The following is a 115,343-nucleotide window of genomic DNA, read 5'->3' on the forward strand; positions in this document are numbered from 1 at the left end:
ACAGCCATGGCACAAAGGGCGGATACTAACGTGACTTTCTTTAACATATCGGATCTCCTATTTATTAATTCTTTCGTTTTCTTTAGTGTGCAGTTTAGAGGGCTAGACTTAGTGAAAAAATAGGGGAAACTTAGCTCTTCCTATGTCAGTGCAAAAATTTGCAACTGAACAGAGGCAACTAGGAAGGATTTTTGAGTTTTGTGCGTGAAAAAACTTGACAAGGGTAGGTTCATCATTAAAATACGGAATTCTTCGACGCGGGAATAGCTCAGTTGGTAGAGCGCAACCTTGCCAAGGTTGAGGTCGCGAGTTCGAGACTCGTTTCCCGCTCCATCCTCTTTTAAGAGTGTGATGGCGCGATAGCAAAGCGGTTATGCAGCGGATTGCAAATCCGTTCAGAGCGGTTCGACTCCGCTTCGCGCCTCCAAAAATCTTGTACGGGGAGTCGAAATGCGGGAATAGCTCAGTTGGTAGAGCGCAACCTTGCCAAGGTTGAGGTCGCGAGTTCGAGACTCGTTTCCCGCTCCAGATTTCAGAAGTAAGCCGACCTTGAGTTGGCTTATTTTTCACCGATTTGGGTAGGCCGAGTGACGGAATTGGTAGACGTAGCGGACTTAAAATCCGCCGCCAATTAAAACGGCGTACGGGTTCGATTCCCGTCTCGGCCACCAAAAAGCTAAAGCCTGAGAGTCTCAGTGATTCTCAGGCTTTCTCTTTAAGTCTCACGCAACCCCTGCAATTACTGGAGGTTGGAGCATTTCTCCTAGTCTCTAATTGTCTCTATTAGTCTCTTTGATTCTCTGCCGAGCGCATGCAATAATGTATCCATAATGGATAGAAAGATAATGTTGTAATGTATCCATTTATTTTGGAGATAGGGATATGGCCAATCGTGTTGTTTCAATGCTGACAGATCGACAAGCAAAGCTCGCAAAGAAAACTATCGCTGTTGGTGGAGTGAAAGGTTTAACTCTAAGAGTAAGAGCAACTGGAAGTGGTATTTCCAAATTCTTTGTAATGAGAATGATTGTTGATGGTAAAGAGGTTATACAAACTATTGGTCAGTATCCTCAGGTATCTCTTGAATCCGCAAGAAAAATCGGCCTTGAATGGAGAGAGAAAATATTAGCCGGACGCCGCCCCAGAGAAGAAGCAATAATGGAACGAAAAGCAAAATTACTTGAAGAAAAAGCGATCAAACACTATACGGTTCAAAGGATGCTTATTGATTACTGTGATTTTGGAGAAGATAGACTTTGGCGTAATGATGAGATAAAAGGGCAAAAAATATCGAAAAGCCATTCAGAAATCGTAAATGGTTATATGCGAAACCATATTCCAGAGTCAATTCTCTTTATGAACGCTCAAGATTTGACACCCGAAGTTCTCGCTCAGGCATTTAAATATAAGTGGACAACTATGATTGACACACCAGAACGAGTTATCGGTGAGATAAAGAGGGCTTTTGACTTTGCTATGCGGTCAGGAAAAATACAACCATGTCTTAACCCTGCTGATTTAAAAGGTCGACTCCGTGATCTGCTGCCTCCCGACTCTATGAGAGCTCAAAAAAGTCATCAACCTGCGCTACCGGCTGATCGGATTCCAGAGCTATTTGCAGAGTTACAAAAACATCCAAGCATTACTTCAAAACTGATTCAGTACACTATTTTGACAGTAAGTCGAGCTTCAAACGCTCGTCTCTCACTTTGGTCCGAAATTTATTTTGATACAAAAGAACACCCACAGGCTCCGGTACAGGTGACAAAGCGAGACGAAATGAAAGTAAAAAGAGTCATCAAATTTGACAAAGAAACACCTTTATCGGAACAAGCGGTCAATCTTTTAAAGAACTTACCTAAATTTGTAGCATCTGAAGGATATGATTTTGTCTTTGCAAAAGCTTCAGTCGAAGGGGGGATATCTCCTTTATCTGAAGCAACCTGCAACTCAATGATCAGAAAAATTAACTCCTCTTTAATTAAAAAAGGAGAGTTGCCCTTCGTCGATCCTGACCTAGAAAACCCTGACGGTTCACCTAGGAATATCACTCTTCATGGCACAGCTCGAGCATCATTTGAGGCGTGGGCATACGATTCTGTGCGGTTTAATCACAAGCAGTTTTCCGAGAAAGCCATTGAGCACTGCCTGGATCACGTCACCGAAAAATACAACAATGCCTATTTAAGAAAAGCCGTAATTGGAGAAATGCGAGAAATTCTTCAGGCTTGGGCGGACTACTGTTATTCAAAAACTAAATAACAATATACAATCGGTTTAATTTTTCTTAAATGTTTTGTAAGAATATAAAGCTAGAATAAGCCTGTTTGGGAAAGGAAATGAAATGGCTGTATACATGATTGTTCCGACTGAGGACGCAGCTCGCCTTGAAGCGTTGGTCAAATCAGTCTTCAAAGACAACCCTGATGATATTTATATTCTTCCAAATAAGGGGGCTTGTTTTATTCGTTATGCAAAGACAAGTTCTGAATTAGCTGAAGAGTTGGATTTGGCAGGACAAAAATCAAAAGAAAATCGTCCTTGTCCGGCGGTAGTTACCCTTGTTACTACATACAATGGGTACGCACCGACCACATTGTGGGAGTGGCTGAAAACTCGTATGGAGAAATGATATGTCTCCAAACGATACAAATTCACAAGCGCCTGTAAACCAGAATAGCCCTTTTGAAGGCAATATATCAGCTAGGGATTTTGGTAAATTAGAGGCAAAAGTAGAGTCTCTTAATGATCAAGTTGGGAAGCTAAAAGATAAAGTTGATAAGTTGAACGACCAGAAAAATTGGTTACTCGGTGCCGGAGCTGCTTTAGGCGTTGTTCTTGCAATTTTATGGGATCTCATTAAGTCGGGTGGATCTCAATAGAAGAAGCCCCGGCGGTTCATCGTTCAAAATTGCCGGGGCCTTGTTTAGCCAGTGGTTATTCTACTTGGCAAATCCCATCAAATGCTTGTAACAGTCAAGGTCTTGTACTCGGTACCCGTGAGCGGCAAGCACTCTTTCAAGATTTCCTATTGACCAGCTTTCTTTAAGCTCCCAGAACGATGCGGCAAGCGGAGAATGAACGGCTTTGAGCAAGTCATAGATAGCATCCAGATCTCTTTTGTGAAGATATTTGAACTCATAAACAAACCCGAGAAGGCGTTCACATTCAAGCCGTGTCAGAATGTCTCGCTTTGGCTGAACCTGAACAAGTCTCGTTTCCTGTACTGGAGCAGGTGCTTCAGGAACATGAAGATCAACGGTCTCAATGAACTTCAAACAGTCCTCGAAAAGTGATTGGGGGAGTTGGTCGTAACGTGCGATCTGGTAGCGAAGTTTGATTGCGCGGTAGATTGTTTGGTAGTGGTTCGCAGTCTTTTGTGCTCTGCGTCCTACTGCTTGTTGGATGGCGAGCTGTTGGGCGGGGGTGAGTGTGGCAACTTCCGAGGATTCCTCGGTAGCTGAGTATTGCCCCGTTTTGCGGATGGCGGGCAGCACTTCGGAGGTTACCCATTTCTTGAATCGTTTGGCGCTCGGAAGTTTAGAGCCGAAGATCAGGGCATACATTCCCGATTCATTGACGCAGTTGACCTCTTGCTTACCACCGTTAGTGGTTATTTCCATTTTGGAAATATCCTCTGGGTCAACGTGACGTTTTACAGCGTTGATTGTGTCTTGAAAACCAAGAGCACGACAGATGTCGATTGCAACAAATAAAGGATTAAGGGTGTCGCCGAGTACACGGACTTGAGTGCTTTCAAAACAAAAAGATAATGCAGACATTGAAGTCTCCTAAGCAAGTTATAGAACTAGCTCCCCAACGCCAATTGGGTGAGCAAGGACTTGCGGGTTGGCGTACCGTCGCTTAGGAAACGGCGCTCGTGAAGAGCCCCGCAAGCCTCACTCATAAGAGACTTTCTAAGGGGGTGCTGAAACGCCACCCCCTTTCAAGGCAATAAAAAACCGCTATGAGAAGCGGTGCCTTGAGCACCTAAGCAACATTCGGGACGCCAATCCCGGTCACGTCTTTTTCCGTGACACAGTGAGTATACATTATTTCTCATCCTCCATGCGCTTGAGTTGGCGATTAAGTTTGAACTCTCTCCAGTCTGAGCATCTCTTTTCTATGTGAAGACCGAACTCGATTTGATCGAGCATGATCCGAACGTCGGCTAACTCTTCTGCAATATGGTCTTTCAGGAAGTCGCGCTCGGTGTTGTAAAACGAGGTCCGTTTGTCATCTTTGCGCAGATCGACGAGTTTTTGAATTGCTTCATTGAGCTCTTTTAACTCTTCTTGTGTTTTCATCAGCTGCGACTGTTCGCCGTAGTGTTTAAAAATGCGTTGGATCTTAGCTTCACTCATTCTTTGCTCTCCGGTTGATACGGCTCGGGCAGTTCGGCCCATGCAATTACTTCAGTATCGGGGCGATTGTCGAACATCTCCCATTCGCCACATTCCTTAGAGTCAGCCCATGTATCTTTCTCAACTTTCTTTACTTGGCTTTTCCCGTAGTGCTTTACAATGGTCACAAGATATGCTTTCGTGTAGCTTTTCGGTTTTTCTTTGGGATACGGATGCCACGTTGTCGTTTCTTTCTTGCCTAGTTCATACATTTTGTTAAACATCGGCATAGCCCCGTCAAACAAATGATCGTAGGCAATGCAGTCGATCATTCCAGTCCAGTTCATTCCACGAATGAGACTCTCAAAGTCCGACTTAATCTTTTCTTTTGCTGGTGCTTTTGGCGAAATTCCATTATTCATTTTCTAACTCCGGCTGATATGGTTCAGGCATATCTATATACGCCAAGCGGTGATATATACGAAATACATATTTGAATGCCCATCACCGAAACCATCGGCATCATCTATATAGGTGTCGGTATCAACACCGCCATCTCTGTTTGTGACAAAAACAGTGGTCATCTCGTAAGGTCTTTTACCTTCGGTTATTTTTCCGTATTTATTAACTTTTACCGGGTGCCAGTCAACGTGCGTCATGATTTTCTCCATTACTTCAATAATTCGATTTTCTGCCTAACCGCCTTAACAATTAGCGCCTCATAGCGTGCGTCATATTCGGCCATATGCTGACAAGTATCAATCATCGTCGCTTGTTCTTTTAAGTCGTCAAGTTTTTCTTGGCTCAAAAAGTCTCGAATTGTTCTCACGTCACGCAGTTGGTAATACTTCCATGGAATTTCGATTTGAAAATGTTTGAACCAATATTCGAGGTGTTTATAGTCGAAGTCCGGCGAGCACCCCCAAAAGTAATCCGGCTCGTTCTCCTTAATGAAGTCATTTAATCGGTTTAAAGCTATTTCGAGCCCATAACGGCGTTCGCTAGAATCAAAAGCCCTTTGTATTGCGGGCCTTTCTGGAACTGTCGACCACCAAAGCAACGTATCCAGGTCAAATTTTCCCGGGTGTGAATTAGGATCAATCAACAGGGTCAAGCCATAAGCACCACAACTCGCGGCAATTTCCAAGATCGTAGAACCCGGTTCTTTTCCGAGTGTTTCAATGTCAATCACTAAATCAACGTACTTCATTTTCATCCCCTTTAAAAAACACCAGCCAGATTCACTTCGCTTTCTCCTTGCGATAGTCAATCCCGATCTGATCCTGAGCTCTGCGTAGCTGAACAATCAGCGACAAAAGCTGCTCTCTGAGCTCGTCGTGGTGTCCGATCATGCAGTCTCTTGCCGCTTGGATCTTTTCGCGTGCGGTTTGCAGTTCGACCGATGCCATCAGAAGTTCTTCGGTTCGGGTAGCAATTCTGTTGTTGAAAATTGGGTTCATTCTTCTTCACTGCCTCTATCTATGTTGATTAGAATTTCGTCAACTGTTGTTTTTGTAGTGATGATTCGATTGAATGACAAAAATAAGATTTTGTAATCCTTAAGATAATTCCTATCTGTCATATCGTGAATCAAAACCTCGCGCTTACCGTTTTGTTCGGTTCTGATCTGACGGAGGAACTCGATCAGGTTATCTAAAGTCATCAGAAATCTCCCTCTGCACATTGAAGACACGTAACGCCATTGCGGCGCCACATGTCAACAACCTGTTTGCGGTCATCAACAGTGAAAAGAACTTCGTAGCCTTCAGCCTTAAGTTTGTCTAGCATTTCTTGCTTTACCTGATAATCAGGCCGATAGTCTCCAGCCGGACGCATGTATAAGTTCGTCAAAAGGGTGTGCCAACCAAGGGTTTTATGCAGCCACTCTTCAGTCTGTTGACGATAATTTTCGGGTCTGCCCGTAAAAATAAAAACCTTCAACTTATCTGTTGTGGAAGATCGATAAAGCCAATCAAGAACGGCTTTGCAAAGAAAGACAATTGCTTCTTTGGGAGTGTCATTAACCATTTCCGAGTAGAAGGCGTCCCAGTCTTTCTTTTCACCTTCAACAAAATGTCTGCGGTGGCTGCAATCGGCTAACGTGCCATCGATGTCAAAAATAATTGCTCGTTTCATTTTGTATTCACCTTAATAATTGTCTCTTCCAGTTCTTCGTTGACATAAGATTTCACGAAGTCCAAGAGAACATCAGGAATTTCTTTTACAACTTGGCTGCTTGCAATAGTCGGAATGACATACATTGCAATTAGAGTTTTTTGCGATGGGATAGTTATCAGACTGAATACACTGACTGCGGTAGCTATAAGAACTAATTTAAAGTGTTTGTATAACTTTAATTTCTCATCAGATACGACAGCATCCGAATAGAGCGTAAAGAGAGCAATACATGTTGCTATTCCAATTCCCGTTGTCACGGCCAGAAAAGCGTCTATCTTTCCTATTAATCCGATCAAATATATTGTTAACGGTGTAACTTCCATAAAAAAACTCCTAATTAGCACCCATGCAAAGCGTGGTTGATCCGCTGTTCGATTTCATTTGAGTTGTACTCGAGTCGGCCAGCGCCGCGCCCAGCGAGGTAATCTTTCATTGCACAAAAGAGGCGAATGAAGTGTTTTGGGGCCGTGTCCAGCATCTGCTGACAGACGTCACCAGCTACCAGCATTCCGTCTCGGATCTTTACGCTCTCGTCGCCGGTTGCTACGAAACGAACAGTCGGATCATCTAAGGCACCGGCTTTGATCCCTCTCTGGTAGTACGTATGAAAGGCGTCCTGCGCCTCTAAAAAGACCGAGTAGCTGTCTTTGATCCACTCGTCGTTCAGAGTCTTTGTGATGTTGTACAAGTAGACGCTGCACCAACTGCAAAAGTTCATCGTGTCTCGCATGCATGCGACATCATCGTAGTTACACATTCCTCTAACCAACTTGATCTCAGCAATCATTTCAGCGTTGAGGAAAAGGTTTTTGATTGCGTTGATCTGTTCTTCTGGCAGCCAGATAGTGCTGTATGTGAATTTCTTCTTATGCAGCAGCTTCTTGCCCTTGGCGTTTTTTCTGTGTTTGCTTTTCGGCATCACATTCTCCCAAGTCCAAACTCAGCAACAAGAACACCTGCGGCAAGAAGGATCAGCGTTACAGAAATCACAACTCGGATCATGCTGCGCTCCGCATCGGTCGATTGGAAACCCACGCCTTAATATCTTCATAGCGCCAGAGGTTCGACTTCACACCGACATCAACTGGGCGAGGGAAAGAAGCATCGTATAGTTTGCTTTTCTTTTGCATCTTGCGGTAGATCGTTGCCTTGCCTAGGCGAGTAAAAGCGATCACGTCATCAATATCAATGAGCAATTGGAGTTTGTCATCAATCTGCATTACGGCTTGCATTGTTCATCTCCATTTAATTAATGGTTGGGGTACTTGCCTTTGGTTTGTTCATCGTTAGACCTCTTTTCGGATTAAGGAGTGGCTTTCCCCCGGTGGGTGGATTGGCGGCGAGCCGTGGCTCTACCCGGTCACGCTCCGGCACGACTGACCGCCAAAGCTTTTACAACGGTAGCTCTTCAGACTGAACTTCTTCAGTCACGGGTTGCGCTTCAACAGTCTCGGCTTCGGCCTTTGCCTTGCGTGCTTTGAGTTTGTCCTTCAAAGAGGGCTCGGGCTTTGCTTCAATTGCAGCAGGGGCCTTGCTCTCGTCCGGTTCAAACCAGTCGGAAGGCGAACTCATTCCATCGCGAAGGCTCGTGTAGATAGAACGCAAGCGAACAATCTGAGCGGGCTTGATAGCTTCTGCACGGCATTGACAGAACTTTTCGATTTGCGCTTTGGTTACACCCATCGGTTCGAACGCTTCGATCAACTTCTTAATGCCTTCGGCCGTAACGTCCGTGTGGGACTGAAGCGTGATCTGGCACTGATTGACGGCGGCTTCAACAACGTCACCGGGCACCACAGCCAAGATGCAGGCACGCAAACGGCGAGCGCCTTGGTTAGCGACTAATTCGTAGATGTCGCGAGGATCTTCGAGTTTGTAGCTTCCCTTCTTTGTGTGGCGGATGTGCGGTACCGTGAATGTGATTTCACGGCGGGTGTTCGTTTCAACGTCCCAAGCGAAGGCTTGTACTTCAGACTTCCCGCCTTGGTTGCTCAATTCACGAATGCCAAACTGCATATTGCCCCATTGCTGGGCCACGGCTTCCGCTAAACGGATGCTGGGGCCGGTAATGCTGGAGCCACCTCTTGCGTATGCATAGATGGCAGATTCCGCCAAAGACGGTCGGCAGCATGCGTTCAGGATTCGATCCATTGCACGCTTCTGATCACGAGGATTGGTGCGAGCAATAAACAGGGCGGCCTGAACTTCGGCCACGGCACGGCTGCTTTCGGTCGCTTGGGTAACGGTCGTCGCCATGGCTGGTGCCATGCTCTTGCCATCATCAAAAGGATTCATCATTGCGGTGCTTGTCATTTTCTCTTCAGTCCTACAGTTATATCTTCAAAACAAAGCGGCGGGCGGGTGCGCCGGTCTTCAGGTATTGGTTGTAAATATCGGGCATGGCGGCCTTAAGCGCAGCACTGTCAAAACGGGCAACAGGCTTGCTGCTCTTCCAGGTGCAAATCACTTGTCCAAGATGAGAGAGTGTGTCGGCCTCTCCCATCGCAGCTTGGATGGCGGCCTTGTGGGTCTCCTCTTCTTCCTTCAAAGCCTTCAGCTTTTCTGTGACGAGGGCCAGCTGCTCGACGTGATCAAAGACTTCATCCGTGGCTTCGACTGCTGCTTTCTTAGAAACAGGGAAAGCAACTTTCATTTCTTCGATAGTCATCGGAGGCGGCGGGAGTTGAGGTTCAACATGGTTGTGCCAGAAGTCGGCTTCGGCTTCGATCAGCAGCGCTTCAAGTTCCGGATCAGACTCGACTGTGTAGATGCGGAAGTCGGAGGCGCCGATCAGCACGGCGACGTCGCAGGAGTTGATGCCTAGCACGGTCATGTAGTGCTGTACTTGGGTTTTGTAGTAATCGGGGATCTCGTCCGTACCTTCTTCGCCCCAACCTTGCTGCGTGCGCGCGGTCTTGATTTCAACGATGCGACCGTCCGTGCGGATGCCGTCCACGTCAGCGATCATGAACTCATGCTCGGGGTGCTGAAACATCACACCGGGGACAGAAACTTCCATGCCGACGGCTTCGGCGTACTTCTGACGGATCACCGGCTCCAGGCGGCGGCCCCATTCCATGCTGGCGTTATCGCTTTCTTCAGGGGTTTCGATCTTGGAGATGTAGACGTCAAGAGGCGTGCGCCACTTGGATAAACCCAGGAGGGCAGCAACGTCAGAGCCACCGATGCCGATCTGACGGAGTTTGAGCCAGTCGGCGCGGGTGGCGGGCAGGGGAATTAAATTAGCGATTGTCATTTTGCGTGAGTCCTTTTTAGTTCAGAGCGGTTTAAGCAGCGAGTTTTTCTTCTTGATCGATAGAGTTGATCTCATCATCGGTCAGCTCCCAGTCTTCCTTGACGTACTTGCAAGATACGTAGCGAGAAAGAAAGATGGTTGCCCAGTTGCGGGAAATTCCGACTTTCATTTCGCCGATGTCAAAAGTGCAGTCATCCTGCTCGGCATTGAAGATGGTCTCGGCTTGGGTGATGATGGATTCGGCGCGGGCTTCATCAGCGCATACGGCTTTGATGAAGTCCTTGGTTTGTTGCGTGAGAACGTATTTCATATAGAGCCTCTTAGTACGGATCGACAATTGATCCAAGCCAAAGCACGAAGTACAGAAAAGCAAAAATGCTGATGAGTCCCCAGAAATCGGGGTCTTTCAAAAACTTCGGGATCAGTCTCATTTGTCTCTCCGGAAAATAAAAAAAGCCCCCGATTTCTCGGAGGCCTGTGGAATAGGGTGCCCGTCTTTCCGGGCTGTCATCCTCATGGGATAATGAAGGTGTCAACTAACAACTATCCTGAGGAGGGATTGTTATGTCTAATAGGAAGGTTCTTAACTTCAGAGGAAAGAACGGCCATATTTACCATTTTCAGGTTTACGGTAAAAATGAACAGCTGCCATCCACTGCGGCCTTATATGCTTTCATGAATTACTCAAATGGTGAGTGGCGTGTCCTGTACATCGGTCAAACAATTGATCTTCCAGAACGAATGGAATCTCACCATAAGTGGCACGAAGCTGAGCGCTTGGGTTTTAACTATCTTGCTGTTTGTCTTGATGTGAGTCTTTTGATGATTGACGATGACGAGAAGAACTTGATTCAGTTTTACAATCCTCCGTGTAACGAACAGCTTCGCCGATAACTGGAGACATAACAGCATCGAACGCCTGCCAGGCTGCAGCCATTGCAAATAACAGGCGTTCTTCACTTTTAACGGAAGCTTTTACCGTCATCTGACCTTTGGTAATTTCGACTATCATCATTAACCTCTTTGAAAAAGCCCACTGAAACTACTACGTTCTGTAGTAGTTTCGATTGGCCTTCTCGGGTGGCAGGCCCCGCCAACGGACGATCCTTTCGGAAAACCGTGTCGCGCTCGCACTCGTGATAGAGCCACCTATCAGTCTCAGCGGTCCGAGGTCTTTTACCTCTTGCCCCCTGCCTTTGGCGCAGGGGGTTGAAAGAAAAATTTAAATTCCTACAACTGATAATTTAAACTAAATTTAAATTGATTGCAATAGACGGTTTAAATTTATTTAAACGGGAAATTTAAAATTCTTGATTTGAGTCAAATGTAAAGACAACAAAAAACCGCCCGGAGGCGGCTAAAACATAAGAGATTATCTTTTTATAAATGATTTAATTTTGTCTATGCCGACAACGATAACCATTATTGTGGTACCAATAATTAACCATGCTTGACATATTGTGGTCGCAGGTTTTTCAATACCCAAAAATATTAGTCCCCAATAGATCGGGCAAAGCATTGATGCAAAAAAACTAGCCAGAAGCATTTCTGTAACGGAAGAGTATGGTTCATAGTTGCAGGCAAATAGAAATGTTGCCAAAACTATGAATAGGTATGCTAGGCCAAGTTTTTCTAAATACATATACACATTTTCCAAATCAAGAAAACCCGCCGGAGCGGGTGTTTATATGATTATTTGGTTGCAATAGATTCCAATCGATACTTCGTGCCACTTTTCTTAGTTGAAGAAGTGACTTGCAGCTTGACAGGGATGTGATCTTTCACTGCATCCCAAAGAACCTCTACATCAGATTCATCTTGAAACAAATCCTCTTCAACGCTGATCGTAATTTCTTCTTTCGTACGAAGATTTTGCGCTTGGATTTTGATAAGACCAAGATCTTTATTGTTAATTTGGAAGACCAAAAATTCTTCTGTAAACGTCGAAACTTGAGCGGGTTCTCTCGCTGCCGGTTGACGAATATCAGCGAGATCTTTTTCCGTCAATGTGCGTGTGCCATAGGTTAAAGATTTTGCTCCAGAAGCGCTTTTTGCTATTTGCTCCATATTTTCGTCGTGCATATCCAATGCTTTTTGAATTTGTTGGGCTTCAACTTTGTTAATTTCAATTAGCTGACTAATGATGTCCTTATCTTTCAATGCTAATTCATTACGTTGATGAAGCTCGTATCCCTTATAGCTTCCAAAAGAAAGCAAAGCGCATAAGCAAAGAATAAAAATTTGCCTTGATGTCATTTTGTTTGCCAGCTTTCCTGCAATGTTTTTTAAGGGACCTAACCAGTCTGCTTCGTTTTCGGTACATCCTGGTCTAATCTTGAACTGCAACGTATATAGTTGCTTATCTTTGCCAAGTAGCTTGATGTTATCACTATCGTACAACGCTTGTGCGCAAAAATGGTAGAAACTATCCTGTAATAATCCCAAACCTTTTGCGAAATCTCCAGAAATTGAGCAGTCGTACTTATCGCCTTCAACCTTGATGAATATTGACTTTGAATCTTTTTTTGATTCAAGTAACTCTACGAAAAGGTCGAAGACATTTTCTTTATTGATATTTTCGTTAACAAACTCTTGAATTTCTTCAAGTGTAATGAAACACTTCTCTTTTCCAATTACTTCTGTCATACAGGTAACACGTAATTTAAGTTGATTTGATTAAAACGGCCCGCTGCCGGAGCGGTCAAAGCGTTCCGCCAGTCCAGAAATAAACGACGCGGCCGATGATTCTTATTTCATCTTCTGGCTTAAGCTCAAAAGACTGATACTTTTTATTGTCACTAATCATGAGTAGGGTGCGGCTTGGCGTCTTCTGGAAGCGTTTTACATAAACTTCTCCGTTTACCATGGCCACATAGATCGAGTCGTATAAGACTTCATTGACTCCATGATCGATTAGCAAAAGATCTCCAGAGTTAATAGTAGGCTCCATGGAGTCGCCAGAAGCTGTGATCATGTCTAAATTGTTCCGATTGGTATACCGAACATTTCGCTTTAACCAATCCTCAAAAAAATCTATGCGCCTGACGATTTGTTCCGAGAAGTTTATGCATCCTGTGCCGGCTGAGGCCCTGACCTCAAGCAGAGGGACCGAGATAATTCCCTCTTGTTTATCTTCTCTTTCGCCAATACCGAGGTGCATCCACTCGGAAGACTTGCCGGTTGCTTTTGCAAGGGCGTCCAGTCTATCCATCGAAGGACTGGAGATTCCTTCTCTATAAGCCCGAACTGCCTGGGGTGTGACACCCATTTCTCGTGCTATGGCACTCATAGACTTACCGGATTCATCAATGGCCATCCGTATGCGATCAGTTAAATCCTGCTTCATATAAACCTCCGTAATTCTTAGGATACAACATATAGTTTAAAAAGGTTTAGATTTTTACTTGCAATCTTTAAATTTAAAATTTAAAATAATTAAAACAAATAATTTAAACATTGCATCATGAATAAAACTGACGCTTTAAAACTTGCGGTGGCTAAGGCAGGGAATATGTCTCGTCTTGCTCGTTCTTGTGGTGTCACTCCTCAAGCCGTTCGTGCTTGGATTGTCCGTGGCCAGATACCTCTTTCCAGAGTGAAGGATGTCAAAAAGGCCACAGGACTTTCTCTAAAAACCCTACGACCTGACTATTTCGGTGAAAGGTCCTAACAAGGTGGTTGTATGGCTCGCTATCGCAAAATCGATCCGCGGATTTGGAACGATGAGAAATTTGCATCCCTTTCTCATGAAGGTCAGCGGATGTTTCTGTTTGTTCTGACTCATCCGTCCATGACATCTTTAGGAGCCTTTCGTATTTCACGCGAAGGTATGGCTGCTGAGTTGGGATTGGACGAGAAAGGGTTTGCTGAACCCTTTGCCGAACTCTTACAAAAGGGTTTGGTCATGTATGACGAAAGGGTATTTTTAGTCTTCGCTCCAAACTTCCTGAAATACAACGCGCCCGAAAACCCAAATGTTGTTAAAGGGTGGGGGACGGCTTTGGATTTTCTTCCTGAATGCCCACTTTTAGTTGATGTTCTCATTCGGGCAAAAGTGTGCGCTTCCACAAGCAGCGGGCTTTTAAAGGCTTTTGAAAATACTTTAGGAAGGGTTCTAGAAACCCTTTCGAAACGGTATAGCAAACCCTTTGAGAAGGGTATGGCAAAACAAGAACAAGAACAAGAACAAGATATATCTACTAACGTAGATAAAAAAGAAAAAATTAAAAAAGAAAAGAAATCCAAACTGAAAACGGTTTTGTCCAAACCCGATGACGTTTCTTCAGATCAGATCTGGAGTGACTTCAATGCGCTACGCAATGCAAAGCATGCGCCCTTAACCGAGACAGCCCTAAACATCATCCGCAAAGAAGCAGAGAAAGCCGGTATCACTCTTGAGCAAGCTTTGGAGACATGCTGCATGCGAGGCTGGCAGGGCTTCAAAGCCGAGTGGTACCTCAAAGGGCAAAACAATTCACGTTTCCAATCCTACGGCCCCAGGGACATAGAGCTCGAATTCAGACCGGAAGACTACGAAGGAGGACTGATCAGTGACCTCTTGCAACGATAACACCCAAGTTCTTTTCAACGGGCGCCCGGTCCATTACTGGCGTGAGTGTCCCGTTCACGGAAAAGTTCCCGCCTCATACGTCGGCGTGTATGGAGACATTTGGCCCATTGATGAATGCCCCAAGTGCAAAGAGCAGCGACTTATGGAAGAGCGTTTGAACGGCTCCATGATCCCGAAGCGCTTCCGAAACAAAACGCTTGATAACTTTCAAGTCACAGAAAAGTTTCAGCAGTTCGTCAAAACCATTGCCCAAGACTACGTGGCCGATTTGGAAAACAACATTGCCAATGGCGTGAGTCTGGTTTTCCTCGGACCGTGTGGTACCGGCAAGACGCACCTGGCCTGCGGCATTGCTCATGAAGCAATCAGCCGCGGCCGTACGGCTCTTTTCGTTTCCGTTTCAACGCTCATCCGTAAGGTGCGCGCATCGTGGGGAACGAAAACCGAAGAGGAAACGCTCAAGGTTTTCACCGACTGTGATTTCCTGATCCTTGATGAGGTCGGCATCCAGGCCGGGACGGAGAATGAACGAAACATTCTCTTTGACGTGCTCAACACGCGTTATGCGGACATGAGGCCAACGATTGTGATTTCAAACCTCAAACTGGTTGAGCTCACGAACTACCTCGGTACTCGGATCATCGACCGTCTTTCGGAAAACGGCGGGCAGGTAGTGCCCTTTAAAGGAGCAAAAAGTTTTAGACAGGGAGCAAAGGCATGAGTTTGGGATACGACACGCAGTCCAAAATTGACAAAGTAGTCTGTAAGAACCAAAAACATATCACAGTGAACTTTCAGGCGCTTTTTGGGGCAAAGCCCTTAACGATAGTCGAAACCCTTCTTAAAACCTTTTCTCGTGAGTTTGAGAAGGTACACGATAAGTCCAAGGTCGTACGAAATCTTCAATGCAAAATCCTCATCAAAGGATTCACTATTGGTGAAGATTTGGGCGGTAAGACCAGTCAGAAGCTTGTCGAAATCCGAAAAGAGTTTGAAAACCGCACCGGTTTGCATCTTTCCGGTTTTGATTCTTTGTACCAGCAGGTCGATAAATCAAAGCAGGAACTTCCTAATTGGACGTTCACTTTCAGCTTCTACGATGTTGATCCGTTAGATACCTTCACCGGTACGGCGGCTTGGGATCTCTATAGGTAGGGAACTTCCATGGCAAACCGTAAAACAAAAATAATAACCAAGCAGCTCGTGGTGGTCGTGCCTTGGCCTCACCGTTATCTCTCCCCAAACTCCCGAGTAATTTGGCAAACGAAATACCAAGTCAGCCGCCGGGCTCGCTTAACCTCAAGACTTCTGACTCTTGAGCGTTTTGGTTGCGGTAACAAGGCTTATCCCATTGATGACTACATTGAAGTCCAGTTTGTGGCTCACCCGCGCGATAAACGTAAACGAGACGAAGACAACATTATTGCCAGCATGAAAGCAACTTTAGACGGTATCGCTGATGCTCTGGGCGTCAATGATGCCTCTTTCCATTTCAGAGAATTGCAAATGGCTGAAACAAAACGCCCTCCGGAAATCGAAGTTTGGCTTACTTGGAAGGAGCAAGAGAAGTGATCTATGACGAAAACCAAAAGCTCTACATTGCAGAACTCTTGCCCAGACCGGCAGCTCTTGCTCTTTCCCGAGCTGCGGAACTTGCAGCCACCTTGCCCGTTGAATCCGTTGCCCGAAAGCTCGCCATCCAGCGAACCGTCGATAAAGTCCGAGCTGAGTATCCCGAATACTTCCGACACGATGCAAAGTGTGCTCGTGTCAATCGGGGACTCTGGGAGACCGGTCGGTGAATCGGCTCCCAATGCGAAGTACACCGATGCGGAAATTGACATGGTGTTTGAACTGCGCAATCAGGGCTATTTCTATCGTGAAATATCAGAAATGATGGATATGCCAATTCGCACGATTCGCACGGTTTTAGACGGCTCTAGGCGAAATAAGCATGTTGTTGGTTGGAAAAAACTTAAAAGAAAAGCGAAAAAATGACAAAAATGAAGAAAAAATCTACAAAACCTCTGCAAAAACACCTCAGAAAACCTTCTATGACAGGGAAAATGATGCGCTTTGCACAGGAATATGTCATTGATCGCAATGCTACTCAGGCAGCAATAAGGGCGGGCTATTCAGAGCGGTCGGCTGATGTCCAAGGCGCAAGATTGTTAGGAAAAGATAGTGTTTTGCAGGAAATAGATCGTCTTACTCAGGAACTGGCAGAAAAATCCAAACTGACCGCCGAGGCGATTGTGGCCGACCTTATCGAAGTCAAAGAGCGCTGCATGCAACGTGCGCCCGTTATGGTCCGCGAAGGCAAGGAAATGGTCCAGGCGATTGATGATGAGGGCAGAAATGTCTGGCAGTTCGATGCCAAAGGCGCCAACAAATCCCTTGAGTTGCTTGGAAAACACTTGGGCATGTTCGTTGAGCGTCGTGAATTGACGGGAAAGAATGGCGGGCCGCTCCAGGTTCAGGCCTCGGGTGTGCTTCTTGTGCCTGCTGAGGTAGCACTGTCTGACTGGCAGCAGTCTGCACAGGACATAGCTGCGAATCTTGAAAAGCAGATGATGCTGGCATTGCAGCGTCAGGAGGCTAAAAAGTAATGAGCAACATTATTTGGATGCCTCATCCAGGCTCGCAAAATCTTTTCCTAAGCTGTCCTGTTTATGAAACCCTCATCCAGGGGACGCGGGGAGGCGGCAAGACGGATTGCCTTTTAATGTCCTTTGCCAAATATGTCGGTAGGGGATTTGGCCCTGCATGGACGGGAGCCCTTTTCCGTCAAACTTATCCCCAATTGGCTGACGTGGTGGCCAAATCCAAACGTTGGTTTTACCAAATTTTTCCTGGCGCAAAGTTCAATGAGTCGGATTATGTCTGGACGTTTCCTACAGGTGAACGCCTTTTCTTTCGTTATGGCGATAAGGAAGACGACTATTGGAATTACCACGGCCATGAATATCCCTGGCTTGGTTTTGAAGAGCTCACGAACTGGAAAGATGACAGTTTTTTCTCGGCCATGCTTTCCACGTGCCGTTCATCTATTGAAGGGGTGCCCAAGATGGTCCGAGCAACAACAAACCCCTTCGGCAAAGGCCACCAGTGGGTTAAAGATCGCTACGAAATCGGGGCTCATGAGCCCGGTTATGTCATTGGCCAAGCTAAAGCCCGTACACAAATCTTTAGTTCCATCTTTGAAAACTCTCATCTTTTGAAGGCTGACCCGGACTACATCCAAACCTTGATCGATTTGAAAGACCCTAATCGGCGCAAGGCTTGGCTTTACGGTGACTGGGATATTCACGTCGGATCCTTCTTTGAAGAGGTTTGGGATCCAAAAACCTGCATCGTGGACCCGTTTGAGATTCCCTCATCATGGGAAATCTGGCGCTCGTTTGACTGGGGTTATTCGGCTCCTTATGCCTGTTATTGGCTCGCCATGAATCCGGACGGTGTGATTTACGTCTGGAAAGAACTTTACGGAGCAGGGGACACACCCGGGAGCGGTACGAAGGAAGACGCCCGCATTGTGGCCAGAAAGATCATAGCCATGGAAAAGAGTTTTGATCGATTTGGTTATGACGTGCGCTTACCTCTGGCTGACCCGTCCATTTTCTCCAAGGTCGGTGTTGAAAAGACTGTGGCTTCAATCATGTGGGAGGAAGGCGTCAAGTGGTACCCGGCCTGGAATGCCAAAGGATCCCGCATCAACGGTGCCCAAACCATGATTCAAATGCTCGCAGATGGAAAACTCAAATTCTTTAAAACCTGCAAGCACGCTATTCGGACAATTCCGGCTCTGCATCCATCAGAAACTATTCCTGATGACGTGGACACGACTGAGGAAGATCACGCCTATGACGCAATCCGCTACGGCGTAATGCGCAAGCGGAGAAGCCCTGACGCTATAACCACCGAAGAAACGCCTACCAATGACTTTGACTATACCTCTAATGGTATATCTATGAGAGTGTGAACATGAATGAAATGGTCCTTGATGAAGTAACAATTTTTCCTGAAATTCCTCAGGAAGACAAAGAAACGATTGAACAAAACCCTGAGCGCAACGAGCTGGCTGCAAAGTGGAAACGTCGTTTGGAGTTCGCTCGTAAACACTGGGCGAAGTACCATAAGCGCTGCCGCTACAACCGCAAGATTGTTAAGAATGTCTCGGACGAGGCTGATCCAAACTCCGAGGATTTCAACATCAAACGGGCAAATCTTATCCAGGGGACCATCTCGGCTTTGGTGCCGGTTGTTTATGCCCGTGCTCCGGAAATCAGCGTAATTCCAAAATGTCCGCATGAACATCAAAAGGCATTTGCTCAGACGCTGCAAGACCTCATTAACATGCAGCTCAAAGAAGCTAACCTCAAAGAAATTGGCAAGGACACTGTTCGTTCGTGTGTGACGACCTCTATTGGCGCGGTTAAGGTTATTTGGCAAGACAGCATTTATACAAATCCAATGCTCAAGAAGCGCCTAGATGATGCTCAGGACAATCTTCAGCACATTGATAACCTCTTGACTCAACTCGAGGAAGGGGATGATTCAATTGAGGAATACAAGGCCAAACGCGAAGAGTTGATTTTGTCGATGCAATCGCTTGAAAAACAAGTCGAGGCCTCTATTTCGTACGGAATAGCCATTGACCATGTGCTTATTGATGATCTTTTGATTGATCCGACCGTCAGGGAATTCTCGGATTATCCCAATGCCAACTGGATCGCTCAGAAGATTCCTATGATGAAGGCCGATGCCGAAGCTCAATTCAAAAAGAAAATTAAGTCAGCGAACCTCTACAAGCTAAATGAGGACGAGGACAAACCACGCTTCACCTTGGGTGAGGATGGACAGGCCGAAAAAGATGAGGACACTCAGGTCATCATCTGGGAAATTTGGGATAAGCAAAACCAGACTGTTTATACGATTGCAGAGGGCTGTGATTACTTCCTTCGCGATCCGTACACTCCGGAATACGTGGGCGCTCGCTTTTATCCGTTTTTCCTTTTACCGTACTCAAAAGTGGATGGTGAATTCTGGGGGCCGTCCATCGTTGACTTGACCGAAAAGCTTCAAGACGAACACAACACGATTCGTGACAAGCTCGTTGAGCACCGAAACTTCATTAAGCCGGGTTATTTTGTCGGCTCTGACGTCAAAGAAAAAGACATTAAGACAATCGTTATGGATAACAACGTCGGGAGTCTGACTCAGTTGAGCATGCCGACAGAGAATATCCGCAATGCCATGGTGCCCAAAACGTATCCGCCGATTGATCCGACGTTATACGACACAACTCAAGTTCGTGAAGACTGGGAACAAACGACAGGCCTTCAGGACGCCATGCGTTCGTCAGTTAATCAAGCGAAGACCGCAACCGAGGCCCAGATTCTGCAAAACAGTCTGACAGGCCGTACGGCTGAATTCATGGATACGCTTGAAAGCTGGATTACCGATATTGCCAAATACGTGGCTCAGATCTTTGTGACTAATCTGGATGCTTCCCAGGTTCTTTATTTATTAGGCAAGGATGATCCTACTGAAATTGTCTGGGAGCAAATGGACCGCGAAACTGCTTTCCAACGAGTCACGATCAATGTTGTGGCCGGTACATCCGGCGCTCCCAACAAAGCAAGCGAACAAGAAACGTGGGGCAAGATCCTCCCGACAATCAGCCAATTGCTTGGCCAGATCATGCAAATGTCGGCTTCTGGTATGGATCCGAAGCCGTTTGTGAATCTCATGCGTGAAACGGTACGCCGCTTTGATGACCGCATTGAAGTTGAGCAATTCCTACCGGCTCAGATTGTCCAAATGCAAACCCAACCGGGACAAATGCCCATGGTTGCCCAACAGCCCGGCGCTGCTGCTCAGCAGCAATTGCCGCCTGAACTTATGTCTCAATTAGCTGCCGCCGTGCAGCAACAACCCCAATAGGAGTCTTTCATGTCTGAAGAAAAGATTGAAACCTTAGATCAAATTGCTGAAATCAGTACCCCCGGTGAACCGCAGCAAGAGCCTGAACCGCAACCGACTGAACCACAGCAACCTTCTGATAATGAACCGCAAAATGAACCGCAGCCACAGTCGGATCAACCCCAGGACGTTGATGATCAAGGAAGTGGCGATTCTCAGGAAGACATTAAGGATGAGCTTTCCAAGCGTTTGGATGAAGCCCTTAATTCTATTACGGAAGGAACTGAACACAATGAAACAAAGCCGCAACAGCCGCAAACTCCGCAACAGGCGCCTGGCTCTCAAGACAAACAATCCGGCCAACAACAAGATCCAAACAAGCAGCCTGAAAAGCCCAAGACCGAGGCTGAGGAAGAAGCCGAAATCTTGGCCATGGCTGGCAATGAACGCTCTCGCAAGCGCTTTGAGAAAATTTTGCATGAACGCAAAGAGGCTCGTGAAGTAGCCCAATCCTTCGTTCAACAAATCCGCGGCGCCGGTTATGACGAGAGAACCTTCGCCCAAGTTTTGGAGTTTGGCCGTCTTTTGAGCTCCAGCGACAATAATGATAAAAAGGCTGCAATGGCTATGCTGGATCAGGTTCGCGCCAACTTAGCCGCTGAACTTGGCCAGGAAGTGCCGGGCGTGGATTTGCTCAAGGACTATCCAGATCTTCAAAAAGAAGTGGATAGTATGAATCTTGACCGCAAGCGTGCGCTTGAAATTGCTGCCGCTCGCCGTCAGCAGCAGGAGCAAGCCCATTACAACAAGCTTGAAGCCGAGCAACGCCAATGGGGGCAACGTCTTGAATCTGCCCGTCAGCAAATGTCCACGGCTTTATTACCCATGCAAAAGGATCCGTACTTTGTACAAAAGATCAATGCGATCCATGCCTGGTTGCGGACCGGGGATAATATGGTGAATTTCGTTATGAATGTCCCGCCTGAACAATGGACGGCCAAGATTCAGCAAATGTACCAAACGCTTCCGTCTCAGTTTTATATGACCCCCAGTGCGCAAGCGAAACCGCGTTCTTCACAACCCCAGCCTTTACGCTCAAGGCCTATGAATACTGGGGTTAGAGATACATCTAAGATGAGTGTGAACGAGTACGCGCTGGATCTGATGAAGGATCTTTAACTTGAACGAAAATAAAAAATAGACATAATGAGAACTGACGGCTAAAGCTTTTTCCTAAGAGGCTTGAATGGTGGAAGCGGGGATTCACCGCCCCGCAACCTTTTTTGAAATAGCTGATAAACCTCACATCCGAAAATTTCAATCGCAGTCACCGCCGGGGTCGCGTCCGGTAGAGCCAAGGCTTAAAAGGATTTCGACGTAAGAAAGGATCGCATCTTTCAAATCTTTTAAGGCTAAAGAAAGTGAGAGTGGCTTCCTTACCCGGATGGAAAAAGTTCGTTTTTAACTTTTCCATAGGTGACTGTAATGCCCATTGCATCTGAAGACCTGAAATATATTGCAAAGCTGACGCTTTCTAAACAGCTTTCCAAGACTCCCGTTGATCAACTGAGACGTGACCATCCGTTTTTGGGCGCTCTTTTGCGTGATCGTCAAAACTTCCTCGGTGGTAAATCCCTGAGCCAGACCGTGATTAAGGATTACGGTAGCAACTTTACGAACGCTAAGGGTGAATCGCCCATTGTGTTCAATAAGCGCCAACCGACTGATATGGCCGAATTCGATTGGACGCGTGCGACCGATAGCCTCTATCTGTCTCACGATGCCCTGAAGACCAACGGTATTACCGTGAAGGAAGGTCGACGCGGTGACTATCGCATGACGAGTGACGAAAAAGTCCAATTGGCCAATATGCTCAATGATGCAACCTATGTTTTGAAGGAAGGCTTCCTTGAAAACTTGGACGCTCATTTGCATTTGAACGGTGCTCAAGCGGCTGACTGTATCGCCGGTTTGGACGCTTTGGTAGCCACGGATCCGACCAAGGGTATTGTCGGTGGCTTTGATCGCTCTACGGCTAAGTTCTGGCGTAACAATGCCGCTACCGGTGTCAAGGTTGAAAACCTTCGCCGCGTGATGGAACAGCAATGGCGCGCCTGTATTAAGCATGGTGGTCGCCCGAATTTCATCATGGCCGGTGGTAACTTCATTGACGCCTATGCCGATGCCGTGAAGTTGGTTCAAAACACTGATGCCGCCTCTCCGGATCGTGTTGATTTGGGTTTGGCCTCTAAGTCCGGTACCGATACCGGCTGCTTCTTCAAGGGTGTCCCGATTGTCTACAACAGCACGTTTGACCGCTTGGACGAAATTTTCCCGAGTGAAACGATCAAGTGGGTTGACCGCTGCTACATGCTCAATCTGGACTGCATCAAGTACCACGATGATGGTTTCGACCTTGTTGAACCGACCCGTCCGTACAACATCTTGGCCCTGTACCAAATGATGATTGTCCGCTACTCCATGTCCCTGAAACGAGCCAACGCTCACAGCGTTATCTCGATTGAGGCTGCAAGCGGCCAATCTGCTGCGACTGGTGGTCAAGGTGAAGACACCGGTTCTTAATTGACTTATTTCTGGGGACCTCGCGTCCCCAGCTCTTGATTCAAACTCTGAAGGAAATAAAAATGAAGATTGCCGTTTATGAATATTCTGTGCGCTTGTCTATCCGTTCTGAAGTGTGGGGACAGGCTAATGCCGCCGAACTTTATGTGAAAAAGGTTCTTTTTGGCGAGGATGCTGTAAAAGTCTCTGATAAGCCGATTGCGGTTGTTGACGTTGATCCGGTTGAAGAAGCTCAACGCATTGGGCGCCTCTTGGGCACCGATCGATTTGAAGCAATATTCGGAAAGCTCTCGACCGATTGGGCTTCTTTTATGAAGAAGTTCCAATACAAGGCTAAGGCCTCTGAATAATTATTTCTCAATACTGGGAGCGATCAATCATGGCTCAGCCTCAGGCCTACAAACGCCAACATGATTTTGTCAATGATGACGAAATCAATAAGGCCGCTTTAAATGAAGAATTTAACAATGCTTCAATCAGCATTAACGGCCTGCGTGACAATCTGGCTCTTATTCAGCTTGATGATGGTTCTCTCAAGCCGGGGATCGTTCATGCTGAAAATCTCGATGATGATGTGTTTGACCGCTTCCAGGTAGAAATGGAAATTGCTGCTGAAGCAGCGAAAGTATATTCCGATAGCGCTGCACGTTCTGCTCAATCAGCATATGAAGACGCTCAACAGACCGCTCAGGACCGAGCAACGGTTGAAACCTTGGCCGATCAAGTTGAATCAAATGCTAATGCTGTTAGCGCAAATACTCAACAGGTTCTTGAAAAGGCAGAACTTGTTTTCAAATTGGATCCAGATGCAGAAGTTCTGGAAGCTATCGCAAATCATATTAATGATGTTCATGCAATTGGGACAGTTATCCCAAGTCTTCCCGATATTAGTTTAGTTGCTGATGATCTTGAGGGGACTTGCCACAAGGAGATTGAAAGCTACGGCCCGATTTCTGAAGCTGTGGGTAGTGACTGCGATATTACTGGGGGACACATCGCTACTGTTTCCAAAAACATGGATGCAGTCATCAACATCGATGACAATCTCGACACTATCCTTTCGCTAAACGACAGATTGGATGAAGCGCCAGGCTATGTTGAAACCCTGACGGGTTTGGTTCAGCAAGGCGAGGAGATCCTTAACCAAACGTCTGAGAATGCCGAACTGGCTAAAGCATGGGCAACCAAAACTGACGGCACGGTAGACGGATCAGAATACTCTGCCAAGTATTACGCGCAACAAGCGATCCAAAGTAAAAACGATGCAGAAACTGCCAAACAAGAAGCCATTGCAGCTCAAAGTGCAGCAGAGGATGCAAATACGAGTGCACAGGCAGCAAAGTCGGATGCTCAAACAGCCGCAACGACAGCTACAAATAAAGTAACAGAAGCCAGTGGTTATGCTACGGCTGCCTCTAATGCAAAGACTGCGGCTGAGTCTGCCCGTGATGAGGCAATTCAAGCTAAAGAAACAGCAGAAGATATTGCTACAGGCATCGGCGATCCCCTGGGAAGAGAGGAAGCGGCATCAACATACGTCAGCAAAACGTATGCCTCTGCAACCTATGCGACAAAAACAGAAGTAAATGCCGGTTTAAGTGGCAAAGCGAGCGCATCTCACACGCATACGATTGCAGGGGTTGATGGTTTGCAGACTGCGTTGGATGGCAAAGCAAACGCTTCACATACACATCCTTCAAGCAATATCACGGGGTTGGGTTCTTTAGCATCCAAATCTTCTGTTGGCTACAACGAGTTAGCCAATGTCATTAGCTATGGGAGCATTGCATAAATGAAAGTTGTTGGACAGGCCTATGGTACAGAGTCACAAATAGCTCAATACACGGGCAACACCGGTGCGCCCGGGCAGCTCGTTTGGAGCACGGATGGGAAGCGTTTTTATGCGTTCAATGGATCGACTAAAGGCGGTTTCAGAATCGCAATGTATTCTGAAATCCAAAGTTTGCAAAACACAGTCAATGGTAAGGCGAACGCATCCCATACCCACTCAATCGGAAACGTCACCAATTTGCAATCGACACTTGATGGTAAGGTGATAAAGAGCGGATCCCGAGGAACGCTCGCTGGGTATGAGGCATTACAAAATCAAGGCTCGGCTTTTACGATCAACAACGATTCCGGCGACAACTATCGCTTTACAGCCGCTGCTCGTATTACGGTGGCAAACGGTGCAGCCAACCAAACGTGGACTAAGGTTGTTGGGATTACTAACGCCAGTGCCACTATTTCATTAGGTTCGAGCTGGAAATGGTCTGGTGGCGAAACTCCAACGGTTAAAGCCAATAGCGTACTTGTGCTCAAGTGGTTGGGTACTTTCGGTTTTGCAGCACTTCAAAATACAACGGCGTAAAAAAATGATTAAAAAGTACATTTATCAAGATCAAGAATACCTCTCGGCCTACTTGGTCAGAGACGCAATTCTCAAAGCTGAGAACATGATTTTCGGCGAAGAGCCTGAAGAAGGTAAAGCGGAGTTTTGGGCCGCGCTTGGTGTCACTTACACCGAAGAACCCGATCCGGAACCGACGCCAGAAGAGCTTTTAGCTGAAGCAAAAATCGAGCGCGCCAAAAAGGTTGCCAAGATCAAGGTGACCGTTGACGGGATGGAGTTCGACGGCGATGAAACGGCTCAGACTCGTATGGGTAGAACAATTGCTGCCGCAGTTGCTTTAGGTGTAGACATCAACACGTACACCCAAACGTGGGTGCTGGCCGACAACACGGTAGCTACCCCGACAATTAAGCAGCTTGCTCAAGCTCTGAAGCTTGCAGGCGAAGCCCAAACGGATCTGTGGACGGTTCCGTATACCGCCGAATTAAAGGCTGAATAATGACCCATCCGGACTATTTTCAAGTTCTGGTCGCCATAGATCAGTTGGCCAATACACTGCTTGGCGGGTACGCCGATGAAACGCTATCCAGCCGAGCTTGGCGCCATAAGAAAGACGGTTCCCGCTCTTGGCCTGTGTGGATTATCGACCACTTGTTTTTCTGGCAAGACAACCACTGCAAAGAAGCTTACGAGAGTGAGATGAAACGCGCACAACTTCCACCGAGCTTGAGAGAGGTGAAAAATGTTGAATAATGAGCTCTTATTGGTTAATTCACAAACACCACACACGCATACAGTTACGGTCGGCGAGGTTCTTATTAGAGACAATTCTGGTCTCAGGGGTTATGGATTTGCTAATTCAAGCAACCATCTTGGGGGTAGTATTTCGCCAACTAATTCGCCAGAGAACGCTCAACTAATAGAAGTTTATTATGACCAACTGTCTAATCAAACTTGGGTAAAAGTAAACGGTCGTTTTACAGACGCGTATGAATTATATTTAGGTAGATCTGACTTAAAGAAAAATTTTGGTACCTGTACTACAGGATCTAGTCCCGATGGATATGCAGTATGGCGAGACGATGATCCTGTACTTTTCACTGCCGAAGACGTAGGTAAAAAGATTCCTATTTGGCTCAGTTATAGCCCCCCCCATACTAATCTCGATTTGCGCAGCTGCAACTCTTCTAGCTATAGGAGGGTTGCGTAATGTTGAATAATGATTTGTTGTTAGTTCCTGCAATTAAAAAGCCGTATGTAGGTGAGGGTTCTTGGGTCATTCAAGTAGGGACCTACTCAGGTGGAGTTATTGACCTTTGTTATGGAGTGGGGTCTGGTTTTGGAAGCGCAACGTCGTACGATCCTAGAGGGAATTACATTTATGGGACTAATGGGGCGACAGCAACTGTATATTCGAGTTTTCTATTGCGTAGTATTTATGACGACTATACTAATAGGCTTGAGGAAAACGAGCTAAGTGCGTACTTTACCCCAACGAGCGTTGCTACAACCGTTTACGTTCATCGTAGAAAGGGAAGTAGTATTGTTAGTGAAGCTTTTAACAAAAAAGCTAACGATGTTACATTTATCTCAAGCTTCGATCATGTTTTATTTGACGCAAGCGATTTAGGCAAAAAGATTAACATATACATAGGCCCCTCTTCGACCCCTCCCCAGTGGCTCTAAGCCATTGTTCTTCAAGCAACTCTTCTGTTTTTGGGAGGGTTGCGTAAATGCTTAATAACGACTTACTTTTATGCGGACAAAAGAGCCTTGATGGGGTTTGGGAGATCACGGTTGGCCATAGCCTGGATAGTAATTATCCGACAAACCATTATGGGTGGTACAACAGTTATCGTGGCTCCATTACCCAGTTACATAAAGATAGCTATATACACACCATTGAAGGGCATTCCTTTCCGGTCGAAGCTTTAAAGAGTTTGGAATCTGTTTATTACGCTGACGGGAATACAAGCGATCGTATAGATCTTAAACCCCTCTACACTGAGGTAGAGGATGACTCGCTGTATGTGCACGTTAAGAAGGGTTCTTCTGTTGCATCAGCAAAACTTGCCTTTACTGGGTCGGCGCTTCAAGCAGAAGCCGAGCCAGCACGCCTGTTTAACTCATCTGATGTTGGTAAGACCTACCGAGTGTATATTGGCCCGAAGGCCACACCTCCTTTTTAGAAGTTTTTTTATATTTTGGCTACTTCCTAAAGGCTAATTACGCAGCTAAGAGTAGGCCAAACTAAAAGCAAGCCCCGGGGCTCACCGCTTCGGGGCTTTTGTTAAAGCTCAAATACTCAGCATACTGCGCAAGCCAAAGAAAACCCATCATAAGATCATTCCAGTAATTCCAATGGATGTACTGGGATGATTGCTTCTCTTACAAATACTTTGTCTGGTGGTGTTGAGCGGTCCTTAATGACTATCGGAGGACTGGTAGGTGCCGCATTTAGTTTCGCCTTTGGTGATGTTGCTCCACTAATGCTGTGGCTCATGATCTTTGTCGTTGCCGATATGGTGACGGGGATGCTTGCTGCGGTACGAAACCATTCATGGTGCGGAAAGGTGCTCTTTTGGGGAGTTATCCGCAAAGTGGTCATGTTTTCGATCATTGCTCTGGCCCATGGTTTAGACATGACACTGCATGATCTTATACATATCGATTTCGTTCAATCCGTTGTCATCGTTGCATATACCGCCGGCGAGTTTGGTTCGGTGATTAAAAACCTCGAAAAAGCAGGCTTGGGCAGCATTATCCCGCCGGTGCTCCGCTACATTCTTTACGCAATCAATCAATACCTCGAAGAGCGCGCCTCTAAAACCCTTCCAATCAAACTCCATGCACCCAATAAAAAGGACGAAATCAAATGAAGATTGGATTTTTTGATACGAAAGAATTTGAAAGCAAGGACGGAAAACAGTCGCCGTTTGATGACACTGTTGTCAAACGTGAACTTATTGTGAAGCTCAATGCCATTAGAAGTCGGTACGGCAAACCTATTGTTGTCACTTCCGGTTACCGAAGCCCTGAGCACAACGCAACTGTGGGCGGCGTAAAGAATTCCTATCACACTCTGGGGCTGGCAGCAGACATTCGACCGCTGTCTAAGAATATGGCTGATTTGCCGGAGCTTCAAAGAATTTGTGATGAGATGAATCCAAACGGTGGAGTTGGTTTCTACAACACATTTGTACATGTTGACGTGCGTGGTGAGCACGCTCGTTGGGATGAGAGAGGTTAAGAACTATGGCTCAGGCACCTGCATATTTAAGAAGTAAAAACTTTGTCGAAAACACGGGGAATGCGACAGATCACTCCGCACTCAACAATGAATTTGACAATGTGGCCAAGTCCATTAAAGGTCTTCGAGACAATCAATCGTTGCTTCTTAATGACGACGGAACATTAAAAGAAAACATTATTCAAGCAGACAGTTTGACTGAAGCGGCTGTTGAGCGTTTGCGCGGACCTAAGGGTTTAAAGGGCAATACGGGCGATACGGGACCAGAGGGGCCTCGAGGTGAACAAGGCGTTAAGGGAGATGTCGGAGCGTCATTTGTGGCTGACATTTCGGATATCAAAGCCAACCGTTCGATGTACGACTTGATGCCAAAAGGTTTCAGTTTCTTGGCGATGGACGAGGGCAAGCTCTATTGGAAGTTGTCGTTGACGCAGGCGGATTGGTCTTCAGGCATAACTTTTGGCAAAGGAGACAAGGGAGATAAAGGCGACACCGGTGAACAAGGTGAGCAAGGTGAGCGAGGTCTACAAGGTATTCAGGGCGACCCTGGTCCCAAGGGTGATCCGGGTGAGGATGGAACCGATGGTCTGGTTACCTCCGTTGATCAAACCGTGAAGACTGCCAACTTAATCGGTAAATCCCTTTTGTCTGTGAATCTTGTTGTTAATGGAAGCGGGCAACTTTCTATCAAGATTAGTGCGGAGTAGTGACCTATGGTAACCAATCCTCTTCAAAGACGACAAAAAACGATGGGAGCGCTTCTTTCTGAACTTCGCTCCCGATTAGGGTTTATTGCTCAGGGTTCATCCTCTCAGGCAAACGATCCTATTTTGATTTCATTTTTGCAGGAAGCCGCCGATATTGTGGTGGCGGATTTGGGAATCCCGTTTTTCAAGCGCATAACCACAATCAAGATAGTCAAAGGATCAAAGTTTTACGACTGGCACGATGACGAAAACGATGAGGATATCAATCCGCAGGATGTAACCGGACTTTATATCGCTGATGGGGTTGATCAACGCTATCGCTTGATTGAAGGGATTTCAGAATGGATGCGAGCGGAAATTGATCAGAATATGCCGACGCATTTTGATCGGACCAATGGCCAAATTGAGCTGTATCCAATCCCTGAGCGTGACTACGGTTTGGTAATCGAATGGAATAGCACCCATTTCAAGTTCACAGAAAAGGATGATCGTTGCCCAGCAAACTCACGTTTGGTGTTCTTACGAGCTTTAGCCACAGCACAGGCTCATTACCGTATGCCGGAAGCGCAGCAAACGGCTGCTGCCTATAACGAACTTTTGAGCTATGAACGGGGAAATAACGTCACCTTTAAACAGTATTCTTTGTCTGAAGGTAAAGGTGAGAAAAGTTACTTTGTCACCATGGGGGCTGACGGAAAATTCAGTGCTCATCGTTACTAAGGAGAGTTCACCATGCCTTCGATAAGTTTTTCCAGGTTCGATCTCGGCGTTGACCTCCGTAAAGGTGCTTCTGTCTCAGATGCCAACCGTTTGCGCCAGATGAAAAATGCCTACGTGACTACAGGTTTAGCAACCGCTAAGCGGCCTGGTTTCAGAAAGGTTGCTGATCTTGAGCCCGGTACAAAAGGGTTGTTTTCCGCAAATGGGAAACTCAATACCTTTGCTGCCTCAAATATTACCCATGCCAATTCACTGTTTCAGAGTCATAAATTAGACACTGATGGAAAAACACTTAAAGATATTTGGTACGCCGATATCTTTAATGGTTATCTGTACGTTGTAGCGGAATATACCGACGGGACAATTCAGCATCATTATTTAGACTCATCAGATAATACTAAGGTTACTGATTCTAATTGTCCTCAAACCAAAGCCTGCGTAAAAATGCAGTCCAAAATGTTTGCCGTGGGTAAGGACGGTGATACGGTTCGCTATTCAAAAACCGGTGATGCGAGAAATTGGACAGAATCGGATGATGCAGGCTTTTTGCCGACCGGATTAAATGCCAGAGGCGATAAGACGGCCAATGCTTTAGGTATTTATAAAAAGAACCTGGTTGTTTTTGCCAAAGATAATGCTCAAATTTGGACCGTTGACCCTGATCCGACCGCAATGGTCCTGGAAGATCTGGTAGAAAACGTAGGTACCTCTTATCCTCGCACAGTGGCAAATGTCGGCGGTGACATTTATTTCTTGGGTGACTACGGTTTCCGTTCCATCACAACGTTGCAATACACCAATAACTTGGCTGACGTGGACGTTGGTTCTCCCATTGATTCATTGGTTCGGCAAGCCCTTAGTGATCCAAATGTCAATCCTCGCTCTTTCTACTTCTATGGTACGGGCCAGTATGTCTGCGCAATGGGGAATCATTTGTTTGTTTACTCTTTTTCGCGCACGGCCAAAATCGCCGCTTGGTCAGAATACTTCCTTGCCTTCCCAATTGAGGCTGTAGCTGAGAATAATCAACGCCTTTATGTACGTTCCGGAGATTCGGTCTATCAGCTCGATGATGAAGTAAAAACTGATAATGGTCAGCAATATGAAATGCTCGTTGAGCTCCCGTACATGGACTTTAAGAAGCCGGGCATTTTGAAGCATATCCGTGGCATGGATGTGGTCTTTGACGGTTCCGCTTATGTCTCCATTGGTTACAACGCCAATGATCCCGATGCGTTTACTCCTGAATTGTTGGTTTCCGGAAATACACGTCCTGGAGGTTTGATCCCTGTGGAGTGTATCGGGACAGAATTTTCAGTTCGAGTCAGAAATTACGATGCCAAACCTTTCCAATTGAACGGCATTACTTTGTATTACGAGCTTTTGGACACAATCTAAAAATGAATAATCAGATCTTCTTTTTGCAGTCAGAGGAAGAATTCAAACCTCACTGGGAAATAGTTAAACCCATGCTTGAGAAATGTGTCATCCATGCAGTCCACGGTGAGTATCAAGTAGAGGACATTTACCTGATGGTTAAGGAACAAAGGGCTTTTGTGATCTATTCCCTTTGGAATGGAGAACCATCCGTTGCGCTTGCGGTGGAGTGGGTGATTTATCCTCGGATGAAAGCGGTGAACATTATGGCTTTGGGTGGGAAAAATTTAATTCCCAGTGCGAACGTGTTTTGGGCAAGGATTTTGAACATGCTTAAAAGCGTTGGCATTGAGTACGTTGAATGTTCTTGCTCGGAGGCTATGGCCCGCATGCTTACGTCAAAGCTGAACTTCCAACGGACGTATGAGTTTTTGCGTTTAAAACTGTAGGAGAAATCTGAAATGTGTTTATCTGAAATTGGAATTATCGGAGGCGGTGACGTTCGCGCATGTGGCCGCCGGAGTCATTACCAAAAGTCAGGTCCGCTCTATAAGGGCGGTGGTAGCGATAAGGCTGCGCGATTGGAAGCCCAGCGCCGAGAGATTGCTGAAGCTGCTCGAGAAGCCATCCTAGAAGAATTTGCCGATGCAGGACGTGAATCGCTTTATAACCAACATCGTGATGCGGTTTATGACCTTAACACTCAGGAAGTGAATCGTCAGGCCGAAGAGGCTGAGCGTGCTAATCGTTTTGCGTTGGCTCGTAATGGCCTTTTGGGGGGCTCTGTCAATATTGATGCCAATGAAGAATTGAATCGCCGTACCAATGAAGGTTTGATGCAGGCCCAGGGGTTGGCTGATGATGCGGCCGCTTCTTTGCGTACTCAGGACGAAAACACAAAAAACAGTCTTTTGAGTATGGCGAACAACGGCATTAATGCTGCTCAGGCTTCTCAATTGGCTTCTGAAGGTTTAAAGGCCAATCTCCAAAATGCAGCCGCCAATGAGGCCGTTGCTCAAGTGGGCAATTTGTTCGGCGATATGCAAAACGCCTATTTGTATAACCAGGCTGTGAAACAAAACGCTAATTTATATAACCCGTATTTGGCCCAGCAACAAAAGGATCCGACTGCTCCGCAAAACTCTTACGGTGGCACTGTGTCCTAATGAGGTAGGAGGTTTTGAACTATGGGAACCGCTGCCATTGCCGGTTTGATTATTTCGCTTATTGGCGCTGCGATGCAGACCTATGCGAGCTATCAATCCAATAAGGATGCTCAGTCGATCATTAACCGTGCAGAACAACAAAACACTGCGGATCATAAGAAGCTCATTGACAACATCAATCAGGAAACGACCAACTACGCAGCTGAAAAGCGCAAAGAAGCTCAAGACGAAATTGCCTCACAACTTGAAGGTCAATTCAAAGAACCTGTGAGCGAATCTCAGGCGATCCGCGCTGAACAGCAAACCACGCAAGGTGACGTTTCTGAGGATTACAAACGAGCCAAGGCGGCTTCTGATCAACGCACGCAACAGACAATTGGCACGTTGGCCAACTTGATGGGACGAGTGAAATCCTCCGGTCGCTTACGCATGAACGAAGGAATCCGCATGGCGGACATGGCTTCCGAGAATGATTGGCTGGCCAACAACGCCATGAATCGTTCTACAGCAGCCAAGATCGATGCGCAAAACGCATTGAATGGCTATCAGACCTTGAAGATGCTTGGTCAAGGAGCAAGCGCTGTTGGTACGGCTTTGTCTTTGGGATCGAGTTTAGCCGGTAGTGGAGCCTCGGCAGCGAGTAATGCAGGTACCTTGGCTGATACAAGCGCGCAATTAGGTTCAACCTATGCACCTTCTTATGCAGCGTCTTCTGCTGTGTACGGCGCTAATGCCTCTCCCTCGCTTTGGTTCAACTTTGGAAATGCTGGCGATGTCCTCAAAGCCAGTACCAATGATGCCTGGACAAAGGCATTTGCCAATGGCTCTTACGGTGCCCTTTTTTAATTAGGAAGGTGTTCAGATGAGGATGCAATTTGACAATCAGAGCACAAACGCCCTTGGCCGAGTCTTTCAAAACTTGGCCACGTTACCGGCCAGAGCCCGCTTGATGGAGCAGGAAAACCAAATCAAAGCCCTGATGAATCGGTCTTTGTTGGATAGCCGGGCGTCAACAGCAGAACTTAACCGAGTTAAGGCTGCGCGTGAGCAACAGGCTTTTGATTTGATGAATCGAGCGACGGAACTTTTTGCCAAAGATCGTGATGCGGCGAATTTCTATGCCCTTCAAGGTGGCGGCAAGGCGTATACGCCCTTTTCCAATGTTGGAAATACTGGTTACTCGATCAATGAGGCAACGGGCGTTCAAACATTGGGCAACCCTAACTTAGCTCGTGTTTTCAAAACTAAAACGATAAGAACAAGTGGCGGAGGTTCCGGTGGAAATGGTCCAAGACTTAATCCCAGTCAGATAAAAGTTTTTTATCCGACGCCATTGTTGGATGATCAGGGTAAGCCAGTCATCAATAACAGTACCTTGCAGCCGATCATGACGACTGATGATAAGGCCATGTTGCAAGATATGATTCAAATGCAGCAACAAGGCTATCCATCAACGTTAGAAGGTTTTATTGCGTTTAAGGGTGGATTGCCTTCGCCTGTATCTAAAGCTTTTACTGGAGTTCCTCAACCAGCAACACCAGCGGCTACTCAACCGGCATCGTTACCGCAGACGCCTCCGATTCAACAAACCTACGTTCCTCCAGAACAGACCAATAAGGATGCCGCGATAGAGTCAATTCGCAAGCGCTATCTAAACGGCGAGATCAGTAAGGAAGACGCAAGACAAGCCTTAGCAGTTTATGGATATTAAAGATATGAGAGCAGACGACATTCTTGATGCTTGGGACCAAGGTTTAGATCCCTTGAAAGACCGGCCGGTCCTTGGAGCAGCCAAAACCGCTGATGATATTATCGATGAGTGGGATGCTGAAAACGGGGGTTTCTTCTCTGGTTTAAAAGATATGGGCGTCTATGCTCTATCAGCCATTCCAACTGCGGTCCAGGGTGTCGTTGATGTTGGCCGAATGGCTACGGGTGATGCTGATGTTCTGAAGAATTTCAGCGATTGGATCGGTGAGCAAACTGACTCATTTAAGGACTTCGCGTTAAGTGATGCCGCTCTGGCTCAGCAAAGGCGTCTGGATCGAATGATGGCCGATCCCAATTATTCAATTGCAGATCTGCCAACCATTATTGCAGCCAATCCTAGGGCAACGGTAGGATCAGCACTTGAATCATTGGGTTCCATGGTTACGCCGACTGGGATGGGTGTCGGAGCTGTGCGTGGTGTTGGTGCGGCTGCTCGATTAGCTCAAGCGGGTCGAGGCGGTGCTTTGGCTCGTGTCTTAGGGAACGTTTCTCCCACAAAAGCCGCTGCAGCTGGTTCTATGCTTGGTAATGCTGCTATTAATGCGGCTGATACTTACACCTCTGAAGCTTTAGAAAATCAGGATCAAGCTGATAGATATCTGGGGGCGGGGATTAGTGCAGGTACCTCGATTTTGGCTTCTAAGTTGACAGGAGGTGGTGCCGAAAATATTTTGGCTCAACTCCTTACTGGTAATGCCGCTCGTCAAATTGGCCAAAGCGCAGCAAGACGTGCTGTAACAGGGTTTATTAAAGGTGGCGGTAAAGAATTTGGTCAGGAATTTATTGAAGAAGGCGGAAACATTGCTGGCGAATCTGTTGGTTCCGGAACGCCTATCGATTGGAACAATGCACTGAAACGACAAACATTTGCCGGAACCTTGGGCGCAATTTTGGGCGGTCCGATTGGAATGACGTCTGGGCTTGCTGCCAGACCTCAACAACAAATTCCGCAGAATGTTCCTCAATCTGAAGGACCTCAGCAAAATCCGCAAGCTGCATTGGATGCCTTGGGTGAATTGTTTGAACAGGCTACGCAGTCTCAACAATCACAGCAAACACCTGTACCTCAACCCGAGGTTCAACCTCGTGTCCAAACTCAAGAGCCGGTTCAACCTCAGTCCCAGCAACAAACAACACAAACACAACAGGTTGAGGCCAATAATGTTGAGCCCGTTTCTCAACAAAATACACAGCAACCCAATACTCAGACTCCGGTTGTTTTGCAAAACCGCAATCGCAGCAATAAGGCGAGTATTACACAGATGGAGCGTATCGCAGGTAATCCCGATTATGGTCGTGTGAGCTTCGGTCGTGACTTTGCCAATGGCGCTCCGGTTGTTGCTTATGGTTCAATTCCTGATAATCAAAAAGGCAGAACGGATTACGCAACGACGGCTGAAGGCGAGCGTATCCCTGTGCAATACGCCGTGGTCGAGGCGGACTCCGTTGCCACTTCGCACAATGTTAATGGCATTGCCAATCCTGAATATGGCCGTCAAGACCGAGTGACCGCTATCGCTGGCAATGGCCGTATTGTGGGGATCACGTCTGCTTATCAGCAAGGGACTGCCGCCAATTACCGTAGGGAGTTGACTGAAGACGCTGCCATGCACGGTGTCAACCCTGAAGTGATCAATGGCATGCGTAACCCTGTATTGGTCAGGATCATGCCCAATGAACGGGTGACGGGCAACATTGGTGATATCAGCAACACGTCCGGTAACAATCAACTTAACGCCGTTGAAAAGGCTCACAATGATGCCAATCGTGTGAATTTTGAAGGAATGGAATTCAACGAGGATGGCTCGCCGACGCAAGAATCCGTGGTGAGTTTTATCCGCAGCATGCCGTCTGCTGAGCAAGCGGAAATGATCGACGAACACGGTCGCATTACAACGCAGGCCGTTGACCGCCTTAATAACGCCATTTTTGCCAAGGCCTATGGTAACGATGATGTGATTGCCATGTATGCCCAGGCGGTTGATCCGGAGGCGAAACTTGTCATCAATACCTTAAGTGCTGTCGCTCCGAAGATGGCGCGCCTGGATGGATGCGGAGAGTTGGATTTCCGTGGAGCTTTGATTGATGCGGTTAACCAGATTGTTCAAGGCAAGCGTAAGGGCTTAAGCATGCAGGATATCGCCGCTCAGGTCGATGCGTTCGCCGATCCTGATGTCGAGTTGTTCCTACGTCTCTTTGCTCAAAATCCCCGTAGCAACAAGCAGGTGATTGAGGTCTTGAGCGATGCGGCCGACTTTGCCTACAATGAAGCTACACGGGACACAGAAACAGAAGATATGTTTGGCGGTGTCCAAAGAGCTTCACGTGCTGATTTGATGCAGCATATCCAGCAAACCAATAACCAAATTACGGAGTTACGCAATGCCCAACGACGTGCAAGACAAAGAAACCAAGCGCCCGATCTTCAAAACCCAGAGGGGAGCGTCAGTTCTGGCCAAAATGCTTCAGGGCGGAACACCGGAACAAATCCGAGCCCGAATGACTCAAGAGGATCTTCAAACGCTCAAGGAAATGAAGGCTTCAGTCTCCAAGGGCAAACCGCAGACGAAATAGAAGCCGAGGCCCGGGCTCGGGAAGAGGCAGAGGCCCAACGAGCCCGTGAGGACGCTCAGAATCAACAGCGCCAAGAGGCTCAAAACCTTCGCAATGAAGTGTCGAGCCTCAACGAAGGCTACGCAGATAACTTCACTTTAACCGATGACAGTACCTCCGCAGAAGATGCTCTGCGTGGTCAAGGGGATCTGCGTTTCTCTCGTGAAAGTGAATTGTTGGCGCCAAATGGTCAACCTTCAAACCTTGCACCGGAACAATGGCGGCAAGTTCGCACGCCTGAATTTAAAGCTTGGTTTGGTGATTGGGAAAATGATTCAGAGTCAGCCTCAAAAGTATTGGATGAAAATGGCGAGCCTCGTGTTGTTTATCATGGGACCAACAATGTTCAAAAGACAGTAAGGCGGAATCCAAGAACTGGTTTTGATGAATACCAGTATTCAAATTTTGAAAGTTTTGAAAATCAGTACGATGAGCAACCTGGTCACTTCTTTAACTCCAATCGTGACAATGCTGGGAGTTACGGAAGCAACATTTACGATGTTTATCTGAATCTGAAGAATCCGTTAATCATTGATGCAAATAACAGCAGTTACAACACTATTCGTTACAACGGCATGGTCAATGACACATACGGATGGGCGCAATGGGCTAAAGACAATGGTTATGACGGCGTTATTTTCAACAATATCCGTGACGGCGCTGGTTTCACGGAAATGTCTGAAGCCACAAATAATTATGTCGCTTTCCGCTCCAATCAGATTAAATCAGCAACTGACAATAATGGTGAATTCAACCCTAACGATAGGCGTTTGAGATTTTCCCGATCAACCAGTTTTAAGCCTGAAGCGGAGTTGGTGCAAGGTATTAAGGAATACTTTGGAACAACATGGGATCCTCGTGAATCTGGCTACATGATGCAAGACGGCGACATGCTTAATATGAGCGGTACGCATGAAGTCGAAGACGAAAGAACGAAGCGAGATTTAAGAGGTCGCCGAACCGTTGATCATCGTGAAGTCAGTGGTACTAATGTTAGAGGGGTTTCCACTGAACATTTCTTTGAAGACCAAAATATTCAAGATCAATCGGATTACATGTACAACTTCATGGCCCGTACAGGCGCCATGCGTATGGACTATGGATCTGGAATCGCCGCGTTAACTCGTCAGCCTACACGTGCCCAACTTCAAATGTTGCAGCGCATGGCCTATGAAAATGATGGCTTGATTGTTTCTTATTACACACCTGAAGGCCGAATTGTTGACGAGGCGGAATGGGAAGGACCGGTTACTCAAAAGAGGATCAAAGACTTTTTCGCCCAAGCGCAACAAAAAGCCGATGCAGGTCAAGCTGGTGCCTATGCTTCCAGAACAAAAAACAATCAAGGCGGTTCTACCGTTGAATCAATCACTGAAACCTTGTCCAATGATTCTGACATTGGTGAGGCTTTCCGCAATTTAAGAAGTCGTGGCTCAGTGGTTGTCGTTCAATCTGAAAAGGATCTACTGAATGCTACGAGCAACAATACCAGCAAGTCATATATTCATGGCTATGAGGGCGAAGACTTTACAGTTGATTCTCCTGTTTCACACGCCGAAGAAGCCTGGAATACCTCTGGTTTTATAGCCAGATTAGAAGGCGTTGATGGCGTTCGTGGTGGGAACATTTACCTAACATTAGGATACGCCCGTAAAGAGCATGCTGGTCGAGATATTACACATGCATTTGATCATGCAAGAGAATATCCATTTAGAGCGCCAGAGGAACGTTCTCAGTATGGATTGGTTGATGATTTGATCAAGCAAACAATTGATGACTTGCGTGATCAGACAGTCAATGTGTATACCCAAAAAGGCGGTGAGGTTATTCTTGAAACTCCTCAACGTGCTTACGTTTTGCGGTGGAATGACCAATACAATGGCTATGTCATCATCACACGAACGCCGAGTTCTGACAAAAACACAAAGGCCAAACTTTCGTCTGGCCTTTGGAAAGATCGGGGGAACGCCAGCCTCTCTCTCGTTCACGAAGCATACACGGCAAATGCTCCATCGTCCGTATCCCGCCGTCATCAAGGCCGTAACGGGGGCATTATGGCTGAATCTCGATCTGTTGAGTTTAATGATAGCAGTTTTATTGAAAACGGTCGAGGTGGTGTGGAAATTGACGGGGTAGTTATTAAGCGTTCTGCCAATGGCTCCATCCAAGGTGCATACGATCCTCGCACGCAAAAGGTTTATCTGGTTGCTGACAATCTGACAGACGAAAATGCCCGTGCGGTTTTCATGCACGAAGTCGGTGTTCATATGGCCGCTGACGGTGATATGAAGGCAGTTTTTGCACGTGCCAAGCAGATTGTCTGGAACGGTGCCGCCAACGGTGACAAAGTTGCTCAGGCAGCTAAGCGCCGCATGGATGCGGCCGGCGAAACCTCTCCTGAAGAAGCTGCTGCTTACCTTGTTGAAGAGGCAGTTAAGGCGCAAAAGGATTTGCCGAAGTCCCATCCCATTGTTCAGTGGCTTGAGGATTTGATGCGCCGAGTTCGCTTGTGGATCAATAAGAAGCTCGGTGTTAATAATCTGCCGGGACTTCGTTTGACGACTGACGACATTGTGGCCGTGGCCAGAGCCAACGCCAAGTCTTTGGGCAACGTTGAACGCAAACCCTCTAATGGTATGACGACTTTTGCCGATGACTACCGAGGCGAATGGCGTGAACGCCGTGGTGATCTCCGTACAAAGAAAGACGGCGCAAGAGGCAGTTGGGCAAGAAACATGGGGTTGAACTCCGGTTGGGGTTCTCCGATTCAGCGTGATGAACTGGGGCGCTGGAAATTGGCCTGGGGAGAACATATAGCGACAGGAATTGGGAATATGGCATTGGATGCAGCAGAAGCCATGATTCCTGCTCTTCGTACTAAGTACGCTATGCGTATGGCACCAAAGGAAGTCCGCGAAATGTACCGCGATCTTCGTGCACAAGTGGATAACGCTAAGCGCAAGGTCGGTAAGGTTGCAGAGGAAATGGCCAAGTGGAGCGATAACGATCGCCGCCTGATTTCGGACGTAATTGAAAAGGCGCTTGATGCCGACGCTCATCCGCCGGAACACGTTCTGAAGATGGCGTCTATGATGAGCGATCTGATGACGCAGCAGGGCCAGGACCTTGTTAATTTGGGAATGCTCTCTGAAGAGGCTTTCAACCGTTGGCGTGGTCAATACTTACCTCGCTTCTACAATCGCCGCAAAGAATTGGACGGGGAAGGCTGGTTTAAGAACTTCATGAAGCGTGGTGTCCCTCTCCGTGGAGTGGGCGGCGGTTCGCTCAAAGGCCGTGGCAAGTACGAACTCATTGAGGTTAAGGATCTGGATAAATATATCCGTGACGGTTGGGAGGTCAGAGACGAACGCTATACCTTCAATAAGGAAGCCAAAGAATCTCAGCCCGAATTGGCTTTCAAGGATATGCCTAATGTTGAAGTGGATGAGCACCAAACGGTTAACGTGTGGCGTGACTGGACACCGAAAGAACGTCAGGAAATGGGAGAAATCCGTGACGCCGGATACCGCTTCGTTATGGGTTACATGCAAATGCAGGAAGATCTGGCCTTGGGTCGACTCTTTAAACAGATTGCAGAAAACCCGGCCTGGACTCGCAATACTCCGAGCGAAGGCTATTCTGCCGTTCCCGATGTCGTTATTCCTGAAACTGGAGGCGTGAAGCGTTATGGTGCTTTGGCAGGTAAGTACGTAAAGGATGAGGTGTTGGCTCAGGTTATGCCTCATGCAGAAGTACCCTCTGCGTTTGCCCGCGCTTATCGGAATTTGCTGTCCTACTGGAAAGAAGGCAAGACAGCCTTGAATCCCGTCTCTCACATGAACAACACGGCGGGCAATATCATCATGGCTCACCTTGCCGGTGTGAATATGTGGGACGCCAAAGCCTATTTGGAAATCCGAAAAGCGTTTAAAGAAAACGCAGCCTGGTTGAAAGAAGCCGAGGAAAACGGATTGTTTACCGGCTCCTTCTCTAAGGAAGAAATTGCCAAGTTGTTGCCAGAAGAGTACACAAAGCTTGAAAGCAAACAGGAATCTTTAGGCAAGCGTGGCTTTGAGTTTGTCTTCAATTACATGCTCAATTACGGTCTTCGTAAGAAGATGCGTAATTTGTACGATGCTGAGGATAGCTTCTTTAAAGCCCTAATATATAAATACGCTAAAGATCATGGCTTGTCTACGAAAGATGCCATTGATTATGCCTTAGGCTTTATTCCGACTTATGACGATCTGCCGGGTGGCGCACGAGCAATTCGTGATTCTGCGATTCCGTTCTTTGCCTGGACGTATAAGATCGTTCCGCGTTTGGCTTTAACAATGGTGACTTATCCTCATCGTTTCCTGGCGCCAGCCGCTTTAATGTGGACAGCCAATTTGCTGAGTTACGCTATTGCAGCTGGTGATGCTGACGATGATTGGTGGACGCGCATTGAAAAGGGACAAAAGCTGAGAGAAACCGAAGAAGGGTTATTGCCTGAATACATGCAGGGCATGGGTGCCATGTTCAATCCGAAGTTCCTGCGTCTTTGGAATGATCCGACAACCAATCTTCCTGTCTATTGGAATATCGGTAATTTCATTCCTGGTGGCCAAATGTTTGACTTGACCAACCAAGCCGGTGGTATTCCGCGTCCTGAAATGTTAGCTGTTGGCACGCCTCTCTATACCTTATGGGCTGCAATGGGGCTGAACGTAGACACCTTTACCGGACGCGAGATTACAAAGGATAGTGATACCGTAGCCGAGGCAGCAGAGAAACGTGCAACTTACATGTGGCGTCAGTTGGCTCCGGCTCTGGCCTACGGCGGCTATCACTTTGAACGTGTTCTCAATGGTCTCGCCAACGCTACGGGTGAGTCAGTCATGGGTTACACGGGCATTGGTCGCAATGGTCAAGCGGTTACTCCGTTGAATGCCGCCATCAATACGATGGGATTGAAGGTCAGAAACGTAGATTTCCAAAAGGAATTCTCTTTCAAGATTTCTGACATTCAAAGAGAAAACCGAGAAATCCTGGCCAACATTCGTTCATTGAGTCGTTATATCAAGCAGGGCTCTATTAACCCGCTCGAAGGTCAAGAAGAAATCAAAAAACAACGAGAAAAGCTGAGGGATAACACTGCGCGTGCGAAGGAACTTCAGCAGTTAAATAGGGATCGAGAGAATCTTTCTAATGGAGAATGACCATATGATTTCTAAAGAAGAACTGATGCAACGAGTGGCACGAATTGACTACTGGCACCCGGCTGACACGACCGCAACGGTTTGCTGCTTGGTTTTTAAGAACGGTATGACCGCGCTTGGTTGGAGCGCCTGTGCTAACCCAAAAGAGTTTGACAGCGAACTTGGCAAAAAATATGCCTTGGATGACGCAGTAGAACGTTCTCTTGGCTTTATCGCTTGGGAGCAGGCCAATGAGCGGCAATCTTAAGATTGGTCTCATAGCTACTGCTGCAGCCCTTGGAATCGCATTCTTTTGCTTTTCCTTAGGGTATGACAAGGCCAGAGCAGAAGGGGAATTGGCGCTTGAGCAGCTCAAACTTGCTCAGGCGCAAGTCGTCATTGATGCACAAAACGAAGTGAAATCTGAATATGAAAAACAAATTCAAAATCTCAATGCTGCTTTGGACAGCGCTCGTAGCGATAGCGCTGACCGGCTGCGCCAGCTCAACGCCTTCCGTCACACCGATACAGACCTGGCAACCTGCCGTCGTCAGCGAGACGAGTTATCAAGACTGGCGGTCAGAGGTGAAGAGTTACTCAAAAGAGCTGACGCGTATCTTGGGGCGCTCGTCCAATGATAAAATAGTCGAGTAGTTTTTTTATTGGCCAAGGTTGAGTCGAGCAATTATGTAGCCATTATTGTGGCCAATAATGTATCTATCTGTGTAAGGCCTGAAAATAAGGGATATTTAATCCCGTCTCGCCACCAAAAAGTAAAAGCCTGGGAGCCTAAATGGTTCTCAGGCTTTCTCTTACGTTGCTTTCCTGCGCCTAATTTTCTTTTTCCTAATATTTTCTCCCTATTTTTAGCTAAAAATAGATACTTCGCCTGATTGATCCCTTTTCATTTTTCCGAGAAAATTTCCATAACTGTCAATCATTTTGAGATCGCATCAAATGTTGGACCAAAGACGTTCAAACACATTACAGCAAAGCGATATGGGTTTATCCCATACGTCTTGTTGTGCTGCGATCTCTTCTCCTTTGGATGGCCTTATGGGTGTGTCTCGTAAGGCTGTTTTTTTCAGCTTTAGCATCGGGGAACGATTTAGTCGTTTCCCGCTTCCTTCGTTTGTCGTTTTCAGCTATTGGCGATACTGAAAATTGACCGGTTCCTCTAGGAACCACCTGCAAACGGTCTGAATCACCGTTACTGAACCCTCAAAAATACAGTCGTAGTGCATTCAGACATTTTCAAAATCTTGAAAATTCGGAAGTCGCTATGCATAAGTCCAGCCGTCATAGTCGTAGAAATGAAAATACATTAACCCGTTTGGGTTCAGTTTCCTTGACTTTGCTTGAACGCTCAGGGACCAATCTTTGCGCAAGGCTGATGCGCTCGATGCGTCAAATCGGACCACCGGTTTATCGATTTAAACCTCCCCAGAAAGGTTTTGTCGATTTCAACTGAAACTTTAGGAAAATGAAAATGTCCGATAAAAAATTAAATCCCAATGAAGAAAAAGTGACGATAGGGTGTTACATCTCGCTGGCTTTGGCCATTGTGTTCTTCTCCGGCATAGCAGCCGGTACCTCGTACTTTTGGAGTTTCCTTGACTTCACGACGTTGATGGGTAATGCCGGCAAAGTGGTCGGTAAAGTCACAGAAACACCCGATGGCGTCGCCACAACGATGACGACTCTTCGCGGTATCGGTGGCTCCGGTGCCATCGACGGTTTCATGCTCGCCATTTCGATGATTGTACCGGGCGTGATGCTTGCCATGGGCATGATCACAGTCTTTGAGCATTACGGTGCCTTGCGTGCTGCCCGTCAACTCTTGACACCCGTTTTGAGACTTTTGATCGGCGTGCCCGGAACCGCAACGCTTGCCATGATCGCTTGCCTGCAATCGACCGATGGGGGAGCGGCTCTCACGCGTCAGTTAAAGGACTCCGGGGCGCTCACTTACACAGAATTGAATAACTTCTGCGCTTTCCAAATGGTTGCCTGCGCTCCGATTACCAATTTCGTCACCTTTAGTGCTGCCGTTCTGGCTTTTACAAATGCCGATGGCACTAGTGCCGTGCCGCTTAGTATGGGTGCCGGCTTGGCCGTTTTACTCATAGCCAAAGTGATCGGCGCCAACATTATGCGTCTGATTCAATTGCGTATCGCACTTCGTGAAAAAGCCCGCTCGCAAAGCCCGGCGATTAATCCTGCTGTCATCACTATTGAAAGGAACTGATTATGTCTGCCATCTCCACTCAAAAACCTATGATCACTGAGGTGTTTGTTAAAGGTGCAAGCCGCGGTTGGGAATTGGCCACGAAGTCGATGCTTCCAAACTTAGTGATGGCTTTTGTGCTGATTAAAATTTTGACGGTTTCAGGTCTCTTAACCTATGTTGGAATGGCTTTTGAACCGGTGATGTCCTTATTCGGTTTGCCGGGAGAGAGCGCAATGGTTTTAGTGAGTGCCTGGATGTCAAGCGGCGGAGCGATCGGTGTGTTGCTCGCTTTCTTAAGCGACGGCGTGATGAACGGTCAAGAGGCCGCCGTGATTTTGCCTTCTATCTTCATTATGGGCGGTCAGCTTCAATACATGGGGCGCTGCCTGGGTGTCATCGGCATTAAGGATCAAATGCTTTATGTCATTATGTTGATCCCCATTGTGATGGCTTTTGCGGCATTGGCTGTTATGAGCATCATTATTTAACAGGATTTTCTCGCCCTGCCGTCCGGTGGGGCGAGAATTTAAAAAGCATTTTCTCATTTTTAAGATCTTTTTTGATTTGTCATTGGCTCCGATCAATTCAATTGCCCGAAACACGTTTCAAGTATTGTCAAAAAAAGCGTAGCATTCAGATATTTTGTAACGGAAAGTAATTGGGTTTTCTATGATTTTTCTCATCATCACTATAGCAATGCTGATTACGCTATTTTTGTTGCGTCGTCATCAGCCGATCGGTATTGCCATTTTGGTAGGCGGTTTGTTCATCTGGTTGTGCACGGACCCGACGATTAAGGAGCTCACCGGTGCTGTAACACGGATGTTGTCGCTGCCGAGAAACTATGACCTCGTCGGTGCGCTTTATTTGGTGATCTGTTTGGAAATCCAATTAAGAAAAAGCGGCTGTTTGGCCGGTATGGTGGAAGCCTTGTCGAGAATGTTCTCGAGCCGCCGGTTTACTTTGGCAGTCATGCCTGCTTTTTTGGGTTTATTGCCCTCAATCGGTGGAGCCCGTTTTTCAGCTCCGATTGTTGAAGAAGCCTCGAAAGGTTTTGAAGTTAAACCTGAAGACAAAGCCGCCATTAATTTTTGGTTCCGCCATATTTTCGAGTTCTCGAGTCCTTTGGTTCCGGGCATGATTTTGGCCTGCGGTATTGCAGGCGTCAAAGTCGGGGATTTGATTGTTCACTTGGGCTACCTCACGATTGCTGCATTCCTTTTGGGGTGGATATTCATGGTGCGGGGCCTCAAGCAGACCGATAACATCAAAAAAGAGATTTCAGTGGAAGAGGCCAAACGCCACAATGTGGATTTCATCCTGGCGCTCACTCCTGTCATTGCCAACGTGACCTTAATGGTCGCCTTCGGCCTTCAGGCATCGGTATCCATGGTCATTGTTGTATTGGCCATGATTCCTGTTTTGATGGCCTTTAACCGCCATGTCAGCATCAAAGAAATTTTTGTGGGCGCACTTGACTGGAAGATGTTTGTCAACGTGATCTGCATTTTGACCTTTATTCAATTGTTGGATCAGACGGGGGTGCTCGCGCAGCTCGTGGCCGCTTTTGAAGCCTCTCCCTTACCGGTGCCTGTCATCATCGGTATTTTGAGTTTTATCATCGGGTTGCTGACCGGGATCTCGCAGGGTCACGTCGCCATCATGATGCCGATTGTGGCCGGTCTTTCGATGGGGGACTTGGATCTCGTGGGGGTGGCAATGGTTTTTGGTGTGGCAGGCCAAATGATTACGCCCACGCACCTGTGTTTTACCATTACGGTCGACTACTTTAAGAGCGACTTCTTCAAGACTTTAAAACTCGTGCTTTTAGCGCAGATTCCGCTCTCGGGACTCTTTATTGTCGTTTCTTACTTTACTTGGGGAAAGTCGTTCTTCTGATCTGAAGTAAGTTACCCAAAAAAATCGCCCGAGGATTATTGTCCAAGGGCGATTTTCTTTCGCAGGAACGAATTACTCGATCTTGTGAGCGTTGTGAAGATTTAACTCAGCCATAATCGTTGCAGAGATTTCTTCAATGGAGCGGCTCGTGGAATTGAGCCACTTAATGCCTTCGCGGCGCATCATGTTTTCGGCTGCTTCAATTTCCTGACGGCAGTTATCTAAAGAGGCATAACGGCTGCCGGGGCGGCGTTCGTTGCGAATTTGAGACAAGCGTTCCGGAGAAATCGACAGGCCGAAAAGTTTATCGCGCTTATCGTGAAGGACTTCAGGCAATTCGCCTCGTTCAAAGTCTTCGGGGATGAGGGGGTAGTTGGCAGCCTTGACACCGAACTGCATGGCTAGGAACAGGCTCGTCGGCGTCTTGCCCGAGCGGCTCACCCCAACCAAAATCACATCGGCTTCGTTTAGCCCCTTGTTCATTTGACCGTCGTCGTGAGCCAGAGTGTAGTTGATGGCTTCAATACGGCGGTTATAGCGCTCTTCATCTTTGATGACGTGGCTGCGGCCCATCGAATGCGCGGACTTCAGGCCCGTTTCCTGTTCGATTTCTTTGATGAAACTTCTGAAAAATTCAATGCGAAATCCCTGACACTTTTCGGTAAACGTTTTGTGAATGTTCACGTCGACAAAAGTAGAGAAAACTAAGGGACGCACACCGGTTTTGATATAAGCGTCATTGATTTTCTGAGCAGCCAAAATGGCTTTTTCAGGAGAATCAATAAAGGGGATGCGCACCTGATCGTATTGCAGATCGGTAAATTGTGTGAGCACCGAGTGCGCCAGTGTTTCAGCCGTGATGGCCGTGGCGTCGGAAACAATGAACACAGTGCGCTTACCGCTTTTTTGGGCGGATTCTTCTTTTTCAAGAGTATTGAACATAAAAGGACCTGAGGTTAAAAAATTACCCGAAATGAATCGGTTGTCGCTACAATTCAGATATTCTAACAATCCAATCCTTTTTGGGGGAAGAAAATGCCGCAAGGTCGTTATGTATTTCCGTTTAGCCAACTGCGTATGACCGACGTCGATCGCGTTGGTGGTAAAAACGCCTCTTTGGGTGAATTACTGAGCCAACTGACGAGCGCCGGAATCCGAGTTCCTGACGGTTTCGCCACGACTGCTGAAGCGTTCCGCTTGTTCTTGTCTGCCAACAACCTCGAAGAACGCATTAATAATCGTTTGAAAGATCTCAACGTAGAAGATGTGAAAGCTCTTGCTCAGGCCGGTGCCGAAATTCGCAAGATGATTGAAGAAGCACCCTTCCCCGCTGAGCTTGAAAAAGAAATTCGTGAATTTTACGAATGGTTAAAGGACGGCCAAGAAGAAATCAGCGTGGCCGTTCGTTCTTCTGCTACTGCTGAAGACTTGCCCGATGCCTCCTTTGCCGGTCAACAGGAAACGTATCTGAATGTGGTCGGTATCGACCAGGTGCTCTCGCGCATGCGTGAAGTGTTTGCTTCCCTTTATAACGACCGCGCCATCAGCTACCGCGTGCACAAGGGCTTTACCCACTCTGAAGTGGCATTGTCGGCCGGTGTTCAACGTATGTGCCGCTCCGATAAGGGCGCAGCCGGTGTGATGTTCACGCTCGATACCGAAAGCGGTTTCGATCAAGTGGTCTTTATCACGGCTAGCTACGGTTTGGGTGAAACGGTCGTTCAAGGTGCTGTGAACCCTGACGAATTCTATGTGCACAAGCCCATGCTTGCTGCCGGCAACTTCCCGATCATTCGCCGCACGTTGGGCAGCAAATTGATCAAGATGGAATTTGATACCGACGCCAAGAGCGGCCGAAGTGTGCGCACGGTTGACGTGAGCGCCGAAGATCGCCGTCATTTCGCCATCACCGATGACGATGTGATTGAATTGGCCAAGTTTGCCACGATCATTGAAAAGCACTACGGCCGTCCGATGGATATCGAATGGGGTAAGGACGGTATCGACGGCAAGATCTACATCTTGCAGGCTCGTCCGGAAACAGTGAAGAGCCGTCAAAACAACGCCGACGTGCAACAACGCTTTACCTTAAAGAGCAAGGGTCGCGTGTTGGTAACCGGTCGCGCTATCGGTCAGAAGATCGGTATGGGTCCGGTGCGTATCGTTGAAGACGCAAGCGAAATGGAACGCGTCAAAGCCGGCGACGTGTTGGTGACGGATATGACGGACCCGAACTGGGAACCGGTGATGAAGCGCGCCAGCGCCATCGTTACTAACCGCGGCGGTCGTACCTGCCACGCCGCCATTATTGCCCGTGAATTGGGTATCCCGGCCGTTGTGGGTTGCGGTGATGCAACCGAACGCTTGGCCGAAGACATGGAAGTGACGGTCTCCTGCGCTGAAGGCGACACCGGTAAGATCTATGAAGGTCGCCAGGAAGTCCAGGTTGAAGAAGTCAAGCGCGGTGCTTTGCCTGAAATTCCCGTGAAGATCATGATGAACGTGGGCAATCCGCAATTGGCCTTTGAATTCCAATCGATCCCGAATAAGGGTGTCGGTTTGGCCCGCCTTGAATTCATCATTAACAACAATATCGGTATCCACCCGAAAGTCGTGTTGGATTACCCCAATGTTGACGGTGAATTGCGTGACGCTGTGGAACGCTTGAGTGCCGGCTACAAGAGCCCGGTCGATTTCTTCGAAATGAAGATTGCCGAAGGCGTGGCGACGATTGCTGCTGCCTTCTGGCCGAAGAAGGTCATTGTTCGCTTGTCTGACTTCAAGAGCAATGAATACCGCAAGTTGATCGGCGGCGACCGCTACGAACCCGATGAAGAAAATCCGATGTTGGGCTTCCGCGGTGCTTCCCGTTATATTGCGAACACCTTTGCCGAATGCTTCCGTATGGAATGCCGTGCCATGAAGTTCGTTCGCGACACGATGGGTCTGACCAATGTTGAATTGATGGTGCCGTTCGTGCGTACGCTCGACGAAGCCCGTCAAACCATCGAAATCATGGAACGCAATGGTCTCAAGCGCGGTGAAAACGGTTTGCGCGTCAACATGATGTGCGAAATCCCGTCCAACGCTGTCTTGGCCGATAAGTTCCTTGACTACTTTGACGGTTTCTCCATTGGTTCCAACGACATGACGCAGTTGACCTTGGGTCTGGACCGCGACTCCGGTCTCGTTGCCGCAAGCTTTGACGAACGCAATGAAGCTGTGAAGATTCTGCTTTCGATGGCGATCCGTGCCTGCCGTGCTCGCGGCAAGTATGTCGGCATCTGCGGTCAGGGTCCGTCCGACCACGAAGATCTGGCTCAATGGTTGATGGACGAAGGTATTGAATCCATCTCCCTGAACCCGGATACGGTGGTCGATACCTGGAGACGCTTGGCTCAAAGCAAATAATGACAAATAGTCATTAAACGAATAAAAAGACCGAAGGTTTCATCGCTTTCGGTCTTTTTTCGTCGAGATTTTTTAGCGGAGAAGATTGAAAAAAAAGATCAATCAAACCGCTAAATCAATCGTTTGAATGCGTAAAATTAAAATCTGGACATTTGGCGGCTATTGACGCCTTTTTGCCGTTGTTTTTCTTCATTCAATCGATTTTTTAGGACCAAGCCCGTGCACCACGATTTTGCACTGATTGCGACCCTGGCCTGGGGGCTGGGATTAGCTCTGGTTTTAGGCTTTGCGGCGACCAAGGTAAAACTTCCTGCTCTTGTGGGTTATCTTTTAGCCGGTGTTTGTATTGCGCCGACGACGCCCGGTTTTGTCGGAGACGTGACGCTGGCAAGCGAATTGTCCGAAGTCGGTGTGATGCTTTTGATGTTCGGGGTGGGTTTGCATTTTTCGCTTACCGATCTGCTTCGCGTCAAAACCGTTGCTTTGCCCGGTGCCATTATTCAAATGGCTATTGCCACGGCTATCGGTATGGGAATGGCCCACTGGTGGGGCTGGACTTGGGGAGAAGCTTTCATTCTCGGCTTGTCTCTATCGTGCGCTTCGACCGTGGTGTTGATGAAGGGCTTGGAAGCCAAAGGTTGGTTGCAGCGCTCAAGAGGTCAATTGGCCGTCGGTTGGCTTGTGGTCGAAGATCTGGTGACGGTACTTTTATTGGTGTTGCTGCCTTCTATTGCCACGTTCTTTAAGGGCGATGCTTCTACCGACGGATCCATTACGATCGCCATTTTGGAAACCGGGGTTTTAATCATCGGTTTTATTGCTTCGATGCTGGTGATCGGTCGAAGAGTCTTGCCTTGGGTGCTTTTCCAAGCGGTAAAAACCGGTTCTCAGGAAGTGTTTACGCTCTGCGTCATTGCCATCGCTATTGGGGTGGCTTACGCAAGCGCTCAGATTTTCAACGTTTCCTTTGCCTTGGGTGCCTTTTTTGCCGGCATGATGATGCGTGAGAGTGAATACTCACACCGCGCAGCCTTACAAACCTTGCCGCTTCAGGATGCTTTCTCCGTGATCTTCTTTCTCGGTGTGGGCATGCTCTTTAATCCCAGAATCATTATTGATAACCCGTTGCACGTCCTGGGTATCGTTTTCGTGATTATTGTCTGCAAGAGCATCACGGCGGCCGTTTGGGTCAAAATCATGGGACGAAGCTACAAGGATGCGCTCACGGTCGGTGCAGCCTTGGCTCAGGTCGGTGAATTCTCATTTATCTTGGCGGGCTTAGGCTTGTCTTTGGGACTCTTGCCTGCCGAAGGGATGTCCTTGATTTTAGCGGGCGGCATTATCAGTATCGCCCTCAATCCCTTACTGTTTGCCTTGGTTGAGCCGATTCATAAGCGCTATTTCCTCAAAGAAAATCCTGCAGTCGAAGAAGATGAGGACGATATCGAAGAGGAAAAGGCAGCCAAACGCGACCGAGTCATTATTGTGGGGGCGGGCGTACTCGGGCGCGAACTCTCCGAAGGGCTGAGGGCTAAAAAGGTCGACGTGGTCATCATTGAGAAAAACATTGAGCGCTCAATGAAAGAGGAGTTGGGCGATCATTTCATTTTGGGTGATGCCATGCAACGTCAGACGTTGGAGTTTGCCGGCATTGATCGTGCCCGTTGGGTCGTGGTATCAACGACCGATCCGGTGAGTGCCAGAAAGATTGTTGACGTGGTGGGTGAAACGGATCCCGAAGCTCGAGTGGTCGCGATTGCCGATAAGACTGGAGAAGAAGATTTCTTTATGAATTCCAAAGGCGAATTGCCCGATCATCTGGAGCATCTGCTGCAATTGCGTCACGAAGCGGCTAAAACCATTTTGAGTTATGTGTGCGGTCCTCGAGGCTTGAGAGCCGTCTCAAAGCCCAAACGGCAATCCGATAAGCCAAAAGAGGATAAAGAGACAAAAGAGGTCAAGACTGCTGTGAAGGCTCTGCCCGGAGTCTCCGAGACGAAGTAAACTGAAACGAGGAAGGATAATCAATAATGACATGGAGTGCTGCAACGTTATGGTTAATTCTGGCGGCCTTGTTGGGCATTGTTGAGCTCATTGCCACCACGTTTTATCTGTTGGTATTGGCTGCGGCTGCACTGGTGGCTTCGGGTGCTGCCTGGTTCGGGATGAGTCTTGAGTGGCAGATTTCACTTTTTGCTGTGATCGCTATTGTGGGTTCAATCTGGGTGCGTCGTATTCGTTCCATTCCGACCAAAAGCGATGCCCAAGCTCATGCTTTGCAAAACCTCGATGAAGGACAGGTCGTAGAGGTTAAAGAGTGGAACGAAGCCGGTATGACGACGGTACTCTACCGAGGAGCCAATTGGCAGGCGAAACTTATCGAAGGTGAACCCCAAGAAAGCGGTGCTTACGTCATTGTACGTGTCGAAGGCAGTATGCTTTATCTGAAAAAATTTAATTAAGAAAGCGGGAATAAAAAATGAGCGGATTCATGATTTTTACTTTGGTTTTGGCTGTTTTGGCCATTGTGTTTGCTTTTCAGGCAATTAAAGTGGTGCCCCAGCAGTCAGCTTGGATTGTGGAGCGCTTGGGAAAATTTCATGCGGTGCTCTCGCCCGGCCTCAATGTGGTGATTCCGTTTATTGATCGCGTGGCCTATAAGCATTCATTAAAAGAAATCCCGCTCGATACCCCGAGCCAGGTCTGTATCACAAAAGATAACACGCAGTTGTCAGTTGACGGTGTGCTCTTTTTCCAAGTGACCGATCCGACCCGCGCCAGTTACGGCACCAGCAATTACGTGATTGCCATTACGCAGTTGGCTCAAACGACCTTAAGAAGCGTGATCGGCAAAATGGAATTGGATAAAACGTTTGAAGAGCGTGACTTGATTAACCGTTCTGTTGTAAGTGCCATCGATGAAGCGGCACTGAATTGGGGCGTGAAGGTTTTACGCTATGAAATTAAGGATCTGACGCCGCCAGCTGTGATTTTACAGGCCATGCAACAGCAGATTACAGCCGAGCGTGAAAAGCGTGCCGTGGTGGCCGCTTCTGAAGGTCGTAAGCAGGAACAGATTAACTTAGCAACCGGTGCCCGAGAAGCGGCAATTGCCGAATCTGAAGGTGAAAAACAGGCGGCAATTAATAAAGCTGAAGGTGAAGCAGCAGCGACTCTTGCGATTGCTAAGGCTACCGCTGAAGCTTTGCGCCGTATTGCCGAGGCAACACAAGCTCCGGGCGGCATGGATGCCGTCAATTTAAAGGTGGCTGAACAATACGTACAGGCTTTCTCTCAAGTGGCCAAAGAAAGCAATACACTTCTTTTACCTGCCAATATGAATGATATGGGCAGTATGATTGCTTCAGCCATGAGTATTATGCGAAATACTGATCCCAAAAGCACACAGGCAGTGCCCAAACCCTCCGTAACCGAAACGATAACGAAGTAATTTTTCAATCAGCGGGGAAGCGGTAGGGCTTCCCCGGATTTTGGTGCATTCTTTTAGCAGAAAGGTCTCTTATGAGTAGTCAATTGGATGTTCGACCGGATGTTCTCCATCTGAGCGATCCCATCGAACTGAGCAGTTTTTTTGACGGGTATTTAGACTTTGTACTCGATCTTTTTGATCGGGCAGAGGAAGCTGAAGAACTTTCCAACTCTATTACCTCTCATGCTCAGTTCATGGCTTCCATGTTCACTGAAAAGACACCGATGGTTGTGCTCGATGAGAACGACTTCGGCGATAAGCTTGCACTGAGACTAAAAACTTCCCTGACGCATGACGGTCTGATCACCGAAGTGTTGCCTGTCGTTGTCCAAACTCACGCGCAGGACTATGTTTTTTTAGCGGGCATGCTGATGGTGCGTCAATTTGTTGACTTGATCAGAGACAGTGAAGAGAAAAAAGAATCGCCCGATGTATTCGATTTAAGACGTACGGCACTGGTGGGCGATTGGGTCAATCGTTTTTTAGGTAAACATAAATATGCCGAATGAAACCCCGAAAACAGAAGAAAAGCAAGTGAGCGAGCGCTTTAACTTAGGCGACGTTTCGGTCTTGACGCAGCTTTTTGAGGTGGTGCTCTATGATGTGGTGCGCCGCTCGCAGATGGTTGCCCGCTCAGAACTCAAACGTGAAGAGGCCGTTGCCATGGACAAGCAATCCGCCGCATTTTTATCTGCTGTGCTTGCCGGTAAAAACGAACAGTTCATTGCCAAACCGTATTGGACGGGAGATCCTCTGGCGGGATACTTGAAGCTTTACATGAAGGAGCGTTTTGAGAGCGTGGGCATTAAACCCGATGAGCTCAAAGACACTCGTGACATTTTGCAGGCGGCTTCTTTTGAATTTGTTTGCGATGTGTACGCACTTATGAAAAAATTCGCCAAACTGGAAAACCCGGAAGGCTTTCAAAAAGAAGGCAAGCGCCTGTGCCTGATGTGGGCTGAGCGCATGCTCGGGCGTAAAGAAAGCGACCCGGTACAAATTTAGGAGAATTTTTAACGTGTCTTGCCCTTTGCGTTACGCTACGAAACGTCAGTTAAATCCCAATATTGCGGCTTATCCGGTTGCGCGAAGTGTAATTGCTCGGGCTGTTCAAAATACGTGGGATCGTGCGCTTGAGGTTTCCGAAGGCAAGATGAGTCTGGAAGAATTGGAGCAGGCCAATCTCAATTTGGTGCTTTGGCTGCAGGATACGTTTTCGGGAGCCAACGCTCACTTTTCCTGTGAAAGCGAATTTAACGAAAAACTTTTGCCGGACATGTTGCGTCAAAGTATGGGCGAAGAGATTTCTCTTTTTAATCCTGCTGTTGACCTTGAGCAAAATGAATCCCTCATGTTCTCGGTTTTTGCTTATTTCGTATCGGAAATATTTGTTTTGTTAAAAGACGCAGACTGCGCGCATGTCGGTTTGAGCGGCAATCCGCAGGTTGAGGCGTTTATCGATTTTTGGAGCTTGAGGCTTACGGGGGCGCCCGTGGCGAGCGACTTTAAAACTAAGGAGTAATGATCAATGAGTTGCAGCGGAAACTGTTCTTCGTGCGGTAGTGATTGCCAAAAACAACCCCTTCGCCATCCCAATATTACAGGAGCGATTTTGGGTCAATTCATGATGGAAATGGCGATGCGTTCACGGAAAAATGCCGCCGGTGAAATCACCGAAGAGCAGATGGATGAGATGGATCGCAAGACGATGAATTGGTTGGGTGCGACCTTCAGCGGTCAAAACGCTCAATTTGACGTGGATGCTGAGTGGTACCCGAAAGGGGTTGCCGGTAATCTGCGCTTAAAGCTTGGCAATGAATTGGCTCAGGCTGCCGGAGGAAAATTGCCCGAAGATAATGCCACGCTTATTTTTTCTGCGATGGCTGTCTTCATGGCCGAAGTTTACGATACGCTTGCCCAGGTGACGAAAAAGGGGATTGAGCCCATCGGAGAAGTGCCCGCACCGGAAATGTTAGCGTTGCTCAAGCGCTGGACCGAGATGCTTGTGGGCTATGAGCTCAAGTGGCGTGATCCTTCTGAAGAAGAAACCAAGCAGGATAAACCTGCTGCCTAAAAAAGAGCCGCCCACGAGGCGGCTTTCGTTACGGGACTTAGCGGGTTGCCTTTTTCATCAGGCGTTCGCGGTCGCGATTCCATTGTTTTTTACTTTCATCGGCGCGTTTTTCGTATTCACGCTTACCCTTAGCAAGCGCAACGGTTAACTTCACCCGACCACGGGAAAAGTGCATATCCAACGGAATTAACGCGTAGCCTGCCCGCTCAACCTTACCGATCAATTTGTTGATTTCTCGGGCGTGCATTAAGAGTTTGCGTACCCGAGTAGGATCAGGCTTGGTGTGAGTACTGGCGGTTTTAAGCGGAGTGACATGAGCGTTTAAAAGATACAGCTCGCCAGAGCGCACGATTACGTGAGCTTCCTTAATTTGTGCGCGTCCTTCACGGATGGATTTGACTTCCCAACCTTCGAGCACGAGGCCTGCTTCATGCTTTTCTTCAATGTAGTAGTCAAAAAGAGCTTTACGATTAACAATATTGGCCACGATTTAAAAATTCTTTTGATTATTGAAAACAGGAAGAATTCTAGCAAGAGCCTGTGATTTTGTTCGTAGGAGTCAAGTAAAACCTTTTTTCCCAATCTCAAATCGTTACAATAGGATCGTATTCTTTTGTTTTCGAGGCAGAGCAGATGATTGAGGTAACGGTGGTAAGACTCAACCGTGAAGAGCTGAATATAAAAACAATCAGCGTTTCGGAAGGTACGACGCTTGAAGAGGCCGTTTGCCAAGCAGGGTGGTCGGTTGGCAATAACCATAAACTCGCGGTTTGGAATGTACTTGCCGATCCCGATCAACCTGCCCGCGCCGGCGATCGAATCGAAATTTTGCCGCCCTTGACAGTCGATCCGATGACTGCCAGACGATTGCGTGAAGAAAAAAATCAAAAGCCCGCCAACAGCCTCATTCATGGGCGAAACGGCGGTAAACATCGATTAATTTAAACCGGGAAAAGTTCAATTGCTATTGCGAAAAGGAGGACGGATAAGTTAAAATACACCGTTAATCTTTTTACGCCATTCTCTATGGCGATGCCGAATTTTTTCCACATTTTTCGACTGAGGTTAACATGCGCATTAGACAAAAGGCTCTTACTTTTGATGATGTGTTGCTCGTTCCGGCACACTCTACTGTTCTTCCCCGCGACACTGTTCTGTCCACCAAAATTACCCGTGAATTAACGTTGAATATTCCGATGGTTTCCGCCGCTATGGATACCGTTACGGAATCGGGTTTGGCCATTGCATTGGCTCAAGAAGGCGGTATCGGTTTTATTCACAAGAATATGAGCCCGAAGCAGCAGGCTGCTGAAGTGGCTCGTGTGAAGCGTCATGAAGCCGGTATGGTGGCCGATCCCATCACGGTGACCCCGGGCATGACCGTGGGTGAAGTGATTCGTTTGAGCCGTGAACGTCATATCTCCGGTCTTCCGGTTGTGGATGGTAAGCGCGTCCTCGGTATGGTCACCTCCCGTGACTTGCGTTTTGAAACCCGCATGGATATTCCGGTTTCTCAAATCATGACGCCCGCTGACCGTTTGGTGACGGTTCGTGAAGGAGCAAGTCTTGATGACGCCAAGCGTTTGATGCACCAACACCGTGTCGAACGTGTTCTTGTCGTGGATAAGGACTTTAACTTGAGCGGCTTGATGACGGTTAAGGACATCATCAAAGCCGGTGAACACCCCAATGCCGCAAAAGACTCTCACGGCCGTCTCTTGGCCGGTGCTGCCGTCGGTGTCGGTGCCGGTACCGAAGAACGTATTGAATTGATGCTCGAAGCCGGTGTGGACGTGATTGTTGTTGACACGGCTCACGGTCACTCTCAAGGCGTGCTCGATCGCGTGGCTTGGGTGAAGAAGAACTACCCGCAATTGCAAGTGATCGGCGGTAATATTGCTACGGCTGAAGCTGCCCGTGCATTGGTCGATGCCGGTGCTGACGGCGTTAAGGTCGGTATCGGACCGGGCTCTATTTGTACGACTCGTATCGTGGCCGGTGTCGGTGTTCCGCAAATTACGGCTGTTTCCGATGTGGCCCAAGCTCTGGAAGGTACGGGTGTGCCGTTGATCGCTGACGGCGGTATCCGCTTCTCAGGCGACATTGCCAAGGCGTTGGCTGCCGGTGCTTATGCTGTCATGATGGGCGGCATGTTTGCCGGTACGGATGAAGCTCCGGGTGAAGTGGTTCTCTACCAAGGCCGCTCCTTCAAGAGCTACCGCGGTATGGGCAGCTTGGGCGCAATGACCAAGGGCTCTGCCGACCGCTACTTCCAAGACAACAATTCCGGCAACATCAGCAAGTTTGTTCCGGAAGGTATTGAAGGCATGGTACCTTATAAGGGACCGTTGTCTCAGATCGTCTACCAAATGATCGGCGGCTTGCGCTCCTCTATGGGTTACTGCGGTTGCCGCACGATCGAAGAAATGCGTCAACGTGCCGAATTCGTTGAAATTACGGCTGCCGGTTGGCGTGAATCGCACGTCCACGACGTGAGAATTACCAAGGAAGCTCCGAACTATCGTCAGGATCATTAACAGTCGGTAGCATCTTTTGAAAAGAAATTAGGCGCGAGTCGGGTTCATTCTGTAAACTTACTCGCGCCTAAATAATTTTGTTATTACTTTTTAATTAACGACAATGACTCACGATCGTATTCTTATTTTGGACTTCGGCTCTCAAGTCACGCAGCTCATCGCTCGTCGTGTCCGTGAGGCCCACGTCTACTGCGAAGTTCATCCCAACGATGTCTCCGAGAGCTTTATTCGTGAATTCAATCCGAAGGGCATTATTTTGTCCGGCTCTCATATGAGCGCATACGAAGAAAGTACCGATCGAATCAGCGACGCGGTTTTCAATGCCGGTGTGCCGATTCTTGGTATCTGCTACGGCATGCAGACCATGGCTCAGCAATTGGGTGGCAAGGTCGAAAACATCGGCAAGCGTGAATTCGGTTATGCCGAGGTGAAAAACCACAATAATTCGACACTCTTAAAGGGTATCGAAGATATGAAAAATGAAGCCGGCGAATCCATCATGAAAGTGTGGATGAGTCACGGCGACAAGGTGACGGTGTTGCCCGAAGGGTTTGAAGTCATGTGCTCGACACCGTCTTGTCCGATTGCCGGTATGTGTGATGAAAAGCGTCACTACTATGCCGTGCAATTCCACCCGGAAGTCACGCACACGCTTCAGGGACGCGCACTTTTAAACCGTTTCGTGCTCGATATCTGTAAGGCCGAACCCTCCTGGATCATGGGTGACTATGTGAAGGAAGCTGTTGAGCAGATTCGTGCTCAGGTCGGCGATGAAGAAGTCATTTTGGGCCTCTCAGGCGGCGTGGACTCCTCTGTGACGGCTGCTTTGATTCACCGCGCCATCGGCAAACAACTCACCTGCGTTTTCGTTGACAACGGTCTGTTACGTAAAAACGAACGTGAACAGGTGCGTGAAACCTTTGAAAAGAACATGGGCTTAAAACTCATTGTGGTTGATGCCGTGGATCGCTTCATGGGTGAATTGGCCGGTGTGACCGATCCTGAGCAAAAGCGCAAGATCATCGGTCGCCTCTTTGTCGAAGTGTTCCAGGAAGAAGCCGCCAAGTTGCCCAACGCCAAATGGTTGGCTCAAGGTACGATTTATCCGGACGTGATTGAATCGGCCGGCGCCAAAACCAAGAAAGCCAAGACCATCAAGAGCCACCACAATGTGGGCGGTTTGCCCGATACGCTCCACCTGAAGCTTTTGGAACCCTTGCGCGGTCTTTTCAAGGACGAAGTGCGTGAATTGGGCGTCGCTTTGGGACTGCCTGCTGAAATGGTCTATCGCCATCCGTTCCCGGGACCGGGTTTGGGTGTTCGCATTTTGGGCGAAGTGAAAAAAGAATACGCCGATCTTTTGCGTGAAGCCGATGCGATCTTCATCGAAGAATTGCGTAAGGCCGGTCTCTATGACAAGGTAAGCCAAGCGTTTGTCGTGTTCCTGCCCGTTAAGAGCGTGGGCGTGATGGGCGACGGCCGCACCTATGAATGGGTCGTGAGTTTGCGCTCGGTTGAAACGAGCGACTTTATGACCGCCCGTTGGTCTCACTTGCCGTATGAATTGTTGGGTACAGTTTCCAACCGTATCATCAATGAAGTTCGCGGCATCAATCGTGTCTGCTACGACATCAGCGGTAAACCGCCTGCCACGATTGAGTGGGAATAATTCAAGCACATGAAATAGCTTGAAAAAAGCAGAAAAGGATTGAAATCAACTACTTGATTTTCAATCCTTTTTTTCATAAATGCAACAGAAATGACTTGCAATGGTTCGCAACCTCTAGAAATAAAAATTCAAGGTATTTAAAAAGGTATCAAAAAGCGAGGTCGAGGTATAAAATCGAATTTCATTGCTTTCTTGGATCATAAACACGCGAGCCCCGATAGTCGGGACTACCGAGGCTCTTTACTTACGCGTTCAGCATGCGAGTGGCAAGATTAACGCTATGATGATTTTGATCACCCAACGTCTCAAGCGTTTTGCTATACTGACGGAAGAGATTGAATGTAGGCGCATTTTCAATCTTCCTTTAAGCGGCTTAGATGGTGGTCATCTAAGCCGTTTTGCTATGATTTTGTCCCCCGAGATTGAGAGGAAATCACAGCAAAACCTCTCAATACTTAACGGAGGAAATGCACCTAACTCCGTTGGACGTGGATCGCATTTTATCAAACCAACGCAATGGCTAGACATTGTGAGAGCAAAGATCGATAACTACGGTGTGATTAGCTTTTTTATTGATCTATTTTTGAAGCATGACCGTAAGCCCTTTATGTCCCTCTTCGGCATGGGGATCTGTCTCATTAAGCAAGACCCTCAATTTGTTTTTCTCTGCAAGTGTTTTCACAATGGCCATTCCCAATCCGGTTCCGGTTACCCCAGTTCCTAAAACTCGGTAAAACGGATCAAACACCCGTTCACGTTCTTCTTTGGCTATCCCGGGACCGTTATCGCTTACGCTGAGTTTAAAAGGAGAGAGCGACTGCAAGCGAATCTCTATCTTCGATCCTTCCGGGCAATACTTCACGGCGTTTTCCAAAAGATTGCGCAGAATGGTGAACAGGTCATCCTCACAGATATCGACCGTGATATTCGCATCGGGGTCTAATTCATCAAAACCGAGAGCTTCAATTGCGATTTGTTTTTTCTCTGCTTCGGACCAAATCTGCTCGATCACGTTTGCCAGTACCCGAGAAATTTGTGCCGATTTTTCGGGCTGTAGCTTAGACGGCTGCTGTGCCCGTTTGAGTGAAAGCAGTTGCGAAACCAGGCGTGTTGCCCTGTTAATACTTTGTCGCAAGTCATTCATCTGCTTTTGGCTCTCGGCATTCAAAGCTGATTTTTCAAGTCGCTCGGCCTGCAGGGACAATGCAGCAAGAGGGGAGCGCAACTCATGAGCAGCATCGGCAACAAAGCGTGATTCGCTTTCGCGCAGTTCGGAAATTCTTTTGAGTACACCGTTAAAAGCCTGCACCAAGGGAAGAAGTTCCTTGGGTAAATTAGACGGATCAATCGGTCGGATATCGTCAGGTTCCCGTTTATTGATCGAGTCGGTGAGTTGTCTGATCGGTTGCATGGAATACCACAATACAACGGCCAATATCACCACAATGACAAAAGAGAGCCCCAACAAAGGCAAAATAGCAGCGATGGCGGTTTGTCGGGCAATTTTTTCGATTTCTTTCGTTTTTTGTGCCACCGCAATATGCTTGCCGTCTGAGAGCGTCATTAAGTTGAGGCGATATTCTTTGCCGGAAATTGTTAAGGTTTGAGTACCTTCGTGCAGGTCCTTATCAAAAACCGCCCGAATGGTTTGACCGCCCTCATGAAGTGTTCGGACCATGATGGTTGAACCGGCCTTTGCGATGGAGTCAGGCGATCGGCGATCCAATATGAACCAGTCTTCAAAATCATCGTCGTCCATCCAAAGGGCGCCGGGGTGACGATTAGAGACATCAGTGCGGGCTAAAACGCCGCTCACTTCCTGCAAAAGGTCATCTTGTTTGTCATAGGCTTCGTGGTAGGAGACGATAAAAAGACTGATTGCCGAAATAATGGTCACGATCAAGGCGGCGGATCCCGCCCAAAGAATCAACCTTTTAACAAAGCCGTAATTTTTGACCGGTGTACAGCTCATGAAACAGGTCCTTTTTCTACCATCCAACCCAGGCCTCTGACGTTTTTAATCACATCGTTGCCCAGTTTTTTGCGAAGGGAATGAATCAGGTATTCAACAGCGTTGCTCTCGGGCTCTTCTCCCGGCTCGTAGATTCTTTCTTCAATTTTGCGTCTGGATAAAATGCTGCCGGGTCGAGCCAAAAGCGCAGCGAGCAGCGCGTATTCACGCCGAGACAAGGCAATGGTTTTGTCGCTTGAAGCTAATTTTGCCGTTTTTTCAGCCACATCAAGCGTGACAATGCCGTTTGTGAGCGAGAGATCGGATGTTTTGTTTCTGCGTCTTAAAACGGCACGGATTCGCGCGAGTAATTCGCTGATATGAAATGGTTTGACGAGATAGTCGTCTGCGCCGGCATCCAACCCTTCAAGCCTGTCATCCAAACCGTCCCGGGCGGTCAAAATAATTACTGGAACATCTTTTTTATCACCTTTGGCTTGAGTTCTCAACGTACGCAAAATAGTCATGCCGTCCACACCCGGCAAGCCCAGGTCCAGTAACACAAAGCCGTAATCATTAACCGAGAGCATCATAAGCGCATCGCGACCGTTGGCCACTTGCTCAACTGTGTACATTTCGTCGGTCAGTGCTCCCTTGACTGCCTGCGAGATCATCGGATCGTCTTCAACCAAAAGAATTCGCATAACATCATTTCCTCAGATATATGAAGGTATTGTAGGAGAAAGCCATTCAACGGTGAAAGTTTTTTGCAATTCGTTTCCGAGACTTAGGAAAGACTAAGTTTTCGCTAGGTTTTCACTAAGTTTGTGTGATTAAACTGAGAGCATCTGATAAATAAATTCAAGGAGACGACTATGAAAAAGACATTGATAACAGCCGCCCTCTGTGCTTTAACGATTCCCTTTGCAGCGTTGGCTCAAGGTCCCACCGGTTTTGATAAACCGGTTAAATCCGAGGCTCGTCCCCAAGGTTTTGAATTGACCACGTTGAAGTCCATCGATGAAGTGAAAAAGCACGGCCGTGATGATCAGCTCGTCGTTGTTCGTGGGCGCCTGACCCGTCAAATGGGCCATGACAAGTATGAATTCACCGATGAAAAGGGCAACAAGATCATTGCTGAACTCGACGATGATCGCGACTGGTCTCATGTGGCGAAAGACGCTCTCGTTGATATTTTGGCAGAAGTCGATCGCAGTAAGAAGAAAGTAGAATTGGAAGTGTTGCAGGCCAAACCTGTGCGCTAAGTCAGTTCAGCTTTGAGATAACGGAGACCAGAAGTCATGCGTTTTGAAATAACCGGCAGCGTTGATCCGCTTTTGTCAGTTTCGTTGGAAAAGGGAGAGAAAGTCCTTGCAGAATCCAATGCCATGGTGGCAATGGACGGTGACCTCAGCCTTAAGGGTAAGAGTCGGGGCGGGATCATGAAGTCGCTTGCCCGAAAGTTTCTCAATGATGAAACGTTTTTCCAACAGTATGTTGAAGCTGAAAAAGGCGCAGGCAGTGTCCTTCTGGCTCCGAATATTCCGGGCGATATCCGCATACTGGAAGTCGGCGATCGGCAATACATGGTCTCTGACGGCGCCTTTTTAGCGGCCAGTGAAGGCGTCGATCTGGAAGTGAAGTCTCAGGGCTTAGGCAAAGCGCTTTTAGGAGACTCGGGCGGTTTTTTCGTTATGAGCACAAGCGGTCAGGGACAGGTGGCCGTATCGGGCTTCGGGTCGGTGCGCGAACTTGAAGTTCGTGAAGGTCAATCACTTGTGGTGGACAACGGTCATTTGGTTGCCTGGGATCGCAATCTTGATTATGAGTTAAGCCTTAATACCTCTCATAGCGGCCTTTTTGGAAAACTGGTTAACAGTCAGATTACGGGCGAAGGCATTGTGCTGAAATTCAGAGGACAGGGCAAGGTGATTGTTTGCTCCCGCAATAAGGGCGGCTTTCTGGATTGGATTTTTGCCAACAGTCCGACAGCCAAAGCAGTCAAAAACGAATAACTGAAGCAGAGGCCGACATGTCGGCCTCAATTGCTTTAATGTGTTAGCTTAATCTTTTCAATCGGTTCAGTTTGTTGGGTTTCAAGCGGCCTGCTTTGATAACTGACTTTGCCGAAATCAATATCTTTTAAGTCAATCAAGCGGATACGGGCATCGTTCATCGTTTTGAAGTAAAGACGCGCATTACTCATATCTGTGACACTCGTCCACTGAGTGGCCGATAAAAGTCCTGTCGGATTTTCCTGATTTTTGAGTTCCAACCCGATCGGAATTTCAAAGGCATTGAGGATTTTGAAGCTATAGAGAACCGCTTCATCGGCCGTTTTTAATTGCGGAGCCGTTGCGGTCATAAAGGCCGCTCGAACAAAGCGAGAAGGTGGAGTGATGTCGCCAGGCAACCCCACCATGCCGCTCCCCATTCCGGGAGAGCGTAAAGTGACCTTTGACCAATTCACGGAATCGGTATGACCGGGTTTTAAATTGAGATAGTTATTTAAGTTTGTCATCTGCCATTGAAAACCCGGAGAATTGGTGAGCACGCCGATGGGATTGTCGAAAATGTGCATCTTGCCTTCGATAATTTCTACGACGATTTGCTCGCCGCTCTTATCAGCAATCCGATAATGAACAGTGCCCGCACCTTTGAAGCGTTCGGTGAGGCGAATACCGGAGAGCATTTCTTTAGCGGACTTCACACTCTCGGCATTCCCAAGAACCCAAGCTACGAAATCCATATCGGAAAGCGTTTGTTGTTTGAGCGTACGGTCGTAGGTGGGATAGGTACCGTAACCCGGGAAAAAGAAAAGACCCGCCGAGAGGCCTTTTTCGTTCAGTCCTTCGACCACAAAACTTTTGTCTTCGATTGAAAGACCGACATAACCTAAAGTATTGTTGTACTGCATACCGGGACCGTAAGCGGTTTGAGTCTCGGATTGATGGCCTCTGGGCACAACCACAATATTGGAATTTAAGACCGAGGCGCCCCACTCAATCGTGCGGGCAACAATTTTGTCTGAACCGGTTGATTCAAGAGAAATGCCCGTACAGGCCGAACTGTTTAATGAAGCAGCTAAAAGCGCAGCTGCCAGTGACGCAAGATGAAAAGTTTTCACAATGAACTCTTTTTAATGTAATGTCGATCATCATAGAGCCTTTCCATGATCTGGTGCGAAAATTCAGGGATTTTTTACACTTGCTTGCTCAAAAGATAAATATTGAATTAGCTAAAATAATTAGGTTAGTTGCAATTTCTGCGACAAAAGAGGAGTTTTTTATTATGAATCAAGATCTTAAGAAGAAAATTGAAGAACTGATCCCGAATCTGGCTAAGGTTCGTCGTGATCTGCACAAGCATCCGGAGTCCGGTTGGACGGAATTCCGTACGGCTTCGATGGCCATCAAGAAGATGCAGCAATTGGGCTACACCATCACGATGGGCGAAAACGCTGTTTGTCGTGAAGCGATGATGGGTGTGCCCTCTGCCGACGCATTGCGTGCTCATATGGAACGCGCCATCTCCCAAGGCGCAGATCCGGAATTGGTTGCCAAGATGGAAGGCGGCATGACCGGTTTCTGGGCTGATATGGATTTCGGTGGCGAGGGTCCCTTCCTTGCCGTACGTTTTGACATGGACTGCAACGACGTGAGCGAATGCACGGACGCTGATCACCGCCCGAACGTTGAGGGCTTTGCCTCCGTTAACAAGGGTGCTATGCACGCCTGCGGCCATGACGGTCATATGGCTATCGGTTTGGCCTTGGCTGAAGTGGTTGCTTCCATGCGCGACCAATTCAAGGGCAAGATCCGCTTTATTTTCCAACCGGCCGAAGAAGGTGTTCGCGGTGCTATGCCGATGGAAAAGGCCGGTGCTGTGGAAGGTGTGGATGAAATCTTCGGTATGCATATCGGCTTCCAAGCCAACAATATGGGTAAGGTGATTTGCGGTACGAAGAACTTCCTGGCCACCACGAAGGCCGACATTACCTTCACCGGTGTTCCTGCTCATGCCGGTAACGCCCCTGAAGAAGGTAAGAACGCATTGCTTTCTGCCGCGACGGCCCTGCTTAATATGCACGCCATCCCGCGTTCCGGCAAGGGTGATACCCGTATCACGGTCGGTAAGTTAAACGGCGGTGAAGGCCGCAACGTGATTCCGCCTAAGGCTGTTTTGGTCTTGGAAACCCGCGGTATTACGTCCGCTTTGGATGAATACATGTTCGGCGAAGTCCGCCGTATTGCCAAGGCTGCTGCTGAAATGTGGGGTTGCGGCTATTCGATCGACATCAAGGGCGGCACCAAGAGCGGTGAATCCGACTTGGAAGTGGCCAAGGTCGTGGCCGAAGAAGCCCGCGACATGGGTTGCTTTACCGATGTGATCGAAGAACAAAACTTCGGTGCTTCCGAAGACTACTCTCACTTCATGAGCACGGTTCAAGCTCATGGCGGTAAGGGCACCTACGTTCAGGTGGGTTCTTCCTTGCGCGCCGGTCACCACAACAGCCACTTTGACTTTGACGAACAGTCGTTGGCCAACGCTCTCGAATTGATGAGCCGTTGCGTCTACCGTACGCTCGCCAAATAATCGGCGTTAAAGAAATGGGCGGATTTTTCCGCCCTTCTGTCGCTTCAAAAAGGAGACAGTGTTTTTCAACTCTCTCCTTTTTTTGTCACCGTTATTCGTCTTTTTCTTCGATCTTATCCGCAGTGAACGGTTCAAACTGACTGTCCAAATCAGCCATCGCCTGATCAATCTTCGCCGCCTTCATCATGGTGTCTTCCTTCAGAATGGCCATTTCGGAGGTGAGTTCGGCAATCATTTTCGCGACTTCTTCAGGATTGGCACTGCCCTCTGTCTTACGACGAGCAATAATTTGGCGTGGATCGAGGCTTGCCTTAAATTCTTCCTCACTCATCGGACACTCGGTACTGAATCCCGGCATCTCCTTTTGAACGGTTTCGGCATAGATGCGTTTCATTTCAGTGTAGGGGAAAGTTAAGGGCAAAATGCCGTTGGCGCGGGCGAAACTGACCATGCCGCTTGCCACGTGATGACCCACACGGAAGGGCAGACCGTATTCACTCATTAAACGATCGGCGATTTCCTGACTGGCTGTCCAGTCAAGTGAGAGCTCTTCAAGGGCACGATCCTTGTTGACCACAAGAGCGTTCAGAATCTTCACGAAGCGCTCCATGGTCTTGATGCTTTCCTGGGCTAAGGCAGCGTTGACTTTGACAGATTTACCGTCAATCATTCCGCTCGGTACATTGTGTGCGCGGGTGACCACAAGCGCTGCTTCGCTCACGACGTCACTTGCATTGCCCCGGCAACTGATTAACAAGCCCGGGTTGCGTTTTTGCGGCATCGCTGACGATACATAGGTGTTGCCGTTACCCTCAGAGAGCAAAATCCACGGACGAGGCTGCGCATACTGCACCATGATGTCGGCAATCATCTCACCGATATGCAGGGCAATCGAGGCTTGGATTTGCGCAAATTCCACGGGCAAATCCACCATACTGATTTGTGTGGCGTCAAAAGCATTGCGAATCGGAGCATGAAAGCCCAAAAGCTTAGCCATGAGTTTGCGGTTTAAGGGCCAGCCCGTTCCGTTTAAAACACAGGCGCCCATCGGGCAGTAATTGAGGCGGCTGAAAAATTGCGACAGACGCACACGATCCCGCTTGAAACCTTCGACATAACCCAAAAGATAATGAGCAAAAGTGGTGGGTTGTGCGGCCACTCCGTTGGTGTAGGAGGGCATCACGGTGTCTTGATGGGCACGGGCCATCTCTAAGAGTCGGTCAATGACCGCTTCGAGTGATCGGGCTACGCCGATCACCTCATCACGCATAATGGCCACGCGGAAAGTTGAATGCATGTCTTGGCTGGAACGCCCGATATGAATTTCGGTGACTTCGGAGCTGCCCGCCGCTGCGATGAGTTTGGGTTCGAAATCAATGACGCGTTTGACGCGGTTGGCCGCTTCAGACCCGCTTTCAATGACCGTTTTCAGAGCCAAGGCCGCCGTTCGGGCAAGTTCCGGTTTCAATAAGCCGCCGGCACTGTTGGCAATAATCGTGGCTTTATTGATTTGGCTGAGCCAATAAAATTCATCGCGAACCATGAGTAGTCTCCATTGAAGATCAATATCCGATGGCACAATACGTGCCGTTATCCTCTCGTAGTTTAGAACAAAAACAGTGCAATCAGACTTCTTTTCAAACGCACCTACTCTTTAAGTTCAGGGCGTCTTGATCGTGGTGAGGCGGGTAATGATGGCATCAACCGTCTGAGTCTGAAGCTCCTGCTGCATACGTTCGGTGACGGCGCTTTTAATGCCGTTGCCGATGCCGTTTTTGCCTTCGTAGAGCGTGGCTTTGAGTGCCTCTTTGGCGCAATCTTTTCCTAAAAGTCTCACAATGACGACCTGGGCCTTGTTATTTGTCGCCTCAATGACTTTTTTGTCAATCGAAGCGATTTCTCTGGCAGCACGCGTTTGTCCCAAGGTGACAAAGGCCCATTGAGTCAGAACTTTTGTATCCGAGTCAGACGCATGACGGATTAAGCATCGGCCGAGTTCGTCGCCATATTGTCCTGCCATGACCTCACCGCAAAAAGTGAGACCGGTCAAAATGAGAACGATGAGTTTTCGCATGATTTTTCCTTTTTTTCAGGTATTGTAGTGGGCACGATGGGTATTGGGCCACAAAGTCGCTAAAATACTCAGGTCAATATGGAGAGCGGCTGTGAAGCGTTTTGTAGAACTCACCGTTAGAAAAGGAAGCACATTGGCTTCTCTGGAGCGTCATAATCCGGAGGATCTTCATGTTGTGCTTGAAGCATTTCTGACCTATTTACCTGATGATCTGATTTCGGCTTCGACGGCCCTCACCAAAGCTCAGGAATTTTTAGACGGGGCAGGGGACTGGCTCCGTGAAACGCCTGTCTCCATTTTGCTTCAGTCACTTAAAAAAGGGTTGATTTTTGAAGCGACAGTCGGGTATCGGAAAAACAGTCGCGACCGATACACCCGGGCTGAACTCGAAGATGCGGTTCTTTTAGAAGAAGAGCGTCGGGAAACCCTTCGCACAGTCATGCAAAAGGCGCTTCAGAAGAGAAACCGCGAGATCAATTCGAAAAAACGTCAGACCAGTCCCTATGATCAGCAATTTATGCGTGAAGCGCTGGAATTTGCCCGAGAGGCTGCTCAGGCAGGCGAAGTGCCCGTGGGTTGCGTCATCGTCAAAGACGGTCAGATTATCGGTGTCGGACGCAACCGCTCAATAGAAGATAATGATCCGAGTGCGCACGCTGAAGTGATTGCCATTCGGCAAGCCTCACAGGCTTTGGAAAATTATCGTCTCACGGGCTGCACGCTCTACGTGACGCTTGAGCCTTGTGCGATGTGCGCCGGTTTAATTGCGCACGCGCGACTGTCGCGCGTGGTTTTCGGGGCTAGAGATGAGAAAACCGGTGCTTATGGCGGTTCGTTTGACTTGCAGGCTGCCGCTCGACTCAATCATCGAGTTCAGGTCGATTCGGGCGTATGCGGCAAAGAAGCTGCACAACTGTTGACAGACTTTTTCGAGGAGAAGCGTCGTGCCTGATTATCCTATTCGTGTCGGATTTTGTGCTCCCTCGCGTGCCGTTTTAGATGTATCGACACCGGCGCTTGCCAAACTGTACTTCACCGATCGCGGGGCCGACGTGGTACTGCACGATACGGTTTTTAAAAACATCAAACAATTTGCCGGAACCGATGAGGAGCGCCTCGAAGGCTTGATGACATTGGCTTGCGATCGGAATATCGATTTGGTTTTGCCGATCCGAGGCGGCTACGGCCTCTCGAGAATCCTCGATAAAATCGATTACGAAGCGATTGCTGCCCGTCATCCCGTGATGTGCGGGTATTCCGATTTCACCGCTTTCAATATTGCCTATCTGGCTAAAACCGGCGAGATCAGTTATCAGGGACCGAACGGCACCGATTTTGTCGATACGCCGAATTTTCTGACAGAAAAAAGTTTTCACTCCGCGCTCTTTAATGAAGAGTGGGTGGCTTCATTTCCCTGTAAAGAAGCCCCAGATCTTGATTTCGAGGGCACACTCTGGGGTGGCAATCTCTCCATTGTCACTGCTCTTTTAGGAACGCCTTATTTCCCGGATATCGAAGGCGGTATTCTTTTCCTCGAAGACTGTAATGACCGCGCCTATCGCATTGAGCGCCACATGGCACAATTGGAAATGGCAGGCGTTTTAGCCAAACAAAAAGCGATTCTTTTCGGAGATTTCCGCGATGCCGATCCGGCCCATCCGAGAGAAAATGATTTCCTTTTTGCTGATGTCTTAAGTTACCTGCGTCAACGATTGCCGGGGATGCCGATTCTGCACGGCCTTCCTTTCGGACACTCCCACATGAAGATCACGCTTCCGGTCGGTGCCCGCGTGAGAATGCGTACGGAAAAAGGCTATGTCGTGCTCTCGACTAAAGATCATCCTCGGGTCAGTCCTCGCTTCAGATAATCGGCTATGTTCGGGTGGATAAAAGCGCAATGGTTCCGTTTTATCACCAACGGGGCCTACTATAGCGAGAATATGTCCATTGCTCAGTGGCGGCGTCGCCATTCAAGAGTGCTGGTCCGACAGCTTTTAAGTTCTCTGAAACTGCAGCCCGTAGCATTAGCCGCTGAGGTGGCCGGGGCTTGCGTCACCGCTATGTTTTTGTGGTCGGTTGTCAATCCCATTTTGCTGGTCTTTTGGCTTTTGTTGGTGGCCGTTCATTTTTACGGGGCTGTTGATTTTAACCGTCGTTTTTGGGCCGACCGCTACCGTCACGCCAGAATCCATTTTTGGATGCGTGCCTGGATGGTGCTCGCTGTAGTCGGCGGGATGATTTGGGCCTTGGCCGGCATGACCTTTGCGTATAACGTGGGCAATGATTCGGCCTCGCAGGTGATTTTGTTTTCCGTTATTCTGACAGTCACTTTTGCTTCGTGGCCCGTTTATGCCTGCTGGCTTCCCAGCCTCGTTATTTTCACGCTTTGCGCCGTGACGCCCTTGGTGCTGCGCCTTGCACTTTTACTCGGTTGGTCCCGATTGATGATTGCCGCTTTGTTGGTGACGGTGGTCGTTTTCATGTTCTATTCGGGCCGACGCTTCAATGAGATCGTTCAGATGTCGGTGAGAAACGATCAGGAAAATGAAATGTTGGTCAAGCGTCTGACGCTCGAGAAAAATCTCGCCGAAAAACTTCGCCGTGAGACTCAGGAACAAAGTCGCTTGAGAAGCCGCTTTTTCACGGCCGCCAACCACGATATCCGACAACCCCTTCAGGCAATCGGTATTTACATTCAACTGTTGCAAAGAAGCGAAGATCCGCAGGTGCGCCAGATTGTTGAGCAACTTTCAAAAACAACAAAGGGCCTGCAGACCTTGGTTGCCCAAATTCTTGAAGTCTCCAAACTTGAAACCGGTCACCTCGTGGCCAAGCCCGACCCCATTCGCTTGAATGCGCTCTTAGAAGAACTCGCCCTGGAATTTGAACCCTTGGCTCAGGAAAAAGGGTTGTCATTCAGGCTGAAAAACCTTGATGTCAATGTCTACACGGACGGTCAGCTTTTGACCCGCGCGATTCGCAATCTTCTGACCAATGCTATAGCCTATACGCAACGCGGGGAGATTATGCTTGCGGCCCGATTGATCGCCAATCGGCGGGTGAGTATTTGTGTTGTCGACAGTGGCGCAGGCATTGATGAAGCAGAACAAAAACGAATTTTCGATTACTTTTATCGCAGTGAGTCGACTCGAACGAGTGCGGAAGGTTACGGCCTGGGTTTGTCGATTGTTAAGGCTATTTGCGATCAACTGCACATGAAACTCACCTTGAGTTCCAAACTCGGACAAGGCTCTATTTTCAGAATCGAGTTGCCGGTGCATGAGGCTGAGCAAGCCAAGATTTTTACCCAAAACCGAACCAAACACCAAGCCATTCAAAAGCTCGAAGCCACGGTGGCGCTTATTGAAGATAACACCCCTGTGCGTGAAAGCCTCAAAGCGTTGCTCGAGAGTTGGTCGATCAGGGTCATTGATACGGATCTCTACAGTGAAGCCTTTGCGCAAAAAGTCCGTGAGGTTGTCCACATCGATGCAGTCATTTCAGACTTTAATCTGGGAGAGAATCAGGCAACGGGCCTGGAGTGCATTTTGAGGTTGTCACTCATCAAAGGACAGCGGCTGCCGGCCCTGTTACTCACTGCCGTACCGTCTGAAGAGATTGAAAAGCACTACGTCCGTACGCTTCGCGTATTGGGTGAACGCGAGGCGGCTCTTTTTGCCATGCCTCGTCTGATGCAAAAACCAGTGACGGGTGAAGCGCTCAATCAAGTGCTCTGTGAATTAATCGAAGGCCCGAAAGATCAGATGCCGACATCAAAACCGTGACGGCGAGCTTCCAGTAACGCTTCGGTTCGGTTGCTCGCTCCGAAGGCCCGGTAAATAGCGGTAACATGAGTCTTAACCGTTCCTTCGGAAAGATCCAATTCTTTGCAGATTCTCTTGATTGGGGCGCCCTTGGCAAGCAGCCCCAACACTTCTTTTTGTCGCTGAGTCAGGTGCACGGTGGAGATTTCACCGGTCGGTTCCCGAGAGGTGAGAAGGCCGCTCTTTTGAGCCTGATTGAGAAGTTTCACCGGAATATAGACGCCGCCCTTAAGCACAAAGCTGATGGCAGAAGTGAGCAGCCCCGCCTCAAGTGACTTCGGAATAAAACCTGCGGCTCCCATCTGCAAAACCCGAATGATGCTGTGTTGATCCTGCAGTCCGCTCATCACCAAAATTTTAAGTGTCGGATGCGCAGCGACGATCTCCTCCATGAGCGAGGTGCCTTGTACACCCGGCATGGAAAGATCTAAAATCATCAGATCAGCCGTCTCGCCGTATTGATCGGCAAGCGCAACGGCCTCTTCTTTTGTGTTGGCACTGTAGACGGTGTTACTCTGACCGTCGTAGTCCTTTAAGAGCATTTCAAGCGCCATGGTGACGATAGAGTGATCATCTACGATTAAAAACTGCATCTTCTTTCCTCAAATTCAGCCTTCTAATTTTAGCCATCCTGAGTTGAAAAAAACGGTGTTCAAAACAGTCAATTTCAATTCTCTCGGACGGCTGAGCTACAATGCCAATTGGATTTTTCGCGGACTCGCCATGGTTAACCCCAAAACTTACTATTCTTTTTTTGCTAAATTCATCCCGGCGTTATTACTCATTTCGGTGGGCAGTCTCGCCGCCGCTTTGCTTTGGATGCTAAGTTATTCGGATACCACCGCCATCGGTCAGGCCGACATTTATTGGGTGTTCTACCTTCATTTGGCTGCGTCCGTTACCGCAATCTTTTGTTATTGCGTCGTGGTGATCGGAAGCGTTTTTCATCTGCTTCATAACAAAGCCCTGATGCCGATTGTGTTTTCTCATGGATTTGCGCCGAGCGGATTTGTGATGACGCTTTTTGCATTGGGCTCAGGTGCCCTCTTTGGTCGCCCCATGTGGGGAGCTTTTTGGATTTGGGACTCGCGCCTGACCGCTTTGCTGATTTTGCTCTTTTTCTTTGCAGCCTTTATTTCGCTTTCGGCCTCAAGAGTCAATAACAGTCGCGAACTCAATGATAAAAAAGCCGCTATCTCCGCTCTTTTGGGTCTGGTGCTGATTCCCGGTTTGTATTTTTTCTTTGATCTGTTTACGCCGATGGCGCACGACCTCGATAACAGTCTCTTGCGCTCCAACGGCCGTGACGCTTATATCCTGATGAGTCTATTCGGCGTCAATCTTTTTTGCTACGCCTTAGCGATGTCTCTCGGTCGTTGTCGCACGGTGATTTTGGAGCGTGAAAAGCGGGCGGTGTGGGCTCAAGAGGCAGCCTTGGAAGGAGAGCTTTGATGAGTGAATTCTTTCTTTTCAATTTAACCGAACAAGGCTACAGCGTCGTTCTCGTTTTTATTTTGGCTGCCGTTTTGGCAGTGGCTGAGTTATGGAGTCTGAAAATCAGGCGTGCCAAGGCCTACCATGCATTGATGCGTGAAGCTCGGGCTCGTTTAAGTGAAATGCGCTTGAGAATTGATTGAAAAAAAGTTTGCGCTCAGTAGAGAAAAGTCGTGGCAACGGACCGATCGCTGCCACGACTTTTGTGTTAAACAGTAAACTGTTCATCCACGCCGTAAATTTACCATAAGAGTCTAATGGTTTGTACCTATTGAGCCCAGAGAAACCCTAATGTTTGAGAAAACACAAACAAACTTCAGGAACAAACACAATTTCAGGATTCCTTAAGTTTGACCACTCCGAGACTTGTATCGGTTTTGACCCGGGCGGTAAGCGTCATTTCACACTTTTTGCAATCAAAGGTGGCCCGGTAAACATTCGGCCCGGATTTTAAAATCAAAGGATCGGGGCGGTACCGACTCTTTAATGCCGGGTCGGCCTTCACTTTATCAAGATTATCTTTTAAGCACAGTCCTAAGGCATAGCGGACACAGTGCTTGGTGAGCATGACAGGAACTTCTCGGCGCACGGATCCGGTTTCAAGCGCCGGTTCCGTGATAACAGCTTCGTGGCGCTTATAAAATCGAACGGCCTGCTCGTTTAAGACGTTGGCTCTGAAATCCACTGCATCGGGATAGGGGAGCGACTCAGTGACGTGAGCTTTCGGTAAGCGCTCGAAATGATCGAGTCTTTCTTTTTGCATTTTTTCAAGCGCTTCGCGACGCATCGCATTGACGATACTTGCGGGTGCAAAATAGCCCTGATCGTCCAGTGTCAGACGGACAATTTCAAAGTCGGTTTCGCCCGTTTTTTTGAGATTTTTTTCAATATTGCTTCGGTTTTGTTCGATTCGAGCCGCTTTTTGCATGTTATCCGGGCGGGCTTGAGCGATCGCACAATTGCCTCGGCTGTCTTCGAGTCGTAAGGTAAAGCCTTCTTCTGAAGCGCTCCAAAAAGCGTTTAGGCCGATCAGTCGTTTGGCGGTCGATTTCGATAGTGCCTCTTCCCACGCCTGATCACGGTTTCTATACAAAACGGTGCCCGGGGTAAGCTGCGGGTGTTTTTTCGAAATCGGCCGTTCTCTGAGTGTCAAGCGCCAAAGCCCATGATCGATTTCTTCGGCGCGATTAACGGCAAAGCCCATGAGCGTTTTATCACGGCTTAAATAGGTTAAACCGTCAGCGTTATGAAGTTCTTCTTCCGATTTAACTTCTATGGCGTCCGATGCGATACGCACGATTTGCCCGATTTTCTCACCGCTGTTTTTCGGCGTTTCAAACACAGCCATATCGTGATGGCGCTCGCGCGTAAAGTAATCGGTAAAACCTCGATTGAAGGATTTGCGCGGATCGGGTTCAAAATTGATGAAGCTCACACCGTCACTGGAACGTTTGAGATCACCTCTTTCGGCGATGATCTGATCGAGAGCACGACGGTAGTGAGCGGTGATGTTTTTCACATAAGAGACGTCTTTTAAGCGGCCTTCGATTTTGAAGCTTCGCACTCCCGCGTCGATAAGTGCCGAGAGATTATCGGTTTGGTTATTGTCTTTTAAAGACAGCACGTGCCGGTCGGCGATAAGCTCTTTGCCCTCTTCGGTATAAACACTGTAAGGAAGACGGCAAAGTTGGGCACAGGCACCGCGATTGGCGCTGCGCCCGGTGGCAGCAAAACTTGCGTAACACTGACCGGAATAGCTCACGCAGAGCGCACCATGGATAAAGTACTCAATTCTGGCCGATTGAAGTGTCTCGTAGCATTGCCGGATTTCGGCAAGATTCATTTCCCGGGCAAGCACCACTTGGGAAAATCCCACGCTTTCCAAAAAACGGGCCTTTTGTGGTGAACGGACATCGCATTGAGTGGAGGCGTGCAGCTGTATGGGCGGCAGGTCACTATCCAAAATCCCCATATCCTGCACAATCAGGGCATCGACTCCGTTTTCGTAAGCAAGCCAGGCTAATCGAACCGCTTCGAGCCTTTCACTGTCATTGACAATGGTGTTGAGTGTCATGTAGACACGGGCATCGAAGCGATGAGCAAAATCCGTGAGCCGTTTGATATCGGCAAAGGCGTTGGCCGCTTCGACGCGGGCCCCGAACCCGGGTCCGCCGATATAGACCGCATCGGCTCCGTGCAAAATGGCTTCAATGCCGACATCGGCGTTTTTAGCGGGTGCGAGCAGTTCGAGTTCTTGAGATTTGTTCACGGACGGGTTCCTTGATCAGAAGTCTGAGCGGAAGATTCAGAATTGTTCTGTGAGTCTGCGCTCTCAATCGGGACAGAATCAGAGGAGGGGGCGGTTTCGGGGACCGGCCAAGGTGCGCAGGCTGATATTTGAAGCTTTTGAGCCAAAGCGCTGTCGCCTCGTTTTTGAGCAATTGCAGCCGGACTGATACCCTGATCGGTACACAGTGTTTTATCAGCTCCGGCCTTTAGCAGTGCATCAACGGTACTCGTTGCAATGATTCGAGAAGCCATGTATAGGGGCGTGACACCGCGCTCGGTTCGGGCGTTAACCTCAGCGCCTTTTTGAATTAAAAATCGCACCATTTCGGTCTGACCGGTACTGGCAGCGTAGTGCAGTGCCGTCCAACCGTAGTTGGCGTTCACGGGAGCGCCCATGTCAAGGAGTTTTTGAGCAAGCGCTTCATCGCCTTTGATGGCGGCAAGCATTAAAGGAGTCTCGCCTCTTAAGGTCGGTACCTTCACGTTGATTTTGAAGCTTCGCAAAAGCACTTGGTTGGTGCTGACCTTGGCGTCCATTCGGATGGCAAAAACAAGAGGCGTGTCGCCATTGGGCAGATAAAAATTGGGGTCGTACGCGAGCTCTCTGAGCATATAAGCCACTTTGGGCGCATCGTCTTTGGCGATAGCTTCCTGAAGCTGCCGATCAAGCGGCACGCCCGGTGTGATGCTTTGAGCCATACAGAGAAGGCTTTGGGCGCAAAGCGCCAGGGTCAGACACAGTTTAATCATTGGCGAGTCCAAAAAAGCGGTTGGCATTACGCATGGTTATTTGCGCAATAGTTTCACAATCGGTTTGACGCAATTGTGCTAAAAATTGTGCCACATGAGGCACAAAAGAGGGTTCGTTGCGCTTGCCACGCAAGGGAATAGGGGCAAGGTAAGGACTGTCGGTTTCGATAAATATCCTGTCTTGCGGGGCTTTGCGAGCGACTTCCTGAATATCCTGAGCTGAGCGGAAGGTCACGATACCGGAAAAAGAGAGGTATCCGCCCATATCGAGTGCTTTTTTAGCAAAGTCCCAATCACCGCAAAAGCAGTGCAGTACAAAACCGCAACGGTAAGCCTGGTGAGCCTTCAAAATGGCAATGGTATCGTCCTGCGCTTCACGAGAGTGGATGATGAGGGGTTTGCCGCTAAGGTTAGCCGCATCAATGTGGGTGCCAAAACGCTTGCGCTGCCAATCAAGCGGTTCATGACAGTAGTGATAGTCAAGCCCTGTTTCACCGACAGCAACCATCAAGGGATGCTTGACTCGTTTGGCGATTTCTTCAGTGCTCAGATCAGGCAGTTCTTCGTCCTGAGGACTCACAGCAAACGCTCCGAAAATTCCTTCGTTTTCTTCAGCAAGCTTGAGAACAGGCTCAATTTCTGCTTCTTCCGTTGCCACGACAACCGCACGAGTGACCTGTGCCTGTCTCATTCGAGTGATGACATCGGTTCGATCATTGTCAAACTGAGGCATGTGGATGTGGCAGTGGGTATCAAAAAACATTATTGTTCATTCCGTTAATAACGAAGGGGCCCGAGGCCCCTTCAAAAAGACAGTGGCAATCAGTGCTTGCGGGGAGACTCGTAGAGTTCTTCAATCTCTTGGGCAAAACGCTCGGCAATCTGTCTGCGACGCAATTTCATCGTCGGAGTCAGAAGCCCGTCTTCAGCCGTCCAATGTTTGCGCAGAATATAAACGTTGCGCGGCACGCCGTACTGTGGGAAATGCTTGGCAGCCTGACGCACACGTTTGACGATTTTTGCCCTGAGGTCTCGGCAACGGTTAAGGGCGGGACTGTCGGGCGTAATGCCCACTTCTTCGCACACGAGCCTAAAGAGCATCTCATTGACGACTACAAGTGCAGTGATATAAGGACGACCTTCACCGACCACCATCACCTGTTCAAACAGATGATCTTCCTGGATGGCAAATTCAACGTCGACCGGACAGATCTTTTCACCGGTACTCGTGACAATAATTTCTTTGATACGACCTTTAATACGGACACGTCCGCCGTCACTTAAATCAACCTGATCGCCCGTCCTGAGCCAACCGTCTTCGGTAAATGTTTCGGCCGTTTCTTTGGGCAAATTCCAGTAGCCCTTCATCATACTGGGGCCGAAAACCTGAAGTTCATCATTGGCGCCGGCTCGCACTTGGCAGCGAGCTAACGGTATACCGACGGTGTTGGGGTGGTTACCTGTCATGCCGTTCATGGAAATCACAGGGCTGTATTCGGTGAGACCGTAGGCTTGGCGGATATTGAGTCCCAAGGCACAGAAGAATTTCGCCACCATCCCGTTTAAGGCTGCTCCGCCGCTCACAATGTATTTAAAGCGGGGACCGAAGAGCGCTCGGACGGGTTCGGCTACTTCATTGAAGTAGAGCGACTTGATGAGATCGTCCATTGCGGGCAATCCGTCATCTTCTAACGGAAGGTCATTGGCGCGGCAAAAATCACGCCAACCGGCTGCAACCACGCGGTCGGCCATCTCCTGAAAAGAGGCGCCTTTTTTGACATATTGAGCTTGAATTTTGGCGTAAAACTGCTCAAGGATGCGGGGTACCGAACACATGACCGTGGGATGGATGTCCTTGAAGTCTTCGGCAAGTTGCATCGGGCCGCGGCTAAAGACAAGCGTTGCCCCGTGCGCCACGCAGTTGTAGTACGTTGCCGTTCGCTCAAAAGTGTGTGACAGAGGCAGGTACGATAAGAAGAGATCTTCGTCCGTGAGAGGCATCTGTTTGGCAATATCCTGTACGTTGGATAAAACCGCACGGTGTGTGAGCATGACCCCCTTGGGGCGACCGGTGGTGCCGGAAGTGTAGACAATGGCCGCAAGATCCTCTTCTTCGGGACCTGCCGGCAAATCAGCCTCATTAAAGGACTCGCCCTGTTGAAGCCACTTTTTAACACCGCAGTAGTGAGTGGCGTTACTTTGACCTTCCTCTTCCTCGGTGGTAAAGACAACTTGTTCAAGAGTCGGCACCGGTGTGTCGGAATTGAAAATTGCATTCCAACGCGCCTTGGTCGTCGTTACCAAAAAGCGGCAGCCGCTGTCACTCATGATATAAGCGGCTGACTCGGGTGTGTCAATCGCGTGAAGCGGAACCGGAATCAGGGCATTTGCTAAGGCAGCCTGGTCAAAAGTGAGCGCATCGAGCGAATTGATCAGCAACATCGCGACTCGATCACCGCGCTTAAAGCCCATTGCGGCAAAAGCTTTTCGCCAGCGCATGACCCGTTCACCGAATTCGCGCCAGGTGACACTCGTCCACTTTTCATGTTCATAATCAAAATAGCGATAACCCTCTTTATCAGGTTGAGTGGCGAGGGTGTGGGTGAGCATCTCCGGGAGTGTTTTGAAATCATCAATGTAGGTATGATCAGCCATTTTGATGTGTCTTTACAGAAGTTTTTTCTAAACAACTTATTCTACAGAAACAATGCTCTAAAAAATCACCTCTTTTTGTGTCTTTTTGTGCGAGAAAGGACAAAGAAAAGGCAAGGAACGATTGTCCTTGCCTGATTGAGAAACACCGTTTAAAGAATTATCCGGCGTGCGTTTCGTAGAGCTTTGTAATGTCGTCCTGGAAGCGGGCCTTAATGATGTGCCGCTTTAATTTCAAAGTCGGTGTAAGCATACCGTTTTCGATGGTCCAGGCATTCAGTGTCGGGATCACGGCACGGGGCACACCGTATTGCGGGAAGCCCTTGGTGAGTTTTTTCACCCGGCGCACAAGCGTTTGCTGAACAACCTTGGCATTTAATGACTTCGGGTCATTGGCATCAAGATTGAGTTCTTTAGCGAGCGCTTTCCAGTGTTCCGTCTCCAAAACAGCCACAATGCTGACGTACGGTAAGCCTTCACCCACGGCCATCACCTGAGCAAATAAGGGATCGGTTTCAATGGCCATTTCCAAGTCAGCCGGCGGAATCTTCTCACCGGAGCTCGTGACGATAATTTCCTTGATACGGCCCTTAATACGAACGTGGCCGGAGGGGAGAATATCGGCTTGGTCGCCCGTTTTAAGCCAACCGTCTTCGGTAAAGACATCAGCCGTAGCTTCCGGTCGGTTCCAGTAACCCTGCATCACGCAGGGGCCTTTGACTTGCAATTCGTCATTGTCGCCTAAGCGCAGCTGCATGTTGGGCAAAGCCATCCCGACGGTTGAGGGATCGTTGTGATGCTCTTTATTGACGGCAAGAATAGGGCTCGTTTCAGTCATTCCGTAGCCCTGATAAATAGGAATCCCTAAACCGATAAAGGTTTTGGCCACAGACTGGTTCAGTGCAGCGCCGCCCGAAATGAAAGCATGGGGCTTGACGCCGCCAAATACTTTGCGAAGGGTGGAGCCCACCTTGGCGTCGAGCCAATCGCCCATAAGGCCGTCCAGGCATTCACGCCAGGAATGTTCCACCGGCAAACCGTTTTCTTTGCAGAAACGTCGCCAACCCACTTCAACCGCCCAATTGAAAACGTAGCGGGTCACCATGCCCTTTTTGGCAAGTTGATCGTGCAGTCGGGCGTAGATGCGCTCGTAGATGCGCGGCACGGACATCAGAATGGTCGGACGCACATGCTGCAGGTCATCGACGATTTGCAGGATGTTGCGGTTAAAGAAAACTTCGTTACCCATGCCCATGGCAAGATAGTACGTTGTCGTACGCTCAAAAGTATGAGACAAGGGAAGGAATGAGAACCACTTGTCGTCAGGATCCGGGCGAATGTTACCCATCACGCCTTTGGCATTTTCCAAAATGTTTTCGTGCGTGAGCATCACGCCCTTGGGGCGCCCGGTGGTGCCGGAGGTATAAACCAAAGCGGCGAGATCCGTCGGTTCAAGTTTGACTTCCGGCAGGGCAATGTTATCGGCTGCATCGAGCCAGTCGGCTAAGGTGCAGACATTGATGCCGGTATTATTGACCTGATCGTCTTCCGGCACCGTGTCATCGGTGATGATGACCGCTTTGAGATTCGGCAGCGTATCGGCCTGACGGATACCTTTCCACTTGAGGTATTTGGCCGTGACTAAAATTCGGGCTTCACTGTCATTCAAAATAAAAGCGCTTGACCCCGGGGTGTCGACTGCATGAAGGGGAACAGGCACCAGACCACAGGCCAGGGCAGCCTGGTCAAAACAAATGGCGTCGATACAGTTAGGCAAAAGCATAGCCACTCGCGAGCCCTTGTCCAAATTAAACTTTGTAAAAGACCGGCGCCAACGCTGAACACGCTCATAGAGTTCGCGGTACGTCAAGGTTTTCCAAGTTTTTTCTGCAGTCACATACTGAGTGAGAGCGGGTAAATCATCATGACGACCCAAATGATGGGTAAGAACTTCGGGTAAAACTCGAATTTTCAGAAAGTCTTCATAACGGGTTTGTGTTGTTTCCATAGCGCTAGCTTCGTCTATACGGCTCATTGATGTCGGGTTAAGCATACTGGTATTTTCCCTTATTGTTAAGGGACTCATCCGAACGGATTACCATAAAAGAATCTTTCAATCCTGTTCTTCGAAAAGAGGAAATTTGGCTTTTTCTAAGCACAATGTATTAGTGATTGACATGAAAAATAGGTGAAAAGGCCTAATTTTTGAAAAAATTTCTCTGAAAAAACAAATAGATGTTATTGCAAAAACTCAAGCTTAAGATAGAATTAAGGACAAATTTCAAGCATGTAAGCTCCTCAATGTAAGAGCGATTCATAGCCTGGTCAGCAATGAAACACTCTCTTACCATGCTTAAAAAATGGGTTATCGAAGTCAGACAACGAATTTCGGTAACCCATTTTCCTATCCGGCGCTTTTCAGTCACTTCTTTTTTTCCAAACTGTAGTTAAACGGCGAATCAATTCGCTTGAAGTCGTCTGTCAAAAGCGTCAGTCGCCTGCTCTGATTCTCAACCAAGAAATTAAAAAGCTCCTGGCCGTTATCCGATCGGCACTGCCAGACGATGGCGTTCTCATTATCGGCACTGCCTTTGAGCGTGTAGCGTCGCCCCAGATACGAAAAAGTCATATCCTTTCCGTTTTCGGCTTCAAGGTAGGTGAGGTTAAGCAAAAATGTGCCGTCACCGCTATGAGTTCTGTGTCGGATGAATAGTTCGTAACGAATACCGGGGCAGTCGGCAGCCGGCAATAATCCTTCATAGTGCAGGGTAGTGAATTGCCCAAGGCTTTCATCTGTAGCTGAAGTTGACTGAGTGAAAAGCGTTTTGGTTCGTTGAGTGATCGTCCAAAGACCGGAGGGCATTTTTCTCAGATTCCACGTGTCGTCATCGGCTACATTCCAGGCGAAGAGTCCGTTCGGAAGTTTTCTATGCTCAAGGGTACGAATCACGCGTCCCTCAGTATCAAAAATAAGCGCCAGACGATCTTCATCGGTAAAAAGGACATACACAGCAGAGGTGTCTCTTACCGATTGCAGACGAATGGCTTTTTCAAATAAGAGAGGAAAAATGGGAGCGGTGGAAATTTTTTGAATTTCCAGGCCCGGTTCATAAGGGCCTGAGAAACGGACGTTTACCCGATCACCTAACCGTAAGCCTTTTAATTCCGAGCGGTCAGCATTCAAAGTGCTGAAACTCATTGTTTGATTGCTGCCGGTTAAAATCGTGACGGTGTTCATCGTCGCATCCGTGACGACACCGGTCTGGGTGACATTATTTGAAGCGCAGCCGGCAGCCAACAGGCAGGTGGCCAACAGAAAGACTTTTCCTGACATGGTCGAAATCCTTTGACAACAGCTCTGTCCCAATTTTAGGTCATTGATAATCAGATTATCAGTTAAATCAAAGAATTACCTATCAATTGTTATAAAAACTCATCATATATACTATATCTTGTGTTTTAGGGAAATCCCTTAGCTTTTGAAAAACCTCTTTTTTATTTGAAAATCAAGTCTTTTTTAAAGTGTGGATAAACCTGTTTCCTAAATATAGTGTGAGTCATAAAAGTGATGAATTTTTAGGCAATTAAATCAGGTGAACTTGGTAGAGTAACCCAAGCAAATCGCTCGGCTGTTTTTGAGCGAATTCCTTTTTGGGAGATCCCTGATGTACGAAAAAAAGTTGTCGCACCTGATTAAGCGTGACGGCAGTGTGAAAGATTTTGACGCCAATAAAATCGTTGCTGCCATTGCCAAAGCCGGTAAAGCGACGGGTGAATTCGATGAGGCATGCGCTGCTCGTATTACCGAAGAGCGAGTGTTGCCGAAGCTTGTGTCTTTGAATTTAGTGACACCGCACATTGAACAGGTTCAGGATGCGGTCGAGCATGCGCTCTTTGACGAGGGCTACTTCAAAACGCTTCGCGCCTATATCGTCTATCGTGAACAGCGTCAGAAAGCACGTGATGCCCGTCAAAGCTGGGTTAATGTGGAATCTTCCATCAACGAGTATCTGCAGCAGCTCGACTGGCGCGTCAACGCCAATGCGAACCAAGGCTACTCTTTGGGCGGCTTGATTCTGAATGTCTCCGGTAAAGTCGTAGCCAACTACTGGCTCAATTACATTTATCCGGCCGAAATCGGTCGTGCTCACCGCGAGGCCGATTTTCATATTCATGACTTGGACATGCTTTCGGGCTATTGCGCAGGCTGGTCTTTGCGTACGCTTTTAAATGAGGGCCTCAACGGTGTTCCGGGTAAGGTCGAAGCGGGCGCCCCTAAACACCTGTCTTCAGCCACGGGTCAGATTGTTAATTTCCTCGGCACCATGCAAAACGAATGGGCAGGGGCTCAAGCCTTTTCCTCTTTCGATACCTATCTCGCGCCTTTTATTAAAAAGGATAATGTGCCTTACGAGGAAGTGCTTCAAAGTATCCAGGAGCTCATCTATAACCTCAACGTGCCTTCGCGCTGGGGTACGCAGACGCCCTTTACCAATCTCACCTTTGACTGGACGTGTCCGGACGATTTAAAGGATCAGCATCCGCTTATCGGCGGCGTAGAAATGCCTTTCACGTACGGTGACTGCAAGCGTGAAATGGACATGATTAACCGTGCCTATATTGAAGTGATGACGCAAGGCGATGCCAAGGGACGTGTGTTCACGTTCCCGATTCCGACTTATAACATTACGCCGGACTTTGACTGGGATAGTGAAAATGCCGACAGGCTTTTTGCCATGACGGCTAAGTACGGTTTGCCGTACTTCCAAAATTTCATCAATTCCGAACTCAAACCCAACATGATCCGCTCGATGTGTTGCCGTCTGCAGCTCGATCTTCGCGAGCTTCTCAAGCGCGGCAACGGCCTTTTCGGATCGGCTGAACAAACGGGCTCACTTGGTGTGGTGACGATCAACTGCGCTCGCTTGGGCTATCTCTTTAAAGGCAATGAACAGGGCCTTTTTGATCGCCTTGACCATCTGTTGGAAATGGCTAAAACGAGCCTTGAAATCAAGCGTAAAGTCATTCAACGGCACATTGACCAGGGACTTTTCCCGTACACCAAGCGTTACTTGGGTACGCTTCGCAATCACTTCTCCACGATTGGTGTCAATGGGATCAATGAATGCATCCGCAATTTCACGAACGATGCTCATGACATTACCGATGAATGGGGACATGAATTTGCCCTGAAGCTTTTGGATCATGTCCGCGGCCGCATGGTGCAGTTCCAGGAAGAAACCGGTCATATGTATAACTTGGAAGCAACGCCTGCGGAAGGCACGACGTATCGCTTTGCCAAGGAAGACCGTAAGCGTTTCCCCGATATCATCCAGGCCGGAACCGAGTCCAATCCTTACTACACCAACAGCTCTCAGCTGCCGGTGGGCTTTACCGATGATCCGTTCCTGGCGCTTGAAATGCAAGATGACCTGCAGCGCAAGTACACGGGCGGCACGGTGCTGCACTTGTATATGGCCGATGCCATCAGCTCTTCTAAGGCTTGTAAGGAACTGGTGCGCCGCGCTTTGACTAAGTTCCGCTTACCGTATCTGACGATTACGCCCACGTTCTCGATTTGTCCTAAACACGGCTACATCTCGGGACGGCATGATTTCTGCCCGATTTGCGATGCTGAGTTGATTCGTGAGAAGAAGGCAAAGGCTCAGGCCTGCGGCCAGGATTGCTAGATATTAAGGAGTGCTGAAAATGGACAAAAAAGAAGAGAAAATTGAACTCAAAGACATTGAACGCCAACCCTGTGAAGTGTGGACGCGTGTGATGGGCTACCATCGTCCGGTGTCTTCCTTTAATACAGGGAAAAAGGGCGAATTCTACGAACGCAAATGCTTTGTGGAAAGCAAGTGCGGTTTAGGTAAATAAGCCTGTCGTCGGTGGCGTCGGAAGGATTAATCTTTTCGGCGCCTATTTGTCTTCGGGGATTGAATGATGTCGTTAAGCGGTGAATCATTGAGTGCGGAGCACCTTAAAATTTCGGCCATTACGCCTTACACCAGTATCGATTATCCGGGTTATTTTTCAGCCGTGGTTTTTGTTCAGGGCTGTCCGTGGCGATGCCGGTATTGCCATAATCCCCATATGCAGTCGCGTGAATTTCATCCGGAGTACCTGCACAGCAGTTGGCAAGAACTGGTCAATCTTTTAAAGAGGCGTCAGGGCCTGTTGGATGCCGTGGTGTTCTCGGGCGGCGAGCCTACGCTTGATCCGGCGCTCCGAGATGCTATGCAACAGGTCAAGGCAATGGGTTTTAAGATCGGGCTTCATACTTCGGGTTGTAACCCTGAGCATGTTAAGCGTGTGATTGATTCAGTCGATTGGGTGGGATTGGATGTGAAGGCTTCTTTAACGGATAGTGAGGCCTATCGTTGGATCGTGGGACTGGAAATATCCGATCCTGCCCGGCATGTATCGGAAACATTGGAAATTATTCAAAAGGCGCAGGTGGCTTACGAATGCCGCACAACAGCCCACCCGGACTATTTGCCTGATGAAATAATTTTGAAACTCGCCCGAGAGCTTAAAGATCGGGGAGTGGAAAATTTTGCCCTTCAGATTTACCGCAAACCCAAAGAGCTTGATCTTCCCTTTGAAAACGTCGGACACGAATACCCCGAGCCTGAAACCATTGAGACGCTAAAAAAGCTTTTCCCGAATTTTGAATTAAGGCGAGAGTAGTTTAAAGAGTCAGGCGGGTGCCGCACCCGGCCCAATCCACATCTTCAAATGCTCGGGCCATGGCCGCGGCGGCTTTGAAACCCGTGCAGTGATTGGGCCGCCAGCGTCTGACTCGAAATGCCTTGAGCGCATCGATCCATACGGGGAGTTCTTTATCGGTTGCGGCACTTAAATGCGTACCGCCCAAAACTGTATCAAAAGAGTCAACCGAAAAGGTTTCCTGAGCGTAACGCAGAATGTTCGGCAATCCGGCATGGGCGCAGCCCAAGATCACGCTGAATCCGTTTTGTCCTTTGACTAACAGAGAAAGGTCATCAGCAAAGGTATCGGGAATAATTTCTCCGCCTTCGGTTTCTTCCCACATATTTTTTGAGTTGACAAAGCGGGGATCACGTGCGTTTTCAGGGACAGTGAAGGCAATGAGTTCGTTTGAAATTTGAGCCCAGGTGTCAATCGGGTCGGTGAGGAGATTCTCAAAAAGCGGGCCGCCCCCGCCGTTTCGCTTGTGATCGGCATCGCCCCACCGTTGTCGGGTGATGGTGCGGGCTCCCCAGCGTTTGGCCTGCGGTGCCAGCATAATTGCGTCAACCAATCCGCCCGTATGATCAAAATGAGCATGCGAAAGAATAATATGTTCAATCATTTTTGGATCAATCTTGAGGACTTTGAGGTTGTGGACAAAGCCGTGAGCTTCAGAACCGGTATCCAAGAGCGCTCGCGTGGTCGGGCTCTCGAGATAAACACTGTATCCCCATTCAGCTCTTAAAAGGCGGTTTGTGCAAAAATTTTCAACAACGACAGTAATTTGCATACGATTTCTTTCCCAAATCGGTGACGATAGTGCTAATATAGCGCCGCTTTTGCAATCAGGACAGACTCAGACGCTAACTTATTAATTCGTCAGCGAAAATGTACAGATTTTGCTTGCAAAGGTCGGAATTATTTATTACAATCCCGTTTTTTCTGTCCTTGCCACACCGGAAACAGACGCTCCGGGTGGCTTTTCCCGTAAGGAGACAATACCAATGCGTCATTATGAAATTTGCTTTATTGTGCACCCGGATCAAAGCGAGCAAGTGCCCGCTATGATCGAACGCTACAAAGCTCTCGTCGCTGAACAAGGCGGCAAGATGCATCGTGTGGAAGACTGGGGTCGTCGTCCCTTGGCCTACCCGATTCAAAAGTTGGTCAAGGCTCACTACGTTCTCATGAACGTGGAATGCTCTCACGAAACGCTCGCTGAGATCGAAAACGGCTTCCGCTTCAACGACGCCGTGTTGCGTCATTTGACGGTCAAGATGAAGAAGGCTGAAACTGCTCCCTCTCCGATGATGAAGATTGTCGAAAGAGAAGAACAGAAGAAGGCCGCCAGCGAAGCTGCTCAGGCTCAAGCCCAAGCTGCTGAAGCTCAAGAAGCTGCCGCTGCTTAATTAATTTGTATTTTGTCGGAAAGAAAAAGAGAAACCGGTGAACACGATCAGATTAACGGGCGAGTTCACGCAAAAAGCCCAGATGCGGTACACACCCGCAGGCCTGGCGGTTTTGGAAGTGGTGTTTCACCACATGAGTGTGGTTAAAGAGGCAGGTGAAGACCGAAAGTTGGTTTTCGATTTTGCCTGTAAGGCCTGTGGTGATATCGCTGAAGCCTTGGACAAAGAGCCGCTCGGATCGGTTTTTGAGATCTCCGGATTTTTGGCCCCGCGCTCACAACGTTCCCGACAAATGATCGTTCATATTACGCAATACTCACAAGGAGTTTAAAAATGGCTTTTGGTGCAAAGGGCAAGGGTAAGCCGCGCCGTGGCAACCAACAAAACGCGCTTTTTAAGCGCAAGAAGTTCTGCCGCTTTACGGCTGAACACGTCGAAATGATCGACTACAAGGATGTGGAAACGCTCCGTGACTTCATCCAAGAAAACGGCAAGATCATGCCGGCTCGTTTGACGGGCACGAAGGCTCACTATCAACGTCAACTCGACACGGCCATCAAGCGCGCTCGTTTCTTGGCTTTGTTGCCGTACACGGACAATCAATAATCGAGTGAGGAGTTAATCAAATGCAAGTTATTCTTCTTGAAAAGATTACCCACCTCGGTGAATTGGGTGACATCGTTAAGGTTAAGGATGGTTACGCTCGTAACTACTTGATCCCCACCAAGCGTGCCAAGCGTGCTACGCAGGCCGCTATTGCCGAATTCGAACAACGTCGTGCTGAACTTGAAAAGGCTCAGGCCGAACGTATCGCTGCTGCTGAAGCGATCGCTGCCAAGTTGAACGGTGACGTGGTTGAAGTGGCCAGCAAGGCCGGTGTTGACGGTCGCCTCTTCGGTTCCGTCACGAACGCCGATATTGCTGAAGCCCTCCAAGCTCAAGGTTTCGATATTAAGAAGGCTCAGATTCGTTTGCCCAACGGCCCGATCAAGGCTTTGGGTGAAACCCCGATCGTGATCGGTTTGATGACGGACATCACCGCCGAAATCACCGTGCGTGTCGTGGCTGAAGCTTAATTCAGTATCCTGACCCGATGACAGAGGTTCGTCTCCCTAAAGGAGTCGAACCTTTGTTTTATCTGAGACCCGAAACGAATCGGGTTGTCTTTTTGACCTACAATTGTTTTCCAAATCGCCTCCGGTCCCCAGTCTGATGGATGAGAACCGGCCGACAGTAGGATATTCTTTGAATAATCAGTCTTACTTATTGATTTTTAAAAGAAAATACTCTTTTTTGAAATATTAAATTTTCATACAATTTCTTTCAAGCCTGAAAAGGTGCTCTGGTACAATACCGAGCAGAAAAATTGCAGATTTTGATTGAAAATGCCTGAAGAAAAATCTAATGACAGCGTTCGCCTGCCTCCGCACTCAACCGAAGCAGAGCAGGGACTTTTAGGAAGCTTATTGATCGATAACCGTGTCTTTGACATGGTCAACGACGTGATTACCTCCGAAGATTTCTATCGGGGGGATCATCGTCGTATTTATGAACACATCTCGCAGTTGATCAATAACGGGCAGCCTGCCGACGTTTTGACCGTGCACGATTCTATGACCCGTGTCGGTTTGGCTCAAGAGGGGACAAAGAGCTTTTTGAACTCCCTGGCGATGAATACGCCTAACTCGGCCAATGCCCGTCGTTACGCTGAAATTGTTCGTGACCGAAGTATTCTGCGCAGTTTGGTAAACGTCGGCTCGCAAATCGTCGATTCTGCCCTGGATACCAAGGGGGTGGAAACCAAAGATATTTTGGATAGGGCAGAGAGTTCCATATTCAAAATCAGTGAAGATGCACAGGTGGCCGGTGCCGGCTTAAAGTCGATTACCGGCGCATTGGCTGAAGTGAGCGATCAAATCACAAAACTCTATAACTCCAAGAGCCAGAATCCGGTCACCGGCGTCCCCACCGGTTTTATTGATCTGGACCGTTTAACGAAGGGCATGCACCCCGGTGAATTGATCATTGTGGCCGGTCGTCCGGCTATGGGTAAAACGACCTTCGCCATGAATATTGCCGAATATGTGGCTATGCGAGCCGAGATGCCTGTGGCCATATTTTCGATGGAAATGCCGGCCGAGCAGTTGGCGATGCGTTTGATCAGCTCCTACCAACGTATTCGTCTCGAGCACTTGAGAAACGGACGCCTTGAAGGCGATGAATTCCAGAAGATGAGCGCGGCGGTCACAGATATTTCCAATTCGAGAAACATCTTTATCGATGACTCTTCGGGTCTCACGATTTCGGATCTGCGCTCGCGGGCCAGACGCCTGTCACGCGAAGTCAAGCGATTAGGCTTGATTGTGGTCGACTACATTCAGTTGATGTCAGGCGACGGCCGTGGGGAAAACCGCGCTCAGGAAATTTCCGAAATGTCGCGCGGCCTGAAACTTCTTGCCAAAGAGCTCAATTGCCCCATCATCGCTTTGTCACAGCTTAACCGCTCGCTTGAACAGCGTCCCGATAAGCGCCCGATGATGAGTGACTTGAGAGAATCCGGTTCCATCGAACAGGACGCCGATGTGATTATTTTCCTCTACCGTGACGTGGTCTATAACCAGGAGTTAAAAGACACGGATCAGGAGCGCGATGCCGAAGCCATTATTCGTAAGCAGCGTAACGGTCCGACCGGTACGGTTGAATTAACGTTCTTCGGTGAGTACACACAATTTAAGAATAGAGCAAGGGTCTGATGCTATGGACGTTTTGATCACTTACGGTTTATACGCGGTTGCCTTTTTATTGATTTTGGTCGGTTTGGCCGGAACCATAGTCCCGGCGCTTCCGGGTATACCGATGATTTTTGCGGGTGGTTGGCTCATTGCCTACATGGAGGATTATCAGTATTTCGGTTGGGGAACCCTGATTGCTTTGGGTGTCCTGACAGTCATCTCAATCATCATCGATTGGGTGAGTCAAACGCTAGGTGCACAGAAAGCCGGTGCGACAAAACTGGGTTTAACCGGGGCTTTAGTCGGAACCATTGTCGGTATTCCGTTCGGTCTTCTCGGTATTTTCCTTTTCCCGGTGATCGGTGCCTTTGTGGGCGAAATGATCGGGCACCGTGATATGCGTAAGGCGGGCAAAGTCAGTTGGGCGACTTGGATCGGGATGATTGCGGGCATTGCCGCGAAATTGGCAATAGCCTTTATTATGATCGGTATTATGTGTGTAATGCGGTTTGTTTAATCACACCGCATAGATTTTGGGGAGGCTTCAATAACCTCCCCATTTTTTCGTATCAATGGTCTCGAGCGGCTTTGTGTCGCAGGTGGCTTTGCAGCCCCTCTTCAGTATGTTTGGCTTCTTCAAGCTGCTTTTGTTTTTCAAGACGGGTGAAGTAGCTCGCTAAAATCCCCGAGACCACAATCATCACCATACCGGCCACAATCGTCAGATTGACGCTGTCTCCGAAAACAAACACGCCCATGATCGTTGAAAAAAGAATCACGGTGTACTGAAGTGCACCGCTTAAAACCAAATTACCGCGACTGAATGCTCGGGTTAAGAAGAATTGTCCGCAAGTCGAGCAGATGGCAAAACCGGCAATGGCAATCGCAGCAGTGGCCGTGGGCATGGTAAAGCCACCCGTGAAGAGCGTTCCGATCAGCCCGCATAAAGACCCCACTAGTACCAGATAGAAAAGAATACGTAATTCGGGCTCTTTCATCAGTCCCAAGCGTTTGACATAGGTGGTGGCCACAGCCGTGCAAAAGCCTGATCCCAAACCCACTACGGCAGCGAAATATTCATCGGGCGTGATGGTGGGCGAGAGCATCACCGTTACACCAACAAAGCCTAAAAGCAAGGTTGAGAGCAGTTTCCAGTTAATACCCTTGTGCTTTGAGAGCAAAATGCCGATCGTAAAGCAACCGATAAAAAGCGGAGAGGTGTAATTCAATGTCATCGCCAAACCGACATTGAGATGGGCGATGGAGTAAATGCCTGCCATGACGGCACCGGCTCCCATAAAGGAGCGGATGAGGTGATCGGCCGGGTGGACGGTATGCACGGTGATGTGCCTGTAGCGCATCATGGCATAAAAGATCACTAATCCGAAAAAGGAGCGGTAAAAAAGGACCTCGAAAGATCCGATTCCTTCCACACTGGAAAATTTAACGCATATGGCATAAAGGGCGAAAAAAAACGCCGCGACCACCATCCATAACGACTGCATGGCAATCCTTTCTCTTAAGGGTTAACGATAATATCGGTATAGCCCTAAAAAATGACATCCAAAGAAAAAGTCAATCGGTTTTGATTTTCGTCTATTTTTCGGCAAGGCGATCAGCCAAGCCGCTGGCTCTTTGAGTCTTCACCAAAACGGAGCGCTCAATGCTCTTTGCGGTGCCAAAAATTGCTGCTTCGTCTTGCGCTCGGGTCACTGCTGTATAAAAGAGTTCGCGACAAGCAAGGGGACTGTCTTCTGCCATGGGTAGGAGAACCGCCACGTGAGCAAATTGTGAACCTTGAGATTGGTGAATGGTCATCGTAAAAGCCGTGTCATGTTGAGGTAAAAGTCCGACCGGAATGCGTTTGTTTCGATCGCCGATGTAAAGTTCGTAGCGTTCGGGATCATTTTCAAGCGGCAAAACAATGCCGACGTCACCGTTATAGACATCGAGCGATGGCGTGTTCTGGCGAATAATCACTAATCGACCGGGATAAAACAGTGAATTCGATGCAATGTGAGTTTGTTCTCGAATCCGATTTTCAATAAAGTCGTTGACGGCATTCACACCGTTGTGGCCCACCCGTTGTGCAGCCAGTACTCGGAAACTTTCAGCACATTTCCATAGCTCGATTAATTTTGAATCGTCTTCAATCAAGGAGTGACGATCGTCAAGATAGTCCTGCAGGGCTTTTAGGTAAGCATTTAAATGAGGACTCAACCATTTAACCAGAGCGGGATCAACGGGGTTTTTACTCTTGTAGAGGTGAATGCTGACCTTGTCTTTGCCTTCTGAAGCATTTTTAAATCGCTTGATAAAGGCTTTGCAGTCAAAGTCGGCTTCGGCCGTTTTGATCGCCTGAGCCAAAACGCCGACATTGGAGTCGTGCGTAAAGCGATGGCTGATTGTGAGCTCAGCAAGATTACTCGATAATGCACCGTTTTCACTTGTCATGTCCGCCAGTACCGATCCCGGTCCCACCGCTGAGAGCTGATACTTATCCCCGAGCAGAATCAGTCGGGTGCGACGGGCATCGATCACGCTCAAAAGCCGATCGGCTAAATGAAGGTCAATCATTGACGCTTCGTCCACAATCATGACATCGATATCGAGCGGGTTATCCTGATCGGAAATTTTGCCTTTTTTGTTTCGCGTCAAAAGCCATTTATGGATGGTCTGTGCCGGTAATGATTCATCCCGGATGAGATGGACAAGATTCGGAAAGAAGGAGGAGAACTGCTCACAGGAACCGACCAGTGATTGCATGATTCGCGCGGCGGCTTTACCCGTGGGGGCTGCCAGCGCAATTTTGAGATTCGGTCGGTCAATCAGCAGACACTCTAAAAGTTTGGCGACGACGGTTGTTTTACCGGTACCGGGTCCGCCCGTAATAATGAAAAATTGCCGCTCCAAGGCTCTTGCCACGGCCCCTTGTTGCTCAAGGCGACTCGTCTCATCGGTAGGGGAGGGTTTGCCATACTGCATCCCGTTAAATGTCGTTAACGCCTTTTGAACTGCGGGGCTCAGAGTTTGCGGGGTGTCCTGAATCAATGCAAGAATTTTGAGAGCAACAGCTCTTTCCTGCATGAAGTGGCGCTGCATGTAAAGTCGTCTGAGGCCATCCGTATCATCCAAGACGAACGGCACTAGGGGATCGGGTGCTTGCTCAAGTGATAAGGGCTTTCGGGTGAGTAATTTCTTTTCGCACAGAAAAGCAACGTCCGCCTTACTTAAAATCTCTTCGGAATCCGCTTTGTATTGAATGCAGACACTGCCCTCTTCTTCCGTGAGCGCGTAAGCGTCCATCAATTTCGTCAAACACTCAGGCATCGCCTCGTTGACACCGTTTGCCCGACAAATCGTTCTCCAAAGAGCCTGTCCGATTACTCGCCAAGCGGCTTGAGAGTCTGTTAAAACAGTTTCCGATTCATGCATAACTGAAAAACCTTAAGAGAAGTGATTGCCCGCAATATCAAAACAAGTCAGTCCGTTATCCCGCCACATACTAACAACGCTGTCACGGTCATCGACTGCAAAAAGAACTTCATAAAAGGGTTCAATGAGCTCCCGATACATTTTCAGTTTGAATTGAGGATCGGTTAATTCGGGATAGCCGCTCAGAATCAGTTGATCGTAATGAATATCGTTTTTTTCAAGCCACTCGACAGTCTGCGCTTTAAAGCGGCTTGGGCGAGCCGATAATAAAATCACTTTAATGCCTTTTTCTTCAGCCATATCGATCAGTGCTTTGCTCGGAACAATCACTGTATCGAAAACACAGGCTGCATGAAATTCTTCCCGGCGCTTGGGTCGTTCGCGCATGAAATGTACACGATGTTCGCAATCGCAAAGCGTGCCGTCCAAATCAAAGATAATCGCTTGAGGTTTGTGTCGGATCATTTTTCTTCCTTTTCCGTTTGCGCGGCTGCGGCGTGTGCGACCACCACTCCTTCGTGGTAACCGTTTTCAAAAAAGTCATCCAGGCAGGTGATCAATGCCAGGGGAGGGCGAGTGACGAACACTCCGTAGGGAGACTCATCGCTTCGGCGGATACCGCGAATGAATGCATAAATGGCGCCACCGATTTTTTCTTCCGGTGAATTAATCCCGCAAAACATCAGGTGACGTCTTAGCGCAACGAGGTAAATCAGGTATTGAAGACTGTAGTGGTGTCGATTAATTTCGGCAAGCATCCGTTCTGAAGTGAAATCTTCAGGTTTTTCGGCAAGCTTGGTGCCCTTCCAGTCCAAAACAAAGTAGCGTCCCTCAAACTCGAAACAAAGGTCGATTGCACCGGTCAGATACCCCTTGAGCTCTTTGTCGTTTTCAATATTGATGTGATAGATCGGATCAAAATGCGAAAGCAGTCTGCTCAGATTTTTAGTCGTCACAGGAGCTCTTCCTTCTTTAGCGTCCCCGATAGCGATGGTAAAGCTCATTTCCGGAGTTTTCCGATGACTGTCTAAGTCGCACAATCTGAGATCACTCTCTGTAGCGAAAGTGCTCTTATCCACAAGGGTGCAACAAAGGACGTCTTTCAGGAGTTGATTAAAAACGGGCAACCACTCTTCAACGCTGTAGGGCTCCAAATGGTATTTAAAAGCTGTCAATTGTCGCACAAGGCCTCTGTTGAGAGTGGTCTCTGCTTCGACGATTCCCCTTTCGGCATTTTTGACTATCGTAAAGTCCGTCTTTTCAAAAAGACTGTGTAAGAAAGTCCCGCTTTCAAGACCTCTTTCAAATTCCAGAATATTTAGTTCTGAAGAGTCTTTTCTTTTTTGTACTTCATTGATAAAGCCGGACTCATCTGACTCTTCATCAATACTGTCTTCTTTTTCTTCAATGAGGGTTAGATTTTCCGTTGTTTCCGTAGCACCCCGAGCAATCGCCGTATAGCTAGTAGGAAACCATGATGTGGCAATCATTCTGCCGGGTGCAGCAGTCAGATCATCGTTATTAATGATTACCTGACGGTTATCCGACAGATTGTCGTGCCAATCAATCCGAGTCGTGTCATCTTCGATCGTTCTGACGATCAAGGCGCTTTTTTCATGGCCGTTTTGTAAGTCATCTAAAGCTTTTTCATATTGATCTGTATGGGGCGCAGCCGAACCCGTCAGCGACCGTGTGTAACCGTTATCCACTCCTTTTAATTGTTTGCCGCTTTTGAAATAGTTCAGGGGCAACACCAGGCGCTGAGAGGCTCGGGTCATGCCGACATAGCCCAATCGAAGAATTTCCCAATCGTCCTCACGGTCGATGGAGTCGATGACTTCCGGGTACAGGGGAATGAAACTGATACGCAGGTGAATTTTCCCGTCGATGACCTCTTTAAATACATTCTTTTTATAGCGATTACCTTTAAAGGCACTGAGTTCATTGGCGTAGAGCAAAAAGACAACCGGGTATTCAAGCCCCTTACTCTTGTGAATGGTCATAATGTTGACCAGATCGGCATCGCTGTCGATTCTCAAGCGATACTTTTCCTCATCGGGCGGATTGGTAATTTGCTGCTTGAGCCACCGTGCAAGTCCGGAAATGCCTTTCAAAGATAAAGAGGCTTCCTGGAGAACTTCGATGAGCTGTTGGTAGTTGGCAAGTCTTCTCTCACCGTTTTGTACAGGTAGCAACCGCTCCTGGGTTTTAGACTGAAGCATCAGACGCGCTAGCGCAGCCGAGACGCCTCGTTTAGTCCAGATCTCTCGAGCCTCTTCGATCAACTCTCTCGCCAGCAAGGCATTTTTATCATCAATAACGTTTCCCGATTCATTTTCAAAACCCTCAGGCACAATGGCATTGATACTTTCGCCCATCAATCGGGTGGCTCGGGCAAGTCTTAAAGCCCGAATATCGTCCGGTGCCTCAAGTGCGAGAAGGATCCAGAGAATTTCTCGAGCCTCTTCAGTCATAAAAATATTGTTTTCATCCTGAAAAAGAACTCGAATACCACGCTTATTTAAATTTTGAATTAAAGGTTCGGCGTCTTTTTTTCGTCGAACCAGAATAGCAATGTCGCCCGGTTGCAGTTTGCGCTCAGCCGTTTTATAGACATTACCCGATAAAAGAGCACTGATTTCCGAGGCAATCAGTTCAGATTGCTGTTTGCGGTTCGCCTCCGGATTTAAAACCGTATCCGGGTTCTTTCTCCAGATTTCAAAAACGGGCAGCGGTTTAAAGCCATCGCTTGTATTGAGCATCAAGGGTGTTTTATCGGCACCGGCTTCAAGCGTGCTGTAGCTTACGCCGGAATCCAGAAACGGTGTGTCCGCATGAGTGTAAAAAGCATTGAACGCTTCAAGCAGTAAGGGATTGGAGCGATAGTTGACATTAAGCTCGAAGATATCCCCGATATCTTCTCTGGCGGCCAAATAAGTATTGAGATCAGCGTTTCTGAATCGATAGATCGATTGTTTGGGGTCGCCTACGAAAAAGACAGAGCGCGCAGGGCTTTTATCACTTAAAAACAGGCGCTTAAATATCGTGTATTGAATCGGATCCGTGTCTTGGAATTCGTCAATGAGTATGCCATCGTAGCGGGAACGAACGCGATCGGCGAAAGCGGGATTATCCAATTCGCTGTACATATCAAGCAGCAAGTCATCAAAAGAGCGAATACCGCTTTGACGTTTCTTGCGTTTTAGTTCCTGCGGAGCCCAGTCAATGAAGCGTTTCATGACCGCTTTGACTTCATTATCGAGTGCTTTTTCCGCATCGGTGATCTTTTCGTTGATTTTTCCGGTTTTGGGATCAATAAAAAGCACTTGATCGAAAAGTTCAACTGTGCGGTCTTCAGGCGCTGCTGTGAGTGCTTTAAGAAGATCTTTCCATGGAGAGTACTCAATGAGTGCACTCTTTAACGCTACGTTATCCGTTGCGCTTAATTCCTTTCTGAGGAACTGATCAATAACCTCTCGGCGCAAATCGTCATCAGTGCCGATTTCAAAATCAAAGCCTTCGGAACTCGAAAACTTATTTTCTTCGAGCATCTTTTGACAGAAACTGTGGATCGTACAGATGGAAGCGTCATCCATGCGGTCAATGGCCTGTCGGAAAATTTCCTCTGAAATATCTGCTTCACGCCATTTTTGTACGAGCAACAAAAGTGTTTTGTCGTATTGTTCATCATCGTCTTTGGCACTCAAAAAGGCTTCCCGAGCTGTAATGAGCAATTCCCGCACTCGTTGCCTTAATTCGGCAGTAGCGGCTTTGGTAAATGTCACGAGTAAAAGCCTGTCGATACTGAGCCCTTCCTCAACAATGAGCCTTAAAACGATATGAATAAGGGAATAGGTTTTGCCCGTACCCGCACTGGCTTCAATAAGGTGACGGCCATGAAGCGGAGTGTTGACGACATCAAATATTCTGCTCATAACTCTCTCCGCTTACTAAGTTATCGAATTTTGTACCGAAGTCATTTAACTTCTTCTCTGAGTTGTCCCGGCTTGAAGGCTTTGATCCGCTCTTACCTTTTGTGCTTTTAGCTTTTTTCTCCGGATTAATCGATACAGGGGCGATCAGTTTGTCGGCAGCCCCAAAAAACGCCTTACTTAATGCTTTGACTTTTTCATAGTCACGTCCGCGCCACAAAATCGGTTCCATGTTGTTATAGTCGCTGCTCGAAGTCATCGCACAGCCTTTTTCAATTTGAAGTGCAATGAGTTTGGCAAAAGAATCGATAAAGGTTCGGGCGCATGAAGTGTCAGGGGCCTCATAAAGGTTAAATATCGAATCGCCTTTCAGATCTAATGTGATGAGACCGACGGGGCAGTCGGCTGCTGCCAATGCAGCCATTTTCACAAAAGCGCGCTTTTGAGCTGAGTCCGATGCGCAAGCCTCGATTAAATAACCGACATCAGACTTGATGTTTGCTAAAAAGGGTAGGCTCTCAGACGATACGTTGGAGTCAAAATGAAAAAGCGTTACGTCTTCAAGCAAAAATCTCTTAACGGGCTCACATGATTTGAGGTTGATTTCTTTATTGATGACTTCGGCCCTAGCCAGCGACATGATTTCGTTTTTGAGCTCAAAGGTTTGGCGTGCTTTTGAAATTTCATCTGCAAAGGATAAAACCCGCACGGCAGGCGTTCCCTTTAACGGGTCACGGGCAAAGCGTTTTTCAATTTCTTTAACGGACAAACCCTCTTGCAACGCATTCATCAAATCAAGTCTGATCAGTGTGTTTTGCAGAGAATTTTTTTCGGTAATAACCGGAACAGATTCCGGAATTTCAGCCTCAAAGACCTGAAAGTCAAGACGCTTTTGAACCCATTTGACAGGGTCGCTATAAAAAGCAAGAAGATCTTCCAGGTAAAGCGTATCGGAAATACGATTGGCGGCAATCGGCCCGGTCAACATCACGGGTTCAACGTTTTGATAGCCTTCTTTTCTCGCTTTTTCGAGGGCATTTAATGTGTGAGTTTGAAAACTTTTCCAAAACCGGACAGTGTTACTTGTAAAGTTCTCAACTGCCGTGTCTGTCAGCGTAATCGATGCAGTCAACGCCTCACCCATCCGAGCTTTAGCTTGTAAAAGAGTTTCATCAGTTTCATTGAGTGCGTTCGTCGTGAGTAAATCCATCAAATCCACAACAACGGGAGACGGATTAAGCGGCGCTTTTTTGTCGCTACCGACGCAGTAGGAACACACGAATCGATCTCTTGCCGATAAGAAAGCATCGAGAAACACGTTTCTGTTGTCAGAACGACTGTCACGGTCATTTTGACGCTTGAGTGATTCAGAGCCCATGAGATCGAACTCTTCAAAGCGCTGATTGCCGGGAAAGCCCGAATTCTCATCCATGCCGATTGCAATAATGACCTTAAAGGGTAACCCTCGAAATGTTTGCATTCCTGCCAAAGTAATGCGACCCACTGCAGGATAGCGTTCATCGGGTGTGGCAATACGATCTTCGAGTGCACGCCAGTAAACCGTAAGGGGCATGGTGATGGGTTCAGGAACGGTCGTGAGAGCAAACTCCTGAACACGCAGGCAGGAGCGCAAATTCATGAGCGAAATTCTGTTGGTATTTTTTGCAAAAAAGTCATCAATTAAACGATGTGCCCAAAGCGAAAGATCCGCAGGAAGTGCCTCTTTACCCAAAGCTGTCATGCTTTCAAAAGCCAGACGCAACTTTTCGCTCAGCTTGCAAAGTTTTAAAAATAAAGCCTTGTTTTCAGCAATGTCAGCATAGCGCGTCAATCCGCATTGCACGGGCAAAATGTCAGCCGGACATGCGTTTTGGTTTTCTGCATAAACATACCCCCAGGAGAGCCTTTCTATTGCTCGCTCGAGTGTTCCGTCTTCGGCTTCATTTAAACCGGTCGAATCCATTCCCGGATGGGTAAAGCGGAAATGATCGCTATTGATTCCATCTCGAAAGCCGGCGCTCACCAGCCAGTCATGAAGCACATTCAAGTCATCAAGGCTCAGTCCCAGACTTTCGCAAACCATCGGTAATTCAAGCCAGGCATTGAGTTTAGGCAGCGTTAATCCCTCAATGAGTAACTTACCCAAATCCACAAGACTTTTAGCCGTGAGATCAGAGCCCGCGGAAGAGTTACCCATAATTTGATAGTCCATTCGGTACTCGGGCGGCAGGGCTTGCATACAGGCTTCAAAAACCGGTGCAGTTTTCTCAATTTCGGGTGTAATGATCAATACGTCTTCAGGTTTTAACCCTAAGGACTTGTCGGCAAAGAATGCCTGAATCATATTGATGGCATTCTGCACTTCACGGGTCAAGGTTGGAGCCTCAATAAAGCGTATGGATTGATCATCGGGATCAAGTTTTTGAGGCAACAGATCTGAGCAATTTTGCAAAATGGCCTTTTGAGCCTGATGCAGGAGCGTATTGTCTGTGGCAATGAGATCAAGCCGTTCGGTTTCCGACTGCGTCCAGATATTTATTTTTTGCAATGAAACGTGTGTCAGATCACCGAGTTTGGCAGGCTTATGATCAACGTTTTCTTCGCCTTCCGGTGTAAAGGTCCAGAAGCGATTGATTAGGGCTCGGGTTGAGGCTGCATTCTTTCGCAGATAATGCAGTGCCTTTTCATTACTCGTATCGGCAAAAGACTCAAACCAATACTCTACGCAGGGGTTTAAGAGATAAACGTATACACGGTGACCGCTTTCCGAGAGCATTTTGATCACTGGTAACATCAGAGGAGAAATACCGCTCGGAGCAAAAAAATGCAGTGCTTCTGGCTCGTTTGCAAACTTGATCGCTAATGATTCAGGACTGGCGTAAAGTCGCAGGGTATCTCGGCCGGCCCAGACGGTTGTCTCAGAGAGCTTTTCCCAAATAGCCTTTTGCCAGGCGTAGTCTGGATGCGCTTCAAGAGCAGCTTTCTCTTTTCGGATTTTTTCGTCGTCTACGTCTTCATAAATGCCCACAGGGTTGATTTGATCCAATCCCATCCAATGAGCAACCCAGTCAAACCGATAATTGACGTACTTATCAAAGACAGTGGCTACTTTTCCGGCAAGCTCATAGCGAGCAAGCGCTCTTTCCGCATCCGTGGTGTAATGACTGAAAAAAGTTTGAAGTCTCTCAAAGCGAGAAATAAATTCATTGTCTAAAACCGACCAAATAACCCAGAGAAAATCCTGCGCTTCATCGGGATCACCTACGCCGATACCGGCATAGTTATGAAACCAGGATTGAGTCGTCCAAAAATCAATACCCGAGCAGATTCCGTTTGTTTTGGCCAGATGTTGGCGCAGCCGATTATTGATTGCGCCCGAAGAGGAAATAACCCGAACGCGTTCAAACGGATCCTGAGCCTTATTTTTATCAAGAGAGATCTCGGTGCTCAAATAAGCTTCAAGAATTTCGTAAGCGTTGCTGTAGACGGTTTTTAACATCGATGCTCCTGCTTAAGAAAGCACTGTTTTGTCAACCCGGATGATGCCCGCGGGGCCTCTCCAGGTGTTGATCCAACCGTCCAATAGCAAGCTGTCTTCAATTTCAACCGTTAATACATAGTGACCGTCGGCATTTTTCTCAATTTTTTGAGAGCGGTTAAAGGGTGCTTCGGTTAAGTTAAGTGCCGTGGCTTCATTCGTAAATTCAAGGGTTAACCGAACGATGTGTGAATGTTCGTCGGAGTAGTTGAAGTGGTGATCCTTCACGTACTTCTTGATATTGAAATTCTTTTCCCGTTGAGCGGGTTCATTGAGAAGCTCCGCCTCAGTGATTCGGTGTAAAGCAAGATGCCGGATATCGGTATAACCGTCAAAGCGGCAGACAAGGTACAGACGAATATCCTGCTGCACGAGCCCGATGGGAGAGACATTTTTGGTTTTCTCTTCGCGGGCAGTGTTATGGTAGGTGAGGCGAAGCTTTTTATTTTCAAAAAGCGCATTGGAGACCGCCTCGAAAATTCTCGGTTTGATATCGGGCGGAATCTGCGGCAGGTTGTTCGATACTACAGCCACTTTATTGAGCCACTCGTTTTCATGGCTTATACGTCCTTGAACATCTGAAAGCGTCTGGCGCGCAGCATCGAAAAAGGGCTCCATGGCTTTATTGAGTTTGCCCGGGAGCTGATAGCGTAAGTTGGCCTCGATGAGCCTTAACATCATCGCCTCTTGAGGCGAGAGTTTATTAAAGGGGAAGGGGGAGGTGTCCGTTCCCATGCGATAGCTGTATGGTTTCGTACGGTCATCACGCTCCAAGGGCAGATTGCCGCTTTCATAGAGTTGTTTGAGATAGCGCTGCAAGGTAAGCGTCTGTACCTCAATACCCGATGCACGGAGACTGTTTTGAATTTCAACGGTGGAAATGAAACGATGACGCGGAATGCGTTTGATCACTTCCAGATAAAGCATGGCTTGGTTGATAGCGTTCATTTGTCTGGCCATTTGATTGTTACTCCGTTATCAGTGTTGCACTCATTCTATCAATTTAAGAAGGATACAAACACAATATGTACGATTTAAAAGCTTATGGCTATTGACCTCTCAGGTTTTTGAATTTAGGCTTGAGACTCATGAATGGAAAGAAAGAGTTAAAGAGATGCAGATTTCAGACTTAATTACCATGACCGGATGGGTTGCAGCAGGAACAGGATTTACGTTTGCGATGACCACTGTCGGGGCGGCGAGCGTTTTTTTCTTTCGCAAAACCATCTCGGAAAAAGTCCATCGTTTGGCTCTGGGGTTAGCTGCCGGCATCATGATCGCAGCCTCGGTCTGGAGTCTTCTCATTCCTGCAATGGAAGCTGCCGAAGAAGCGGGTGGCATGGGTTGGTTGCCTGCAGCAGGAGGATTTCTCTTGGGCGTGGGTTTTCTCCTACTGCTCGATGAGCTCTTACCACACTTGCACCCGGGCTCTAATGACCCCGAAGGTCCGAAATCGCATCTTTCTCGTGCTTCGCTTTTATTTTTTGCCGTCACTCTTCATAACATCCCTGAAGGCATGAGTGTGGGCCTGTTGTTTGTTGTGGCCGGTCAAACAGGCGATCCTGTTGCGCTTTCAGCCGCATTTGCTCTTGCACTGGGTATGGGTATACAAAATATTCCTGAAGGGGCTGCGGTTGCTTTGCCCCTGCGCCAGGAAGGCTACAGTGCGAAAAAAGCCTTTGCTTTCGGGGCATTGTCTGGTTTGGCAGAACCTGTCTTCGGTTTGCTCGTTGTGCTTTGTGCCTCCTGGATCAGCCCCTTTATGCCTTGGCTTTTGGCTTTCAGTGCCGGTGCCATGATGTATGTAGTGGTCGAAGAGCTGATTCCGGAAGCGCATCTGGGTGAACACTCCAACATCGGCACATTAAGCGTGATGGCAGGATTTGTTCTGATGATGACGCTTGACTGCGCATTAGGCTAAAAAATTCGGCCCCGAAGGGCCGAAAATTTTTAGAGCGATTCGCTCGCAAAGTCAGCCAGACGGCTTCTTTCTCCGCGCTGCAATGTGACGTGACCGGAGTGCTCCCAGCCCTTAAATCGATCTACGACGTACGTCAGACCTGAAGAGCCCTCCGTGAGGTACGGGGTATCGATTTGGGCAATGTTGCCTAAGCAGACAATTTTTGAGCCGGGGCCCGCACGGGTGATGAGCGTTTTCATCTGTTTGGGAGAGAGGTTCTGTGCCTCATCGATGATCACAAATTTATTTAAGAATGTGCGCCCGCGCATAAAGCTCATGCTTTTGACTTTAATGCGGCTGCGAATGATGTCATTGGCTGCATGACGGCTCCATTCGCTGCCTGAGTCGACGCTATTGAGAACCTCGAGGTTGTCTTCAAGCGCTCCCATCCAAGGCAACATTTTCTCTTCTTCTGTGCCGGGTAAAAAGCCGATTTCTTCTCCGACGCTCACTGTAGCTCGGGTAAAGATAATTTCCGAAAAGCGCCGCATATCAAGCGTTTGTGTAAGCGCTGCCGCAAGCGTAATTAAGGTCTTTCCGGTTCCGGCTTGGCCCAAAAGGGTGACAAAATCAATATCCGGATTCATTAAAAGATCTAAAGCAAAGCACTGTTCACGGTTGCGAGCCGTGATGCCCCACACGGAGTGTTTGCTTTGCATATAGTCACGCACAACGCAAAGTGTGGCGGTTTTCCCTTCAATCTTTTTAACCTGAGCCATAAAGGAGTTGTCCGGCAGGTAGACAAAAAGATTGGTGAACCACTCACGTACTAGGGGCCCCGTGATTTTGTACCAGGTACGACCGTCTTCTTTCCAACTTTGCATCTTTTTGCCGTGCGTCTCCCAAAAGTCTGCCGGCAATTCCGTGCGCCCCGAATACAGCATGTCGGTATCATCGAGCGTCTTATCCGAGAAATAGTCTTCGGCGGCCAGTCCCATCGCGGTCGCTTTGATACGCATGTTGATGTCTTTGGAGACCAGTACAACGGAGCGGTCTTTTTCACGATTTTGAAGCGCCTGCACTACCGCGAGGATCTGATTGTCTGCTTTACCTTGGGGAAGACCTTGAGGCAGTTGGGCATCGAGCGTATGGGTTTGGAAAAAGAGTTTTCCTTTGGCTTCGATATTGCCCAGAGCAGACAATTCAATTCCGTCGGTAATGTTACCTTGACTGTGGCTTAAAAGCTGGTCAAGGTAGCGCGAAACCTGGCGGGCATTGCGGGCGACGTCACTCATTCCTTTTTTATGGCCGTCCAATTCCTCCAGAGTCATCATGGGTAAGAACACATCATGTTCTTGGAATTGAAAAAGCGAAATCGGGTCGTGCATGAGCACATTGGTATCGAGCACGAAGAGTTTTTTCCCGTGCGTTTTGGCCCGGTACCCTTTGTTGCGTTTGGGTTCTGTAATACTCTTTGTGGTAGGTTCAGAGGCAGACTCTTTAACGGGTTTAGGTTGGGGATCTGCTTCAACAGGTTTAGTTTCGGTTTTCTTCTTTTTTACGGGAGTGCTTTTCTGTTTGTTCTCTTTTGCACTTTCAGTCGTTTTAGCAATCGATTGTTCGCTTAAAAGACTTCCCATCTTTTGGGGTAAGGCGGGCAGGGGCATACGAATTTCTCCTTTTTTAAGCGAGAGATTTCAAGTGATCTAAAACAGCCTCTACGTGACCGGCGACTTTCACTTTTCGCCATTCGGCGCACACGACGCCCTCGGGATTGATGAGGAAGGTACTTCTTTCAATTCCCATGTATTCACGGCCGTAAAGCTTTTTCAGTTTCATCACATCAAAGGCTTTGCAAAGCGATTCATCGGAGTCACTGATTAAGGCAAAGGGGAAACCTTGTTTAGCGCAAAAGTTTGTGTGACTTTTAACTGAATCGCGAGAGACGCCGATCACTTCACAGCCGAGAGCTTTAAATTCTTCGTAGTGAGCAGCAAAGTCGCGTCCTTCCATCGTGCAACCGCTCGTATTGTCTTTGGGGTAAAAGTAAAGGACCGTGAATCGGCCTTTAAATGAATCGGATTGAATCTCGCCACAAGTGGCTTGGGCAGTAAAAACAGGAATCGGTTGATTTAAAGTAATGCTCATCTTTTTTCTCGTTTGGTTGTCTACTTTTCGTAGCTTAACAAAGCTAAGAGCTTTCAGCGTACAATCGTCGCACATTTTTTTGATCTCTTTGTGAATTAATCATGACAAAAGACGGACCGCTTTGGCTTGTGGTATTGAGTGTGGCAACAGGAGCAACGTTGGGTGCCATGCTTCGCTGGGGCCTTACTTACGCATTTAACGGCACTTCGTGGTTTCTCTCTTCTCCTTTGGGTACGCTTTTATCAAACCTTTGTGCGGCCTATCTGATGGGAATGGCCTTGGCGTGGTTATCCACTCGTCCGGAAATCAGTCCGGCAGTACGTCTTTTTATTATTACGGGATTTCTTGGAGCTTTCTCAACTCTTACGGCTGTGTTGGGTGAAAATCTTCACTTTATGTTAAACGGTCAGTGGTTGGCTGCTTTTGAGCATTTTGTCATGCATATTGTCGGTTCTTTCATTGCGTTGCTTTTAGGGGTGTTGACGATTCGCGGGCATCTCTGATTGTGCTTTTTATATCACTCTGGTTTTGATGGACTTGTAAGGTAGCCGGGTCGATTAACAGAATATTTTTGGTTTGGAAAAAGTCGTTTTGAATTGTCGGAATAATCGGAGCTATTTATTTGCATCTATTTGATAGCTAAGTTAAAACCTAAACAGCAAAAAAAGTGTAAAAAGTAGAAATTTGACAGGTTAGGTAATACTCTGCGCCTCTTTGGTGTTGTAAGATCAAAGATATAGTAACTTTGTCCTCCATCATCATTCTGTTTCATTGAAGGATGTCCTATCTTCTCTTAGGAGGTCTGTATGAGTATCCGTGTTGCCCCCCCCCATAAGATAAGTCTTTTGACTATTGCGGTTGTTTCAGCTCTGAGTTTCACTAATCTTTCAATGGCTTCGATCCCGCCAGAAATTGAAACGATATTGCCTGTTTTTCCTGATTTCACAGTTGAATTACCTAAAGCACCGGATTTTACAGATAACACCGGATTTCAAATTTTTAAACAACCCATTGATACTAGCGGTTGGGGAGAAACCGATTCGTGGTCTGAAACAGACTTTTTAAGAATAGTTCAAAGTACTGATGAAGATCTCAATTTTTCGTATTTTGAGACTGTAGGAAGTCGACCGACGCAACAGATGTTAATTGTTGATAGTTCTGATGTATTAGCTGATTTTCAGGGGAGAAATTTACGTTTTTACACTGATTGCGACATTAATAGTTCCATTACTGTACAGTTAAGCCCAAATTCAGGCTTAACGTTGGATAATCTGGATAATTTTCAAATTTTTTCTAAAGACAGCGCTACGTTATTTTCCCAAAAAGAGAACTCTTCGTTAACCATCAGAGCCAACAATGTTTGGTTGCAAAATACCACACCATCGACTGGTTCACGAACCAATTCGGATTATTGGATTATAGAAACACCTCTAAAATCCAAAACTACTTTTGAGGTCAAAGAGAATTTCGTTGCATGGCTTGATATCGGTGACGTAGAAATTGATTCGCCGATGTACTTGATTAAATCAAATACTTTAGACCTACAAGCTAAGAATGTGTTTGTTCATGTCGATAATAAGGTTAATCAAAAAATAGGCTCTGTGGCTTTTTATTCATACGGCGATAAATCTCAATTCGGTAGAAAAGATTCACCAATAGATACTTTTTACATTAGTGGAACTCAATCCGGTATTTTTTCAGATTCAGAACTTGAACTATTCGCAAATCAATTGATTCTGGAACTCGATAGTGAGCATTCGGCTGGAGGTTCGCAAGCAGGATTTGGCATCAACTTACAGCGAGCTTCCAATATCAATGTAGGTCAGTTCTATGTTTCCGGTGCACATACGGGTATACGTATTGACTCTAATGATCTTGTGACCATTAATGCTGAGGATGGAATTTACATTGATAGCAGCTCTGCAACGAACCAATTTGGAGAGTCTTTTGGAATTTATTTAGTAGAGTCTAACTCTAATAAATTAAGAGTTAATTCTTCTAATTTGTTTATAAAGAATGCAACCCACGGAATATTTGTGGATAACAATGGTTGGTCACAATTGAACTTAACGGCTAAAAATTTAGTTCTTCAAAATCAAAAAGGCAATGGTTCAGAAGGGATATCAGTACAAAAATCATATACCAATATCAATTCGGATCTCATTGTTATTGACGGCTACGAAACAGGGTTAATGGCATCAAGGCCCTATGATCCGGAAAAACCATACTCAAGACCGTACGTTAAGCTCTATGAGACAGGGCAGGTATTGATGACAAATATCAATAACGGAATCAGTGCAACTGATTCAAGTGTGGATATTTCTGTCAGTGAATTAGCTTTATTGGCAAACGAAGCCTCTGTTGATGGTGTAGGTATTAACGGAGATAGAGACGCAAACTTATCGATTGTTGCCAGTGAATCAATTAATGTTGAACAATTTTCTACAGGAATCAGTCTTCATTCCAGCGACCTTGAGATGGGAGCTAAACAAGTCGTTATTTCTGCAAAAGAGGAAGGGAAATCTTTTGCATTGTCAAATGGCTCCGAATTGACAATAGGGTCTTTTGAAAACGCACTGATTGTCGGAGATATTCAGGTTGCAGATTCCAATTTGACCATTGATGCCGCGGAAGGCTCATCAATGTATTCAACAGGCTCAATATTGGCCTCCGGTGAAGGCTCAAATGTGAATATTTCGAACACTAATGGTTTGACTACTGTGAGTGCCCCCAATCTTGAGGCTTTATCTGGAGCTACTGTTCAAGTTACTTCTTCAGGAAGTACTCTGATTAGCTCTGAATCTGTATATGCCAAGAATGCTCAAATTGATCTTAATCTGACTGATAATTCAGCTGAAAGTAGACCAGGCTTTGGTGTGAGAGGCGCATTAATCGTAGAAGGTGGCGATTCGAATTTAGGCGATAGCACAATCAATATGACTTTATCCGGATCCAATAATAGTTTTGTTGGAACGTCTCAAATTGTGCAAACCGATAGTTTGAGTCGTTCTGCTGTTAATGAGAATGCTATTAATGTTTACCTGAATAACGGTTCGTCATGGGAAGTTGAAGCTTTAGATAACGGGAATAATTCTGTGACGAGTCTTACTTTAAATGAAGGTATTTTGAACCTTCGCTATGAAGAAGATGGTTCAAGCTATAAGACTTTGAATGTCGGAACATTTTCAGGTACTGACGGATTGATTTTATTCAATGCAGAATTATCTGAAAACGCTGAAGCCAATAATCACTTGGAAATTCAAAATGCCAAGGTCGGAACCCATACCGTACATGTTAATGCGGCATCGGGAGCAGAACCGACGAAAGTAGAACAAGAAGGATATTTGATTCGTGCTATCAACGACGAAGGAGTTGAGTTTGTTGCTGACAATAATCGCCTGGAATATGGTGTTTACTTCAAAGACTATTCCATCAAAGATCGCACTAATGAAAATAATGAAAAAGAATGGTATTTAGCCATTGAGAATATTCCCGATCCAGATCCCGACCCAGATCCCGACCCAGATCCCGACCCAGGTCCTGACCCAGACCCGGATCCCGATCCCGATCCTGACCCGGATCCTGGTCCAGACCCGGACCCGGATCCTGACCCTGACCCTGACCCTGACCCTGATCCGGGGGTAGATCCAACTCCGGATCCTGAACCGGAATTAACTCCAACCGCTGAAGCAGTAGTGGCTATGGCCGGTATGGGTTCTCAAAATGCGATGTATTTAAATCAACTTTCAGATGTTCGCAAACGTTTAGGTGAAGTTCGCAACGGTGTGCGAGACGGTGTTTGGGTTTCTGTTGCCGGACAAAAAGACAGAATCTCGGGCTTTAGTTCAACCTCTTTTGATCAGGAAGCGTACCGGTTTAATTTCGGCTTTGACAGAACTGTCGGTCAATGGTTAATCGGTGCCAATATCAAAGCGGTAACGGCTAATCAAAAAACTAAGGATGGGAACTATAAAGCCGACGGTGACGCGCATTCTGAGGGTTTAAATCTCTACGCTACCTGGAGCAATGACATTGGGTGTTACGCAGACTTCGTATTAAGTGTGGATCGTTATCACCAAGATATCGATACTCGAATGCTTGATGGAACGGCTGTTAAGGGCGACTATCATAATTTAGGAATCGGTGCTTCTGTTGAAGGAGGAAGGAAATTCTCGTTAGGTCACGATGAGTCTTGGTTTATCGAACCGCAAATGCAACTTTCTTACTATTGGTTGCGTGGTGACGATTTCTCGATGAGTAATGGAATGAGTGTTAAGCAAGATAACTTCGACAGCTTAACGGGACGCCTCGGGGTCGCCGCCGGTAAAGATATTAAAGATGCACTCGGTAATCACAAGGGACAAATGTACGCTCGCTTAGGCGTGAATCATGAATTTTTAGGCGATCAAACAATCAAAGTCAATGACATTCGTTTCAGTGATGATTTGATCGGTTCTCGTGTGTATTACGGTTTTGGTGGCGAGTGGTTGCCAACCGAAAACTTCAAAGTGTACGGTCATGTTGACCGCGAAAGCGGTTCAGGCTATACCAAAGAGTTTGAAGCGAGCATCGGCGTGAAATATATGTTCTAACGTTTGAAACCAAACGAGGGGATGACGGAGTAGTTGTCCCCTCAATTATTTTAGAATTGACCAGAATCTGGTTTACTCCAAGGATAGTATGTCTGCATCGTCTTGGTTAAACGATGCTTTGTGGTATCAGAAGATTGTTTGTCTGAAAAGTTGAGAACTTCATCCAATTGTTTATCACCTAAGTACATAAATTTTTGATCGAGTCGTGAAGCGAAAATCGATTCCAATCCTTGGACAATTAGATCTGTTTTAGATAGCCCGCTATCTTGGGTCAACTCTTCGAGTCACTGTGCGGTGAAATCCGGCAATTGAACGGTTATGACAACACTCATAAAAATCTGCTCAATCAAAGAAATTTTCAATTAGTCTCAATCAGAATGCAATAGCAAAATAAGAAGCACCATATTTAGTCACACCAGAATCAGCGCATAGACAAAAACTTCAAATATTTCGAAATTGGTTACTGACATCGGTCATATTGCAATTCAAAATCGTTGATTCAAAATCGAATCAAAATACTTGAATTACAAATGTAATTTTCTTTTTCCAATATGTTATCTCATTGAAAACAAAGAAAAATAAAAGATCTACTTGACTCTTGAAAATTTCATTTCCTACCCCATATAGGACTTAGAACGATGTGTTTCACCCGTTCATAACATAGGTGAAACAAAAGGATATGAAGTAATGAGACAAGATAAGTTAACGACAAAATTCCAACAGGCTTTGGCTGACGCCCAATCCATTGCACTGGCTAACGACAACCAAATCATGGAAGACATCCATTTGCTGAGCGCCTTTTTGCGCGATGAAGACGGGTCGACCAAGTCGTTGTTGCAAAGAGCAGGCGTTTCGGTACAAAAGCTCACTCAGGAAGTTGAAGATACGATTCGCCGTTTGCCGAAAGTAAGCGGTTCTGCCGGTGACATCCAACCCGGACGTGACCTGATTAATTGGCTGAACCTCACTGAAAAAGAAGCGATGGCGCATGGTGACGAGTACATCTCCGTGGACATGGCGATGTTAGCCTTAACGCAGGCGCAAGGCGAGGCTGCCCGGATTGCCAAGCGCTGCGGTCTGACCCGCAAGGCACTCGAAGCCTGTATCGCTGAAGTGCGAGGCGGTGACTCGGCAGATAACCCCGATGCCGAAAATCAACGTGAAGCTTTAAAGAAATACACGATTGATTTAACCGCTAAGGCTCGTGAAGGCAAACTCGACCCTGTGATCGGCCGTGACGATGAAATTCGTCGTGCAATGCAGATTCTGCAGCGCAGAACGAAGAATAATCCTGTGCTGATCGGTGAACCGGGTGTCGGTAAGACGGCTGTGGTGGAAGGCCTCGCTCAGCGTATCGTCAACGGGGAAGTGCCTGATACGCTTAAAAACAAACGTATTTTGAGCTTGGATATGGCTGGCCTCATTGCCGGCGCCAAGTATCGCGGTGAGTTTGAAGAGCGTCTGAAGAAGCTTTTAAAAGAAGTCACTCGTGCAAACGGCCAGATTATTCTCTTTATTGATGAACTGCATACCGTAGTCGGCGCCGGTAAAACCGAAGGCTCCATGGATGCAGGCAACATGCTAAAACCGGCTTTGGCCCGTGGTGAGTTGCATGTCATCGGCGCAACGACTTTGGATGAGTACCGCAAATACGTTGAAAAAGACGCCGCTCTTGAACGTCGTTTCCAAAAAGTGATGGTCGATGAACCGAGCGTTGAAGACACCATCGCTATTTTGCGTGGATTGCAGGAAAAGTACGAAGCCCACCATGGCGTTGAAATTACTGACCCGGCCATTGTGACGGCAGCAGAATTGTCGCACCGCTACATTACGGACCGGTTCTTGCCCGATAAGGCTATTGACCTTATTGATGAAGCAGCCGCCCGTGTGAAGATGGAAATTGATTCCAAGCCCGAAGAGTTGGATAAGCTTGATCGCCGAATTATTCAATTAAAGATTGAACGCGAGGCGATGAAGAAAGAAACCGATGAGGCGAGTAAAAAACGCCTGGCTGCCATTGAAGATGAAATTTCCGATCTCACAAAGCAATATGCAGACTTAGAAGAGATCTGGAAGAAGGAAAAGGTTGAAGCATTGGAAGCCAAGAGGGCTCGTGACGATATCGATAAGACTCGCCACCAGATGGAAGAGTATCGTCGTCAGGGGCAGTTTGAAAAGTTGGCTGAGCTCCAATACGGCGTGTTGCCCAAGCTTGAGGAGAAACTTCGTAAGGAAGAATCCAAGAAAGAAGAAGCTAAGCCGAAACTCTTGCGTACAAGCGTCGGTGCTGAGGAAATTGCCGAAGTCGTCTCTCGTGCAACCGGCATTCCTGTTTCCAAGATGATGGAAGGGGAGCGTCAGAAGCTTTTACACATGGGTGAAGCGCTTGAGCGTCGAGTGGTCGGTCAACCCGAAGCGGTTAAAGCGGTGGTTGAAACCATTTTGCGCTCCAGAGCAGGTCTATCGGATCCGAATCGTCCCTACGGTTCCTTCCTCTTTTTAGGACCTACGGGTGTCGGTAAGACTGAATTGACCAAAGCCTTGGCTGAATTCCTCTTTGATACGGAAGATGCCATGATCCGTATTGATATGAGTGAGTTCATGGAAAAGCACTCGGTGGCTCGTTTGATCGGTGCACCTCCGGGATATGTGGGCTATGAGGAAGGCGGCTACTTGACAGAGGCCGTTCGCCGTAAACCCTACAGCGTCATTTTGCTCGATGAGGTGGAAAAGGCACACCCTGATGTGTTCAATGTCCTTTTGCAAGTGCTCGATGACGGTCGTATGACCGACGGTCAGGGACGTACGGTGGACTTTAAGAACACGGTGATCATCATGACGAGTAACCTCGGCTCGCACGAGATTCAGTCTTTGGTCGGGTCCGATAAAGATACGATTCGTCAGGCTGTGATGGGCCAGGTGCGGGAACATTTCCGTCCTGAGTTCGTCAACCGTATTGATGAAATCGTGGTCTTTAACGCTTTGGGTGAATCGGTGATTAAGGATATTGCTAAGATCCAGTTGAAGAAACTCGCCGATCGTGTGTCTGCTCAAGGTATCACGATGTTGGTGACCGATGAGGCTTTAACGGAAGTCGCCAAAGTGGGCTTTGATCCGCTCTATGGTGCAAGACCCTTAAAGCGTGCGATCCAGGATCACATTGAAAACGCTTTGTCGCGTCTGCTTCTTGCCGGAAACGTCAAGCCAGGCGATACGGTAACCGTGAGTGCCAAGGGCGATGAATTCACGTTCGATGTGAGTGCAACGCAAGCTTAATTTGCACTGAGATACTCTAAAGTACTTAAAAAAAGGCCCGAAAATAAAAATTCGGGCCTTTTTTCATTTCTGTAACTATTTACAACTGTCACTTTTTGAGGTTAAATTCATTTCAAAGTTGATAGAGGCGCGACGCGAAAGAGTATCGGGCATGAGGGGACACCCAATGAGAGCTCGAGAAAGGTCAAGTCGCCGAAACGGTGATTTCGGTAGGAATCATCAGTTGGGCATGGGAAGAACATTTCCATGACTCCCGCTCCCTAAAGGAGTGGAGGAGCTATCGATCGCAAACGGCCGTTATCTTTTTGATTGACAAAAGCAAGGTTGCATCGATGGATGCAACTTTTTTTTATAGCTTTTTCAATTGATTTTTTATAAGGAATAAAAAGATGACGACACGTTCAGTGGCCAGTCACCTGCAAAGTGAGAAGACCGAAATGCGTCGTGATGTCACGCTTTTCGGTGGTATTTCGGTTTTGGCAGGTATCATGATCGGCTCCGGTATTTTCTACATCGGCGCCATTGTCTTGCAGCGCGCGGGCATGAGCCCGGGCTTGTCCCTTCTCGTTTGGTTAATTGGCGGTTTAGTCACACTTTTGAGCGGTATCTGTTTTGCTGAATTGGGAGCCATGATCCCGAAGGCGGGTGGCTATTACGTTTATCTGCGCGAGGCCTATGGCGAGCGTATCGCCTTTATGTGCGGTTTCGGCAATTTTTGTTTGTCTAACCCCGGATCCATTGCGGCCTTGGCCGTTGCCTTTGCTGCGGCTTTAAATTCCATTTGGGCTATTGACCCGATTACTCAAAAGGTCATTGCTATTTCGACTGTGCTGTTGCTCACATTGATCAACATCCGCGGGGTGGGCATCGGTAGCCGTTTGGGCAATGTCTTCATGGTGCTGAAGATGTTGCCGATCCTTCTTATCCTCTTTGCCGGTTTGCTTTTGGGTGAAGAGTCGCCTGACCTCTTTATGTATCCGGGTGAGCTGCCCTCGATCTCAACGATCCTGTCGATGATCGGTTTTGCGGTGATTGCGACCTTGTGGGCTTATGAGGGCTGGACCAACCTCAATAACATTGCCGAAGAAATCAAGAATCCGAAGAGAAACATCCCCTTGGCATTGATCTTGGCCATTGTAGGCGTAGCTCTTTTGTATGTCCTTTTCAATTACGCTATTTTCCGTGTTGTGCCTTACGGTAAGATCGTTGAAATGGTCAATTCTGGTAACTATTATCTTGGTACCGAAGCGGCCAATATGCTCTTTGGTAGCGCAGGCTTATATATCGTCGGTGCGGCCATGATTTTGGCAATCTTCAGCTCTCTTAACGGCTGTGTATTGGCTTTCCCGCGCATGACTTACGCTATGGCCCGTGACGGTGCGTTCTTTAAGCCCTTTGCCAAGCTTCACCCGACGTATCGCACGCCGATGAACGCTCAGCTTGCCTCTGCTGCATTGGCTATTGTCTTGATTCTTTCGCGTACTTTGGGTGAGTTAACCAGCCTTGTGGCCTTGTGCGGCATGATTTTCCACGGCATGACCTTCTTTGCTGTGATTGTGTTGCGTCGCAAGTATCCGGACTTGGAACGTCCGTACCGTGTGTGGTTCTACCCGCTGCCGATTTTGATTATTTGCGCTGTGATGATCGGCTTAATCATTAACACGATCGGTAATGATCCGATCACGGTGGTATTGGGTTTCGTGGTGCCGTTGTTGGGCTTAGCCATCTATGAAGTTATGTTCCGTAAGCAACATGACGCTCAAGTCGCTGCTCAAGCTCGTGAAGATGGAGAATAAGCATGTCAACTTTGATTTATAACGCCAATATTTATGTTGAACGCGGCGTCTTTGCTCAAGCACTTTTAATCGGTGATGACGGCAAGATTGCGGCAGTGGGTACCGAAGAGGAAGTTCGTGCGGCCAGTAACGGTCAAGAAACTCAATTCGATGCTCAAGGTAAAACTATTGTCCCGGGTTTTAACGATTCACATCAACACTTATTTAATACGGGTATTGCTCTTGCGGCCGTGCGTCTTCAAGGAGTGACTTCGATTGCCGAAGTCATTGAACGCTCCCGCCGCTACATTGAGGAAAATCATCCTCAACCCGGTGAAGTGATCCATGGCATGGGGTGGAATCAGGACTATTTCACCGATGAGCATCGTCTGCTCACACGTCATGACTTGGATAAGATTTCCACCGAATACCCGATCATTTTCGATCGTGCCTGTGGTCACATCCTGACCTGCAACACGAAAGCCTTGGAAATGGCCGGTATTACGACTGAGACAGTGCCCAATGCGGGGGGCGCCATTGACCAGGAAAACGGTGAATTAACCGGTGTTGTTCGTGAAAATGCACGCTCTCAAGTGCGCTGCCTGATGAGTGAGCGTTCTCTCGAGACCAAAAAGCGTCTGCTCCGCACTGCAATCAAGCACGCCAATGAAACGGGGGTTACCTCAGTTCAAACCTGTGACGTTCGTCTAGGAGACTGGGAGTCGACCTTGCAGGCCTATAACGAAGTACTGGCCGAAACACCGACCCTTCGTGCCTATCATCAATTCAGTTTCATGGAACCGAAGGGCTTCCAAGCTTTCTTGGATAAGGGCTATCGCACGGGTACCGGCAATGACTTTAACCGCATTGGTCCTTTAAAGCTCTTTGTTGACGGCAGTCTTGGCGCCCGTACGGCTTATATGCGTCAACCTTACGCCGATGATCCGTCAACGCGTGG

Annotated in this window: 113 protein-coding genes, 4 tRNA genes and 1 riboswitch (2 of these 118 cut by a window edge); of the genes, 76 read left to right on the plus strand and 41 right to left on the minus strand. The window is 47.8% G+C overall.

Annotated features, from left to right (window positions below; translation table 11 throughout):
- On the minus strand, nt 1-47 hold the beginning of the coding sequence (locus H5985_RS02495; RefSeq protein ID WP_205049744.1) for a NirD/YgiW/YdeI family stress tolerance protein. It extends 343 nt beyond the left edge of the window; the window shows 47 of its 390 coding nt (coding positions 1-47); the start codon lies at nt 45-47; the stop codon falls past the left edge of the window.
- A gap of 210 nt (nt 48-257) precedes the next feature.
- Here H5985_RS02495 and H5985_RS02500 point away from each other — a divergent pair.
- The 7 genes from H5985_RS02500 (at nt 258) to H5985_RS02530 (ending at nt 2,882) form a co-directional block, all read left to right on the plus strand.
- Nucleotides 258-333: transfer RNA gene (locus H5985_RS02500), tRNA-Gly, on the plus strand.
- 20 nt (nt 334-353) lie between these two features.
- Nucleotides 354-427 (plus strand) — tRNA-Cys (locus H5985_RS02505).
- Nucleotides 428-452: 25 nt separating this feature from the next.
- A tRNA-Gly gene (locus H5985_RS02510) sits at nt 453-528 on the plus strand.
- A gap of 53 nt (nt 529-581) precedes the next feature.
- A tRNA-Leu gene (locus tag H5985_RS02515) sits at nt 582-671 on the plus strand.
- A 211-nt stretch (nt 672-882) separates the two neighbouring features.
- The gene (locus H5985_RS02520) at nt 883-2,262 is read left to right on the plus strand and encodes a tyrosine-type recombinase/integrase (protein WP_205049745.1); all 1,380 of its coding nucleotides are present in this window, start codon (nt 883-885) and stop codon (nt 2,260-2,262) included.
- Nucleotides 2,263-2,344: 82 nt separating this feature from the next.
- Complete coding sequence (locus H5985_RS02525) at nt 2,345-2,632, plus strand: RNA-binding protein (RefSeq protein WP_205049746.1); 288 nt, start codon at nt 2,345-2,347, stop codon at nt 2,630-2,632.
- Nucleotide 2,633: 1 nt separating this feature from the next.
- Nucleotides 2,634-2,882 carry a hypothetical protein gene (locus H5985_RS02530; RefSeq protein ID WP_205049747.1) on the plus strand — a complete coding sequence of 83 codons (249 nt, stop codon included), beginning with the start codon at nt 2,634-2,636 and terminating at the stop codon, nt 2,880-2,882.
- Nucleotides 2,883-2,942: 60 nt separating this feature from the next.
- Here the strand turns inward: H5985_RS02530 and H5985_RS02535 are convergent, their stop codons facing one another.
- From H5985_RS02535 to H5985_RS02600, 14 genes are all read right to left on the minus strand, one after another.
- A complete protein-coding gene (locus H5985_RS02535; protein WP_205049748.1) occupies nt 2,943-3,782 on the minus strand; it encodes a BRO family protein in 840 nt (279 codons plus the stop codon).
- A gap of 270 nt (nt 3,783-4,052) precedes the next feature.
- The gene (locus H5985_RS02540) at nt 4,053-4,364 is read right to left on the minus strand and encodes a nucleoside triphosphate pyrophosphohydrolase family protein (protein ID WP_205049749.1); all 312 of its coding nucleotides are present in this window, start codon (nt 4,362-4,364) and stop codon (nt 4,053-4,055) included.
- Nucleotides 4,361-4,765 (minus strand): hypothetical protein, encoded by a 405-nt coding sequence (locus tag H5985_RS02545; protein WP_205049750.1) that lies wholly within the window; start codon nt 4,763-4,765, stop codon nt 4,361-4,363. Before H5985_RS02545 ends, H5985_RS02540 begins: the two co-directional genes overlap by 4 nt.
- Nucleotides 4,766-4,798: 33 nt before the next feature.
- Nucleotides 4,799-5,002 (minus strand): hypothetical protein, encoded by a 204-nt coding sequence (locus H5985_RS02550; RefSeq protein ID WP_205049751.1) that lies wholly within the window; start codon nt 5,000-5,002, stop codon nt 4,799-4,801.
- 11 nt (nt 5,003-5,013) lie between these two features.
- Nucleotides 5,014-5,553 (minus strand): 3'-5' exonuclease, encoded by a 540-nt coding sequence (locus tag H5985_RS02555; RefSeq protein ID WP_205049752.1) that lies wholly within the window; start codon nt 5,551-5,553, stop codon nt 5,014-5,016.
- Between the two features lie 31 nt (nt 5,554-5,584).
- Nucleotides 5,585-5,803 (minus strand): hypothetical protein, encoded by a 219-nt coding sequence (locus H5985_RS02560; RefSeq protein ID WP_205049753.1) that lies wholly within the window; start codon nt 5,801-5,803, stop codon nt 5,585-5,587.
- Complete coding sequence (locus H5985_RS02565; RefSeq protein WP_205049754.1) at nt 5,800-6,006, minus strand: hypothetical protein; 207 nt, start codon at nt 6,004-6,006, stop codon at nt 5,800-5,802. Before H5985_RS02565 ends, H5985_RS02560 begins: the two co-directional genes overlap by 4 nt.
- On the minus strand, nt 6,006-6,479 hold the full coding sequence (locus tag H5985_RS02570; protein WP_205049755.1) for a phosphatase domain-containing protein: 474 nt from the start codon (nt 6,477-6,479) through the stop codon (nt 6,006-6,008). Before H5985_RS02570 ends, H5985_RS02565 begins: the two co-directional genes overlap by 1 nt.
- The gene (locus H5985_RS02575) at nt 6,476-6,844 is read right to left on the minus strand and encodes a hypothetical protein (protein ID WP_205049756.1); all 369 of its coding nucleotides are present in this window, start codon (nt 6,842-6,844) and stop codon (nt 6,476-6,478) included. The genes H5985_RS02570 and H5985_RS02575 overlap by 4 nt, the downstream gene beginning before the upstream one ends.
- A gap of 14 nt (nt 6,845-6,858) precedes the next feature.
- Nucleotides 6,859-7,440 carry a hypothetical protein gene (locus H5985_RS02580; RefSeq protein ID WP_205049757.1) on the minus strand — a complete coding sequence of 194 codons (582 nt, stop codon included), beginning with the start codon at nt 7,438-7,440 and terminating at the stop codon, nt 6,859-6,861.
- A gap of 79 nt (nt 7,441-7,519) precedes the next feature.
- On the minus strand, nt 7,520-7,753 hold the full coding sequence (locus tag H5985_RS02585; protein WP_205049758.1) for a helix-turn-helix transcriptional regulator: 234 nt from the start codon (nt 7,751-7,753) through the stop codon (nt 7,520-7,522).
- Between the two features lie 160 nt (nt 7,754-7,913).
- The gene (locus tag H5985_RS02590) at nt 7,914-8,834 is read right to left on the minus strand and encodes a hypothetical protein (protein ID WP_205049759.1); all 921 of its coding nucleotides are present in this window, start codon (nt 8,832-8,834) and stop codon (nt 7,914-7,916) included.
- A gap of 19 nt (nt 8,835-8,853) precedes the next feature.
- A complete protein-coding gene (locus H5985_RS02595; RefSeq protein WP_205049760.1) occupies nt 8,854-9,777 on the minus strand; it encodes a YqaJ viral recombinase family nuclease in 924 nt (307 codons plus the stop codon).
- A gap of 31 nt (nt 9,778-9,808) precedes the next feature.
- On the minus strand, nt 9,809-10,087 hold the full coding sequence (locus H5985_RS02600) for a hypothetical protein (protein WP_205049761.1): 279 nt from the start codon (nt 10,085-10,087) through the stop codon (nt 9,809-9,811).
- A 254-nt stretch (nt 10,088-10,341) separates the two neighbouring features.
- Here H5985_RS02600 and H5985_RS02605 point away from each other — a divergent pair, with 254 nt between their 5' ends.
- Nucleotides 10,342-10,671, plus strand: coding sequence for a hypothetical protein (locus H5985_RS02605; protein WP_205049762.1), 330 nt, complete (start codon nt 10,342-10,344; stop codon nt 10,669-10,671).
- 478 nt (nt 10,672-11,149) lie between these two features.
- Here H5985_RS02605 and H5985_RS02610 read toward each other — a convergent pair whose 3' ends face one another.
- The 3 genes from H5985_RS02610 to H5985_RS02620 are packed head-to-tail and all read right to left on the minus strand — an operon-like array spanning nt 11,150 to nt 13,123.
- The gene (locus tag H5985_RS02610) at nt 11,150-11,419 is read right to left on the minus strand and encodes a hypothetical protein (RefSeq protein ID WP_205049763.1); all 270 of its coding nucleotides are present in this window, start codon (nt 11,417-11,419) and stop codon (nt 11,150-11,152) included.
- Nucleotides 11,420-11,469: 50 nt separating this feature from the next.
- Entirely contained in the window at nt 11,470-12,423 is a 954-nt protein-coding gene (locus tag H5985_RS02615) for a hypothetical protein (RefSeq protein WP_205049764.1), read from the minus strand.
- A 55-nt stretch (nt 12,424-12,478) separates the two neighbouring features.
- Nucleotides 12,479-13,123, minus strand: a complete 645-nt coding sequence (locus H5985_RS02620) for a S24 family peptidase (RefSeq protein WP_205049765.1) — start codon at nt 13,121-13,123, stop codon at nt 12,479-12,481.
- A gap of 117 nt (nt 13,124-13,240) precedes the next feature.
- Here H5985_RS02620 and H5985_RS09630 point away from each other — a divergent pair, with 117 nt between their 5' ends.
- From H5985_RS09630 to H5985_RS02790, 34 genes are all read left to right on the plus strand, one after another.
- A complete protein-coding gene (locus H5985_RS09630) occupies nt 13,241-13,447 on the plus strand; it encodes a YdaS family helix-turn-helix protein (protein ID WP_205049766.1) in 207 nt (68 codons plus the stop codon).
- A gap of 12 nt (nt 13,448-13,459) precedes the next feature.
- Nucleotides 13,460-14,347, plus strand: coding sequence for a hypothetical protein (locus H5985_RS02630; protein WP_205049767.1), 888 nt, complete (start codon nt 13,460-13,462; stop codon nt 14,345-14,347).
- Entirely contained in the window at nt 14,328-15,068 is a 741-nt protein-coding gene (locus H5985_RS02635) for an ATP-binding protein (protein WP_205049768.1), read from the plus strand. Before H5985_RS02630 ends, H5985_RS02635 begins: the two co-directional genes overlap by 20 nt.
- Entirely contained in the window at nt 15,065-15,502 is a 438-nt protein-coding gene (locus tag H5985_RS02640; RefSeq protein ID WP_205049769.1) for a hypothetical protein, read from the plus strand. Before H5985_RS02635 ends, H5985_RS02640 begins: the two co-directional genes overlap by 4 nt.
- Before the next feature lie 9 nt (nt 15,503-15,511).
- Nucleotides 15,512-15,919: an endonuclease gene (locus tag H5985_RS02645; protein WP_205049770.1), complete on the plus strand. Its 408-nt coding sequence runs from the start codon at nt 15,512-15,514 to the stop codon at nt 15,917-15,919.
- The gene (locus H5985_RS02650) at nt 15,916-16,149 is read left to right on the plus strand and encodes a hypothetical protein (RefSeq protein ID WP_205049771.1); all 234 of its coding nucleotides are present in this window, start codon (nt 15,916-15,918) and stop codon (nt 16,147-16,149) included. Before H5985_RS02645 ends, H5985_RS02650 begins: the two co-directional genes overlap by 4 nt.
- A 40-nt stretch (nt 16,150-16,189) precedes the next feature.
- A complete protein-coding gene (locus H5985_RS02655; RefSeq protein WP_205049772.1) occupies nt 16,190-16,345 on the plus strand; it encodes a hypothetical protein in 156 nt (51 codons plus the stop codon).
- Nucleotides 16,342-16,956, plus strand: a complete 615-nt coding sequence (locus H5985_RS02660) for a terminase small subunit (RefSeq protein ID WP_205049773.1) — start codon at nt 16,342-16,344, stop codon at nt 16,954-16,956. The genes H5985_RS02655 and H5985_RS02660 overlap by 4 nt, the downstream gene beginning before the upstream one ends.
- A gap of 17 nt (nt 16,957-16,973) precedes the next feature.
- Nucleotides 16,974-18,329: a terminase large subunit domain-containing protein gene (locus H5985_RS02665; RefSeq protein ID WP_275096134.1), complete on the plus strand. Its 1,356-nt coding sequence runs from the start codon at nt 16,974-16,976 to the stop codon at nt 18,327-18,329.
- 2 nt (nt 18,330-18,331) lie between these two features.
- Entirely contained in the window at nt 18,332-20,293 is a 1,962-nt protein-coding gene (locus H5985_RS02670) for a hypothetical protein (protein ID WP_205049775.1), read from the plus strand.
- 9 nt (nt 20,294-20,302) lie between these two features.
- Nucleotides 20,303-21,451 carry a hypothetical protein gene (locus H5985_RS02675; RefSeq protein ID WP_205049776.1) on the plus strand — a complete coding sequence of 383 codons (1,149 nt, stop codon included), beginning with the start codon at nt 20,303-20,305 and terminating at the stop codon, nt 21,449-21,451.
- A gap of 306 nt (nt 21,452-21,757) precedes the next feature.
- Complete coding sequence (locus tag H5985_RS02680; RefSeq protein WP_205049777.1) at nt 21,758-22,855, plus strand: phage major capsid protein; 1,098 nt, start codon at nt 21,758-21,760, stop codon at nt 22,853-22,855.
- A 62-nt stretch (nt 22,856-22,917) separates the two neighbouring features.
- Nucleotides 22,918-23,205: a hypothetical protein gene (locus H5985_RS02685; RefSeq protein ID WP_205049778.1), complete on the plus strand. Its 288-nt coding sequence runs from the start codon at nt 22,918-22,920 to the stop codon at nt 23,203-23,205.
- A gap of 29 nt (nt 23,206-23,234) precedes the next feature.
- A complete protein-coding gene (locus H5985_RS02690; protein ID WP_205049779.1) occupies nt 23,235-24,647 on the plus strand; it encodes a phage tail fiber repeat family protein in 1,413 nt (470 codons plus the stop codon).
- Nucleotides 24,648-25,226, plus strand: coding sequence for a phage tail fiber repeat family protein (locus tag H5985_RS02695; protein ID WP_205049780.1), 579 nt, complete (start codon nt 24,648-24,650; stop codon nt 25,224-25,226).
- A gap of 4 nt (nt 25,227-25,230) precedes the next feature.
- The gene (locus H5985_RS02700; protein ID WP_205049781.1) at nt 25,231-25,707 is read left to right on the plus strand and encodes a DUF4376 domain-containing protein; all 477 of its coding nucleotides are present in this window, start codon (nt 25,231-25,233) and stop codon (nt 25,705-25,707) included.
- Nucleotides 25,707-25,961: a hypothetical protein gene (locus H5985_RS02705; protein ID WP_205049782.1), complete on the plus strand. Its 255-nt coding sequence runs from the start codon at nt 25,707-25,709 to the stop codon at nt 25,959-25,961. Before H5985_RS02700 ends, H5985_RS02705 begins: the two co-directional genes overlap by 1 nt.
- A 456-nt stretch (nt 25,962-26,417) precedes the next feature.
- Entirely contained in the window at nt 26,418-26,894 is a 477-nt protein-coding gene (locus H5985_RS02710; RefSeq protein ID WP_205049783.1) for a hypothetical protein, read from the plus strand.
- A 47-nt stretch (nt 26,895-26,941) separates the two neighbouring features.
- On the plus strand, nt 26,942-27,397 hold the full coding sequence (locus tag H5985_RS02715) for a hypothetical protein (RefSeq protein WP_205049784.1): 456 nt from the start codon (nt 26,942-26,944) through the stop codon (nt 27,395-27,397).
- 186 nt (nt 27,398-27,583) lie between these two features.
- On the plus strand, nt 27,584-28,087 hold the full coding sequence (locus H5985_RS02720; RefSeq protein WP_205049785.1) for a phage holin family protein: 504 nt from the start codon (nt 27,584-27,586) through the stop codon (nt 28,085-28,087).
- A complete protein-coding gene (locus H5985_RS02725) occupies nt 28,084-28,458 on the plus strand; it encodes a YcbK family protein (protein ID WP_205049786.1) in 375 nt (124 codons plus the stop codon). Before H5985_RS02720 ends, H5985_RS02725 begins: the two co-directional genes overlap by 4 nt.
- Before the next feature lie 5 nt (nt 28,459-28,463).
- Nucleotides 28,464-29,165 carry a collagen-like protein gene (locus H5985_RS02730; protein WP_205049787.1) on the plus strand — a complete coding sequence of 234 codons (702 nt, stop codon included), beginning with the start codon at nt 28,464-28,466 and terminating at the stop codon, nt 29,163-29,165.
- Between the two features lie 6 nt (nt 29,166-29,171).
- Nucleotides 29,172-29,885: a phage adaptor protein gene (locus tag H5985_RS02735; RefSeq protein WP_205049788.1), complete on the plus strand. Its 714-nt coding sequence runs from the start codon at nt 29,172-29,174 to the stop codon at nt 29,883-29,885.
- 12 nt (nt 29,886-29,897) lie between these two features.
- Entirely contained in the window at nt 29,898-31,283 is a 1,386-nt protein-coding gene (locus tag H5985_RS02740) for a hypothetical protein (RefSeq protein ID WP_205049789.1), read from the plus strand.
- A gap of 2 nt (nt 31,284-31,285) precedes the next feature.
- Nucleotides 31,286-31,711, plus strand: coding sequence for a hypothetical protein (locus tag H5985_RS02745; RefSeq protein WP_205049790.1), 426 nt, complete (start codon nt 31,286-31,288; stop codon nt 31,709-31,711).
- A gap of 12 nt (nt 31,712-31,723) precedes the next feature.
- Nucleotides 31,724-32,428 (plus strand): hypothetical protein, encoded by a 705-nt coding sequence (locus H5985_RS02750; RefSeq protein ID WP_205049791.1) that lies wholly within the window; start codon nt 31,724-31,726, stop codon nt 32,426-32,428.
- Between the two features lie 21 nt (nt 32,429-32,449).
- On the plus strand, nt 32,450-33,274 hold the full coding sequence (locus H5985_RS02755; RefSeq protein WP_205049792.1) for a hypothetical protein: 825 nt from the start codon (nt 32,450-32,452) through the stop codon (nt 33,272-33,274).
- Between the two features lie 22 nt (nt 33,275-33,296).
- The gene (locus tag H5985_RS02760; protein ID WP_205049793.1) at nt 33,297-34,139 is read left to right on the plus strand and encodes a hypothetical protein; all 843 of its coding nucleotides are present in this window, start codon (nt 33,297-33,299) and stop codon (nt 34,137-34,139) included.
- Between the two features lie 4 nt (nt 34,140-34,143).
- Complete coding sequence (locus H5985_RS02765) at nt 34,144-42,012, plus strand: ADP-ribosyltransferase-containing protein (protein WP_205049794.1); 7,869 nt, start codon at nt 34,144-34,146, stop codon at nt 42,010-42,012.
- A 4-nt stretch (nt 42,013-42,016) separates the two neighbouring features.
- Nucleotides 42,017-42,259 carry a Gp49 family protein gene (locus H5985_RS02770; RefSeq protein ID WP_205049795.1) on the plus strand — a complete coding sequence of 81 codons (243 nt, stop codon included), beginning with the start codon at nt 42,017-42,019 and terminating at the stop codon, nt 42,257-42,259.
- Nucleotides 42,243-42,629, plus strand: coding sequence for a hypothetical protein (locus tag H5985_RS02775; RefSeq protein WP_205049796.1), 387 nt, complete (start codon nt 42,243-42,245; stop codon nt 42,627-42,629). Before H5985_RS02770 ends, H5985_RS02775 begins: the two co-directional genes overlap by 17 nt.
- Nucleotides 42,630-43,480: 851 nt before the next feature.
- Nucleotides 43,481-44,239 carry a nucleoside recognition domain-containing protein gene (locus tag H5985_RS02780; RefSeq protein ID WP_205049797.1) on the plus strand — a complete coding sequence of 253 codons (759 nt, stop codon included), beginning with the start codon at nt 43,481-43,483 and terminating at the stop codon, nt 44,237-44,239.
- Nucleotides 44,240-44,241: 2 nt separating this feature from the next.
- Nucleotides 44,242-44,709, plus strand: coding sequence for a nucleoside recognition domain-containing protein (locus H5985_RS02785; protein ID WP_205049798.1), 468 nt, complete (start codon nt 44,242-44,244; stop codon nt 44,707-44,709).
- Nucleotides 44,710-44,890: 181 nt separating this feature from the next.
- A complete protein-coding gene (locus H5985_RS02790) occupies nt 44,891-46,120 on the plus strand; it encodes a DUF401 family protein (protein WP_205049799.1) in 1,230 nt (409 codons plus the stop codon).
- A 72-nt stretch (nt 46,121-46,192) separates the two neighbouring features.
- Here the strand turns inward: H5985_RS02790 and ppsR are convergent, their stop codons facing one another.
- A complete protein-coding gene (ppsR, locus tag H5985_RS02795; RefSeq protein WP_205049800.1) occupies nt 46,193-47,062 on the minus strand; it encodes a posphoenolpyruvate synthetase regulatory kinase/phosphorylase PpsR in 870 nt (289 codons plus the stop codon).
- Nucleotides 47,063-47,155: 93 nt separating this feature from the next.
- On the opposite strand from ppsR, the gene ppsA reads away from it, so the two are divergent.
- The 8 genes from ppsA to H5985_RS02835 all read left to right on the plus strand — a co-directional run bounded on the left by ppsA (nt 47,156) and on the right by H5985_RS02835 (nt 55,095).
- Nucleotides 47,156-49,531 carry a phosphoenolpyruvate synthase gene (gene ppsA, locus H5985_RS02800; protein ID WP_205049801.1) on the plus strand — a complete coding sequence of 792 codons (2,376 nt, stop codon included), beginning with the start codon at nt 47,156-47,158 and terminating at the stop codon, nt 49,529-49,531.
- A 219-nt stretch (nt 49,532-49,750) separates the two neighbouring features.
- The gene (locus H5985_RS02805; RefSeq protein WP_205049802.1) at nt 49,751-51,535 is read left to right on the plus strand and encodes a cation:proton antiporter domain-containing protein; all 1,785 of its coding nucleotides are present in this window, start codon (nt 49,751-49,753) and stop codon (nt 51,533-51,535) included.
- A gap of 26 nt (nt 51,536-51,561) precedes the next feature.
- A complete protein-coding gene (locus H5985_RS02810; protein ID WP_205049803.1) occupies nt 51,562-51,993 on the plus strand; it encodes an NfeD family protein in 432 nt (143 codons plus the stop codon).
- A 29-nt stretch (nt 51,994-52,022) separates the two neighbouring features.
- The gene (locus H5985_RS02815) at nt 52,023-52,982 is read left to right on the plus strand and encodes an SPFH domain-containing protein (RefSeq protein ID WP_420892571.1); all 960 of its coding nucleotides are present in this window, start codon (nt 52,023-52,025) and stop codon (nt 52,980-52,982) included.
- Between the two features lie 71 nt (nt 52,983-53,053).
- Complete coding sequence (locus H5985_RS02820) at nt 53,054-53,530, plus strand: hypothetical protein (RefSeq protein WP_205049805.1); 477 nt, start codon at nt 53,054-53,056, stop codon at nt 53,528-53,530.
- Nucleotides 53,520-54,026 carry a hypothetical protein gene (locus H5985_RS02825; RefSeq protein ID WP_205049806.1) on the plus strand — a complete coding sequence of 169 codons (507 nt, stop codon included), beginning with the start codon at nt 53,520-53,522 and terminating at the stop codon, nt 54,024-54,026. Before H5985_RS02820 ends, H5985_RS02825 begins: the two co-directional genes overlap by 11 nt.
- A gap of 13 nt (nt 54,027-54,039) precedes the next feature.
- Nucleotides 54,040-54,543 (plus strand): hypothetical protein, encoded by a 504-nt coding sequence (locus H5985_RS02830; RefSeq protein ID WP_205049807.1) that lies wholly within the window; start codon nt 54,040-54,042, stop codon nt 54,541-54,543.
- Nucleotides 54,544-54,549: 6 nt separating this feature from the next.
- Nucleotides 54,550-55,095, plus strand: a complete 546-nt coding sequence (locus H5985_RS02835; protein ID WP_205049808.1) for a hypothetical protein — start codon at nt 54,550-54,552, stop codon at nt 55,093-55,095.
- A 37-nt stretch (nt 55,096-55,132) separates the two neighbouring features.
- Here the strand turns inward: H5985_RS02835 and smpB are convergent, their stop codons facing one another.
- A complete protein-coding gene (smpB, locus tag H5985_RS02840) occupies nt 55,133-55,582 on the minus strand; it encodes an SsrA-binding protein SmpB (protein WP_205049809.1) in 450 nt (149 codons plus the stop codon).
- A gap of 146 nt (nt 55,583-55,728) precedes the next feature.
- On the opposite strand from smpB, the gene H5985_RS02845 reads away from it, so the two are divergent.
- The 3 genes from H5985_RS02845 (at nt 55,729) to guaA (ending at nt 59,301) form a co-directional block, all read left to right on the plus strand.
- Nucleotides 55,729-56,040 carry an RnfH family protein gene (locus tag H5985_RS02845; RefSeq protein ID WP_205049810.1) on the plus strand — a complete coding sequence of 104 codons (312 nt, stop codon included), beginning with the start codon at nt 55,729-55,731 and terminating at the stop codon, nt 56,038-56,040.
- 125 nt (nt 56,041-56,165) lie between these two features.
- The gene (gene guaB, locus H5985_RS02850; protein ID WP_205049811.1) at nt 56,166-57,632 is read left to right on the plus strand and encodes an IMP dehydrogenase; all 1,467 of its coding nucleotides are present in this window, start codon (nt 56,166-56,168) and stop codon (nt 57,630-57,632) included.
- A 103-nt stretch (nt 57,633-57,735) separates the two neighbouring features.
- The gene (gene guaA / locus H5985_RS02855; protein ID WP_205049812.1) at nt 57,736-59,301 is read left to right on the plus strand and encodes a glutamine-hydrolyzing GMP synthase; all 1,566 of its coding nucleotides are present in this window, start codon (nt 57,736-57,738) and stop codon (nt 59,299-59,301) included.
- 577 nt (nt 59,302-59,878) lie between these two features.
- Here the strand turns inward: guaA and H5985_RS02860 are convergent.
- Nucleotides 59,879-61,273: an ATP-binding protein gene (locus H5985_RS02860; RefSeq protein WP_205049813.1), complete on the minus strand. Its 1,395-nt coding sequence runs from the start codon at nt 61,271-61,273 to the stop codon at nt 59,879-59,881.
- Nucleotides 61,270-61,956 (minus strand): response regulator, encoded by a 687-nt coding sequence (locus H5985_RS02865; RefSeq protein WP_205049814.1) that lies wholly within the window; start codon nt 61,954-61,956, stop codon nt 61,270-61,272. Before H5985_RS02865 ends, H5985_RS02860 begins: the two co-directional genes overlap by 4 nt.
- A 171-nt stretch (nt 61,957-62,127) precedes the next feature.
- On the opposite strand from H5985_RS02865, the gene H5985_RS02870 reads away from it, so the two are divergent.
- Nucleotides 62,128-62,517, plus strand: a complete 390-nt coding sequence (locus tag H5985_RS02870) for a YgiW/YdeI family stress tolerance OB fold protein (RefSeq protein ID WP_205049815.1) — start codon at nt 62,128-62,130, stop codon at nt 62,515-62,517.
- 36 nt (nt 62,518-62,553) lie between these two features.
- Nucleotides 62,554-63,267, plus strand: coding sequence for a TIGR00266 family protein (locus H5985_RS02875; protein WP_205049816.1), 714 nt, complete (start codon nt 62,554-62,556; stop codon nt 63,265-63,267).
- A gap of 35 nt (nt 63,268-63,302) precedes the next feature.
- Here H5985_RS02875 and H5985_RS02880 read toward each other — a convergent pair whose 3' ends face one another.
- Nucleotides 63,303-64,379: a linear amide C-N hydrolase gene (locus H5985_RS02880; protein ID WP_205049817.1), complete on the minus strand. Its 1,077-nt coding sequence runs from the start codon at nt 64,377-64,379 to the stop codon at nt 63,303-63,305.
- Nucleotides 64,380-64,543: 164 nt separating this feature from the next.
- Here H5985_RS02880 and H5985_RS02885 point away from each other — a divergent pair, with 164 nt between their 5' ends.
- Nucleotides 64,544-65,848 carry an amidohydrolase gene (locus tag H5985_RS02885; RefSeq protein WP_205049818.1) on the plus strand — a complete coding sequence of 435 codons (1,305 nt, stop codon included), beginning with the start codon at nt 64,544-64,546 and terminating at the stop codon, nt 65,846-65,848.
- Between the two features lie 91 nt (nt 65,849-65,939).
- Here H5985_RS02885 and H5985_RS02890 read toward each other — a convergent pair whose 3' ends face one another.
- Both H5985_RS02890 and H5985_RS02895 read right to left on the minus strand, forming a co-directional pair.
- Nucleotides 65,940-67,391: a lyase family protein gene (locus H5985_RS02890; RefSeq protein ID WP_205049819.1), complete on the minus strand. Its 1,452-nt coding sequence runs from the start codon at nt 67,389-67,391 to the stop codon at nt 65,940-65,942.
- A gap of 117 nt (nt 67,392-67,508) precedes the next feature.
- A complete protein-coding gene (locus H5985_RS02895) occupies nt 67,509-67,922 on the minus strand; it encodes a hypothetical protein (RefSeq protein ID WP_205049820.1) in 414 nt (137 codons plus the stop codon).
- Between the two features lie 91 nt (nt 67,923-68,013).
- Between H5985_RS02895 and tadA the strand changes: the two genes are divergently transcribed.
- From tadA to H5985_RS02910, 3 genes are read left to right on the plus strand one after another with little or no spacing between them, the layout of a single operon-like run.
- Nucleotides 68,014-68,874, plus strand: a complete 861-nt coding sequence (gene tadA, locus H5985_RS09585) for a tRNA adenosine(34) deaminase TadA (protein ID WP_338124946.1) — start codon at nt 68,014-68,016, stop codon at nt 68,872-68,874.
- Entirely contained in the window at nt 68,867-69,790 is a 924-nt protein-coding gene (locus H5985_RS09590; protein ID WP_205049821.1) for an LD-carboxypeptidase, read from the plus strand. The genes tadA and H5985_RS09590 overlap by 8 nt, the downstream gene beginning before the upstream one ends.
- 6 nt (nt 69,791-69,796) lie before the next feature.
- Nucleotides 69,797-71,707, plus strand: coding sequence for an ATP-binding response regulator (locus H5985_RS02910; protein ID WP_205049822.1), 1,911 nt, complete (start codon nt 69,797-69,799; stop codon nt 71,705-71,707).
- Here H5985_RS02910 and H5985_RS02915 read toward each other — a convergent pair.
- Nucleotides 71,683-72,339: a response regulator transcription factor gene (locus tag H5985_RS02915; protein ID WP_205049823.1), complete on the minus strand. Its 657-nt coding sequence runs from the start codon at nt 72,337-72,339 to the stop codon at nt 71,683-71,685. The two genes, H5985_RS02910 and H5985_RS02915, sit on opposite strands and share 25 nt — an antisense overlap.
- A gap of 130 nt (nt 72,340-72,469) precedes the next feature.
- Between H5985_RS02915 and ccsA the strand changes: the two genes are divergently transcribed.
- Both ccsA and H5985_RS02925 read left to right on the plus strand, forming a co-directional pair.
- Nucleotides 72,470-73,198, plus strand: a complete 729-nt coding sequence (gene ccsA, locus H5985_RS02920) for a cytochrome c biogenesis protein CcsA (RefSeq protein ID WP_205049824.1) — start codon at nt 72,470-72,472, stop codon at nt 73,196-73,198.
- Nucleotides 73,198-73,383 (plus strand): hypothetical protein, encoded by a 186-nt coding sequence (locus H5985_RS02925; protein WP_205049825.1) that lies wholly within the window; start codon nt 73,198-73,200, stop codon nt 73,381-73,383. The genes ccsA and H5985_RS02925 overlap by 1 nt, the downstream gene beginning before the upstream one ends.
- Before the next feature lie 191 nt (nt 73,384-73,574).
- On the opposite strand, the gene H5985_RS02930 is transcribed toward H5985_RS02925, so the two are convergent.
- The 6 genes from H5985_RS02930 to H5985_RS02955 all read right to left on the minus strand — a co-directional run bounded on the left by H5985_RS02930 (nt 73,575) and on the right by H5985_RS02955 (nt 82,265).
- Entirely contained in the window at nt 73,575-75,509 is a 1,935-nt protein-coding gene (locus H5985_RS02930; protein ID WP_205049826.1) for a U32 family peptidase, read from the minus strand.
- Entirely contained in the window at nt 75,506-76,279 is a 774-nt protein-coding gene (locus tag H5985_RS02935; protein ID WP_205049827.1) for an ankyrin repeat domain-containing protein, read from the minus strand. Before H5985_RS02935 ends, H5985_RS02930 begins: the two co-directional genes overlap by 4 nt.
- Nucleotides 76,272-77,042, minus strand: a complete 771-nt coding sequence (locus H5985_RS02940) for a TatD family hydrolase (protein WP_205049828.1) — start codon at nt 77,040-77,042, stop codon at nt 76,272-76,274. The genes H5985_RS02935 and H5985_RS02940 overlap by 8 nt, the downstream gene beginning before the upstream one ends.
- 59 nt (nt 77,043-77,101) lie before the next feature.
- Nucleotides 77,102-78,934 (minus strand): AMP-dependent synthetase/ligase, encoded by a 1,833-nt coding sequence (locus H5985_RS02945; RefSeq protein ID WP_205049829.1) that lies wholly within the window; start codon nt 78,932-78,934, stop codon nt 77,102-77,104.
- A 157-nt stretch (nt 78,935-79,091) separates the two neighbouring features.
- Nucleotides 79,092-80,984: an AMP-dependent synthetase/ligase gene (locus H5985_RS02950; protein ID WP_239481566.1), complete on the minus strand. Its 1,893-nt coding sequence runs from the start codon at nt 80,982-80,984 to the stop codon at nt 79,092-79,094.
- Nucleotides 80,985-81,353: 369 nt separating this feature from the next.
- Nucleotides 81,354-82,265: a copper resistance protein NlpE N-terminal domain-containing protein gene (locus H5985_RS02955; RefSeq protein ID WP_205049830.1), complete on the minus strand. Its 912-nt coding sequence runs from the start codon at nt 82,263-82,265 to the stop codon at nt 81,354-81,356.
- Between the two features lie 331 nt (nt 82,266-82,596).
- Here H5985_RS02955 and H5985_RS02960 point away from each other — a divergent pair, with 331 nt between their 5' ends.
- The 3 genes from H5985_RS02960 (at nt 82,597) to H5985_RS02970 (ending at nt 85,627) form a co-directional block, all read left to right on the plus strand.
- Nucleotides 82,597-84,621: a ribonucleoside triphosphate reductase gene (locus H5985_RS02960; protein WP_205049831.1), complete on the plus strand. Its 2,025-nt coding sequence runs from the start codon at nt 82,597-82,599 to the stop codon at nt 84,619-84,621.
- A 19-nt stretch (nt 84,622-84,640) separates the two neighbouring features.
- Nucleotides 84,641-84,814, plus strand: coding sequence for an anaerobic ribonucleoside-triphosphate reductase (gene nrdD, locus H5985_RS09525; RefSeq protein WP_205049832.1), 174 nt, complete (start codon nt 84,641-84,643; stop codon nt 84,812-84,814).
- 63 nt (nt 84,815-84,877) lie between these two features.
- Nucleotides 84,878-85,627 carry an anaerobic ribonucleoside-triphosphate reductase activating protein gene (locus H5985_RS02970; protein WP_205049833.1) on the plus strand — a complete coding sequence of 250 codons (750 nt, stop codon included), beginning with the start codon at nt 84,878-84,880 and terminating at the stop codon, nt 85,625-85,627.
- 1 nt (nt 85,628) lies between these two features.
- Here H5985_RS02970 and H5985_RS02975 read toward each other — a convergent pair whose 3' ends face one another.
- Nucleotides 85,629-86,438 (minus strand): MBL fold metallo-hydrolase, encoded by an 810-nt coding sequence (locus tag H5985_RS02975; RefSeq protein WP_205049834.1) that lies wholly within the window; start codon nt 86,436-86,438, stop codon nt 85,629-85,631.
- 214 nt (nt 86,439-86,652) lie between these two features.
- On the opposite strand from H5985_RS02975, the gene rpsF reads away from it, so the two are divergent.
- The 6 genes from rpsF to H5985_RS03005 all read left to right on the plus strand — a co-directional run bounded on the left by rpsF (nt 86,653) and on the right by H5985_RS03005 (nt 90,306).
- Nucleotides 86,653-87,057 (plus strand): 30S ribosomal protein S6, encoded by a 405-nt coding sequence (rpsF, locus tag H5985_RS02980; RefSeq protein ID WP_205049835.1) that lies wholly within the window; start codon nt 86,653-86,655, stop codon nt 87,055-87,057.
- A gap of 37 nt (nt 87,058-87,094) precedes the next feature.
- Nucleotides 87,095-87,388: a primosomal replication protein N gene (gene priB / locus H5985_RS02985; protein ID WP_338124947.1), complete on the plus strand. Its 294-nt coding sequence runs from the start codon at nt 87,095-87,097 to the stop codon at nt 87,386-87,388.
- A gap of 2 nt (nt 87,389-87,390) precedes the next feature.
- Nucleotides 87,391-87,663 (plus strand): 30S ribosomal protein S18, encoded by a 273-nt coding sequence (gene rpsR, locus H5985_RS02990; RefSeq protein ID WP_022472334.1) that lies wholly within the window; start codon nt 87,391-87,393, stop codon nt 87,661-87,663.
- A gap of 20 nt (nt 87,664-87,683) precedes the next feature.
- Nucleotides 87,684-88,133, plus strand: coding sequence for a 50S ribosomal protein L9 (rplI, locus tag H5985_RS02995; RefSeq protein ID WP_205049836.1), 450 nt, complete (start codon nt 87,684-87,686; stop codon nt 88,131-88,133).
- A gap of 303 nt (nt 88,134-88,436) precedes the next feature.
- Nucleotides 88,437-89,810, plus strand: coding sequence for a replicative DNA helicase (gene dnaB / locus H5985_RS03000; protein ID WP_205049837.1), 1,374 nt, complete (start codon nt 88,437-88,439; stop codon nt 89,808-89,810).
- Between the two features lie 4 nt (nt 89,811-89,814).
- The gene (locus H5985_RS03005; RefSeq protein WP_205049838.1) at nt 89,815-90,306 is read left to right on the plus strand and encodes a DUF456 domain-containing protein; all 492 of its coding nucleotides are present in this window, start codon (nt 89,815-89,817) and stop codon (nt 90,304-90,306) included.
- Between the two features lie 52 nt (nt 90,307-90,358).
- Here the strand turns inward: H5985_RS03005 and H5985_RS03010 are convergent, their stop codons facing one another.
- From H5985_RS03010 to H5985_RS03035, 6 genes are all read right to left on the minus strand, one after another.
- Nucleotides 90,359-91,294 carry a DMT family transporter gene (locus H5985_RS03010; protein ID WP_239481568.1) on the minus strand — a complete coding sequence of 312 codons (936 nt, stop codon included), beginning with the start codon at nt 91,292-91,294 and terminating at the stop codon, nt 90,359-90,361.
- Between the two features lie 91 nt (nt 91,295-91,385).
- The gene (gene recD, locus H5985_RS03015; protein ID WP_205049839.1) at nt 91,386-93,224 is read right to left on the minus strand and encodes an exodeoxyribonuclease V subunit alpha; all 1,839 of its coding nucleotides are present in this window, start codon (nt 93,222-93,224) and stop codon (nt 91,386-91,388) included.
- A gap of 12 nt (nt 93,225-93,236) precedes the next feature.
- Nucleotides 93,237-93,689, minus strand: a complete 453-nt coding sequence (locus H5985_RS03020; protein ID WP_205049840.1) for a phosphatase domain-containing protein — start codon at nt 93,687-93,689, stop codon at nt 93,237-93,239.
- Complete coding sequence (locus H5985_RS03025; protein WP_205049841.1) at nt 93,686-97,159, minus strand: UvrD-helicase domain-containing protein; 3,474 nt, start codon at nt 97,157-97,159, stop codon at nt 93,686-93,688. The genes H5985_RS03020 and H5985_RS03025 overlap by 4 nt, the downstream gene beginning before the upstream one ends.
- Nucleotides 97,143-100,655: an exodeoxyribonuclease V subunit gamma gene (locus H5985_RS03030; protein ID WP_205049842.1), complete on the minus strand. Its 3,513-nt coding sequence runs from the start codon at nt 100,653-100,655 to the stop codon at nt 97,143-97,145. Before H5985_RS03030 ends, H5985_RS03025 begins: the two co-directional genes overlap by 17 nt.
- A gap of 12 nt (nt 100,656-100,667) precedes the next feature.
- On the minus strand, nt 100,668-101,654 hold the full coding sequence (locus H5985_RS03035; RefSeq protein WP_205049843.1) for a helix-turn-helix transcriptional regulator: 987 nt from the start codon (nt 101,652-101,654) through the stop codon (nt 100,668-100,670).
- Nucleotides 101,655-101,808: 154 nt separating this feature from the next.
- Between H5985_RS03035 and H5985_RS03040 the strand changes: the two genes are divergently transcribed.
- The gene (locus tag H5985_RS03040) at nt 101,809-102,615 is read left to right on the plus strand and encodes a ZIP family metal transporter (protein ID WP_205049844.1); all 807 of its coding nucleotides are present in this window, start codon (nt 101,809-101,811) and stop codon (nt 102,613-102,615) included.
- A 29-nt stretch (nt 102,616-102,644) separates the two neighbouring features.
- Here the strand turns inward: H5985_RS03040 and H5985_RS03045 are convergent, their stop codons facing one another.
- The gene (locus H5985_RS03045) at nt 102,645-104,261 is read right to left on the minus strand and encodes a PhoH family protein (RefSeq protein WP_205049845.1); all 1,617 of its coding nucleotides are present in this window, start codon (nt 104,259-104,261) and stop codon (nt 102,645-102,647) included.
- 16 nt (nt 104,262-104,277) lie between these two features.
- Nucleotides 104,278-104,742 (minus strand): peroxiredoxin, encoded by a 465-nt coding sequence (locus H5985_RS03050; RefSeq protein ID WP_205049846.1) that lies wholly within the window; start codon nt 104,740-104,742, stop codon nt 104,278-104,280.
- 101 nt (nt 104,743-104,843) lie between these two features.
- Between H5985_RS03050 and H5985_RS03055 the strand changes: the two genes are divergently transcribed.
- The 5 genes from H5985_RS03055 to H5985_RS03075 all read left to right on the plus strand — a co-directional run.
- A complete protein-coding gene (locus tag H5985_RS03055) occupies nt 104,844-105,245 on the plus strand; it encodes a CrcB family protein (protein ID WP_205049847.1) in 402 nt (133 codons plus the stop codon).
- Nucleotides 105,246-105,548: 303 nt separating this feature from the next.
- Complete coding sequence (locus tag H5985_RS03060) at nt 105,549-109,334, plus strand: autotransporter family protein (RefSeq protein WP_205049848.1); 3,786 nt, start codon at nt 105,549-105,551, stop codon at nt 109,332-109,334.
- 687 nt (nt 109,335-110,021) lie between these two features.
- Nucleotides 110,022-112,610: an ATP-dependent chaperone ClpB gene (clpB, locus tag H5985_RS03065; RefSeq protein WP_205049849.1), complete on the plus strand. Its 2,589-nt coding sequence runs from the start codon at nt 110,022-110,024 to the stop codon at nt 112,608-112,610.
- A gap of 114 nt (nt 112,611-112,724) precedes the next feature.
- A riboswitch (Lysine riboswitch) is annotated at nt 112,725-112,898 on the plus strand.
- Between the two features lie 101 nt (nt 112,899-112,999).
- Nucleotides 113,000-114,406: an APC family permease gene (locus H5985_RS03070; protein ID WP_205049850.1), complete on the plus strand. Its 1,407-nt coding sequence runs from the start codon at nt 113,000-113,002 to the stop codon at nt 114,404-114,406.
- A 2-nt stretch (nt 114,407-114,408) separates the two neighbouring features.
- On the plus strand, nt 114,409-115,343 hold the 5' portion of the coding sequence (locus H5985_RS03075) for an amidohydrolase (protein WP_205049851.1). Its footprint extends 670 nt past the window's final position; only the first 935 of its 1,605 coding nucleotides appear in the window; the start codon lies at nt 114,409-114,411; its stop codon lies beyond the right edge, outside the window.

The sequence above is a fragment of the Parasutterella secunda genome (genome assembly GCF_016901835.1).
Lineage (GTDB): Bacteria > Pseudomonadota > Gammaproteobacteria > Burkholderiales > Burkholderiaceae_F > Aphodousia > Aphodousia faecavium.

Bases quoted from the DNA above. Each gene is read 5' to 3' on its own strand.
- H5985_RS02835 (WP_205049808.1), top strand. From the start codon at position 54,550: ATGAGTTGCAGCGGAAACTGTTCTTCGTGCGGTAGTGATTGCCAAAAA.
- rplI (WP_205049836.1), top strand. From the start codon at position 87,684: ATGCAAGTTATTCTTCTTGAAAAGATTACCCACCTCGGTGAATTGGGT.
- H5985_RS02755 (WP_205049792.1), top strand. From the start codon at position 32,450: ATGGGAACCGCTGCCATTGCCGGTTTGATTATTTCGCTTATTGGCGCT.
- H5985_RS02670 (WP_205049775.1), top strand. From the start codon at position 18,332: ATGAATGAAATGGTCCTTGATGAAGTAACAATTTTTCCTGAAATTCCT.
- H5985_RS02705 (WP_205049782.1), top strand. From the start codon at position 25,707: ATGACCCATCCGGACTATTTTCAAGTTCTGGTCGCCATAGATCAGTTG.
- H5985_RS02565 (WP_205049754.1), bottom strand. From the start codon at position 6,006: ATGACTTTAGATAACCTGATCGAGTTCCTCCGTCAGATCAGAACCGAA.
- H5985_RS02675 (WP_205049776.1), top strand. From the start codon at position 20,303: ATGTCTGAAGAAAAGATTGAAACCTTAGATCAAATTGCTGAAATCAGT.
- rpsF (WP_205049835.1), top strand. From the start codon at position 86,653: ATGCGTCATTATGAAATTTGCTTTATTGTGCACCCGGATCAAAGCGAG.
- H5985_RS02810 (WP_205049803.1), top strand. From the start codon at position 51,562: ATGACATGGAGTGCTGCAACGTTATGGTTAATTCTGGCGGCCTTGTTG.
- H5985_RS02725 (WP_205049786.1), top strand. From the start codon at position 28,084: ATGAAGATTGGATTTTTTGATACGAAAGAATTTGAAAGCAAGGACGGA.
- H5985_RS02760 (WP_205049793.1), top strand. From the start codon at position 33,297: ATGCAATTTGACAATCAGAGCACAAACGCCCTTGGCCGAGTCTTTCAA.
- rpsR (WP_022472334.1), top strand. From the start codon at position 87,391: ATGGCTTTTGGTGCAAAGGGCAAGGGTAAGCCGCGCCGTGGCAACCAA.
- H5985_RS03040 (WP_205049844.1), top strand. From the start codon at position 101,809: ATGCAGATTTCAGACTTAATTACCATGACCGGATGGGTTGCAGCAGGA.
- H5985_RS02820 (WP_205049805.1), top strand. From the start codon at position 53,054: ATGAGTAGTCAATTGGATGTTCGACCGGATGTTCTCCATCTGAGCGAT.
- H5985_RS02695 (WP_205049780.1), top strand. From the start codon at position 24,648: ATGAAAGTTGTTGGACAGGCCTATGGTACAGAGTCACAAATAGCTCAA.
- H5985_RS02885 (WP_205049818.1), top strand. From the start codon at position 64,544: ATGAATCAAGATCTTAAGAAGAAAATTGAAGAACTGATCCCGAATCTG.
- guaB (WP_205049811.1), top strand. From the start codon at position 56,166: ATGCGCATTAGACAAAAGGCTCTTACTTTTGATGATGTGTTGCTCGTT.
- ccsA (WP_205049824.1), top strand. From the start codon at position 72,470: ATGGTTAACCCCAAAACTTACTATTCTTTTTTTGCTAAATTCATCCCG.
- H5985_RS02890 (WP_205049819.1), bottom strand. From the start codon at position 67,391: ATGGTTCGCGATGAATTTTATTGGCTCAGCCAAATCAATAAAGCCACG.
- H5985_RS02825 (WP_205049806.1), top strand. From the start codon at position 53,520: ATGCCGAATGAAACCCCGAAAACAGAAGAAAAGCAAGTGAGCGAGCGC.
- H5985_RS02935 (WP_205049827.1), bottom strand. From the start codon at position 76,279: ATGATTAAACTGTGTCTGACCCTGGCGCTTTGCGCCCAAAGCCTTCTC.
- H5985_RS02595 (WP_205049760.1), bottom strand. From the start codon at position 9,777: ATGACAATCGCTAATTTAATTCCCCTGCCCGCCACCCGCGCCGACTGG.
- H5985_RS02710 (WP_205049783.1), top strand. From the start codon at position 26,418: ATGTTGAATAATGATTTGTTGTTAGTTCCTGCAATTAAAAAGCCGTAT.
- H5985_RS02555 (WP_205049752.1), bottom strand. From the start codon at position 5,553: ATGAAGTACGTTGATTTAGTGATTGACATTGAAACACTCGGAAAAGAA.
- H5985_RS02560 (WP_205049753.1), bottom strand. From the start codon at position 5,803: ATGAACCCAATTTTCAACAACAGAATTGCTACCCGAACCGAAGAACTT.
- H5985_RS02975 (WP_205049834.1), bottom strand. From the start codon at position 86,438: ATGCAAATTACTGTCGTTGTTGAAAATTTTTGCACAAACCGCCTTTTA.
- H5985_RS02790 (WP_205049799.1), top strand. From the start codon at position 44,891: ATGATTTTTCTCATCATCACTATAGCAATGCTGATTACGCTATTTTTG.
- ppsA (WP_205049801.1), top strand. From the start codon at position 47,156: ATGCCGCAAGGTCGTTATGTATTTCCGTTTAGCCAACTGCGTATGACC.
- H5985_RS02535 (WP_205049748.1), bottom strand. From the start codon at position 3,782: ATGTCTGCATTATCTTTTTGTTTTGAAAGCACTCAAGTCCGTGTACTC.
- ppsR (WP_205049800.1), bottom strand. From the start codon at position 47,062: ATGTTCAATACTCTTGAAAAAGAAGAATCCGCCCAAAAAAGCGGTAAG.
- H5985_RS02720 (WP_205049785.1), top strand. From the start codon at position 27,584: ATGATTGCTTCTCTTACAAATACTTTGTCTGGTGGTGTTGAGCGGTCC.
- H5985_RS02770 (WP_205049795.1), top strand. From the start codon at position 42,017: ATGATTTCTAAAGAAGAACTGATGCAACGAGTGGCACGAATTGACTAC.
- H5985_RS02750 (WP_205049791.1), top strand. From the start codon at position 31,724: ATGTGTTTATCTGAAATTGGAATTATCGGAGGCGGTGACGTTCGCGCA.
- H5985_RS02610 (WP_205049763.1), bottom strand. From the start codon at position 11,419: ATGTATTTAGAAAAACTTGGCCTAGCATACCTATTCATAGTTTTGGCA.
- H5985_RS02660 (WP_205049773.1), top strand. From the start codon at position 16,342: ATGACAAAAATGAAGAAAAAATCTACAAAACCTCTGCAAAAACACCTC.
- H5985_RS02580 (WP_205049757.1), bottom strand. From the start codon at position 7,440: ATGCCGAAAAGCAAACACAGAAAAAACGCCAAGGGCAAGAAGCTGCTG.
- H5985_RS02865 (WP_205049814.1), bottom strand. From the start codon at position 61,956: ATGCGAATTCTTTTGGTTGAAGACGATCCGATGATCTCGCAGGCAGTC.
- H5985_RS09630 (WP_205049766.1), top strand. From the start codon at position 13,241: ATGAATAAAACTGACGCTTTAAAACTTGCGGTGGCTAAGGCAGGGAAT.
- clpB (WP_205049849.1), top strand. From the start codon at position 110,022: ATGAGACAAGATAAGTTAACGACAAAATTCCAACAGGCTTTGGCTGAC.
- H5985_RS02550 (WP_205049751.1), bottom strand. From the start codon at position 5,002: ATGACGCACGTTGACTGGCACCCGGTAAAAGTTAATAAATACGGAAAA.
- H5985_RS02780 (WP_205049797.1), top strand. From the start codon at position 43,481: ATGTCCGATAAAAAATTAAATCCCAATGAAGAAAAAGTGACGATAGGG.
- H5985_RS02605 (WP_205049762.1), top strand. From the start codon at position 10,342: ATGTCTAATAGGAAGGTTCTTAACTTCAGAGGAAAGAACGGCCATATT.
- H5985_RS02690 (WP_205049779.1), top strand. From the start codon at position 23,235: ATGGCTCAGCCTCAGGCCTACAAACGCCAACATGATTTTGTCAATGAT.
- guaA (WP_205049812.1), top strand. From the start codon at position 57,736: ATGACTCACGATCGTATTCTTATTTTGGACTTCGGCTCTCAAGTCACG.
- H5985_RS02570 (WP_205049755.1), bottom strand. From the start codon at position 6,479: ATGAAACGAGCAATTATTTTTGACATCGATGGCACGTTAGCCGATTGC.
- H5985_RS03025 (WP_205049841.1), bottom strand. From the start codon at position 97,159: ATGAGCAGAATATTTGATGTCGTCAACACTCCGCTTCATGGCCGTCAC.
- H5985_RS02775 (WP_205049796.1), top strand. From the start codon at position 42,243: ATGAGCGGCAATCTTAAGATTGGTCTCATAGCTACTGCTGCAGCCCTT.
- H5985_RS02910 (WP_205049822.1), top strand. From the start codon at position 69,797: ATGTTCGGGTGGATAAAAGCGCAATGGTTCCGTTTTATCACCAACGGG.
- H5985_RS02640 (WP_205049769.1), top strand. From the start codon at position 15,065: ATGAGTTTGGGATACGACACGCAGTCCAAAATTGACAAAGTAGTCTGT.
- H5985_RS02620 (WP_205049765.1), bottom strand. From the start codon at position 13,123: ATGAAGCAGGATTTAACTGATCGCATACGGATGGCCATTGATGAATCC.
- H5985_RS02860 (WP_205049813.1), bottom strand. From the start codon at position 61,273: ATGAGCTGTACACCGGTCAAAAATTACGGCTTTGTTAAAAGGTTGATT.
- H5985_RS03035 (WP_205049843.1), bottom strand. From the start codon at position 101,654: ATGGCCAGACAAATGAACGCTATCAACCAAGCCATGCTTTATCTGGAA.
- H5985_RS02925 (WP_205049825.1), top strand. From the start codon at position 73,198: ATGAGTGAATTCTTTCTTTTCAATTTAACCGAACAAGGCTACAGCGTC.
- H5985_RS02740 (WP_205049789.1), top strand. From the start codon at position 29,898: ATGCCTTCGATAAGTTTTTCCAGGTTCGATCTCGGCGTTGACCTCCGT.
- H5985_RS02815 (WP_420892571.1), top strand. From the start codon at position 52,023: ATGATTTTTACTTTGGTTTTGGCTGTTTTGGCCATTGTGTTTGCTTTT.
- H5985_RS03020 (WP_205049840.1), bottom strand. From the start codon at position 93,689: ATGATCCGACACAAACCTCAAGCGATTATCTTTGATTTGGACGGCACG.
- H5985_RS02590 (WP_205049759.1), bottom strand. From the start codon at position 8,834: ATGACAAGCACCGCAATGATGAATCCTTTTGATGATGGCAAGAGCATG.
- H5985_RS02895 (WP_205049820.1), bottom strand. From the start codon at position 67,922: ATGCGAAAACTCATCGTTCTCATTTTGACCGGTCTCACTTTTTGCGGT.
- recD (WP_205049839.1), bottom strand. From the start codon at position 93,224: ATGCATGAATCGGAAACTGTTTTAACAGACTCTCAAGCCGCTTGGCGA.
- H5985_RS02735 (WP_205049788.1), top strand. From the start codon at position 29,172: ATGGTAACCAATCCTCTTCAAAGACGACAAAAAACGATGGGAGCGCTT.
- H5985_RS02765 (WP_205049794.1), top strand. From the start codon at position 34,144: ATGAGAGCAGACGACATTCTTGATGCTTGGGACCAAGGTTTAGATCCC.
- H5985_RS02525 (WP_205049746.1), top strand. From the start codon at position 2,345: ATGGCTGTATACATGATTGTTCCGACTGAGGACGCAGCTCGCCTTGAA.
- H5985_RS02545 (WP_205049750.1), bottom strand. From the start codon at position 4,765: ATGAATAATGGAATTTCGCCAAAAGCACCAGCAAAAGAAAAGATTAAG.
- H5985_RS02575 (WP_205049756.1), bottom strand. From the start codon at position 6,844: ATGGAAGTTACACCGTTAACAATATATTTGATCGGATTAATAGGAAAG.
- H5985_RS02915 (WP_205049823.1), bottom strand. From the start codon at position 72,339: ATGCAGTTTTTAATCGTAGATGATCACTCTATCGTCACCATGGCGCTT.
- H5985_RS03045 (WP_205049845.1), bottom strand. From the start codon at position 104,261: ATGCCCCTGCCCGCCTTACCCCAAAAGATGGGAAGTCTTTTAAGCGAA.
- H5985_RS02730 (WP_205049787.1), top strand. From the start codon at position 28,464: ATGGCTCAGGCACCTGCATATTTAAGAAGTAAAAACTTTGTCGAAAAC.
- H5985_RS02645 (WP_205049770.1), top strand. From the start codon at position 15,512: ATGGCAAACCGTAAAACAAAAATAATAACCAAGCAGCTCGTGGTGGTC.
- H5985_RS02530 (WP_205049747.1), top strand. From the start codon at position 2,634: ATGTCTCCAAACGATACAAATTCACAAGCGCCTGTAAACCAGAATAGC.
- H5985_RS02845 (WP_205049810.1), top strand. From the start codon at position 55,729: ATGATTGAGGTAACGGTGGTAAGACTCAACCGTGAAGAGCTGAATATA.
- H5985_RS02960 (WP_205049831.1), top strand. From the start codon at position 82,597: ATGTACGAAAAAAAGTTGTCGCACCTGATTAAGCGTGACGGCAGTGTG.
- H5985_RS02875 (WP_205049816.1), top strand. From the start codon at position 62,554: ATGCGTTTTGAAATAACCGGCAGCGTTGATCCGCTTTTGTCAGTTTCG.
- H5985_RS02700 (WP_205049781.1), top strand. From the start codon at position 25,231: ATGATTAAAAAGTACATTTATCAAGATCAAGAATACCTCTCGGCCTAC.
- H5985_RS02615 (WP_205049764.1), bottom strand. From the start codon at position 12,423: ATGACAGAAGTAATTGGAAAAGAGAAGTGTTTCATTACACTTGAAGAA.
- H5985_RS03055 (WP_205049847.1), top strand. From the start codon at position 104,844: ATGACAAAAGACGGACCGCTTTGGCTTGTGGTATTGAGTGTGGCAACA.
- H5985_RS02970 (WP_205049833.1), top strand. From the start codon at position 84,878: ATGATGTCGTTAAGCGGTGAATCATTGAGTGCGGAGCACCTTAAAATT.
- H5985_RS02655 (WP_205049772.1), top strand. From the start codon at position 16,190: ATGGTGTTTGAACTGCGCAATCAGGGCTATTTCTATCGTGAAATATCA.
- H5985_RS03070 (WP_205049850.1), top strand. From the start codon at position 113,000: ATGACGACACGTTCAGTGGCCAGTCACCTGCAAAGTGAGAAGACCGAA.
- H5985_RS03010 (WP_239481568.1), bottom strand. From the start codon at position 91,294: ATGCAGTCGTTATGGATGGTGGTCGCGGCGTTTTTTTTCGCCCTTTAT.
- H5985_RS03005 (WP_205049838.1), top strand. From the start codon at position 89,815: ATGGACGTTTTGATCACTTACGGTTTATACGCGGTTGCCTTTTTATTG.
- nrdD (WP_205049832.1), top strand. From the start codon at position 84,641: ATGGACAAAAAAGAAGAGAAAATTGAACTCAAAGACATTGAACGCCAA.
- H5985_RS02665 (WP_275096134.1), top strand. From the start codon at position 16,974: ATGCCTCATCCAGGCTCGCAAAATCTTTTCCTAAGCTGTCCTGTTTAT.
- H5985_RS02680 (WP_205049777.1), top strand. From the start codon at position 21,758: ATGCCCATTGCATCTGAAGACCTGAAATATATTGCAAAGCTGACGCTT.
- H5985_RS02540 (WP_205049749.1), bottom strand. From the start codon at position 4,364: ATGAGTGAAGCTAAGATCCAACGCATTTTTAAACACTACGGCGAACAG.
- H5985_RS02715 (WP_205049784.1), top strand. From the start codon at position 26,942: ATGCTTAATAACGACTTACTTTTATGCGGACAAAAGAGCCTTGATGGG.
- H5985_RS02940 (WP_205049828.1), bottom strand. From the start codon at position 77,042: ATGTTTTTTGATACCCACTGCCACATCCACATGCCTCAGTTTGACAAT.
- H5985_RS02955 (WP_205049830.1), bottom strand. From the start codon at position 82,265: ATGTCAGGAAAAGTCTTTCTGTTGGCCACCTGCCTGTTGGCTGCCGGC.
- H5985_RS02945 (WP_205049829.1), bottom strand. From the start codon at position 78,934: ATGGCTGATCATACCTACATTGATGATTTCAAAACACTCCCGGAGATG.
- H5985_RS02630 (WP_205049767.1), top strand. From the start codon at position 13,460: ATGGCTCGCTATCGCAAAATCGATCCGCGGATTTGGAACGATGAGAAA.
- H5985_RS02685 (WP_205049778.1), top strand. From the start codon at position 22,918: ATGAAGATTGCCGTTTATGAATATTCTGTGCGCTTGTCTATCCGTTCT.
- H5985_RS02745 (WP_205049790.1), top strand. From the start codon at position 31,286: ATGAATAATCAGATCTTCTTTTTGCAGTCAGAGGAAGAATTCAAACCT.
- H5985_RS03050 (WP_205049846.1), bottom strand. From the start codon at position 104,742: ATGAGCATTACTTTAAATCAACCGATTCCTGTTTTTACTGCCCAAGCC.
- H5985_RS02785 (WP_205049798.1), top strand. From the start codon at position 44,242: ATGTCTGCCATCTCCACTCAAAAACCTATGATCACTGAGGTGTTTGTT.
- H5985_RS02950 (WP_239481566.1), bottom strand. From the start codon at position 80,984: ATGCTTAACCCGACATCAATGAGCCGTATAGACGAAGCTAGCGCTATG.
- H5985_RS03060 (WP_205049848.1), top strand. From the start codon at position 105,549: ATGAGTATCCGTGTTGCCCCCCCCCATAAGATAAGTCTTTTGACTATT.
- H5985_RS03030 (WP_205049842.1), bottom strand. From the start codon at position 100,655: ATGTTAAAAACCGTCTACAGCAACGCTTACGAAATTCTTGAAGCTTAT.
- H5985_RS02585 (WP_205049758.1), bottom strand. From the start codon at position 7,753: ATGCAAGCCGTAATGCAGATTGATGACAAACTCCAATTGCTCATTGAT.
- H5985_RS02600 (WP_205049761.1), bottom strand. From the start codon at position 10,087: ATGAAATACGTTCTCACGCAACAAACCAAGGACTTCATCAAAGCCGTA.
- H5985_RS02520 (WP_205049745.1), top strand. From the start codon at position 883: ATGGCCAATCGTGTTGTTTCAATGCTGACAGATCGACAAGCAAAGCTC.
- H5985_RS02870 (WP_205049815.1), top strand. From the start codon at position 62,128: ATGAAAAAGACATTGATAACAGCCGCCCTCTGTGCTTTAACGATTCCC.